103 protein-coding genes, 1 tRNA gene and 1 other RNA gene (1 of these 105 running past the window's edge) are annotated in these 115,343 nt (G+C 31.9%); 63 read left to right on the top strand and 42 right to left on the bottom strand.

Annotation, left to right across the window (positions count from 1 at the left end):
- Window positions 1-747, top strand: the 3' portion of a protein-coding gene (locus AAEO58_RS09360) for a DEAD/DEAH box helicase (protein ID WP_341683172.1). Its footprint begins 513 nt before the window's first position; only the last 747 of its 1,260 coding nucleotides appear in the window; its start codon lies off the left edge, out of view; the stop codon is at window positions 745-747.
- Between the two features lie 11 nt (window positions 748-758).
- On the opposite strand, the gene AAEO58_RS09355 is transcribed toward AAEO58_RS09360, so the two are convergent.
- The 4 genes from AAEO58_RS09355 to holA form a co-directional block, all read right to left on the bottom strand.
- Window positions 759-2,957, bottom strand: coding sequence for an ATP-binding protein (locus tag AAEO58_RS09355; RefSeq protein WP_341683171.1), 2,199 nt, complete (start codon window positions 2,955-2,957; stop codon window positions 759-761).
- Between the two features lie 82 nt (window positions 2,958-3,039).
- The gene (gene ettA, locus AAEO58_RS09350; RefSeq protein ID WP_133606600.1) at window positions 3,040-4,731 is read right to left on the bottom strand and encodes an energy-dependent translational throttle protein EttA; all 1,692 of its coding nucleotides are present in this window, start codon (window positions 4,729-4,731) and stop codon (window positions 3,040-3,042) included.
- A gap of 39 nt (window positions 4,732-4,770) precedes the next feature.
- Window positions 4,771-4,953: a CAL67264 family membrane protein gene (locus AAEO58_RS09345; RefSeq protein WP_133606598.1), complete on the bottom strand. Its 183-nt coding sequence runs from the start codon at window positions 4,951-4,953 to the stop codon at window positions 4,771-4,773.
- A gap of 78 nt (window positions 4,954-5,031) precedes the next feature.
- Window positions 5,032-6,036: a DNA polymerase III subunit delta gene (holA, locus tag AAEO58_RS09340; protein ID WP_341683170.1), complete on the bottom strand. Its 1,005-nt coding sequence runs from the start codon at window positions 6,034-6,036 to the stop codon at window positions 5,032-5,034.
- A 63-nt stretch (window positions 6,037-6,099) separates the two neighbouring features.
- Between holA and AAEO58_RS09335 the strand changes: the two genes are divergently transcribed.
- The 9 genes from AAEO58_RS09335 (at window position 6,100) to AAEO58_RS09295 (ending at window position 14,370) form a co-directional block, all read left to right on the top strand.
- Window positions 6,100-6,549 (top strand): type I restriction enzyme HsdR N-terminal domain-containing protein, encoded by a 450-nt coding sequence (locus AAEO58_RS09335; protein WP_341683169.1) that lies wholly within the window; start codon window positions 6,100-6,102, stop codon window positions 6,547-6,549.
- Window positions 6,546-7,541, top strand: coding sequence for a glycosyltransferase family 2 protein (locus AAEO58_RS09330; protein WP_341683168.1), 996 nt, complete (start codon window positions 6,546-6,548; stop codon window positions 7,539-7,541). The genes AAEO58_RS09335 and AAEO58_RS09330 overlap by 4 nt, the downstream gene beginning before the upstream one ends.
- Window positions 7,542-7,611: 70 nt before the next feature.
- Entirely contained in the window at window positions 7,612-8,448 is an 837-nt protein-coding gene (locus tag AAEO58_RS09325) for an OmpA/MotB family protein (protein WP_262318453.1), read from the top strand.
- A 314-nt stretch (window positions 8,449-8,762) separates the two neighbouring features.
- Window positions 8,763-9,581, top strand: a complete 819-nt coding sequence (locus AAEO58_RS09320; RefSeq protein WP_341683167.1) for a hypothetical protein — start codon at window positions 8,763-8,765, stop codon at window positions 9,579-9,581.
- 138 nt (window positions 9,582-9,719) lie between these two features.
- Window positions 9,720-10,202 (top strand): hypothetical protein, encoded by a 483-nt coding sequence (locus AAEO58_RS09315; protein WP_341683166.1) that lies wholly within the window; start codon window positions 9,720-9,722, stop codon window positions 10,200-10,202.
- Window positions 10,199-10,924, top strand: coding sequence for a CsgE family curli-type amyloid fiber assembly protein (locus AAEO58_RS09310; protein WP_341683165.1), 726 nt, complete (start codon window positions 10,199-10,201; stop codon window positions 10,922-10,924). The genes AAEO58_RS09315 and AAEO58_RS09310 overlap by 4 nt, the downstream gene beginning before the upstream one ends.
- 10 nt (window positions 10,925-10,934) lie before the next feature.
- Window positions 10,935-11,372, top strand: coding sequence for a curli production assembly/transport component CsgF (locus tag AAEO58_RS09305; protein WP_262318449.1), 438 nt, complete (start codon window positions 10,935-10,937; stop codon window positions 11,370-11,372).
- Between the two features lie 77 nt (window positions 11,373-11,449).
- Window positions 11,450-12,880 (top strand): CsgG/HfaB family protein, encoded by a 1,431-nt coding sequence (locus AAEO58_RS09300; protein WP_341683164.1) that lies wholly within the window; start codon window positions 11,450-11,452, stop codon window positions 12,878-12,880.
- 2 nt (window positions 12,881-12,882) lie between these two features.
- Window positions 12,883-14,370 (top strand): carboxypeptidase regulatory-like domain-containing protein, encoded by a 1,488-nt coding sequence (locus tag AAEO58_RS09295; protein ID WP_341683163.1) that lies wholly within the window; start codon window positions 12,883-12,885, stop codon window positions 14,368-14,370.
- Between the two features lie 190 nt (window positions 14,371-14,560).
- Here the strand turns inward: AAEO58_RS09295 and AAEO58_RS09290 are convergent, their stop codons facing one another.
- From AAEO58_RS09290 to AAEO58_RS09280, 3 genes are read right to left on the bottom strand one after another with little or no spacing between them, the layout of a single operon-like run.
- Complete coding sequence (locus tag AAEO58_RS09290; RefSeq protein ID WP_341683162.1) at window positions 14,561-15,181, bottom strand: L-threonylcarbamoyladenylate synthase; 621 nt, start codon at window positions 15,179-15,181, stop codon at window positions 14,561-14,563.
- 7 nt (window positions 15,182-15,188) lie between these two features.
- Window positions 15,189-15,665, bottom strand: coding sequence for a hypothetical protein (locus AAEO58_RS09285; protein WP_341683161.1), 477 nt, complete (start codon window positions 15,663-15,665; stop codon window positions 15,189-15,191).
- A gap of 29 nt (window positions 15,666-15,694) precedes the next feature.
- The gene (locus AAEO58_RS09280; protein WP_341683341.1) at window positions 15,695-18,022 is read right to left on the bottom strand and encodes an ATP-dependent helicase; all 2,328 of its coding nucleotides are present in this window, start codon (window positions 18,020-18,022) and stop codon (window positions 15,695-15,697) included.
- Window positions 18,023-18,211: 189 nt separating this feature from the next.
- Here AAEO58_RS09280 and AAEO58_RS09275 point away from each other — a divergent pair, with 189 nt between their 5' ends.
- Window positions 18,212-18,736 carry a DUF7935 family protein gene (locus tag AAEO58_RS09275; RefSeq protein WP_341683160.1) on the top strand — a complete coding sequence of 175 codons (525 nt, stop codon included), beginning with the start codon at window positions 18,212-18,214 and terminating at the stop codon, window positions 18,734-18,736.
- A 32-nt stretch (window positions 18,737-18,768) separates the two neighbouring features.
- Here AAEO58_RS09275 and AAEO58_RS09270 read toward each other — a convergent pair whose 3' ends face one another.
- On the bottom strand, window positions 18,769-20,829 hold the full coding sequence (locus AAEO58_RS09270) for a M1 family metallopeptidase (protein WP_341683159.1): 2,061 nt from the start codon (window positions 20,827-20,829) through the stop codon (window positions 18,769-18,771).
- A gap of 179 nt (window positions 20,830-21,008) precedes the next feature.
- On the opposite strand from AAEO58_RS09270, the gene AAEO58_RS09265 reads away from it, so the two are divergent.
- The 8 genes from AAEO58_RS09265 to pheT all read left to right on the top strand — a co-directional run bounded on the left by AAEO58_RS09265 (window position 21,009) and on the right by pheT (window position 34,634).
- Window positions 21,009-23,549, top strand: coding sequence for a DUF559 domain-containing protein (locus tag AAEO58_RS09265; protein WP_341683158.1), 2,541 nt, complete (start codon window positions 21,009-21,011; stop codon window positions 23,547-23,549).
- 191 nt (window positions 23,550-23,740) lie between these two features.
- Window positions 23,741-24,826, top strand: a complete 1,086-nt coding sequence (locus tag AAEO58_RS09260; RefSeq protein WP_341683157.1) for an efflux RND transporter periplasmic adaptor subunit — start codon at window positions 23,741-23,743, stop codon at window positions 24,824-24,826.
- A gap of 14 nt (window positions 24,827-24,840) precedes the next feature.
- The gene (locus AAEO58_RS09255; RefSeq protein WP_341683156.1) at window positions 24,841-27,927 is read left to right on the top strand and encodes an efflux RND transporter permease subunit; all 3,087 of its coding nucleotides are present in this window, start codon (window positions 24,841-24,843) and stop codon (window positions 27,925-27,927) included.
- A 118-nt stretch (window positions 27,928-28,045) separates the two neighbouring features.
- Window positions 28,046-29,350, top strand: a complete 1,305-nt coding sequence (locus AAEO58_RS09250) for a TolC family protein (RefSeq protein ID WP_341683155.1) — start codon at window positions 28,046-28,048, stop codon at window positions 29,348-29,350.
- A 103-nt stretch (window positions 29,351-29,453) separates the two neighbouring features.
- A complete protein-coding gene (locus tag AAEO58_RS09245; protein WP_341683154.1) occupies window positions 29,454-30,317 on the top strand; it encodes a bestrophin family protein in 864 nt (287 codons plus the stop codon).
- 54 nt (window positions 30,318-30,371) lie between these two features.
- A complete protein-coding gene (locus AAEO58_RS09240) occupies window positions 30,372-30,857 on the top strand; it encodes a hypothetical protein (RefSeq protein ID WP_341683153.1) in 486 nt (161 codons plus the stop codon).
- Window positions 30,854-31,867, top strand: a complete 1,014-nt coding sequence (locus AAEO58_RS09235) for a proline iminopeptidase-family hydrolase (protein WP_341683152.1) — start codon at window positions 30,854-30,856, stop codon at window positions 31,865-31,867. The genes AAEO58_RS09240 and AAEO58_RS09235 overlap by 4 nt, the downstream gene beginning before the upstream one ends.
- A 337-nt stretch (window positions 31,868-32,204) precedes the next feature.
- Window positions 32,205-34,634, top strand: coding sequence for a phenylalanine--tRNA ligase subunit beta (gene pheT, locus AAEO58_RS09230; protein ID WP_341683151.1), 2,430 nt, complete (start codon window positions 32,205-32,207; stop codon window positions 34,632-34,634).
- 98 nt (window positions 34,635-34,732) lie between these two features.
- Here the strand turns inward: pheT and AAEO58_RS09225 are convergent, their stop codons facing one another.
- Window positions 34,733-37,183 carry a T9SS type A sorting domain-containing protein gene (locus tag AAEO58_RS09225; protein ID WP_341683150.1) on the bottom strand — a complete coding sequence of 817 codons (2,451 nt, stop codon included), beginning with the start codon at window positions 37,181-37,183 and terminating at the stop codon, window positions 34,733-34,735.
- A gap of 107 nt (window positions 37,184-37,290) precedes the next feature.
- Between AAEO58_RS09225 and AAEO58_RS09220 the strand changes: the two genes are divergently transcribed.
- From AAEO58_RS09220 to AAEO58_RS09190, 7 genes are all read left to right on the top strand, one after another.
- Complete coding sequence (locus tag AAEO58_RS09220) at window positions 37,291-38,049, top strand: Rossmann-like and DUF2520 domain-containing protein (protein WP_341683149.1); 759 nt, start codon at window positions 37,291-37,293, stop codon at window positions 38,047-38,049.
- Window positions 38,033-38,560 carry a KdsC family phosphatase gene (locus AAEO58_RS09215; protein ID WP_341683148.1) on the top strand — a complete coding sequence of 176 codons (528 nt, stop codon included), beginning with the start codon at window positions 38,033-38,035 and terminating at the stop codon, window positions 38,558-38,560. Before AAEO58_RS09220 ends, AAEO58_RS09215 begins: the two co-directional genes overlap by 17 nt.
- A 144-nt stretch (window positions 38,561-38,704) precedes the next feature.
- A complete protein-coding gene (locus tag AAEO58_RS09210) occupies window positions 38,705-39,628 on the top strand; it encodes a geranylgeranylglycerol-phosphate geranylgeranyltransferase (RefSeq protein ID WP_341683147.1) in 924 nt (307 codons plus the stop codon).
- Window positions 39,621-40,205 carry a Maf-like protein gene (locus AAEO58_RS09205; RefSeq protein WP_341683146.1) on the top strand — a complete coding sequence of 195 codons (585 nt, stop codon included), beginning with the start codon at window positions 39,621-39,623 and terminating at the stop codon, window positions 40,203-40,205. The genes AAEO58_RS09210 and AAEO58_RS09205 overlap by 8 nt, the downstream gene beginning before the upstream one ends.
- On the top strand, window positions 40,198-40,734 hold the full coding sequence (locus AAEO58_RS09200) for a mechanosensitive ion channel domain-containing protein (RefSeq protein ID WP_341683145.1): 537 nt from the start codon (window positions 40,198-40,200) through the stop codon (window positions 40,732-40,734). The genes AAEO58_RS09205 and AAEO58_RS09200 overlap by 8 nt, the downstream gene beginning before the upstream one ends.
- Window positions 40,735-40,818: 84 nt before the next feature.
- Entirely contained in the window at window positions 40,819-43,266 is a 2,448-nt protein-coding gene (locus AAEO58_RS09195; RefSeq protein ID WP_341683144.1) for a PIG-L family deacetylase, read from the top strand.
- A 113-nt stretch (window positions 43,267-43,379) separates the two neighbouring features.
- Window positions 43,380-45,065, top strand: coding sequence for a sodium:solute symporter family protein (locus AAEO58_RS09190; protein WP_341683143.1), 1,686 nt, complete (start codon window positions 43,380-43,382; stop codon window positions 45,063-45,065).
- Between the two features lie 51 nt (window positions 45,066-45,116).
- On the opposite strand, the gene AAEO58_RS09185 is transcribed toward AAEO58_RS09190, so the two are convergent.
- Window positions 45,117-45,968, bottom strand: a complete 852-nt coding sequence (locus tag AAEO58_RS09185) for a DUF2911 domain-containing protein (protein ID WP_341683142.1) — start codon at window positions 45,966-45,968, stop codon at window positions 45,117-45,119.
- Window positions 45,969-46,104: 136 nt separating this feature from the next.
- On the opposite strand from AAEO58_RS09185, the gene AAEO58_RS09180 reads away from it, so the two are divergent.
- The 4 genes from AAEO58_RS09180 (at window position 46,105) to AAEO58_RS09165 (ending at window position 50,132) form a co-directional block, all read left to right on the top strand.
- Window positions 46,105-46,572, top strand: a complete 468-nt coding sequence (locus AAEO58_RS09180; protein ID WP_153201816.1) for an SRPBCC family protein — start codon at window positions 46,105-46,107, stop codon at window positions 46,570-46,572.
- Window positions 46,573-46,576: 4 nt separating this feature from the next.
- On the top strand, window positions 46,577-47,275 hold the full coding sequence (locus tag AAEO58_RS09175) for an SDR family NAD(P)-dependent oxidoreductase (RefSeq protein WP_341683141.1): 699 nt from the start codon (window positions 46,577-46,579) through the stop codon (window positions 47,273-47,275).
- A 72-nt stretch (window positions 47,276-47,347) separates the two neighbouring features.
- A complete protein-coding gene (locus AAEO58_RS09170) occupies window positions 47,348-48,634 on the top strand; it encodes a cryptochrome/photolyase family protein (protein WP_341683140.1) in 1,287 nt (428 codons plus the stop codon).
- Window positions 48,635-48,671: 37 nt separating this feature from the next.
- Window positions 48,672-50,132 (top strand): FAD-binding domain-containing protein, encoded by a 1,461-nt coding sequence (locus AAEO58_RS09165; protein ID WP_341683139.1) that lies wholly within the window; start codon window positions 48,672-48,674, stop codon window positions 50,130-50,132.
- On the opposite strand, the gene AAEO58_RS09160 is transcribed toward AAEO58_RS09165, so the two are convergent.
- The 7 genes from AAEO58_RS09160 to AAEO58_RS09130 form a co-directional block, all read right to left on the bottom strand.
- Entirely contained in the window at window positions 50,129-50,785 is a 657-nt protein-coding gene (locus tag AAEO58_RS09160) for an HAD family hydrolase (RefSeq protein ID WP_341683138.1), read from the bottom strand. The genes AAEO58_RS09165 and AAEO58_RS09160 overlap by 4 nt on opposite strands.
- A gap of 9 nt (window positions 50,786-50,794) precedes the next feature.
- Window positions 50,795-51,361, bottom strand: a complete 567-nt coding sequence (locus AAEO58_RS09155) for a hypothetical protein (protein ID WP_341683137.1) — start codon at window positions 51,359-51,361, stop codon at window positions 50,795-50,797.
- Window positions 51,362-51,439: 78 nt separating this feature from the next.
- Complete coding sequence (locus AAEO58_RS09150; RefSeq protein WP_341683136.1) at window positions 51,440-52,345, bottom strand: ribonuclease Z; 906 nt, start codon at window positions 52,343-52,345, stop codon at window positions 51,440-51,442.
- Window positions 52,346-52,404: 59 nt separating this feature from the next.
- Window positions 52,405-52,737 carry a ribonuclease Z gene (locus tag AAEO58_RS09145; RefSeq protein ID WP_341683135.1) on the bottom strand — a complete coding sequence of 111 codons (333 nt, stop codon included), beginning with the start codon at window positions 52,735-52,737 and terminating at the stop codon, window positions 52,405-52,407.
- Window positions 52,738-52,774: 37 nt separating this feature from the next.
- Complete coding sequence (locus tag AAEO58_RS09140) at window positions 52,775-53,704, bottom strand: aspartate carbamoyltransferase catalytic subunit (RefSeq protein ID WP_262317733.1); 930 nt, start codon at window positions 53,702-53,704, stop codon at window positions 52,775-52,777.
- Between the two features lie 59 nt (window positions 53,705-53,763).
- A complete protein-coding gene (pyrR, locus tag AAEO58_RS09135) occupies window positions 53,764-54,303 on the bottom strand; it encodes a bifunctional pyr operon transcriptional regulator/uracil phosphoribosyltransferase PyrR (protein WP_341683134.1) in 540 nt (179 codons plus the stop codon).
- 94 nt (window positions 54,304-54,397) lie between these two features.
- Window positions 54,398-56,017 carry an ABC-F family ATP-binding cassette domain-containing protein gene (locus tag AAEO58_RS09130; RefSeq protein ID WP_341683133.1) on the bottom strand — a complete coding sequence of 540 codons (1,620 nt, stop codon included), beginning with the start codon at window positions 56,015-56,017 and terminating at the stop codon, window positions 54,398-54,400.
- A 156-nt stretch (window positions 56,018-56,173) separates the two neighbouring features.
- On the opposite strand from AAEO58_RS09130, the gene AAEO58_RS09125 reads away from it, so the two are divergent.
- A complete protein-coding gene (locus AAEO58_RS09125) occupies window positions 56,174-57,577 on the top strand; it encodes a TlpA family protein disulfide reductase (protein WP_341683132.1) in 1,404 nt (467 codons plus the stop codon).
- A 90-nt stretch (window positions 57,578-57,667) separates the two neighbouring features.
- On the opposite strand, the gene fsa is transcribed toward AAEO58_RS09125, so the two are convergent.
- The 4 genes from fsa to ffs all read right to left on the bottom strand — a co-directional run bounded on the left by fsa (window position 57,668) and on the right by ffs (window position 60,493).
- Window positions 57,668-58,324: a fructose-6-phosphate aldolase gene (fsa, locus tag AAEO58_RS09120; RefSeq protein WP_026726663.1), complete on the bottom strand. Its 657-nt coding sequence runs from the start codon at window positions 58,322-58,324 to the stop codon at window positions 57,668-57,670.
- 140 nt (window positions 58,325-58,464) lie between these two features.
- Window positions 58,465-59,268, bottom strand: a complete 804-nt coding sequence (locus AAEO58_RS09115; protein WP_341683131.1) for an SDR family oxidoreductase — start codon at window positions 59,266-59,268, stop codon at window positions 58,465-58,467.
- Between the two features lie 38 nt (window positions 59,269-59,306).
- Window positions 59,307-60,305 carry an enolase C-terminal domain-like protein gene (locus AAEO58_RS09110; protein WP_341683130.1) on the bottom strand — a complete coding sequence of 333 codons (999 nt, stop codon included), beginning with the start codon at window positions 60,303-60,305 and terminating at the stop codon, window positions 59,307-59,309.
- Window positions 60,306-60,395: 90 nt separating this feature from the next.
- Window positions 60,396-60,493, bottom strand: an RNA gene (ffs, locus tag AAEO58_RS09105) — signal recognition particle sRNA small type.
- A gap of 88 nt (window positions 60,494-60,581) precedes the next feature.
- On the opposite strand from ffs, the gene AAEO58_RS09100 reads away from it, so the two are divergent.
- Together AAEO58_RS09100 and AAEO58_RS09095 are read left to right on the top strand one after the other, a co-directional pair.
- The gene (locus AAEO58_RS09100) at window positions 60,582-61,625 is read left to right on the top strand and encodes a glutaminyl-peptide cyclotransferase (RefSeq protein WP_341683129.1); all 1,044 of its coding nucleotides are present in this window, start codon (window positions 60,582-60,584) and stop codon (window positions 61,623-61,625) included.
- Entirely contained in the window at window positions 61,618-62,301 is a 684-nt protein-coding gene (locus tag AAEO58_RS09095; RefSeq protein ID WP_341683128.1) for a carboxypeptidase-like regulatory domain-containing protein, read from the top strand. Before AAEO58_RS09100 ends, AAEO58_RS09095 begins: the two co-directional genes overlap by 8 nt.
- A gap of 37 nt (window positions 62,302-62,338) precedes the next feature.
- On the opposite strand, the gene AAEO58_RS09090 is transcribed toward AAEO58_RS09095, so the two are convergent.
- From AAEO58_RS09090 to AAEO58_RS09080, 3 genes are all read right to left on the bottom strand, one after another.
- Window positions 62,339-62,809: a hypothetical protein gene (locus AAEO58_RS09090; protein ID WP_341683127.1), complete on the bottom strand. Its 471-nt coding sequence runs from the start codon at window positions 62,807-62,809 to the stop codon at window positions 62,339-62,341.
- 83 nt (window positions 62,810-62,892) lie between these two features.
- Complete coding sequence (locus AAEO58_RS09085) at window positions 62,893-63,282, bottom strand: hypothetical protein (protein ID WP_341683126.1); 390 nt, start codon at window positions 63,280-63,282, stop codon at window positions 62,893-62,895.
- 35 nt (window positions 63,283-63,317) lie between these two features.
- Complete coding sequence (locus AAEO58_RS09080; RefSeq protein ID WP_341683125.1) at window positions 63,318-64,268, bottom strand: NAD(P)H-dependent flavin oxidoreductase; 951 nt, start codon at window positions 64,266-64,268, stop codon at window positions 63,318-63,320.
- A gap of 243 nt (window positions 64,269-64,511) precedes the next feature.
- Between AAEO58_RS09080 and AAEO58_RS09075 the strand changes: the two genes are divergently transcribed.
- Entirely contained in the window at window positions 64,512-66,992 is a 2,481-nt protein-coding gene (locus AAEO58_RS09075) for a zinc-dependent metalloprotease (RefSeq protein WP_133606493.1), read from the top strand.
- Between the two features lie 64 nt (window positions 66,993-67,056).
- Here AAEO58_RS09075 and AAEO58_RS09070 read toward each other — a convergent pair whose 3' ends face one another.
- From AAEO58_RS09070 to AAEO58_RS09060, 3 genes are all read right to left on the bottom strand, one after another.
- The gene (locus tag AAEO58_RS09070; RefSeq protein WP_341683124.1) at window positions 67,057-67,677 is read right to left on the bottom strand and encodes a hypothetical protein; all 621 of its coding nucleotides are present in this window, start codon (window positions 67,675-67,677) and stop codon (window positions 67,057-67,059) included.
- Between the two features lie 119 nt (window positions 67,678-67,796).
- Window positions 67,797-69,683, bottom strand: coding sequence for a molecular chaperone DnaK (dnaK, locus tag AAEO58_RS09065; RefSeq protein WP_341683123.1), 1,887 nt, complete (start codon window positions 69,681-69,683; stop codon window positions 67,797-67,799).
- Window positions 69,684-69,818: 135 nt separating this feature from the next.
- The gene (locus AAEO58_RS09060) at window positions 69,819-70,727 is read right to left on the bottom strand and encodes an EamA family transporter (protein WP_341683122.1); all 909 of its coding nucleotides are present in this window, start codon (window positions 70,725-70,727) and stop codon (window positions 69,819-69,821) included.
- Between the two features lie 151 nt (window positions 70,728-70,878).
- On the opposite strand from AAEO58_RS09060, the gene AAEO58_RS09055 reads away from it, so the two are divergent.
- Genes AAEO58_RS09055 through AAEO58_RS09045 form a run of 3 tightly spaced genes read left to right on the top strand, consistent with a single transcriptional unit; the run spans window position 70,879 to window position 73,892 of the window.
- A complete protein-coding gene (locus tag AAEO58_RS09055) occupies window positions 70,879-72,294 on the top strand; it encodes an L-serine ammonia-lyase (RefSeq protein WP_341683121.1) in 1,416 nt (471 codons plus the stop codon).
- 3 nt (window positions 72,295-72,297) lie between these two features.
- The gene (locus AAEO58_RS09050) at window positions 72,298-73,503 is read left to right on the top strand and encodes an SH3 domain-containing protein (RefSeq protein WP_341683120.1); all 1,206 of its coding nucleotides are present in this window, start codon (window positions 72,298-72,300) and stop codon (window positions 73,501-73,503) included.
- A 5-nt stretch (window positions 73,504-73,508) separates the two neighbouring features.
- Window positions 73,509-73,892, top strand: a complete 384-nt coding sequence (locus AAEO58_RS09045) for a ribosomal maturation YjgA family protein (RefSeq protein WP_341683119.1) — start codon at window positions 73,509-73,511, stop codon at window positions 73,890-73,892.
- On the opposite strand, the gene AAEO58_RS09040 is transcribed toward AAEO58_RS09045, so the two are convergent.
- Genes AAEO58_RS09040 through nhaD form a run of 3 tightly spaced genes read right to left on the bottom strand, consistent with a single transcriptional unit; the run spans window position 73,864 to window position 76,640 of the window.
- Entirely contained in the window at window positions 73,864-74,907 is a 1,044-nt protein-coding gene (locus AAEO58_RS09040) for an outer membrane beta-barrel protein (RefSeq protein ID WP_341683118.1), read from the bottom strand. The genes AAEO58_RS09045 and AAEO58_RS09040 overlap by 29 nt on opposite strands.
- A gap of 8 nt (window positions 74,908-74,915) precedes the next feature.
- Window positions 74,916-75,350, bottom strand: coding sequence for a Cif family virulence factor (locus AAEO58_RS09035; RefSeq protein WP_341683117.1), 435 nt, complete (start codon window positions 75,348-75,350; stop codon window positions 74,916-74,918).
- Between the two features lie 3 nt (window positions 75,351-75,353).
- Window positions 75,354-76,640 carry a sodium:proton antiporter NhaD gene (nhaD, locus tag AAEO58_RS09030; RefSeq protein WP_341683116.1) on the bottom strand — a complete coding sequence of 429 codons (1,287 nt, stop codon included), beginning with the start codon at window positions 76,638-76,640 and terminating at the stop codon, window positions 75,354-75,356.
- 133 nt (window positions 76,641-76,773) lie between these two features.
- Here nhaD and panB point away from each other — a divergent pair, with 133 nt between their 5' ends.
- The 7 genes from panB to AAEO58_RS08995 all read left to right on the top strand — a co-directional run bounded on the left by panB (window position 76,774) and on the right by AAEO58_RS08995 (window position 81,730).
- Window positions 76,774-77,592 carry a 3-methyl-2-oxobutanoate hydroxymethyltransferase gene (gene panB / locus AAEO58_RS09025; protein ID WP_133606475.1) on the top strand — a complete coding sequence of 273 codons (819 nt, stop codon included), beginning with the start codon at window positions 76,774-76,776 and terminating at the stop codon, window positions 77,590-77,592.
- Between the two features lie 2 nt (window positions 77,593-77,594).
- The gene (locus AAEO58_RS09020; RefSeq protein ID WP_341683115.1) at window positions 77,595-78,290 is read left to right on the top strand and encodes an RluA family pseudouridine synthase; all 696 of its coding nucleotides are present in this window, start codon (window positions 77,595-77,597) and stop codon (window positions 78,288-78,290) included.
- Window positions 78,291-78,303: 13 nt separating this feature from the next.
- The gene (locus AAEO58_RS09015; RefSeq protein WP_341683114.1) at window positions 78,304-79,656 is read left to right on the top strand and encodes a hypothetical protein; all 1,353 of its coding nucleotides are present in this window, start codon (window positions 78,304-78,306) and stop codon (window positions 79,654-79,656) included.
- 21 nt (window positions 79,657-79,677) lie between these two features.
- Window positions 79,678-80,535: a KPN_02809 family neutral zinc metallopeptidase gene (ypfJ, locus tag AAEO58_RS09010; protein ID WP_341683113.1), complete on the top strand. Its 858-nt coding sequence runs from the start codon at window positions 79,678-79,680 to the stop codon at window positions 80,533-80,535.
- Window positions 80,536-80,540: 5 nt separating this feature from the next.
- Window positions 80,541-80,948: an SET domain-containing protein-lysine N-methyltransferase gene (locus AAEO58_RS09005; RefSeq protein WP_341683112.1), complete on the top strand. Its 408-nt coding sequence runs from the start codon at window positions 80,541-80,543 to the stop codon at window positions 80,946-80,948.
- A 72-nt stretch (window positions 80,949-81,020) separates the two neighbouring features.
- A complete protein-coding gene (locus AAEO58_RS09000; protein ID WP_341683111.1) occupies window positions 81,021-81,311 on the top strand; it encodes a TIGR03643 family protein in 291 nt (96 codons plus the stop codon).
- A gap of 2 nt (window positions 81,312-81,313) precedes the next feature.
- Window positions 81,314-81,730 carry a DUF2452 domain-containing protein gene (locus AAEO58_RS08995; protein ID WP_341683110.1) on the top strand — a complete coding sequence of 139 codons (417 nt, stop codon included), beginning with the start codon at window positions 81,314-81,316 and terminating at the stop codon, window positions 81,728-81,730.
- 54 nt (window positions 81,731-81,784) lie between these two features.
- On the opposite strand, the gene AAEO58_RS08990 is transcribed toward AAEO58_RS08995, so the two are convergent.
- The gene (locus AAEO58_RS08990; RefSeq protein WP_341683109.1) at window positions 81,785-83,320 is read right to left on the bottom strand and encodes a YifB family Mg chelatase-like AAA ATPase; all 1,536 of its coding nucleotides are present in this window, start codon (window positions 83,318-83,320) and stop codon (window positions 81,785-81,787) included.
- Window positions 83,321-83,457: 137 nt separating this feature from the next.
- Between AAEO58_RS08990 and AAEO58_RS08985 the strand changes: the two genes are divergently transcribed.
- The gene (locus tag AAEO58_RS08985; protein ID WP_341683108.1) at window positions 83,458-83,892 is read left to right on the top strand and encodes a GNAT family N-acetyltransferase; all 435 of its coding nucleotides are present in this window, start codon (window positions 83,458-83,460) and stop codon (window positions 83,890-83,892) included.
- Window positions 83,893-83,971: 79 nt separating this feature from the next.
- Here the strand turns inward: AAEO58_RS08985 and AAEO58_RS08980 are convergent, their stop codons facing one another.
- From AAEO58_RS08980 to AAEO58_RS08965, 4 genes are read right to left on the bottom strand one after another with little or no spacing between them, the layout of a single operon-like run.
- Window positions 83,972-86,002 (bottom strand): protein-disulfide reductase DsbD family protein, encoded by a 2,031-nt coding sequence (locus AAEO58_RS08980; RefSeq protein ID WP_341683107.1) that lies wholly within the window; start codon window positions 86,000-86,002, stop codon window positions 83,972-83,974.
- A complete protein-coding gene (gene tilS / locus AAEO58_RS08975) occupies window positions 85,999-87,306 on the bottom strand; it encodes a tRNA lysidine(34) synthetase TilS (protein WP_341683106.1) in 1,308 nt (435 codons plus the stop codon). Before tilS ends, AAEO58_RS08980 begins: the two co-directional genes overlap by 4 nt.
- Window positions 87,307-87,322: 16 nt before the next feature.
- Window positions 87,323-88,219: a hypothetical protein gene (locus AAEO58_RS08970; RefSeq protein WP_341683105.1), complete on the bottom strand. Its 897-nt coding sequence runs from the start codon at window positions 88,217-88,219 to the stop codon at window positions 87,323-87,325.
- A gap of 7 nt (window positions 88,220-88,226) precedes the next feature.
- Window positions 88,227-89,510 (bottom strand): anthranilate synthase component I family protein, encoded by a 1,284-nt coding sequence (locus AAEO58_RS08965; RefSeq protein WP_341683104.1) that lies wholly within the window; start codon window positions 89,508-89,510, stop codon window positions 88,227-88,229.
- A 184-nt stretch (window positions 89,511-89,694) separates the two neighbouring features.
- On the opposite strand from AAEO58_RS08965, the gene AAEO58_RS08960 reads away from it, so the two are divergent.
- Window positions 89,695-90,591: a DUF4349 domain-containing protein gene (locus AAEO58_RS08960; RefSeq protein WP_341683103.1), complete on the top strand. Its 897-nt coding sequence runs from the start codon at window positions 89,695-89,697 to the stop codon at window positions 90,589-90,591.
- 198 nt (window positions 90,592-90,789) lie between these two features.
- The gene (locus AAEO58_RS08955; RefSeq protein WP_341683102.1) at window positions 90,790-91,668 is read left to right on the top strand and encodes a hypothetical protein; all 879 of its coding nucleotides are present in this window, start codon (window positions 90,790-90,792) and stop codon (window positions 91,666-91,668) included.
- 244 nt (window positions 91,669-91,912) lie between these two features.
- Here the strand turns inward: AAEO58_RS08955 and lpdA are convergent, their stop codons facing one another.
- Window positions 91,913-93,316, bottom strand: coding sequence for a dihydrolipoyl dehydrogenase (gene lpdA / locus AAEO58_RS08950; protein WP_341683101.1), 1,404 nt, complete (start codon window positions 93,314-93,316; stop codon window positions 91,913-91,915).
- A gap of 103 nt (window positions 93,317-93,419) precedes the next feature.
- Window positions 93,420-93,872 (bottom strand): Lrp/AsnC family transcriptional regulator, encoded by a 453-nt coding sequence (locus AAEO58_RS08945; RefSeq protein ID WP_133606442.1) that lies wholly within the window; start codon window positions 93,870-93,872, stop codon window positions 93,420-93,422.
- A gap of 182 nt (window positions 93,873-94,054) precedes the next feature.
- On the opposite strand from AAEO58_RS08945, the gene AAEO58_RS08940 reads away from it, so the two are divergent.
- The 7 genes from AAEO58_RS08940 (at window position 94,055) to AAEO58_RS08910 (ending at window position 102,659) form a co-directional block, all read left to right on the top strand.
- The gene (locus AAEO58_RS08940; RefSeq protein WP_341683100.1) at window positions 94,055-95,257 is read left to right on the top strand and encodes an aminotransferase class I/II-fold pyridoxal phosphate-dependent enzyme; all 1,203 of its coding nucleotides are present in this window, start codon (window positions 94,055-94,057) and stop codon (window positions 95,255-95,257) included.
- 115 nt (window positions 95,258-95,372) lie between these two features.
- Window positions 95,373-96,830 (top strand): Na+/H+ antiporter NhaC, encoded by a 1,458-nt coding sequence (gene nhaC / locus AAEO58_RS08935; protein ID WP_341683099.1) that lies wholly within the window; start codon window positions 95,373-95,375, stop codon window positions 96,828-96,830.
- Between the two features lie 138 nt (window positions 96,831-96,968).
- Window positions 96,969-99,149: a catalase/peroxidase HPI gene (katG, locus tag AAEO58_RS08930; protein ID WP_341683098.1), complete on the top strand. Its 2,181-nt coding sequence runs from the start codon at window positions 96,969-96,971 to the stop codon at window positions 99,147-99,149.
- A 252-nt stretch (window positions 99,150-99,401) separates the two neighbouring features.
- Complete coding sequence (locus tag AAEO58_RS08925) at window positions 99,402-100,037, top strand: peroxiredoxin (RefSeq protein WP_341683097.1); 636 nt, start codon at window positions 99,402-99,404, stop codon at window positions 100,035-100,037.
- A 74-nt stretch (window positions 100,038-100,111) separates the two neighbouring features.
- The gene (locus tag AAEO58_RS08920) at window positions 100,112-100,420 is read left to right on the top strand and encodes a thioredoxin family protein (protein ID WP_341683096.1); all 309 of its coding nucleotides are present in this window, start codon (window positions 100,112-100,114) and stop codon (window positions 100,418-100,420) included.
- Window positions 100,421-100,422: 2 nt separating this feature from the next.
- Entirely contained in the window at window positions 100,423-100,680 is a 258-nt protein-coding gene (locus AAEO58_RS08915; RefSeq protein ID WP_133606430.1) for a DUF6952 family protein, read from the top strand.
- 248 nt (window positions 100,681-100,928) lie between these two features.
- Window positions 100,929-102,659, top strand: coding sequence for a T9SS type A sorting domain-containing protein (locus AAEO58_RS08910; protein WP_341683095.1), 1,731 nt, complete (start codon window positions 100,929-100,931; stop codon window positions 102,657-102,659).
- A 31-nt stretch (window positions 102,660-102,690) separates the two neighbouring features.
- On the opposite strand, the gene arsB is transcribed toward AAEO58_RS08910, so the two are convergent.
- The 5 genes from arsB to rpsA all read right to left on the bottom strand — a co-directional run bounded on the left by arsB (window position 102,691) and on the right by rpsA (window position 107,169).
- Entirely contained in the window at window positions 102,691-103,722 is a 1,032-nt protein-coding gene (gene arsB, locus AAEO58_RS08905) for an ACR3 family arsenite efflux transporter (RefSeq protein ID WP_341683094.1), read from the bottom strand.
- Between the two features lie 4 nt (window positions 103,723-103,726).
- Window positions 103,727-104,335 (bottom strand): arsenate-mycothiol transferase ArsC, encoded by a 609-nt coding sequence (locus AAEO58_RS08900; protein WP_341683093.1) that lies wholly within the window; start codon window positions 104,333-104,335, stop codon window positions 103,727-103,729.
- 58 nt (window positions 104,336-104,393) lie between these two features.
- Window positions 104,394-104,870, bottom strand: coding sequence for a DUF6428 family protein (locus AAEO58_RS08895; protein WP_341683092.1), 477 nt, complete (start codon window positions 104,868-104,870; stop codon window positions 104,394-104,396).
- Between the two features lie 80 nt (window positions 104,871-104,950).
- Window positions 104,951-105,274, bottom strand: coding sequence for an ArsR/SmtB family transcription factor (locus tag AAEO58_RS08890; protein ID WP_008257618.1), 324 nt, complete (start codon window positions 105,272-105,274; stop codon window positions 104,951-104,953).
- Window positions 105,275-105,402: 128 nt separating this feature from the next.
- Window positions 105,403-107,169, bottom strand: a complete 1,767-nt coding sequence (gene rpsA, locus AAEO58_RS08885) for a 30S ribosomal protein S1 (protein WP_133606416.1) — start codon at window positions 107,167-107,169, stop codon at window positions 105,403-105,405.
- Window positions 107,170-107,413: 244 nt separating this feature from the next.
- Here rpsA and AAEO58_RS08880 point away from each other — a divergent pair, with 244 nt between their 5' ends.
- The 9 genes from AAEO58_RS08880 (at window position 107,414) to AAEO58_RS08840 (ending at window position 115,084) form a co-directional block, all read left to right on the top strand.
- Window positions 107,414-108,538, top strand: coding sequence for a redoxin domain-containing protein (locus AAEO58_RS08880; protein WP_341683091.1), 1,125 nt, complete (start codon window positions 107,414-107,416; stop codon window positions 108,536-108,538).
- Window positions 108,539-108,702: 164 nt separating this feature from the next.
- Window positions 108,703-108,784: transfer RNA gene (locus AAEO58_RS08875), tRNA-Tyr, on the top strand.
- Window positions 108,785-109,376: 592 nt separating this feature from the next.
- Entirely contained in the window at window positions 109,377-111,119 is a 1,743-nt protein-coding gene (locus AAEO58_RS08870; RefSeq protein WP_341683090.1) for a tyrosine-type recombinase/integrase, read from the top strand.
- A 143-nt stretch (window positions 111,120-111,262) separates the two neighbouring features.
- A complete protein-coding gene (locus AAEO58_RS08865; RefSeq protein ID WP_341683089.1) occupies window positions 111,263-112,261 on the top strand; it encodes an SH3 domain-containing protein in 999 nt (332 codons plus the stop codon).
- Between the two features lie 5 nt (window positions 112,262-112,266).
- Entirely contained in the window at window positions 112,267-112,494 is a 228-nt protein-coding gene (locus AAEO58_RS08860) for a hypothetical protein (RefSeq protein ID WP_297869021.1), read from the top strand.
- On the top strand, window positions 112,494-113,000 hold the full coding sequence (locus AAEO58_RS08855; protein WP_341683088.1) for an SH3 domain-containing protein: 507 nt from the start codon (window positions 112,494-112,496) through the stop codon (window positions 112,998-113,000). Before AAEO58_RS08860 ends, AAEO58_RS08855 begins: the two co-directional genes overlap by 1 nt.
- A 1-nt stretch (window position 113,001) precedes the next feature.
- Window positions 113,002-113,343, top strand: a complete 342-nt coding sequence (locus tag AAEO58_RS08850) for a hypothetical protein (protein ID WP_297869023.1) — start codon at window positions 113,002-113,004, stop codon at window positions 113,341-113,343.
- A complete protein-coding gene (locus AAEO58_RS08845) occupies window positions 113,344-114,378 on the top strand; it encodes a PD-(D/E)XK nuclease family protein (protein WP_297869024.1) in 1,035 nt (344 codons plus the stop codon).
- 121 nt (window positions 114,379-114,499) lie between these two features.
- Window positions 114,500-115,084: a hypothetical protein gene (locus tag AAEO58_RS08840; RefSeq protein WP_341683087.1), complete on the top strand. Its 585-nt coding sequence runs from the start codon at window positions 114,500-114,502 to the stop codon at window positions 115,082-115,084.
- Window positions 115,085-115,343 lie beyond the last annotated feature (259 nt).

Below are 115,343 nucleotides of genomic sequence, written 5' to 3'. Positions count from 1 at the left end.
AAAATTATCAAATTAACTCCAAGTAACAGACAAACGTTGTTGTTTTCGGCGACAATGCCATTAGCAATTAGAGAATTAGCAGATACTTTTTTAACACGTCCAAAATACATTTCGGTAACACCTATTTCATCTACGGCTGAAAACGTTTCACAAAAAGTGTATTTTGTAAATAAAGATGACAAGCGTTTACTTTTAAAACAATTGATTATTCAAGAAAGTTTAAGTAATGCTTTGGTGTTTACAAGAACAAAACACGGTGCTGACAATATTGTAAAAGTATTGAAGAAAGCGAGTATAAAAGCAGAAGCCATTCACGGAGATAAATCGCAAAATGCACGTCAACGCGTATTAGAACAATTTAAAAACAAAGAAATTGATATTTTAGTTGCCACAGATATTGCGGCAAGAGGAATTGATATTGAGCAACTTCCGTTTGTAATTAACTTTGATATTCCAAATATTTCCGAAACGTATGTACACCGAATTGGTCGTACTGGTCGTGCTGGAAATTCTGGCTTAGCCATTTCTTTTTGTGGAAAAGACGAAAAACCATATTGGTTAGACATTGAGAAGTTAATCCGAATGAAAGTTAAAGTGGTTGCCGATCACGATTATACTTGGAAAGACGAAGTAGTAAATCCGGATGCAAAACCAGATTTAAGAAATAAAGACAAAAATAAAATGAATCCGAATTCCAATTCAAGAAAATCGGAAGCATCTAAGAAAAACAAAAAACGTTGGTACTAACCAACGTTTTTTTATTTATCTACTAATCGTTTTATCGTTTCAAAAAGTTTGTGACTTTCAAAAGGTTTTACAATAACTTCATCAATTTGAGCGTCTATAATTTTATCTGCAATATCTTGCTTATCGAAAGCTGTAACCGCAATAATTGGTATTGTTATTCCTTTTTGACGCATTAGTTTAGACGTATCAAATCCATTAATGATTGGCATATTAATATCCATTAAAATGGCATCAAACTTAACTTTATCAATTAAATCTAAAGCAGCATAACCATCATCAACTATTTGACATTTGAAATGATTGTTTTCTAACAATTTCTTGGTAACAACTTGATTGATTTTATTATCCTCAACAACTAATATTTTATACTCTTTTTTAATTGATAAATCAACATCTAAATTATTAATAATCGATTTGACTTTTGTTACATCTGATTCTAACGGAATGGTGAACGTAATTGTTGTACCCACGTTCTCTTCGCTTTCTAAATTAATAGTTCCGTTGAAAAGTTCCACCATTTTTTTTACGATTGTCAGCCCTAAACCAGTTCCTTGATAATCATCTTCTTTACGATAGACTTGCACAAATTTATCAAATACTTTTTCCTGATCTTGCTTTGCAATTCCAATTCCGCTATCAATTACTTGAAATTTCAAATAACACTTGGTTCCTATTTTTTCAATTAAATCTGCTTTAACCGTAACATTTCCTTCATTGGTAAACTTTAAAGAGTTACTAATCAAATTAATGAAGATTTGTGATAAACGAATCTTATCTCCAACTAAAATTTCTGGAATATTCGCATCAACATTAATATCAATTTGATTACTGTTTTTAATCGCTAAGAAATGCAACGAATCTTTAATAATAGTCAATTCATCTTGAAGATTAAAAACCATATCTTCTAAAATCACTTGATTTTCTTCAATTTTATACACTTTCAAAATATCATTTACCAAAGACAATAAATACTTAGCTGAAAATTTTAAAGATTTTAAATGTGGACTATTGGTAAGTTCTTTGTGTTCATCTAAAATGATATCTGTAATTCCGACAACTCCATAAAGTGGTGTTCTCAATTCGTGACTAATTGTGGAAATAAACTGCGTTTTTAATTGTGATGCTTCTTCTGCTTTTTCTTTCGCAATCAATAGTTCTCGATTTGCTTCTTTTAAATCGGAATTCGCTTTCGCTTTAATTTTATTATTTCGAATTAAGGAAAGTAATAACAGCAACAATATGAAAAAGATAACTCCTAAAAGAATTACAAAAACTCGATTGGCTTGTAATTTTTCTTGTTGGATTTCTTTTTCTTTTTTAATTTGATCAATCTCTCTATTAATTTCATCGTGTTCTATTTGTAAACCGGCTACTTTTACATCATTTAATCGTTCTTCATTGTAAATTTTGTCTTGTAATTCATCATGCTTTAAAAGATAAAAATGTGCCTTTTCAAAGTTTTTAATTTTGTAATAAAAATTAGAAATATCATGATACACATCACTTGCATTAGACTTGATTAATTCGATATCATTCTGTTCGCAATAATGAACCGCTTTTAAATAATATTCTTCCGCTTTTTGATTGTTGTCTAAACTATTGTAGTATAAACCAAAATTAGAATTTAATGATATTTTAGATTCAATGTCGTTGCTTTTTTCAACATACTCTTTAATGTCATTAAAATATTGAATACCGCTACTAAAGTCTTCAACAGCAAAATAGGCACTACCAATATTTAATTTCGAAAACATAATTTCATCTTGATCATTATGCTTAATAGAATATCTTAAACCTTCTTTATAATGTTTTATTCCTTTGCTAAAATCAATTTTTCTATAGCAATACAAATTACCTAAATTGTTGTTGAGCCAACCCTTTACGGTATCATTATCAACCTTATTAGCTAGTATAAGCCCTTTATTATAAAATTCGATTGCTTTTTTGTAATCTGCAAATTCTTCAAAATTTAAGCCAATTAAATTGTATGCTTTGGAAGCCAACAAATCGTCATTATTTTTTGTTGCAAGAATAAGTGCTCTTTGAGCAAAATCGAGCGATTTTTTTGAATCTAACTTCAGAAAACTTTGACCTGCTTTATTTAATAATTCTTTTGCTTCTTTATTTGCTGAATTAGTTGACTGTGCTAATCCTAAAACAGAACTGAAACAGAAAAATAAAACAAAATAAAAACGCTTGAAAGTTATCATTTAACAGTTTTAATGTGATTGATTTTAAGGAAGACTAAAATAAAAAAAAATCCTGACAAAATCAGGATTTTTTAACAAATGTTTATCGTGTTAATTTTTTGTATTTAATACGAGTTGGTGTTACATCTTTTCCTAAACGTTTGCGCTTGTTTTCTTCATATTCTGTAAAACTTCCTTCAAAGCTATACACTTGAGAATCACCTTCAAAAGCTAAAATGTGCGTACAAACTCTATCTAAAAACCATCTATCATGCGAAATAATTACGGCACAACCTGCAAAATTTTCTAAACCTTCTTCTAAAGCACGTAATGTGTTCACATCTAAATCATTAGTAGGCTCATCTAAAAGTAATACGTTTCCTTCTTCTTTTAGTGTCATGGCTAAGTGCAATCTATTTCTCTCTCCACCAGATAATGTTGAAACTTTTTTGTTTTGTTCACCACCTCCAAAGTTAAAGCGAGATAAGTAAGCACGAGAGTTTACTTGACGTCCACCCATCATAATTAACTCTTGACCATCGCAGAAGTTTTCCCAAAGGGTTTTGTTTGGATCAATATTAGAGTGCGATTGATCTACGTATGCGATTTTTACTGTATCACCAATTTCGAAAGTACCAGCATCAGCTTGTTGTTCACCCATAATCATTTTGAAAATAGTCGATTTACCAGCACCATTTGGTCCGATAATTCCAACAATTCCAGCTTGTGGCAAAACAAAATTTAAATCATCATATAGTAATTTATCTCCAAATGCCTTAGCAACATTTTTAGCTTCAATTACATTGGTTCCTAAACGAGGGCCATTAGGAATATAAATTTCTAATTTTTCGTCTAGTTCTTTTTGGTCTTCGTTTAATAATTTATCGTAGTTCTGTAAACGTGCTTTTTGTTTGGTTTGACGACCTTTTGCTCCTTGGCGTACCCAATCTAACTCACGCTCTAAATTTTTTCTACGTTTTGACGCTACTTTCTCTTCTTGAGCCATACGGTTTGATTTTTGTTCTAACCAAGAAGAATAATTTCCTTTCCATGGAATACCTTCTCCTCTATCCAACTCTAAAATCCAACCTGCAACATTATCTAAGAAATATCTATCGTGCGTTACCGCAATTACAGTTCCTGAATATTGTGCCAAATGTTGTTCTAACCAAAGAACCGATTCTGCATCCAAGTGATTCGTTGGCTCATCTAATAATAAAACATCTGGTTGTTGTAAAAGTAAACGACATAAAGCTACACGACGTTTTTCTCCACCTGATAAAACAGAAATTGGTGTTTCTGGATCTGGCGTACGAAGCGCGTCCATTGCAATTTCCAATTTATTATCAATTTCCCAAGCTCCTGAAGCGTCGATTTTATCTTGTAATTCAGCCTGACGATCCATAAGTTTTTCCATTCTTTCTGGATTCTCGTATACTTCAGGTAAACCGAAATCGTCGTTAATTTTATTAAATTCTTCTAATAAAGCAAACGTTTCTGCAGCACCTTCACGAACGATATCAATTACCGTTTTTGTTTCATCTAAATGAGGTTCTTGTTCTAAATATCCAACAGTATAACCTGGTTGAAAAACTACATCACCTTGGTAATTTTTATCAACTCCAGCAATAATTTTTAATAATGAAGATTTTCCTGAACCATTTAATCCAAGAATACCAATTTTTGCTCCATAAAAGAAACTTAAATATATATTTTTTAGTACTTGTTTATCTGCTCCCGGATAGGTTTTACTCAATTTTTGCATTGAGAAAATCACTTTCTTATCGTCTGACATAATGGTATGTTTGTTTTATTAATTTTTAAAATTGTATTGTTAAACTCTTCCTTTTAAAGCGTTGAAAACCCAAGCAATGGCAAAGAAACCAACTCCAACAGCTGCAAATCCCCAACCAGCAACATCGGCATAACGGTAAATTCCTAATCCAATTAAAAGTAATCCCATTAAAATCATAATGAAAGTAGCCCAAGCCAATATTGTATTTTTATTCATTCCCATAATTAAGTATTTTTAACTAAAGTTTTGTAAATTTTAGGATTGCGAAGGTACAAATTTTTAAACTTTTTATCATTTGAATTAATTGAAAATTTTAATCAATAATTCCTTTAATAAATCATGTTGTGACATTGATGAAGCACCAACTCCTTTACTTTTTACATCGATATCGCGCAAAGCAGCTACAATTGCACTTACTTTTTTCATAGGATAATTTCTGAAAGCCACTTCGTAATCTTTTACAAAATAAGGACTCACTTTTAAAACTTTAGCTGCATTAAACTGCGATTTGTCTTTTAATCCGTGATATTGCAATAATTGAGAAAAGAAACCAAACACCAATCCAGTTGTAACAACTAGCGGATTATCCTTTGGATTTTGTGAAAAATGATCTATTATTTTGTAGGCTTTCAATTGGTCTTTTTCACCAATAGCCTTTCGCAATTCGAAGTTGTTGTAATCTTTACTAAAACCGATATTCTCTTCAATGTCTTTTGGAGTAAAAGTGTGACCTTTTGGTAAAATAATTTTCAGTTTATCTAATTCGTTATTGATTTTAGATAAATCGGTTCCTAAAAATTCAACCAAAATAGCGGCTGCTTTAGGTTCGATGCTATATCCTTGCCCGGATAAAACTCTTTTAATCCAATCGCCAACCTGATTTTCATACAACTTTTTACTTTCGTAAACTACTCCTACCTTATCTAAAAGTTTAGTGACTTTTTTACGCTTGTCTAATGTCTTGTATTTGTAAGCAAAAACCAAAACTGTTGTAGGTTGCGGATTTTCGGCATACGCTTCTAATTTATCAATATGGCGTGATAATTCTTGAGCTTCTCTAACCACCACCACTTGTCGGTCAGCCATCATTGGAAAACGTTTAGCACTACCAATCACATCTTCCATCGTAACATCTCTACCATACAAAATAGATTGATTAAAATCGCGCTCGTGTTCTTGCAACACATTTTGCTCAATAAAATCGGTCAATTTATCAATATAATAGGGTTCTTCGCCCATAAAAAAATAAATGGGTTTGATGTTTCCTGCTTTTATATCTTTTGTAATTTGAATTACTTCATCCATTATTTTAAGTATTCAGTGTTCAGTAGCAGTTGGCTGTTAGTTTAAAATAACTATTTTTGCTTCATGCAAAAGTTGAACTTTCCAGTTTATTCCTTTCGGTTCAAAAATAGTGAAAATAAAGTGTCTATTTTTGATGAAATTAGAAAAAAATTTATTCTTCTTACTCCAGAAGAATGGGTGCGTCAACACGTAGTTCAGTTTTTGTTACAAGATAAAAATTATCCGAAATCCTACATCAACGTTGAGAAATTAATCAAAATTAACGATTTAAGCAAACGATATGATGGAGTAGTTTTTCAACCAAATGGAGAAATATTTTTATTAATTGAGTGCAAAGCTCCAGAAGTTCCCATTTCCCAACAAACGTTTGATCAAATTGCGCGTTATAATTTAGTTTTGAAAGCTAAATATTTAATGGTTACCAACGGACTAAATCATTATTTTTGCCAAATGGATTTTGAAAACGAAAAATATGTTTTCTTGAAAGAACTTCCTGAATATTCAAATCAATGAAAAAAATAGCAGTAGTCATATTAAATTGGAACGGAGCCAAATTATTAGAACAGTTTTTACCTTCGGTAATGGCGTTTTCTGAGGAAGCTACGATTTATGTGGCCGATAATGCATCGACAGATGCTTCTATTGAAGTGATTAAAAGCCAATTTCCTTCATTAAAAATCATTCAAAATACAGGAAATTTTGGTTTTGCAAAAGGCTATAATGAAGCATTGAAGTTTGTTGAAGAAGAATATTACGCTTTAGTCAATTCCGATATTGAAGTAACAGAAAATTGGCTTGCTCCTATTTTAAATATATTCGAAACGCAACCCGAAACTGCGATTATCCAACCTAAATTATTAGACTTCAAAAAGAAAACCCATTTTGAATACGCTGGTGGAGCTGGTGGTTTTATTGATAAATTTGGTTATCCATTTTGTCGTGGACGAATTTTTGACACGGTTGAAGAAGACAAAAATCAATATGATGACGAAATCGAAATCTTTTGGGCAACTGGAGCTTGTTTTTTTATTAGAAAAGAAGTGTATCGCAAATTAAAAGGTTTTGATGATGATTTCTTTGCACATCAAGAAGAAATTGATTTATGTTGGAGAGCATTTAACTTAGGTTACAAAACGAAATACACTTCAAAATCAATCGTTTATCACGTTGGTGGAGCCACTCTAAACGAAGGGAATCCGAGAAAAACCTTCTTGAATTTCAGAAATTCATTGTTGATGTTAACTAAGAATTTACCGAAAAATCAATTATTTCCAATCCTTTTTATGCGCTTGTGTTTAGATGGTTTAGCGGGGATTCAATTTATTTTGAAAGGAAAATTTAAACACTTTTGGGCAATTATTGAAGCACATTTTACATTTTATCATCTTGTATTTCAATTTTATAAGAAACGTAATACAACTCAAAAATCTAATTATTACAAAATAAACAGTATCGTTTATCGTTACTTTGTCAAGAATGGCAAGGTATTTGCTGACCTTTTTTAACAATAGTTTAGGTTTAAAAAAGCTATTTTTTAACAATTTCCATTTAATTTTGTAAAAAAATAATTATCGTATGAGAAGAGTAATGTTATTCGCCGCAGTAGCAGCTATTTCATTAAGTTCGTGTGTTTCAAAAAAGAAATTCACCGAATTAGAGGCTAAAAACAAAGAGATTCAAGATTTATTAAACACCGCAACGGTTAAATTAAACACTTGTTTAACGGAAAGAGAAGCGTTAGCGAGTCAAGTTGATTTTCTTAAGAAAAACAATACGGACTTAATCAATAACATGGGAAATTTAACCACTTTGACTACAAAAGGGGCTGAAAATCTTGAAAAATCATTAGAAAGTTTAAAAGAAAAAGATTTAAAAATAACACGTTTACAAGACGCTTTAACTAAAAAAGACAGTGTTACATTAGCTTTAGTTACAAGTTTAAAACGTGAAGTTGGAATCGACGATCCAGACATCAACATCAATGTTGAAAAAGGAGTTGTCATGATTTCGATTGCAGATAATTTATTATTCAAATCGGGAAGTTATGAAGTAAGTGATAAAGCAAAAGGTGTTTTAGCTAAAGTAGCTAAAGTAATCAATAGCAAACCAGACTTCGAATGTATGGTAGAAGGTCACACCGACAATGTGCCAATCAAAAATGCTGTATTATTAGACAACTGGGATTTATCAGTAAAAAGAGCCACTTCAATTGTGAGAGTTTTACATAAAGAATTAGGAGTTAGCCCAAAACAGTTAATTCCAGCTGGAAGAAGTTCATATATTCCTTTAGTGGAAAATGATTCTCCTGCTAACAGAGCAAAAAACAGAAGAACTCGTATCATCATTATGCCGAAAATTGATCAATTTTATGAAATGATTGAAAAGGAAATGAAAACATTAGCTAAGGAATAAATTGCAAAAAAAATCGATAAAAAACACCTCATTAATTTGGGGTGTTTTTTTATACTCTTTTATTATTCAGACATTTATAAAAAAATAAGCACTTCATCTATGATTTTAAACAATTCGTAGAAAAGTTGCTAAATAATTAAAAAATTAACTGCTAAAAGTTTTTATAATTAAATATTCTACATAATTTTGACAAAAATAATAAACGTTTTGCCCCCCACACTACTAATGGATAAACGCCATTAATTAAAACAACTTTCCCTACTTCTTTGGTCACATTTTATATTGAATTTAATAACCAATTAAATATATAAATTATGAAAAAAGTTGTTTTAAACATCTCCGTGATGTTGTTTGGAGTTGCAATGTTTGCACAAGCCAATCTTAGTGTAGTAAACCAAACAGGTTTAGGAAACATGTCTAATGTAGACCAATTCGGATTGTTAAATGGTTCTGATGTAGAGCAAACTGGTCGCTTCAATGAAGCAGAAGTTGATCAAGTTGGTATTCTAAACGGTTCAGAAATTGACCAATTAGGCAGACGAAATGATGCCAAAGTAGACCAATTAGGTATTGCAAATTATTCTAACGTTAATCAAGACGGTAGAAGAAATGAAGCTGATGTAACTCAAGTAGGTTTAGGAAATGATTCTGATATTGATCAATATGGTAGAAGAAATAGTTCTACAGTTGTTCAATTTGGAATTGCTAACGAAGCTAACGTTTTACAAGTTGGATTAGACAATACTGCTTCCATTTTACAAATTGGAGAAGATAATACTGCTGACCAAACTCAATTAGGTGATGACAATAGTGCAACCGCAATTCAATTTGGTGAAGATAATTACTCTTCTCAAGTGCAAGTTGGTGAAGGCAACATGGGATTAGCACTACAAGTTGGAGAAGGAAATGCTTCTTATCAATTACAATTAGGTGAAGATAACATGGCAATTCATGATCAAGATGGTCAAAGCAATTTAGCTATAACTACTCAAGCTGGTGAAGGAAATTTCTCTTACATTCAACAAGATGGTTCGTTAAATACTGCTTGGACAAATCAAACTGGTCAATTACACATGAGTTTTGTTAACCAAACTGGAGTTGGTAACCTTTCTTTAGTAAATCAATCTAACTAATTTTTTTATTAATGAGACAAGTGAGCTTTTCTTACTTGTCTCATTTTTATTATATGAAATCGCTAACAAAAAAGTTTGAGATAACAAATACAAGCAAGCGATACCATATGTTACCTATGATAAATGAAGTTTTAACATATGAAAAATCTAAAAAAAATAATCGCCATTATATTTTTGCTAATTGGCTTTACTGTCGTTTCGCAAGAAAATTCACAAACAGAAATAGCCATAATAAATCAAAATCTTATTGATTATAAACTAACCGCTTCAATTTCTCAAAGCCAAACAAATAGTGCTATAATAACACAAATTGGAAATCAAAATTACAATCAAAATACAATTATTGCCAATCAATCATTCATTCAAGTATATCAAAACGGACATTTTAATTCGACAGATATTTACAGAGTTGAAGCAGAAGTAAACGAATTTATTCTTCAAAATGGAAATGGAAATACAATCCATGAAATGTCGATAGGAAATTATAATATAATTGAAAATCAATACATTCAAAACGGTGATAACAACCGAATTACAAGTTTTGGAAGTAACACAATATCAGAAAATTTAAAAATTCAAATCAACGGAAATAACGCATCAGTAATCGTAATTAACAGATGAAACGAAATCAGCTACATATTCTAATTTTCCCGCTACTTTTTAGTACAATTCTTCATGCTCAAATTTTGAATACAGAAGTAAAAGCTAAAATAGAATTGAGTTATTTTGAAGAAATGGTTTCGGTTACAGGAACAGCTGAAAATCTTGATGACGGCATAAAAAATTTATCATACACTTTATCTGTCATTAAAAAAAATAAACAAACAACAAACACGTCAAACAATTCTCAAAATGGTGAGTTTACGTTAAATCCAAATGAGAAAAAAATACTTTCAACAACAAAAATCAATCAAAGTACTAAAGATGAAATTATAATTCTACTCTTAATTTATGACGATAATGATGTCATGGTGGGAAAAGACCGAATTATTGTAGAAGAAAAAAAAAGTGACGTTTTAAATAAAAATGAAACTGAACTTGAAATTACTGGCATTGTTTCAGACGATACCAAAACTAAAGTAGGAAAAGATTTTTACGACATATATTTTTCAAAATATAATTCTGAAGCTATAAAAGGAAATCAAATTGTACAAATTGAAGAACAACTCAACATCGGAAGAACAACAATTCTTAAAATAACAATAGACAACAAGTTAATTTCAGAATTTATTGCAAATCCAAATGAAGAATTTCTTTCTCAAAAAGCCGAAGAAGCCATACAAATTACAAAGAAATACTTCAAAGATTTAGAAAAACTAAAAAATAGAATCGAACAATATTAAAACAATAAAAATGAAAACGTACATCACACTATTCGCTTGTTTTTTTATCGGTTTTTCAGTGGCACAAAACTTAGTTTATAAACCAAAAAACCCCGCTTTTGGTGGCGATACATTCAATTATCAATGGATGTTAAGTTCAGCCGAGTCACAAAATTTATTAAAAGACCCAGATGGTGAAGATGGTTTTGAACAACAATCAGATTTAGAACGTTTTAGAGACAACTTAAATTCACAATTATTGAGTTATTTATCAAGAGAACTTTTTGACAATCAATTTGGTTCCAATACATCTGGATCAGGAGATGGCACAGGCTCAGGGACTCAAAATGGTGTATATACTTTTGGAAGTTTATCCGTTGAATTATACGAGTCAAACTTAGGCTTAGTCGTCAATATTTTAGACATTCTCACAGGTGAAGAAACTCAAGTTATTATTCCCAGAAATTAAATTCCTTCAAACATAAACTGCCCTAAAGTTTATTAAAATTTAGCTTACACGTGTTCTTTTTACTAAAAACAAAACACATGAAAACAAGCACAAAAATAGTTGGTTGCAGTTTATTTACTCTATTAAGTAGTTGCGGAGCCTATTTTAATCAGCCAGTTACCGTTCAAAAAGCTTCTTATGGAGAAGGAACTCCTGCAACTCTTTCATTAAAATCGTTACCACCACCAAAAGAACAAATTGTTGTAGGTGTTTATAAATTTAGAGACCAAACAGGGCAATATAAACCTTCCGACAATGGAAGTAATTTTAGTACAGCTGTTACACAAGGTTCAACTTCAATTTTGATAAAAGCACTTGAAGATTCAAATTGGTTTATTCCAATTGAACGAGAAAATTTAGCCAATCTTTTACAAGAAAGAAATATCATTAGATCTACACGACAGGAATATTTAAAAGATCCCAATTCTAAAGATCAACAACTTACTCCACTACTCTATGCGGGAGTTTTATTGGAAGGCGGAATTGTTTCGTATGATTCTAATATTATAACTGGTGGTTTTGGGGCACGCTATTTTGGTGCCGGAAGTTCTACAAGTTATAGACAAGATCGAGTAACGGTTTATCTTCGATTAGTTTCTACCCAAAATGGAAAAATTCTAAAAACAATTTATGTATCTAAAACCATTTTATCACAATCTTTAGATGCAAGTTTATTTCGCTATGTAAAATTTAAAAGATTATTAGAAGTTGAAACAGGTTTTACAAAAAATGAACCTTTGCAATTGGCCGTTACTGAAGCAATTGAAAAAGCGGTTGAAGGTTTAATTGTAGAGGGAATACAAGATAATATTTGGGCTGCGAATGCACCTATTTCAACATTAACTGAAGTTATAAACGAATACAACAAAGAAAAAGAAGAATCAGAATCAACACTACTTTACAAGCGTTATTTTAAAGAGCGTAGAGCAAAATTTGGAATCAACTTAGACGTTGGTGGTTCATTAATTCAAGGTGACTATCCGAGTGCTGTTTTGAAACCCGCGTTACGTGCTGGAATGCGCTATTTTATTATGCCAACGTTTAGTATTAATACTTCTGTAAATTTATTTTGGATGAAAAACAAAAACAAATTTGAAGATGCTCACACTTCGTTTGATTTGAATACTGAAGTACTCTTTTTACCCTATGATAGATTGACGCCATTTTTCTACATCGGAACAGGTTTAGGAGCAACATCTAGTTATGAATCACCTTATTTTAAAATACAATCAGGAGCAGGTGTTGAATATTTAGCAACTGATAATCTAGGAATTCGCATGCTTGGCGAAATAAACTTTACACAATCTGATAAAATTGATAACATCACATCGGGAATTAGAGATGATAATTATTGGCGATTTTTCATCAGTGTAAACTATTATTTTCCTCGAAAAAAATATGATGAGAAAGCCATTAAAAAACACATAAAAGATTTATCCATTGAAGCAACTTCAAATTCAACAAAATAATCATGTACAAAATATATAAATTCAGTTTTTTTATCCTAATTCTCTCACTTTCCTATTCTTGTTCGGAAGAAACTATTGATGAAACTGGTTTTGGAACAGTAACTGGTCGTGTGGTAGAAGCTGTTACATTTGAACCAATTGAAAATGCTCGTGTTTCATCAAATCCAAATACAAGTGCTGTTTTTACCGATGAAGATGGATATTTTACAATAGAAAACGTACCAACAGGAGATTATGCTTTTGAAGCTAGAAAAGATGGTTTTATTGCCAAATTTGAAGCTGGAACCGTACTAAAAGATTTAGAAACAGAATTGGTTTTTGAATTAGAACCTATAGAAGAAATTAACCAATCACCTACTGTACCAGAACTTTTAACACCATTAGATAATGCCGAAAATTTAAGCTTAAGTATCAATCTAACCTGGCAATCAACAGATCCAGAAGATGATGAACTAACTTATAAAATTACCCTTCGAAATGATATTACAAACGAAATTATTGTTTATGAAGAAATTACAAGTAATTCTTTCACTTTAACAGATTTAAACTACAGCACCAAATATTTTTGGCAAGTTTCGGTTTCTGATGGAATAAACCCAGAAGTAAATAGCTTAACACAATCATTTAGAACATTAGAATTCCCAAATGCGCGTTATCTATTTACCCGAAAAATTGCTGACAACAATGTAATTTTTACTGCTGACAATGTTGGAAATGAACTACAAATTACATCTGATGCAACCAATAGTTTTAGACCTCGAAAAAATATTCCCGCAAATAAAATTGCTTTTTTGAGAACCACAGGCGGACAAGCTCATATTTATACCATGAATCCTGATGGTTCTGATGTTTTTAAAGTAACGGCCGGAATTCCAGCTGCGGGATTTAATTTGGACTATTACAATTTTAGTTGGAAAAGCAACGGAAGTCAATTGATTTATTCTAATTTTGATAAACTCTACAAAATTAATGCTGATGGAAGTGGATTAGAATTAATATTTCAAACACCCAATGGAAAATTAATTTCAGAATGTGATTGGAGTATTGATAGTTCGATTATTGCGTTAAAAGTTAACAATTTATATGGTTATGAAACAGAAGTCTACGTAATTAATTCAAACGGAATAATTGTAGAAAATGTAATTTCTGGAACTATGGGAGCAATTAGCGGTTTACATTTATCAGTTACTAATAACAAATTAGTTTTTACAAGAGATGTTACTGGATTTGAAAGTTTTGATTACCGACAATTGGATTCAAGAATATTCCAATATGATTTTTTAACAGATACAGCAACAGAAGTAAATGTTCAAAAACCTGCAGGATTTAATGATTTAGAAGTTCGATATTCTCCAAACGAAGCCGAATTACTTTTTGTAAGCACATCAAATGATGGAATATCCGCTAGAAATATTTTTAAATGCTCGATTGGAATAACAGGTTCAAGATTGCAATTATTTGATAATGGCATCATGCCAGACTGGAAATAAAAAAAGCAGGTCAAAGACCTGCTTAATGTATCCTTAATTTTTTTATTAATAACCAATTAAATATTAAATTAAGAAACACATAGTTTTAATAAATTTATACTAAAACTGTGAATGTCTCATCAATAATTGGTTAAAATTGAGAATAGCAAAGCTAATTTAGTATTTTATTGTGATAAAAACAAATTATTGGTTATAAAACATCCAAACTACCTTTTCCTTCACGAATGACTTCCGGTTCATAACCTGTTAAATCTATGATGGTTGAAGCTACGTTATCACCATAACCACCATCGATAACCAAATCTACTTTATTATTCCATTTTTCGAAGATTAATTCTGGGTCGGTTGAATATTCGATTACCTCATCTTCATCATGAATGGATGTGGAAACGATAGGATTTCCAAGCATTTCTACAATTTGCAACGCAATATTATTAGCTGGAACACGAATTCCGACTGTTTTTTTCTTTCTGAATTCTTTAGGTAAATCGTTATTTCCTGGTAAAATAAACGTGTATGGACCAGGTAAAGCGCGTTTTAAAATTTTAAAAGTCGATGTGTCAATTTGTTTCACATAATCAGAAAGATTACTCAAACTCGAACAAACGAAAGAAAAATTCGCTTTTTCCAACTTAATTCCTTTGATTTTAGCTAATTTTTCAAGCGCACGAGAATTGGTAATATCACAACCCAAACCATAAACCGTATCGGTTGGATAAATGACTAAACCGCCGTCTTTTAAGACTTGTACTACTTTTTTAATAGCTGCTTCGCTTGGTTTGTCTTCGTATATTTTTATAATTTCTGACATTCTATTTTTACTGAAGTTGATAAAGTTGATTTATTCCAGCTGGCAATGAATTAGTAACTTTTAATTTCTCATTAAAAGCATTAATAGATAATTTTATTACTTTAGTGTCCTTATCAATAGTTACTTTATGAGTTCTTTTTATTTTTAGAACATCTTTATAGACTGTTTCAAAAACATATTCACCATAATCAAGTTCAACAATAAAGTATTCACCATAATTAATTTGTCCTAAAGATATTTCGTTAGCCTTCACGTTCATTTTGGTAGTGTAACCACATGTCATTGTTGGGCAATAATATCCGTAATTATAAAATAATATTTTACCATTTCCAAGATTTTCAATTGATACATTTTCAATTGGTGAATAATTTTTTGTTGGCAGAATTGGTTTTAGTGCGCAAGAATTTAATAACATTGTGATGAACATCATAAAAATTACTATAAAATTACGGTTTTTTAAATCTATTTTCTTTGAATGTAACATATCTAAATTTTAATTATTTTTTACAAATTTTATCCGATAACCTCCAACTTCGCAAATCGCAACAACAACTTCTTTAATCCGCCAACATCAAAACGAATTTCTGCTTTTTTATCGGCACCTATTCCTTCAATGTTTACAATTTGTCCTTTACCAAAACGTTCGTGCATAACGATATTACCAACGTTTAAATTCGCATCTACTACATTTGATCTTCCTGAATTGCTTGAAACGGGTTTTAAACGTCTGATATTTGCAGAAGAAACTGGTTCATCTCGCGTAAAATATTTTGGTGGCGTTCCTGCAGTTGGTTTTGCTAAACGCAATTTCGATTTATCAATATCACCAAAAACATCAATATCCATAACCGGTTTGTAACGATAACCAGAATCCACTGGATTCAAATATTCTAAATATTGGTCGTTGATTTCTTCAATAAAGCGTGATGGTTCACTGTCCACTAATTTTCCCCAACGGTAACGTGATTGCGCATACGTTAAATACGCTTGATGTTCGGCACGAGTTAAGGCAACGTAGAACAAACGTCGTTCTTCTTCTAATTCACTTCGCGTGTTCAAACTCATCGCACTTGGGAATAAATCTTCTTCTAATCCCACAATAAACACATGTGGAAACTCTAATCCTTTTGCCAAGTGAATGGTCATTAGTGCCACTCTATCGTCATCACCTGTATCTTTATCTAAATCGGTGGCTAAAGCTACGTCTTCTAAGAATTCAGCTAACGCTCCTCTGGCTCCGTCGATTTCTTTTTGACCTTCAGTGAAATCTTTAATACCGTTTAGTAATTCTTCTATGTTTTCAATTTTGGCAATTCCTTCTGGAGTTCCATCTTTTTTGAGTTCTTGAACTAATCCGGTTTTCTTCGTAACATGATCGGTTAAGAAAAATGCATCTTGATTTTCATTAATAACTTGAAAACTTTTAATCATCGTCACAAAATCATTCAATTTTGCTTTTGTACCTGCATTTAGTTTCAAATCGATTTTATCAATGTGTTCCATTACTTCAAAAATAGAACGCTTGTAATGATTGGCTGCAACCGTCAATTTTTCAACCGTTGTATCACCAATTCCTCTTGCTGGATAATTAATTACACGAACCAACGCTTCTTCGTCTTTTGGATTGATTACCAAACGTAAATACGCCAAAACATCTTTAATTTCCTTACGTTGATAAAACGATAAACCACCATAAATTCGGTACGGAATATCGCGTTTACGTAATGCATCTTCCATAGCACGAGATTGTGCATTCGTACGATACAAAATCGCAAATTGTCCATTTAACATTTGATTTTGCATCTTCTGTTCGAAAATAGTTGCGGCAACAAAACGTCCCTCTTCTCCATCAGTTAAACTTCGGTGGACTTTAATTTTTGGTCCGTCATCATTGGATGTCCAAACAATTTTATCTAACTTAGTTTTATTCTTGTCAATAACATTATTTGCTGCTTCTACAATGTTTTTTGATGAACGATAATTTTGTTCCAAACGATACAATTGTACGTTTTCGTAATCTTTCTGGAAATTTAAAATATTGTTGATATTCGCACCACGGAAAGCGTAAATACTCTGCGCATCATCTCCTACTACACAAATATTTTGAAATCTATCTGACAACGCACGAACAATCAAATACTGCGAGTGATTTGTATCTTGGTACTCATCTACTAAAATGTATCGAAAACGATCTTGATATTTTGCTAAAACATCTGGAAAAAGATTCAATAATTCATTGGTTTTCAATAACAAATCATCAAAATCCATCGCTCCCGATTTAAAACAACGCTCTACATATTGTTGATAAATTTCACCCATACGTGGTTTTTTACTCATCGCATCGGCTTCTTGTAATTCGGGATTATTGAAATAAGCTTTTACGGTGATTAGTGAATTTTTATAAGATGAAATTCGACCTAAAATTTGCTTTGGTTTATAAATATCTTTATCCAATTGCATTTCTTTGATAATTCCACCCAAACAACGCAATGAATCTTGAGAATCGTAAATCGTAAAATTAGATGGATATCCTAGTTTATCAGCCTCACTACGTAAAATCTTAGCGAATACCGAGTGAAAAGTTCCCATCCAAAGGTTTTTAGCTTCATTAGTTCCAACAATATCCGCAATACGTTTTTTCATTTCACGGGCAGCTTTGTTGGTAAAAGTTAAAGCTAAAATATTAAATGCATCAACTCCTTGACTCATCAAATTAGCTATACGAACCGTTAAAACACGAGTTTTACCAGAACCTGCTCCCGCAATAACAATCATGGGACCGTCTTTCTGCAATACAGGTGCTTGCTGTGCTTCATTTAATTGGCTGATATATCGCTGCATTTCTTTCATAGTGTACTATAACTTTTTGACTAATTTACAAAAATACATCATGAAAAGGGTTAATACAAGTTTTTAAAAAATTTAGATGATGGGTGTTAGAGTTTAGAAATTTGAAATTGATTTTGATTTTTGAATTTGATTTTTGATAATTTTAATCTTAATTTGCGATGAAATTAAACCAACTTAAAAATGACAATCGAAGATAAATTATTAGAAATTGCTGCTTATACCTTACCTGCTTTAATTACTGGTGGTGTAGCTTTTGTAATGATGCAAAAATTTTATAACAGCGAAGAAAGCAAACGTAAATTTGAATTACTAAGAGAAAATCAAAAACAAGCGTTACCTATTCGTTTGCAAGCTTATGAGCGAATGGTTTTGTTGTTAGAGCGAATCAATCCGTCTCAACTATTAATGCGTGTGGCTCCAACGGGAAAAAGTAAAGACGACTATGCTACAATATTATCGCACCACATTCAAACTGAATTTGAGCATAATTTAACCCAACAAATTTATTTGACTGCGGAAACTTGGGATATTGTTTTAAAGGCAAAAAATAGTACAATTCAAATGATTCGAAAAAATGCACTTCGCGAAGATGTTGCAGATGCAGACAAACTGAGAGAAGCTGTTATGATTGAGCTTACCGAAACAGAAGCGCCAAGTAATATTGCGATTAGTTATTTGAAAGAGGAATTAAAAAGAGTTTTTTAAATACAAATCCCGAGTTGAAGCTCGGGATTTTTTTATTTCTCATTTAAAAATTTCAAATACAACTCTTTCATATTTGCATTCGAAGTTGATGCTACTTTTTCAACTATTGTTCTGTATTCGGTTTTTTTTAGTAATAAACGAACGTTATCTCTACCAAATTTGGTAAACTGCCATTTATGATGATTTGTAGCTAAAAACAATGCTTCTATTACTTTAGGATTCTCATAATTAACTCCTAACAACGTTTCTAAAGCATTTTGACGAATTGAACTTTCGAAATCTACAGAGGCATATTGTAGTAATTCATCAATGATATTTTCTTGATCAAATCTTGAATTTTGACCTTTTAGTATTTTTAATTTCAACCAAGTTAATTTTAAACTTTTATCGTTATTACCCTCAATTCCTTTTGTTTGTTCCAAGTATTTTTCTACCTCTTCTGGAAAACTTTCACATAAATTAACTAATGCAATTTCTTTCGTTTGATACGAATTATCATTTAGTAGTGTTTCATATTGATTTTTAAAAGCTTCTGGAATTATTGGAGTTGATTCTGCTACTGCTCTTCTTACTAAAATGTTATTTGTAGCTAAAGCCGTTTCTAAAATTACTTTTCTTTCATCAAAAGGAACATTACGCGTTTGATATACGATGTATTGTTTAATCGGATAATAAGCATCTGATTTTAGAATTTCTGTTAACTCAGATAGTGATTTTTTACTTTTCTTTAGAGCAAAATAGTCTTGAATGAATTTATTTTTAGAAAGATATTTTTGAGCGATTTCCATTTCAAATCCAGGCTTTTCTAACCAAACCCTTTTGAAATTTTCCACATCATAACCCGAAACCTCTTTTACAATTTTTAAGAAATCATCCGTGTTGACATTTTTATATTGGTATTTCTTTAAATACTTTTTAACTGCTTTTTGAAAATCCTTAGCTCCAATGTCTTCTCGCATCACATGCAACGCCCAAGCCCCTTTTTTATAAAAAGATAATGAACTCGCCTTTTCATTCATCACCGGAATCGTATCGGTTTTGGAAGCACGTTTTAGTTGTTCAGCATAATCGTTTAATTCTTCGTAGAAATAATCATCGCCAAACAAATGACGTTCTGCTAATAACGCATAATAAGTAGCAAAACCTTCTTGCAACCAATGGTGTTTTCCAGATTGCGCCGTAATCAAATCGCCAAACCATTGATGCGCTAACTCATGTGCGTTAACGTTTACATAATTTCTATCGTTGAAACCTATTGAGTCCACCACAAAATCTTGTGCAAAAATCGTAGAAGTTGTATTCTCCATTCCTGCATACAAAAAATCACGAACTGGAACTTGACGATAAATGCCCCAAGGATACTTCACTCCTATTTCTTGCTCCAAATAATCAAACATTTCTTTGGAATAACGATAAGTGGGCTCAAATTTCGAAACATCATTTTTATCTAAATAAAATTCTAAAGGCGTTCCTGATTTAGTTGTTGTAGTTTTTTTTGCGAAATTCCCAACGGCTAGCATTACTAAGTAAGATGACATTGGTTTTTGCATTTGATAATTCCAAGTAATTAAATTCCCTTTCGAATTGTACTTATTTGAAATAAAAGCACCATTTGAAATCACTGTGAAATCATTTCTAAATTCAACTGAAATATTAAAAGTTACCTTTTCATTCACATCATCAAAACTTGGAAACCAATGACTAGTGTAGCGTCCTTGTCCTTGTGTCCAAATCTGTAAATTTTCATCTGAGCTTGTAAAATAAAGTGTTTGTTTTGGTTTAGCTGTATAGTTGAAAGTTATCTTATTCTTTCCTTTTTTAAATCCTTCAAATAAATTTAATGTCTTTCCTGAATTTTTGAATTTCACAGATTTTCCATTGATGGCAACTTCTGAAAATTCCATATTGATAGCATCAATTTTAATAGTATCGATAGCTTTTTTTACTTTAAATTCATATGTAATAGTTCCAAAAATTGATTTTTCAGCATGATTTGGAGTAACCAAAGCATCACATTTGATAAAATCAACTTTATCCGTTTGTTGGGCAAAAGAAAAAGTTACAAGTAATAAAGAAAAAAGAATACGATACATCTTGATGGATTTTAATAAAGTACGAATATAAACATTTTCAATTTCACTGATTTTAAATTAACAAATTATAAACTATCTTCGCTTTTGCATTTGGGAACACAGATTGAACTAATTTGATAAATTTTTAAAATTTCTCCAATCGGTGTCCCAAAAAATGAATTTTGAACTTGTAATTGCACTTGAATTTGAACTTACTCGAAACTCCCATAGAATATCTCAAAGGCGTTGGTCCGCAGCGTGGCGATTTATTGCGCAAGGAGTTGGGCATTCATAAGTATGCTGATTTACTGAATTTATTTCCAAATCGCTATATCGATAGAACCCGTTATTATAAGATAAACGAACTACAAAACAGCAATTCAGAAGTTCAAATCGTAGGAAAAATCATCAACATCAAAACCGTTGAACAAGGCAAAGGAAAATCAAGATTAGTTGCCACTTTTGTTGACGATACAGGGCAAATGGAGCTTGTTTGGTTTCAAGGTCAAAAATGGATTCGAGAAAGTATTAAAATCAATATTCCGTATGTGATTTTTGGAAAAGTTTCCCAATTTGGCTCTACTTACAACATGGCGCATCCCGAAATGGAATTGTTGGAAGAACACAAAGCTAGTCTGCGTTCGGCAATGCAACCGGTTTATCCAAGTACAGAAAAATTAGCCAATAAAGGCATTTCGAACAAAGTCATCAATAAAATGATGCAACAATTGTTTGTGGAAACCCAAGCTTTGTTTTCTGAAAATTTACCGAATTACCTTTTAGAAGAATTAAAATTGATTCCAAAAAATGCTGCGTTGTTCAATATTCATTTTCCAAAAAGTCAGGATTTATTAGCAAAAGCGCAATTCCGATTAAAGTTTGAAGAATTGTTTTTCATTCAATTGCAATTGATTACTAAGAACCTCATTCGCAAACACAAAATCAAAGGAATGCCTTTTGAAAAAGTGGGTGAAAACTTCACCGATTTTTATAATAATCACTTGCCTTTCGATTTAACCAATGCTCAAAAACGCGTTTTAAAAGAAATTCGAAATGATTTAGGAAGTAATGCGCAAATGAATCGTTTATTGCAAGGTGATGTTGGTTCTGGAAAAACAATTGTAGCTTTAATGTGCATGCTTTTAGCTAAAGATAACGGCTTTCAAAGTTGTTTAATGGCACCTACAGAAATTTTAGCCAACCAACATTTTAACGGAATAACCGAATTAGCGAAAGAACTAAACATCACAATAAAAATTCTAACAGGTTCCACTAAAACAGCAGAACGAAAAATTATTCATGAAGCATTAGAAAACGGTACTTTAGATATTTTAATTGGAACTCATGCTTTATTAGAAGATAAAGTACAATTCCATAATTTAGGATTAGCAATTATTGATGAACAACATCGTTTTGGTGTGGAACAAAGAAGTAAATTGTGGGGAAAAGCCTCCCCTAACCCCTCCAAAAGAGGGGAAACAGAGCGTGTTTTACAAAAATACCAAACAGCACGTCCTTCAACCTATGCGCTTTTAAAAGACCTTAAAAAAGAAAATAAAAAAAACAGCACCCAAGCAGAAAATGTTCTTTGGGAATGTTTAAGAAATAAAAATCTAAAGTATAAATTTAGAAGACAACACGTAATTGATATCTTCATTGCGGACTTTGTTTGTTTAGAAAAAAATCTGATAATTGAAGTTGATGGTGGTTATCACAACACTCCAGAACAGCAAGAAGCTGATGAATTACGAACCCAAATATTAAATGAAATTGGTTTTAAAGTAATTCGTTTCACTAATGAAGAAGTGATTAACAATACGGAAAATACATTAAAAAAAATCACGACAATCTTGGAAAGCCTCCCTTCTGGGGAGGTTGGAGGGGCTATCCCACCTCATGTTCTCGTCATGACCGCTACTCCTATTCCTCGAACTTTAGCTATGAGTTTATATGGTGATTTAGATATTTCAGTCATTGATGAGTTGCCTCCTGGTAGAAAACCGATACAAACCGTTCATCGCTATGATTCGAACCGATTGAAAGTTTGGAAATTTTTAAAAGATGAAATTGCCAAAGGTCGCCAAGTGTACATTGTATATCCGTTAATTCAGGAATCGGAGAAGATGGATTACAAGGATTTAATGGACGGTTACGAAAGTATTTCAAGAGATTTTCCTTTACCGCAATATTCTATCTCTATCGTTCACGGAAAAATGAAACCAGCCGATAAAGATGAAGAAATGAGACGATTTTCGGAAGGGAAAACCAATATTATGGTCGCAACGACTGTGATTGAAGTTGGTGTGAATGTTCCCAACGCTTCTGTAATGGTTATTGAAAGTGCAGAGCGTTTTGGATTATCACAATTACACCAATTAAGAGGACGAGTTGGTCGTGGTGCTGAACAAAGTTATTGTATTTTAATGACGAGTCACAAACTCAGCAACGATAGTAAAATCCGAATGGAAACTATGGTTCGTACTAATGATGGTTTCGAAATTTCGGAAGTCGATTTAAAATTGCGTGGTCCAGGTGATATTATGGGTAAACAACAAAGTGGTGTTTTAAATCTTCAAATTGCGGATTTGGTCAAAGATAAAGAAATTTTACAATTGGCTCGTCACCATGCTATAAAACTGTTAAAAGACGATGCTCCAATGGAAAAACCAGAACATGCAAAACTTCGAGAAGCATTTATTGAGTTAAGCAAGAAAAAAACCATTTGGAATTATATTAGTTAAATTCTATTTAAATCAGAGAAATATTAAAAATTATAACAAAAATTAATTTTTGAAATCAATTTGATACCTTTTTTAAATAAATCTCAAATTTTTGAAACATTTGTACCTACAACTATGTTAAATAAATGGTAAGATTTTGGCATAATTAGTTCGTAAAAGTTAGCTTTGTTGCAACTAAAGCCTTCGTTACCATGAAAATTAAAACTATTACAATTTCATTATTTGTTATTGCCTTATTGGGATTAATCGGATATAGAGTTTTTTCAAATGCTGAAGAATCTGCAAAAAACAATAAAAAAGGAGATAAAAAACCACCTATGATGGTTGATGCTGTAATTGTTTCTGAAAAAGACTTTGCCAACACGATTTCGCTTTCTGGTTCTATTGAAGCCAATGAAAATGTGGAAATTAGAAGTGAAGTTTCTGGAATTGTAGAAAAAATTTATTTCACAGAAGGAACAAACGTTAGCAAAGGTCAGGTCTTATTGAAAGTTAATGATATTGAACTTCGTGCACAACTTTCGCAAGCAATCACAAGACAAAGCCTAGCTTCAGAAAATGAAAGAAGAGCTAAATTATTGCTACAAAAAGAAGCAATTTCTCAAGAAGAATATGAGATTGCAAGTGCCGAATTCAGAAGTCTAAAAGCACAAACGCAATTGATTCAAGCACAAATTGCTAAAACAAGTATAAGAGCACCATTTTCGGGAAAAATTGGTTTACGAAACATTTCTCCCGGAACTTACGTAACACCAACCACACTAATCACCAAATTAGTAAGTTCAAATCAAGTTAAAATTAGCTTTTCAATTCCTGAAAAATATGCTTCGGAAGTTGAAAACAATACTCCTATTCAATTTACGATTCCAAATAATACTGAAAAATTTACAGCTAAAATTTACGCTATCGAACCTGAAATTGAAACATCTACGCGAACCCTAAAAATCAGAGCCATTGCCGAAAATCCGAATGGAAAATTATTAGCGGGAACATTTGCCACTATAGAACTTCCATTGAAAAACATCAAAGGAGCCATTCAAATTCCTTCCGAAGCAGTAGTTCCAGTTCAAGACGGAAAAGTGGTTTATATTGCCAACAATGGAAAAGCAAAAGAAGTAAAAATTGAAACAATTGCCAGAACTGATAAAAACGTAGTTGTTACCCAAGGCATAAAATCTGGCGATACAATTCTAACTTCTGGCGTTATGGCTTTAAAAGACGAAGCCGATATTAAAGTTAAAGTAAAACAAGAAAAACTTCCCACTTCTAACTTCTAACTTCCCATTTACAAATGAGTTTATCTACTTTAAGTATAAAAAGACCCGTATTTACCATTGTAATCAATTTGTTGATTATACTTTTTGGTATTTTAGGATTCAGTTATTTGGGCGTTCGCGAATTCCCATCGATTGATCCTGCCGTAATTAACGTTCGAACGAATTACACAGGTGCAAATGCCGAAATTATCGAATCACAAATAACCGAACCACTTGAAAAAGCTATTAACTCTATTGATGGTATTCGAAACATTACCTCTTCTAGTAATCAAGGTTCGAGTAATATTACAGTTGAGTTCAAATTAGAGAAAAACCTTGAAGAAGCAGCTAACGACGTTCGTGATAAAGTGTCACAGGCCGTTAGAAGTTTACCACAAGATATTGATGCACCACCAGTAGTTGCTAAATCTGATGCTGATTCTGATGCAATTATCTCGATGACCGTTCAAAGTCAATCCAGAAATGCTTTAGAATTGAGTGATTATGCCGAAAACGTAATTTCGGAACGAATTCAAACGATTCCAGGTGTGAGCAGCGTACAAATTTGGGGACAAAAACGTTATTCGATGCGTATTTGGATGGATCCCATCAAATTGAATGCTTACGGAATCACAGTTGCCGATGTTCGAAGTGCTTTAGACAAACAAAACGTAGAATTGCCTTCAGGAAAATTAACAGGAGCGAATACCGAATTAATGGTAAAAACCCTTGGAAATTTATCTACGGAAAAGGAATTCAATGACATTATTATCGTTTCAGATGCAAATAAAACTGTTCGTTTAAGCGATATTGGTTATGCCGTTTTAGCTTCTGAAAATTTAGAAACCAAGTTTACCGAATCAGGAAATCCGATGGTGGCTGTGGCTATTATTCCGCAACCTGGAACCAATTATTTGGAAATTGCAGAACAATTTTATGCAGAAGTTGAAAAATTAAAGAAAGATTTACCAAGTGATATCAAATTAGATATTGCTTTAGATAATACCATTTTTATTAAAAAATCAGTAGTTGAAGTTGCCGAAACATTAGCAATATCAGTAGTTTTAGTAATCATCATCATCTTTTTATTTTTCAGAGATTGGTCAATTGCATTCCGACCATTAATTGATATTCCTGTTTCGTTGATTGCTACGTTTTTTATCATGTATTTGTGTGGCTTTTCCATCAATGTATTAACGCTGTTAGCCATTGTTTTAGCGACAGGATTAGTAGTAGATGACGGAATTGTAGTAACAGAAAACATCTTCAAAAAAGTTGAAGAAGGGATGTCACCAATCGAAGCCGCAATCAAAGGTTCAAACGAAATTTTCTTTGCTGTAATTTCAATTTCGGTAACACTTGCTGCTGTTTTCTTACCAATTATTTTCTTAGAAGGTTTTGTTGGACGATTGTTCCGAGAGTTTGGTGTCGTCATTGGTGCCGCCGTACTAATTTCAGCCTTCGTATCATTGACGTTAACACCTATGTTAAATGCTTATTTAATGAAAGGTGGCGAACAAAAGAAAACGAAATTCTATGAAGCGACAGAACCTTTCTTCGTGGGTTTGAATACAGGATATGCTAATGCGTTGACTAAATTTTTAAAGAAAAAATGGTGGAGTTTCCCAATTATCGGAATTTGTATCGGATTGATTGTGTTATTCTTTGCTATTCTTCCAAAAGAGACAGCTCCTTACGATGACAGAAGTTTAGGTGTCATCAGTGTAACAACTCCTGAAGGTTCTACTTATGAATATACTGACCGATTTATGGAAGAATTATCAGATTTAATCAACGATTCTATTCCAGAGAAAAAAGTAGCATTGGTAATTACTTCGCCAGGATTTTTATCTTCATCAGTAAATGCGGGAAGAGTTCGTTTAGCTCTAGTTGATCCAAGTGAAAGAGAGCGTTCTCAAAAAGAAATTGTGGATGATTTGAATAAAATGACTAAAAAATATCCACAAGCCAAAGTAAACGTTTCGGAACAACCAACGATTTCAGTAAACCGTCGTGGTGGATTACCAATTCAGTATATTATTCAAGCTCCGAATTTTGAAAAATTAAGAGAAAAGATTCCGCAATTCATGGAAGAAGCGAGTAAAAACGAAACCTTCTCCAATGTAGATGTGAATTTGAAATTCAATAAACCAGAAATTAACGTAACCATTAACCGTGAAAAAGCAGAAAGTTTAGGGATTTCAGTTTTAGATGTGGCGCAAACCTTGCAATTATCATTAAGCGGACAACGTTTTGGTTATTTCATGCAAAATGGAAAACAATATCAAGTCATTGGACAATTTGATGAGAAAGACCGAGATGCTCCTTTGGATTTAACTTCGATGTTTGTAAAAAACAAAGCGGGTGAATTAATTCAATTAGACAACGTAGTTGAGGTAGAAGAACAAAGTAATCCACCGCAATTATTTCACAACAATAGATATATGTCGGCAACGGTTTCTGCAGGTTTAGCACCTGGAAAAAGTATGATTGACGGTATCAATGCAATGGACGAAATCAAAGAAAAAGTGTTAGACGATACTTTTACAACCGATTTAGGTGGTGAATCGCGTGACTTCGTAGAAAGTAGTTCGAATACTTCTTTCGCATTTGGATTGGCATTATTATTAATCTATTTGATTCTGGCTGCGCAATTTGAAAGTTTTATCGATCCGTTTATCATTATCTTAACTGTACCAATGGCGGTGGCTGGAGCATTATTCTCGCTTTGGTTATTTGGGCAAACATGGAATATTTTTAGTCAAATTGGAACCGTCATGCTGATTGGACTCGTTACCAAAAATGGAATTTTGATAGTTGAATTCGCGAACCAACTTAGAGAACAAGGAAAATCGAAATACGATGCTATTTTAGAAGCTTCTGAAGCTCGTTTACGACCAATTTTAATGACCAGTTTAGCTATTGCGTTAGGAGCTTTACCAATTGCTTTATCACTTGGAGCGGCTTCGGCAAGTAGAATGGGAATGGGAGTTGTTATTGTGGGTGGAACGATGTTTTCGTTAATCTTAACCTTATTTGTAATTCCAGCTATCTATTTAATGTGGTCAAAAGCAAAAAAACACCGACCAGAATTTGATAATTTAGACGCTTTAGAGAAATAAAATAAACCGCAGATTCGCAAATTAAAATTTGGATAAAAAAAATTTGTAGTAGATAGTTGCTAAAAAACATTTACAAATTAAAAAATCTGTGAATCTGCGGTGAAAACATAAAAAAACTATGCGAAATTTATATATAACCTTATTACTTATTTTTCTTGGATTTTCAGCGCAAGCACAAGAACTACTTTCGCTTGAAGATGCAGTTAAAATAGCTTTGGAAAACAATTACGATATTAAAATCGCTGAAAATAATTCCAAAATTGATGCTACCAATAACAATTTAGCCAATGCTGGAATGTTGCCTTCGTTGAATGCAAATTTCACTAACAATAACAGCCAATTAAATACCACGCAAACGCAAGCTGATGGTTCCGAAAGAAAATTAGATAATGCCAAGAACATGAACTTAACCTATGGTGTTGGTTTAGATTGGACCATTTTCGACGGCTTGAGTATGTTTGCCCGAAAAGAACAATTGAACGTTTTGGAACAACAAGGAAAAGCCGAATTACAAGCTGCCATTTTAACCCGAATTAGTGATGTTTACACTACCTATTTCGATTTGGTGCAACAACAGCAAGTTTTAGCTTCGATTGATACGGCGATTGTGATTTCAAACCAACGTTTAACAACGGCTCAAAATCGTTTTAGTATTGGAAAAGCTTCAAAATTAGAAGTTTTGAATGCACAAGTAGATTTGAACAGCGATTTAAGTTTACAATTAAGACAAAAAGAACTCATTAAAATCAGTAAAATTAGATTGAACGAATTATTAGTTCGTGATATTCAAACCGATTTTAAAGTGGCTAAAGAAGTTACATTCGAACAAAATTTAGATTTCAACGAATTAAAATCGACAGCCGAAAAACAAAATCCGCAATTGCAAGCACAAATTCTGTCTAAAAAAGTAGCCGATTTGAATTTGAAACAAGTCAAAGGTAATCGTTATCCAACAGTGAGAGTTACTTCGGGTTACAATTTCACACGTTCGGAAGCTTCTTTGGGATTCATCACGCAATCTTCTGGACAAGGTTTTGTGTACGGAGTTACTGCGACAGTGCCAATTTTTAATGGCTTTCTTCAAAACAGAAACGAAAAAGTAGCAAAATATCAAGTGGAAAATGCAAGTTTCCTTTTAGAGCAACAAAAATTATCGTTAACCTCACAATTATCGTCTTTATTTGCGAGTTATCAAACCAATTTAGAGTTGGTAAAAGTGGAAGAAAAAAACTTAGAAATTGCCAAACAAAACTTAGATATTACGTTAGCGAAATTCAAAATCGGAACAATAACCACTATCGAATTTAGAACGGCTCAGCAAAATTTTGTGGAAGCTTCAGTTCGCTATTCAAATGCGCAATATGTAACCAAACTTTCGGAAATTAACTTAAAAGAATTAGCCGGTACTTTAAAATTGAATTAATATATTTAGATTTGTTAAAATGTTTAATTGTGAAACTGTGAAATTGAAAATCCGCTTTTCACTAATCACTTTTCACTAATCACTTTTCACTAATCACTAAAAAATGGTTCAATACAACCCAAAAGACTGGATTACTTTTATCTTTCGTTTTCACGAATCGGATACGTTTCGTCAATTAATTCCGATGATGTTTTTCATTGGATTTTATTCCTATGGAATTGCGTATTTAGAAATCGAATATTGGAAACTTTCTGAAACCAGCCATGTAAAAAACCTAAACCTAATGCACACTACCGTAGGTTTTGTGTTGTCTTTATTATTGGCTTACCGAACCAATACAGCTTATGACCGTTGGTGGGAAGGCCGAAAACAATGGGGCGCTTTAGTTAATAATAGTCGAAATTTAGCATTAAAACTTTCTGCTTATTTATCTGATGAAAATGATAGAAATTTCTACAGAAAAGTGATTCCAGCTTATGCTTCGGTGCTTTCCAAACATTTATTGAATGAAGAAGTGAGCAAAATGTTGTTTGAAGGTTTGGATTTAGAAATGGATCATCACAAACATCGTCCAAATCAAGTGGCAAAAATACTGTTTCAAAAAGCAAATGATTTGTACAAATCTGGGAAAATTACGGGTGACCAATTTTACATCATCAATTCGGAACTGCAATCCTTTACGGATATTTGTGGTGCTTGCGAACGTATTAAAAACACGCCTATTCCCTACTCGTACAGTTCGTTTATCAAAAAATTCATCTTCTTTTTTGTGATGACCTTGCCTTTTGGATTTGTATTTAGTTTGGGCTACTATGTAATTCCAGTAGTGATTTTCATCTTTTATGTTTTAGCGAGTTTAGAATTAATTGCCGAAGAAATCGAAGACCCATTTGGCAACGACGCCAACGATTTACCCATGACAAAAATTGCTTCGAATATTAAGAAACACGTGGAAGAGATTTTGTAAGGTTTTGAGGGAATTTGATATATTTGAAATAATAATGTAAAAATCATCATAAAAATGGAAGTCAAAAATTATAATCATATTATTCCATCTGAAGATTTTGATATTATTTTTATTGAAAAAAAATATACCAATGAAAATATCATAAAATCATCTGTTTTATTTTTTGAAATTAATGAGCTTAAAATCACAATAAAGTTTGAACTTACAAAAGATAGCATAATTGATGAAGATAGTTTCTTATTTATTCCAGAAACGAACTTGTTATTTTATAGTGGAAATATTGAATGGTGTGTTTTTGACTTGAAAAACAAAAGCATAATAAGAAATGAAGAAGCAACTCAATTGCCATATATTGAAAGAAGAAATAATGTAATTTTAATTTTTGATGATTTGTATGTAGAATGTACGAATTTGAAAGGAGAAACAATTGATAAAGTGCCAGTTGACCCACCAACAGAATCCATAGATTATGATGACAGAATCGAATTTAATAGTTCTATTTTTGGAAAACAAATATTAAAACTAAAAATCCAACCATGAAAAACCTATTCCACACAACACTCCTACTCATCACCCTTTCTTTATTCACAAGCTGTAAACAAGAAACCGTAGCAACTCAAAACGAGTATTTTGCACAATCTTCTGATAGCATTCAAAATGGTGGTGTAAAAGTCATTCCAATTACAACTCCAAAAGGCACTTTTAATGTTTGGACGAAGCGTATTGGGAACAATCCAAAAATCAAAGTATTGCTTTTAAATGGTGGTCCAGGCGCAACGCACGAATATTTTGAATGTTTCGAGAATTTCCTACCTGCAGAAGGCATCGAGTTCATTTATTATGACCAATTAGGTTGCGGAAATGCCGATAATCCAAACGATACTGCTATGTGGGATTTACCGAGATATGTGGAAGAAGTGGAACAAGTCCGTAAAGCTTTAAAGTTAGACAATACCAATTTCTACTTGTTAGGCCATTCTTGGGGTGGTATTTTAGCTATGGAATACAGCTTGAAATATCAAAACAACATGAAAGGCTTAATCATTTCAAACATGATGGCAAGTTGCCCAGAATATGATAAATATGCCAATGAAGTATTAGCCAAACAAATGAATCCAGAAGTATTGGCAGAATTGATGAAAATAGAAGCCAATAACGACTTTTCCAATCCAAGATATATGGAATTGTTGCTTCCAAATTTCTATGAAAAACACATTCTTCGTTTCCCTGCAAAAGATTGGCCAGAACCGGTAAATCGTTCGTTTGCTAAGATGAATCAGTCGCTTTATGTAACCATGCAAGGTCCGAGTGAATTTGGTATTTCAGGAAAATTAGAAAAATGGGATAGAAAAGCCGATTTGAAAAATGTAAAAATTCCAACATTAGTAATCGGAGCAAAACACGATACAATGGATCCAAAACACATGGAAGAGATTTCGAAAATATTACCAAATGGTTCGTATTTATTCTGTCCAAAAGGAAGTCACATGGCATTTTACGACGATCAGAAAACGTATTTTTCTGGATTGATTTCGTTCTTGAAAAAGTAGGTGGCACAAAGTCTCACGAAGTAAAGCGCAAAGTTTCACAAAGTATAATTTACTTTGCTATGTTAACTATGACAAGTGTAACGCTTAAAATATCAACACATAGGCACTCCTTCTATTGTGTCTATGTGTTTTAAAAAAATACAAAGTATATTTTTCCTTAATGATAACTATATAGAGTATATAAGTTCTTTGAGAAGTTTTAAAATTCCAGCTTCCCTCATCCAACTTCCAGCAATTTAACAAAACTTATCACCAAAAAGCTGTTCAAAATTTCTAAATTCTAATTTCTAAATTCTAATTTTATAAAGTATCTTTGCCGTTTAAAATTCGATACAAAATGCGTATATCTTACAATTGGTTAAAACAATTTATTAAAACCGATTTAAAATCTGAAGAAATTGCCGATATTCTTACCGACTTAGGTTTAGAAGTAGAAGGCGTTGACAAATACGAAAGTTTAAAAGGAGGCTTACAAGGCGTTGTGATTGGTCATGTGTTAACATGCGAAAAACATCCTGATGCTGATAAACTAAAAATCACAACGGTTGATTTAGGTGATGGAAACGCACCTGTTCAAATTGTTTGTGGTGCTCCAAACGTGGCAGCGGGACAAAAAGTTCCTGTGGCGACTATTGGAACTAAGTTATTTGATAAAGAAGGAAACGCATTCGAAATTAAAAAAGGGAAAATCCGCGGACAAGAAAGTCACGGAATGATTTGCGCTGAAGACGAATTAGGCTTAGGTGAAAGTCATGACGGAATTATGATTTTAAACGAAGATTTAAAACCTGGAACGCCAGCTTCAAAAGTATTCGAAATTGAAACTGATGAAGTATTCGAAATCGGATTAACTCCTAACCGTGCTGATGCTATGTCTCACATGGGAGTTGCTCGTGATTTACGTGCTGGATTATTACAAAAAGGAACAACTTCGGAATTAATGACTCCTTCGGTAAGTAAATTTAAGGTAGAAAAACGTACGTTAAAAATTGATGTTAAGGTTGAAAACGAAAAATTAGCACCAAGATATTGTGGTGTTACTATTTCTGGAATTACCGTTAAACCATCTCCAAATTGGTTACAAAACCGTTTAAAAGCTATTGGATTAACTCCAAAAAATAATATTGTTGACGTTACGAATTACGTTTTACACGAATTAGGTCAACCTTTGCACGCTTTTGATGCCGCTCAAATAAAAGGAAATAAAGTAGTAGTAAAAACAGTTCCTGCTGGAACTAAATTTGTTACTCTTGATGATATCGAACGTACACTTCACGAAGAAGATTTAATGATTTGTGACGAAAGCGGTCCAATGTGTATTGCTGGTGTTTTCGGAGGAAAAACTTCGGGAGTTTCTGAAAAAACACAAGCTATTTTCTTAGAAAGTGCTTATTTCAATCCAGTTTCGGTTAGAAAAACAGCTAAAAGACATACGTTAAGTACTGATGCTTCTTTCCGTTTTGAAAGAGGAATCGATCCAAGTATTACTGAATACGCTTTAAAACGTGCTGCTTTGTTGATTCAAGAAGTGGCTGGTGGAGAAATCACTTCGGATATTGCTGATATTTATCCTAAAAAGATTGAAGATTTCAGTGTGTTTATTCATTTTAATAAAGTGAATAAAATCATTGGTGAAGAAATCAAACCAGAAACGATTAAGAAGATTTTAGCTTCATTAGATATCAAAGTTAGTAGTATTACCGAAGCAGGTTTAGGATTAACAATTCCTTCTTACCGTGTGGATGTTACCAGAGAAATTGACGTTATTGAAGAAATTTTACGTGTTTACGGATATAACAACATCAAAATTCCTTCTAAAGTGAATGCTACAACAGCAAATTCATCAAGAACGGAAGAATATAAAGTACAAAATATCATTGCCAACCAATTGTGTTCATTAGGTTTCAACGAAATGATGGCGAATTCATTAACAACGCCAGATTACGTAAAACTTTCTGAAAACTTGAAAGAAGAATTGAACGTAATGATGTTAAATCCATTGAGTAGCGATTTATCAGCAATGCGTCAGTCGTTATTGTTTTCTGGATTAGAAGCGGTTTCTTTCAACATCAACAGAAGAAGAAGCGATTTAAAATTCTTCGAATTTGGAAAAAGTTACCACAAAACGGCTATCGGTCATGACGAAAACAAACACTTAACGTTATTAGTAACTGGAAACAGACAAAACGAAAGTTGGACCAATACACAATCAAAATCCGATTTCTTCTTGTTCAAAGGTTATATCAACACGATTTTAAGTCGTTTGGGATTAGACAAAAAAGTAACTTCATTACCATTTGAAAATGATGTTTTCGCAGAAGGCTTAGCTTTGGCTGTTGGAAAAGAAGTCATTGTAGAATTTGGAACGGTTAAAAAATCAGTTTTAAAACATTTCGATATCAAACAAGAAGTATTGTATGCTGATTTTGCTTGGGATAAAATTCAGAAGTACGTTTCTACGAAAATTAAATTCACCGATATTCCAAAATATCCTGAAGTTCGTAGAGATTTAGCTTTATTGTTAGATGAAAACGTTCCATTCGAACAAATCTACAACATTGCCAAACAAACTGAAAAAGGCTTGTTAAAAGACGTAAATTTATTCGACGTTTACACAGGAAACAACTTACCAGAAGGTAAAAAATCATACGCTATAAGTTTCATTTTACAAGACGATTCTAAAACGCTAACCGATACTCAAATTGATAAAATTATGAGTAAGTTACAAGGTAATTTCGAAAGTCAGTTAGGCGCGAGCTTGAGATAATTTAAAACCTGTTAAGGTTTAATCATAAAAAACTCCCGATTTAATTGAATCGGGAGTTTTTATTATTTATATGAATGTCAAAGCTGAGCTTGTCGAAACTATTCTTTCACAAACTTCGCATTAGCACTACCCTTTTCTGTATTCACTTTTACGAAATAGGTTCCAGAAGCTAAATTAGCAACATCAACAGAATTGATTGCATTGGTTGTTGCCATTACAATTTGTCCCAATTGATTATAAATTTCAATTGAATTTACTTCTAAATCTTGCTTAGTTTGAATATTCAAAACGTCTTTTGCAGGATTTGGATATAGTGTGAAATAGGCTCCAAAATCAAAATCTTGCGTGCTTAAAGTAGCTACAGTTGTTGTGTACGTATTGGTTGTTATTGGAAAATTATAATCGAAATAAATGTTGGCGTTATTGGTAAAAGTATCTCCTAAAACTAAGGTTGATTTCGTTTTAATTTTGAACACAACATATCCATCATTGGTAGCATCATTGAAATCTAAGTTGATGTTTTCAAAAATGAATTCCACTTTGTTTCCGTTGATTCTGGTATAAAAATCATGACTACTTTTTAATGGAACCAAAGTTGCAATATCAAACTTAGCCAAATCAATCATATCTTTCACCACAATATTTTCTGCAGGGAAAGTTCCTGTATTTTCAAAACGAATTACATAATGTACATAATTACCAACTTCAGTTGGTGCAATAGTTGTTCCTTCTAAACACGTTTTATCATTTGGATCATATGAACCGACTACGATTTGGTCTAATATGAAAGTATTATCAATTGGTGTCTCATCAGTATTTGCAGTTGTAATTGTTGCCGTATAATTCAAAATATCTCCATTATTAACTGCTGGTGTTTCCATTGGAGAATTTACATTGAAAGTTAAAATAATCTCTCTAGTTTCAAAAGGTTGCAAATTAGTGTAATTCCAAGTAAAACTATTAATTGCAGTTGTATTATAAATCGGATTTGCAGCAACATAATCAAGTCTTGTATCATCAAATGTTAAACTAACTGAACCATTTTCTATTTGATTTCCTTTGTTGCGATAAACCAGTTTATAATCAGCATCAAAGCCTGGACGAGCTGGAGTAATTGGTAATAAAACAATTTCAACATCCGATTTTACTCCATTAGCCGTTACACAAAAATCTTGATTAAATGGACTTGTTTGTGTTGGAAAATCAACAGTAAAACTAGTTGGAAAAATATTAAAATAGCTTGGGTTTTCAAGGTTTGGAATGTAAGTGTCCATACCTGCTTGCGTATTTATATTATATTGTCCTGACACATTTGTATAATAAGTTCCTACTAAATTTCCTGCATTAATTTTATTTATTTGCATATGAGGAAAAGGTATATCAAATGCATCACATCCATTATAATTACTATCCCATCTCTGATAACCGGTTATTGTGTAATAAACCCCTCCAGGCATAAATGTACAATAAGAGTTAATATGACAGTTTGGAAATCCGAAAGCAATCATACTTTGTACTGTATTTGTTTGAAAATCATCAACACAAATATAATTCAATGTTGGATTATTAAAAAATTCTAAGGTAGACTCAAGGCTACCATTTTTTATAAAAAGGGATGTCAACTGGTTATTATTACACTTCAAATAATTAAGGTTTGTTAAACCATTCACATCTAATGAAGAAAGATTGTTATAATTGCATTCAACTAACTCAAGATTTTCTAAGCTATTTAAATCTAATAAAGCTATTTGATTATTGTTACAACTTAACGTTCTAAGATTTATTAATCCATTAAAATTTAATTCGTAAAGCTGATTTTGACTACATGCTAAATGAACCAAGTTTGACAAACCAATCAAATTTAAAGAAGTTAGCTGATTAGTATAACACCATAATCTTTCTAGATTTATTAATCCTGTTGCATCTAAAGAAGTGATTTGGTTTTCAAAGCAATAGAGTTCCTTAATACTCAACAAATCACTAATGTCCAAAGAGTTAATCTGATTATCATTACAAGATAAAATTTCAAGATTTGGTAAGCTATTTAAAACTAAAGATGAAAGAGAATTCTGAGAACAATCTAATTCTCTTAAATTAATTAAACCAGAAACATCTAAAATTGTTAATTGACCATTTCCACAATATAATGCTTCAAGATTAGTTAGACCATTTACATTCAAAGACGTAAGTGGATTTTGAGTACAATGCAAAATTTGAAGATTAGTCAACATACTAAAATCTAATGAAGTAAGTAAATTTACTTCACAATATAATTCTGTTAAATTGCTAAAATATTCTATTCCAGTTAATGAAGAAATAAATGAATTATTTAATATCAAAGAACCAACTTGTGAAGCTTCATTAACTTCAATTTCCCCATTACTGTTGGAATCAATCTGAAAGGAATTTCCGACTAAATCTAGTGCAATATAATTAGTTGTATTTGATTCCAACAACTTCGCCTTAAAATTAGCATCAGGTATATTCACAATCTGTGCATTAGCTAAAAGACCAATCGTAAAAAAAAATAAAAAGTAAAGTTTTTTCATTTGTAAGAAATTAATAACTCAAAAGTAAGATAAATCACTAAATATCAAAGCATAATCTAAAAATATTTTGAGAAGGAAAATTCCTCAAAATTCACTATTTTAGCGCCATGATAAAAGTCGTTTTAATCGGTTCAGGAAATGTGGCGCAACACTTAATTCAAGTATTGATGCAAGCTAAAAATGTGGATTTGGTACAAGCGTTTGCTCGTAATCCAATTCATTTATCGCATTTATTACCAGCAACCAAAATTACTGCTGATTATCAAAAAATTACCGAAGCTGATTTGTACATTATTTCGGTTTCAGATAACGCTATTGCGGAAGTTTCATCGCAATTACCTTTTGAAAATCGTTTGGTGGTGCATACTTCGGGTTCGTCTGCTATTTCGGTTTTGAATGATAAGAATCGAAAAGGTGTTTTTTATCCGCTTCAAACCTTTACTAAAGGCAAAGAAATCGACTTCACTCCTATTCCTATTTGTTTAGAAGCTGAAAATGGAGTCGATTACCAACTTGTAGAAAAATTAGGCAATTGCATTTCTCAAAAGGTAGTTAGAATTACTTCAGAACAACGAAAAAGTTTGCACGTAGCTGCTGTTTTTGTTTGTAATTTTGTGAATCATTTGTACCAAATTGGAAATGAAATTTGCGAAAAAAACAACGTTCCGTTTGAAGTATTACATCCTTTAATTCAGGAAACGGCTCATAAAATCACGGAACTTTCTCCGAAAGAAGCACAAACGGGTCCGGCTTTACGAAACGACACCAAAACCATTGAAAAACATTTAGATTTCTTAGAAAATCCTGAATATAAAAACCTATATCAATTACTTACACAATCGATACAACATGTCAAAAAGTTATAAAGAACTAATGAACGAAATCACCACTTTCATCTTCGACGTAGATGGAGTGCTAACCGATGGAACTATTCACGTAACCCCAACAGGCGAAATGCTTCGTAATATGAACATTAGAGATGGTTATGCCATGAAAGCCGCTGTTGAAAATGGCTACACAGTTTGTATCATATCAGGCGGAAGCAATGAAGGAGTTCGCGTTCGCTTGAGAAATTTGGGTATTACCGATATTCATCTGGGTGTTTCTGATAAAGTAGAAACGTTCAAAGAATTCGCAGATATTTACAATATCAAACCAGAAAACGTGTTATATATGGGTGACGATATTCCAGATTATCATGTTATGAAATTAGTAGGATTACCAACGTGTCCACAAAATGCAGTTCCAGAAATAAAAGGCCTTTCTAAATACATTTCTCATGTAGAAGGAGGAAAAGGTGCTGTTCGTGATGTCATAGAACAAGTAATGAAAGTACAAGGCAAATGGATGGAACATTTTGATGCGAAGTTTGATTAATTGATTGGATGCTGGAAGATGGATGTTCTACTTAAAAAAGCGAAACGTCTCAGTGTATCTCTTTCAACACAATCCAAAACAAAAAAACTCGGTGAAGCTCTGTGTAAAAAACTTGAAACCTGAAACTTGAAACAAAAAAACAATATGAAATACTTAAAACTAATTCGATTCCAAAACTTACTAATGCTAGCCTTTATGCAATTAGTATTTCGTTATTTATTTTTAAAACAATCATATGTAGATTTAGCCTTAACCGATTTTAATTACATCTTGTTAATCTTTGCAACGGTTTGTATTGCTGCTGGTGGCTATGTCATCAATAATATTATGGATCAGGATACCGACGAAATTGCAAAACCTCAAAACCGCGTGGTTGGTGTTTCTATTTCGGAAACGGTGGCGTATAATTGGTACATAGGATTAACCATTGTTGGAGTTGGAATTGGGTTTTATCTTTCAAATGTTATTTACAAACCTACATTTGCTTCGATGTTTATTTTAGTAGCCACATTGCTTTACATGTATGCTACAAGTTTTAAACAAATTCCAGTTCTTGGAAATGTAGTTGTGGCGTTAATGCTTTCTACAAGTATCATTATCATTGGATTATTCGATATTTTACCAGCAATTGATGTTGATAATCGTTTCCGAATGAAAGAAGCTTTTGATATTTTAATGCATTATGCCATTTTCGCTTTTATCATCAATTTGATTCGTGAAATTGTAAAAGATTTAGAAGATATGGATGGCGATTATCAATCGGGAATTAATACGTTGCCTATTGCTATCGGAGTTCAAAAAACGAAAATAATTGTTGGTGTTTTAACAGTAGTTTCAATTGGAATTTTAGCATATTATGTAAATTCAAACTTATTTGAATTGGATTATGTGGTATATTATGCAATGGTTCTAATCGTTGGACCACTAATTTATTTTGGAGTTAAGCTAATAAATGCTAGTGCTAAAAAAGAATTTCATCACTTAAGTTTGGTATTAAAAATCATATTGTTTTTCGGAATTTTATCAGTTGCTGTTATCGTTTTCAATTTAAAATTAGCCAATGCTTAAAGAAAAACTAAATAAAATCAACATCATTCTAGCTTCGGGTTCACCAAGAAGACAGCAGTTTTTTAAGGAAATGGATTTGCATTACACCATTCGCCTAAAAGAAATTGAAGAAATCTATCCTGAACATTTACAAGCGGAAGAAATCACGAATTTTTTAGCCGAATTAAAAGCAAGTGCTTTCGAAAATGAATTGAAAGAAAACGATGTTTTAGTTACAAGTGACACTATTGTTTGGCTAAACGGAAAAGCTTTAGGCAAACCAAAAGATTATGATGATGCATTTAAAATGTTGCAACAATTGGCCAATCAAACGCATGAAGTAATTACTTCGGTATGTTTGAAATCCATTGATAAAACTGATGTTTTTCATTGTGTTACCAAAGTTACTTTTGCTAATTTATCTGACGAAGCCATTACTTATTATTTAAATAATTACAAACCATTTGATAAAGCAGGAAGCTACGGAATTCAAGATTGGATAGGTTTAATTGGAATTTCAAAAATTGAAGGTTCTTATACCAATGTTGTAGGTTTACCAACAGAAATGTTATTTCAAAAATTAATGAATTATGTTTGAATTAATAAATAATCCTTATTTAGACCAAGAAATAGCAACCATTGTAGTGTTATTTCTTTACTTTATATTAAGAGTAAGCTCAAAAAAACTAGTTCGAAAATACGCCACTCTAAACGAAGTTTTAGAACATCGTAGTAATCTAGTTATCAAGTATATTTACTTATTATTAGGCATTTTAGCATTTATTTCTATTGTAATTATTTGGGGTGTAAAAAAAGATCAAATATTTCTATTTATTTCCTCTGTTTTTGCCGTTGCTGGAGTTGCTTCGTTTGCGCAATGGTCAATTTTGAGTAACATTACAGCTGGAATTATTTTATTTTTTTCTTATCCATTTAAAATTGGAGACCGAATCAAAATTCACGATAAAGATTTTCCAATTGAAGGTGAAATTGACGATATTAAAGCTTTTTATGTCATTTTAAAGTCTTCTGATGGTGAATTGATTACCTATCCAAATAATTTACTAATACAAAAAGGGGTTTCTGTATTAAAGGATACTCCTGAAGAAAAAGAATTTTTTGATTAAATCAACTTATAAAATAGTGTTAAAAAGGAAGCGATTAAAACTTCCTTTTTTTTATTTCCCTATTTTTGAAACAAATCCATTGCAATGAAAAGAAGCTATACTTCAATTTTTATATTTTTAATTTCATCAATAGCATTTGCACAAGCACCACAAAAATTGAACTCTGTAGAAATTTACGAACAAGTTCAAAAACTAAATTTCTTAGGAAAAGTCTTGTATGTTGCTGCACACCCTGATGATGAAAACACAAAGCTTATCACCTATTTTTCAAATCATTACCACGCACAAACCGCTTATTTATCGTTAACGCGTGGCGATGGTGGTCAAAATTTAATTGGAACCGAACTAAGAGAAAAACTAGGAGCCATTAGAACTCAAGAATTATTAGCTGCCAGAAGAATCGATGGTGGCGAACAGTTTTTTACACGAGCCAATGATTTCGGATTTTCAAAAGAACCAAATGAAACTTTCGCAATTTGGAATAAAAACGAAGTTATGGAAGATGTTATTCAAGTCATTGAAACTTTCCGTCCAGATATTATCGTAAACCGTTTTAGCCACAACACGCCTGGTACAACACACGGACATCACACGGCTTCGGCTATGTTGAGTTTAGAAGCATATGATTTAGTAAAACACCAACCAAAACGCATCTTTTTCAACACGTCTTGGTGGTTTTACGGAAGCCAAGAAGCGTTTGATGCAGCTGATAAATCAAAATTATTAGCTATTAATTCCAATGTATTTTATCCATTAAAAGGAAAAAGTAACAACGAAATTGCTGCTTTGAGTAGAAGTCAGCACAAATGTCAAGGTTTTGGAACTTTAGGAAGTCGTGGCGACGAAACCGAATATTTAGAACTTTTAAAAGGTGATTTACCAAGTAATACCAATCTTTTTGAAGGAATTGACACGTCTTGGAATCGAGTAAAAGGTGGCAATGAAATTGGAAAAATTTTATACGAAATTGAAAAGAATTTCAACTTTGGAAATCCGTCAGTTCATATTCCGAATTTGATTAAAGCGTATGATTTGATTCAAAAACTAGAAGATTCGCATTGGAAAGACATCAAATCAAAACAAATTATTAAGATTATTGAAGCGTGTAGCGGTTTGTTCATGGAAGCCGTTGCAGATACTGAAACAACAACAAAAGATAGTAATTTTAATATCAATATAGAAGTCATTAACCGAAGTCAGTCGAATGCAAAATTGATTTCTGTTAAAGCATTACAACTTCCAATAGAAACAAAAAATGCTATTTTAAAAAATAATGAAAAAACAAGTTTCCAATTTAAGAATGTAATTATTGGCGAAAGTGTTGATTATTCCAACTTATTTTGGTTAAAAGAACAACAAACCGAAGGAATGTATCGTGTTTCGGATAAATCAATTCGAATTTTACCTGAAGTTTCATCTAATTTTCCGGTCGTTTTCACCATTGAAATTGAAGGAAAAACAATTGAATTCGTAAAGAATATTTGCTACAAATTCAATAATCCAGATGACGGAGAAACCTATGTTCCTTTTACCGTTTTACCCGATGTTACGACTAAAATTGAACCTGAAGTTATAATTTTTAACGGAACGCAATCTAAAGAAATTACAGTTTCTGTAAAAGCGCACAAAGCCAATGCAAAAGGCGTTTTATCATTAAATATTCCAAATGATTGGAAAGTAAATCCGAAAGAAATTCCGTTTGAAATTACAACCAAAAACGAAGAGAAAAAATTCACATTCACTCTATATCCAACCAAACCAGAAATTGCCACAAAATTGAGTGCAAAAGCTCAAATTGGTAATCAAACATTTGATGATAAATTAATTACGATTCAATATCCACATATTCCAAAACAAACCATTTTAGTGCCTTCTGAATCTAAATTAGTAAAATTAGACATTGAAACTAAAGGCAAAAATATTGGTTACATTATGGGAGCTGGAGATGAAGTAAACAAGAATTTAGAAAATCTTGGATTTAAAGTTTCAACGATTAATCCGAACGAAATTTCAATAGAAAATCTACAACAATTTGATGCGGTAATTTTAGGAATTCGCGCTTTTAATGTGGTTGATGAATTAAAATATAAAAATAAAATACTGTTTCAATATGTAGAAAAAGGCGGTAATTTAATCATTCAATACAATACCACTAACAACTTGGTTACCAAAGAAATAGCACCATACAGTTTAGAATTATCAAGAGATCGAGTTACCGATGAAAATGCAAAAGTTTCTTTCTTGGCACCAAGTCATAAAGTTCTTAATCAACCGAATAAAATCACTGAAAAAGATTTTACTGGTTGGGTCCAAGAACAAGGTTTATACTATCCAAACAAATGGAGTTCAGAATTTATTCCTATTTTAGCTTCCAATGACGAAGGCGAATCTTCAAAAACAGGTGGTTTAGTAATTGCCAAATTTGGTAAAGGAAATTACATTTACACAGGTTTGAGTTTCTTTAGAGAATTACCAGAAGGCGTTAGTGGCGCTTATCGATTATTAGCAAACATGATTGCTTTAGACAAATAAAATAGTGATGGATAAACAAAAGCACAAATGGAAAAAAAGTTATAGTATAGTTTTGATACTAAATGCTATATATATTTTAATTTTCTATTTACTAATGGAAATATACAACTAATATGGAAGTTTTAGATTGGATTGTATTATCCACTACCCTGTTTTTTATCGTGATTTATGGCGCATTAAAAACTAAAGGAAGCGCCAACGTAAAAGATTATTTATTAGACAACAACGAAACGCCTTGGTTTACTGTTGGTGTTTCAGTAATGGCTACGCAAGCTAGTGCCATTACTTTTTTATCCACACCTGGGCAAGCCTATCATGACGGAATGGGTTTTGTTCAGTTTTATTTTGGTCTTCCATTAGCAATGATTGTAATTGCTTACACTTTCATTCCAATTTATCATAGATTAAAAGTATACACGGCTTACGAATACTTGGAACAACGCTTCAATGTTCAAACTCGAACATTAGCCGCTATTTTATTTTTAATTCAAAGAGGTTTAGGAACCGGAATTACGATTTATGCTCCATCCATTATTTTGTCAGCTCTTTTAGGTTGGAATTTGAATATGCTGAACATAATCATTGGAATTTTGGTAATTGTATACACTGTTACAGGTGGAACAAAAGCAGTGAATGTGACTCAAAAGCAACAAATGTTTGTGATTATGAGTGGTATGTTCATTATTTTCTTCTACATCTTAGCGAATTTACCTCAAGAAGTTGATCTTTCAAATGTCTTGCATATTGCGGGTGCCAATGGAAAAATGGATATTTTAGATTTTTCTTATAATCCAGAAACACGCTACACCTTTTGGAGCGGAATTACAGGTGGATTTTTCCTAATGCTTTCCTACTTCGGCACCGATCAATCGCAAGTAGGTCGTTATCTTTCTGGAAAATCGGTAAAAGAAAGCCAAATGGGATTAATCATGAACGGATTGTTGAAAGTTCCAATGCAGTTTTTTATTCTTCTAACTGGAGTTTTGGTGTTTGTTTTCTTTCAATTTAATGATGCGCCTTTACATTTTAACCCAACTAATGTTGAAAAAGTAAAAACATCTGAACAAAAAGAAGCCTACGAAAATTTAGAAAAGAAATTAACGGAATTAAACACCGATAAAAAAATTGTCAATCAAATCTATATTGAACAATTAAAACATAACGAATACGACAATCCGATTCTAAAAAAACAAATGGTGGCGCTTTCTTTAAAAGAGAAAGATTTAAGAGAAAAAGCCAAAGTGGTCATTTCTAAAGTAGACGAGAAAACCGAAACCAACGATAAAGATTATGTTTTTCTGTATTTCATCTTAAACTATCTTCCAAAAGGTCTTTTAGGATTGCTTTTAGCCGTTATCTTTAGTGCAGCTATGTCTTCGAGTGCTTCAGGTTTAAATTCCTTAGGCGCTACATCTGCTATTGATATTTACAAACGTAATGTCAATGCCAAATCTGACAAACATTATGTGTATGCAACGCAATATTTCACAGTTTTTTGGGGAATCGTCGCAATCGGATTTGCGTGTGTTAGTTCGTTGTTTGAAAACTTAATTCAATTGGTAAATATCATTGGTTCTGTTTTTTACGGAACTGTTTTAGGGATTTTCTTAATTGGATTCTATATCAATTATGTTAAAGGAAAGGCTGTTTTTATTGCGGCATGTATTAGTCAGACAGCAATTTTTTATATTTTTTACCTAGATGTTGTTGGTTACTTGTGGTTGAATTTTATTGGAGCTTTACTAACAATTGGATTATCATTAGTACTACAGAAAATATTTAATAAATCAGATATATAAAAAAAGTCCCGAAATATTTCGGGACTTTTCTTTTGAATTAACACTTAACTATTATTTTGACCATTCAGCAATGCTGTCTTTGTTCATTTTTTCGTAATCACCATTTCCTGCTTTGATTGATAATGCTAAAGATTCTTTTGCTGTAGCAATAGCACCTTTTTTATCACCAGATTTTGCTTGAATTAACGATTTTAATCTCAAATACCAGAAAGGAACATCTTGTCCTTTAGGAGAATTTGAAATAGCACTATTTACCCAAGACAACGCTTTAGTCATATCACCATTAGTTTGGTAAAAATATTGAGCCGCTGAAAAATAATCACCAGCAGATGGACCAGCTAATGTTTTTTCAATACTCTTCATTGCAGCTTCTTGCGTAGGAACTGTAAATGGAATTGAAACAATTGTACGTTCCCATGACAATTCTAGAACACCCGAATCGTTTGATAAATTATTTAAGAAAATAGTAAATGACTCAACTGATTTATTTAAAGTTTCTGGTTTAACAGAGGTTTTTAAAGCTACTTTACTTTCATCCCAAGTTTCTGGTAAACCCCAGTTGTTTGTGTCTGTGTAAAAAATAACATCCCAACTATCTGCTTTTGGCGTTGTAAATATGGCATATTTTCCTTTTTTCAATTCTTTTCCCGCAATAGTAACATTTTCACTAAATGAAATTGTCGTATTTGCATTTGCACCTGTTCTCCAATTTTTTCCAAAAGGAACTAAATCACCATAAACAGTTCTTCCTTTTGCACTTGGTCTTGAATATTCAATTTGAACATTTGTCAGACCTACAACTTGGTCAATTTTAGCTAATGGACTAGATTGAGGCGTCTTTACTTGCGCTTCTACAACAAAATTGGCTAATACTACAGCCAACATAACAATAATTTTTCTCATAGGTTTCGTTTTTAGATTTCCAAATTTACAAATTGTATTAGAATCAAATGTTAATATAAACTTAAATGAATAATTTTTTGTTTAATTTATAATTAAAAAGATTAAACAAATTTATATCTTTACAAAAAAAATAAACATGAAGATATATCGATTACATACAAAACAAAACTTACCTATAACAATTGATGAAGCTTGGGATTTACTTTCAGATCCAAAGAACCTTCAAAAAATCACTCCTGAATATATGGGATTCAAAATTTTATCTGGAGCAGATAGACCTATGTTTCCCGGACAAATTATTCAATATATAGTAACACCAGTTTTAGGAATTCCAGCCAAATGGGTAACTGAAATTACACATGTGGTAGATAAGCAGTATTTTGTAGATGAGCAACGTTTTGGTCCATACGCGCTTTGGCATCACAAACATTTTATAAAAGAAATTCCAGGAGGCGTAGAAATGGAAGATATTGTTGATTATAAAGTACCAATGGGAATTATTGGTCAATTAGTTCATCCGTTTTTAGTAAAACCTAAATTGAATGAAATTTTTGAATACAGAAGAAAAAAATTAATTGAAATGTTTGGTGAATTTAAAGGATAAAAACATGAAAAACATATTATTAATAGGCGGTTCTTACGGAATAGGACTAGCAATTGCAAAAGAACTTCAGAATGGAAACAATATTTTTGTTGCATCTAGAACCAATGAAAATTTATCAGGTTTAAATGTGACATATATCCCGTTTGATGCTTCGACAGATACTTTAGATACATCAAAATTACCTGCAATTTTAGATGGTTTGGTATATTGTCCTGGAAGTATTAATTTACGTCCGTTTAGAGGTTTAAAACCAGAAGCTTTTGAAGCAGATTTGCAAATTAATTTCATTAGTTTAGTAAAAGTAATTCAAGCGGTTTTACCGAATTTGACAGCGGGTGAACAATCGAGCATTGTGCTTTTTAGTAGTGTTGCTGCCTCTATGGGAATGCCATTTCACACGAGTGTTGCCGCAGCAAAAGGAGCTATTGAAGGTTTTGCAAAAGCTTTGGCGGCAGAATATGCTCCAAAAATAAGAGTAAATGTAATAGCTCCTTCATTAACTGATACACCATTAGCTGATAAATTCTTAAACAACGAAACCAAACAAGAAAAGTCAGCCGAGCGCCATCCGTTAAAAAGATTTGGAAAACCAGAAGACAGCGCACAAATGGCAAGCTTTTTATTAAGCGATAAAAGCAGTTGGATTTCAGGACAAATTTTCCATGTTGATGGCGGAATGTCAACATTATTAGTAAACGGATAAAACAAATTCAAGTACAAGTTCAAGTACAAAAATCAAACTTGAAACCTGAAACTTGAAACAAATAAAAAACACATGAACATTTTTTGGTTTAGACGCGATTTAAGAATAGAAGACAACGTAGGCCTTTTTCATGCTTTAAGTAGTAATGAAGAAGTGTTACCAATTTTTATTTTTGACGAAATTATTTTGTCGGAACTTCCAAAAGATGATGCTCGCGTTACTTTTATTCACGAACAATTAGAAAAAATTCAGTCGGAATTGAATAAAATTGGTAAATCATTAGCGGTTTTTCACGGAAATCCGATTAATGTTTTTACCAAATTAATTTCCGAAAATAAAATTACGTCCGTATATACCAATCACGATTACGAACCTTATGCTCGCAAGCGCGATAAGGAAATGAATCAGTTATTTATTGCCAATGGAATTTCGTTTTTAACTAGTAAAGACCAAGTTATTTTTGAAAAAAGTGAAGTCGTAAAAGACGATGGAAGTCCGTATGTAGTTTATACGCCATATTCAAAAAAATGGAAAGAGAATTTCAGAAAAATTAAGTTAGTTCATTACAATTCGGAAGATAAATTGGATAAGATTGAGAATCACTCCTACCCTTTTTTATCGTTGGCTGACATTGGTTTTGAAAAGTCAAACATAAAAGTTTCTGCTTTTGATGTTTCCGAAAATTTAATTCAAAATTACGAAGCAACTCGGAATTTTCCAGCTTTAAACAAAACCTCGTATTTGGGAATTTATCTCAGATTTGGTGCGGTTTCTATTCGTAAAATGGTTGAAAAAGCTATCGCAGAAAAGAATGAAACCTTTTGGAATGAATTGATTTGGCGTGAATTCTTCATGCAAATTCTATGGCATTTTCCACATACAAAAAATGCTAGTTTCCGACCAAAATACGATGCCATTATTTGGGATAATAATGAAGAATTATTTCAAAAATGGTGTCAAGGAAAAACAGGTTATCCTTTTGTTGATGCAGGAATGCGAGAATTAAACACAACTGGTCACATGCACAATCGCGTGCGTATGATTGTGGCAAGTTTTCTATGCAAACATTTATTAATCGATTGGCGTTGGGGCGAAACTTATTTTGCGCAAAAGCTATTAGATTACGAAATGGCAAGTAATGTTGGGAATTGGCAATGGGCCGCTGGTTCAGGAGTTGATGCTGCTCCGTATTTCCGAATTTTCAACCCAATAGAACAAATCAAGAAGTTTGATAAAGACTTAAAATATATTAAAAAATGGATTCCTGAATTGGAAACCCAATATTATCCAAAACCAATTGTAGACCACAAAGAAGCTCGAGAACGTTGCTTAAAAGTGTATAAAGAAGCGGTTGGATAAAATAGCGTTGCCCTAAACACTATAAAAAAACCTAAAAATGAAAGTTGTTTGGTTCAAGAGAGATTTGCGTTTGCACGATCATGAAGCCTTACATGAAGCCTTATCGACTTCGGGCAAAACTTTATTGCTTTATATTTTTGAACCTTCGTTGATAAAAGATTATCATTATAGTCAACGTCAATTCGATTTTATAAAACAATCATTAGAAGCGCTTCAAAAAGAATTACAAAAATATCATACACAAATTTTAATTGTTCAAGGCGAAGCGACTACCATTTTTAAAAAACTTTCCGAACAAATTGAAATTTCAACAGTTTATTCCCATCAAGAAACAGGAATAAAACTGACGTACGAAAGAGATTTAGCTGTGGCTGAATTGCTTAAAGAAAAAGGGATTATTTGGAAAGAATTCATCACAAATGGTGTAATTCGTGGTATCAAAAACAGAAAAACGTGGAAAGAAGATTGGTATGATTATATGGATAAAGATTGTTTACCATTTCAACCAACGCCAAGAAGTTTTGTGAAATACATTGAAATTGAAGAGTTAGAAAATGCATTTGATATTCCTTCAATTAAAACAGTTCATAATCCAAATTTTCAAAAAGGTGGTGTTCCTACGGCGATGCGTTATATGCATTCTTTCTTTGAAGAACGTGTTCAAAATTACAGCAATCACATTTCTAAACCCGAATTAGGCAGAAAAGGTTGTAGCCGATTATCGCCTTATATTGCTTGGGGAAATTTATCTATTCGACAAGTGTATACCAAAGCTTGGGAAATTCATCAACAAGGAAAATTCAAACGTCAGATTTCTAATTTTGCGTCAAGATTACGATGGCAAGCCCATTTTATTCAGAAATTTGAAATGGAAAGTACAATGGAATTTATTGCTGTAAATAAAGGCTATCGCAATCTGAATCAAAAAGTTAACGAAAAATATCATAAAGCTTGGATGTCTGGAAAAACAGGCGTTCCATTAGTTGATGCATGCATGCGCTGTTTGAATACAACAGGTTATCTGAATTTTAGAATGCGTGCTTTGGTAGTGTCGTTTTACACGCATCATCTGTTCCAACCTTGGCAAAATTGCAGTCCGCATTTGGCACAACAATTTTTAGATTTTGAACCTGGAATTCATTATCCGCAAATTCAAATGCAAGCGGGTGTAACTGGAATCAATACACTTAGAGTTTATAATCCCGTGAAAAACTCTTACGAACACGATGCTGATGGTACTTTTATCAAAAAATGGGTGCCCGAATTAGCAAATATTCCAGCTGCGTTTATTCATGAACCATGGAAATTAACTCCTATTGAACAAATGTTGTATGATTTTGAAATAGGTCGCGATTATCCTTCTCCAATTGTCAATTTGGAAGAAGCGCGTAAATTTTCAAGTGATTTCTTTTGGTCGATGCGAAAAGACGAATCCGTCAAAAAAGACAGCAAACGAATTGTTGAAAAACACACGTTTCAAGATCGAGAAATGAGTTAGTTTAAATCCCGAACTTTCTCAAAATTCAATTCGTTAAAATGCTGAATAACTACATTTGCTTTTGATAAATCCTGGTTTTTAGAATGAAAGCTATTGTAACCCACACAAAAAATTCCAGCTGAAACTGCCGCTTGAATTCCATTGGTGCTGTCTTCAATTACGATACAATTTTCTTTTGGAGCAATCGATAAACTCGCAGCATGTTCAAAAATAGCAGGATGTGGTTTCGACTTCGGAAAATCCTCGCCCGAAACAATATGCGTAAAATATTGATGCAAATTAAAACGGGTAAACACTCGGTTAATCGTAACATTTGAAGCCGAAGAAGCTACAATCAACTGAATTCCGTTGGCGTGTAAATCTTTGATTAAATCTTCTACTCCTTCAATTAAATACAAATCTTCTTTTGAATCGAAAGCATCATTGAAAAGATTACGTTTAGTTAAAATCAAATCTTCCACCTCTTCTACTAAATTGAATTGTACTTTTAATTTCTGAAAAATGTTCCGTGTTGAATTTCCAGTAAACGAAGCATACATTTCGGAAGTTACTTCAATGTTTAATTGCTTAAAATGTTGGTGATACGCATAATGGTGTACCGGTTCGGTATCTACAATTACGCCATCCATATCGAAAATTACAGTTTGTATCATAGAAATGCTTTAATTTAGTTGATTTTTATTCAAAAGAATAATTTTAATAAAATCCTTTGGATATATATTAGTTCCATTAGTATCAATTTTAAGAATTTCGTTTGATGACAAACCTAAAATAACATAATCAAAACTAGGAATTCCTCTAACTGTTAGTATTCCTGTAACAACAATTTCATTCCAATATATTTCTCGTTTTTGATTTAAGATAAATGACTTATCATTAGTTTCTAAAAACAGTTTCTTTTTTTTAAAAAAGATTGAATAAAGAGAATAGATAATTGTTCCAAAACATAAAGTATACAATACTATTATAAAGATATTGTAACTTTCTAACTTATTCATAAATGGAAAAGTAAAAAGAAAAAAAGTTGAGATAGTTAAGAAAATTATATATTTATTACTGTTTTTATATATTTTCAATCCTACTGTTTGTTTGAGAGAAATGTATTTTGAACTAGTGATTTCTTCATATTCTTTGTAGGAATATGGTCCTAAACTGTTCTTAAATGAACTTTCAGGATATTTATTTTTTATATTTTTTCTTACTTCAGTTAATTTTGTAGCGTCTCCCATTTAATTATTTATGTTTTCAACTTTCCATTAAGTAAATGTCTCAAAACAAAATTTCTTAACAAATAGTTTATTAGAAATTTAAAACTCAAATTCTTTGCCGTCGTCGGCTAAAAGTACGTTTTCAAAAATAGTTTGTGCTTCTGTTTTAAAAGGTTCGATGGAACCATATCTTGTGGAATAATGCCCTAAAATTAAGTTTTTCGCATTCGCTAATTTCGCAATTTGAGCGGCTTCTTTTGCGGTGGTGTGTTTAGTTTTTTCTGTATAATGTGCTTCCGAATCTAAGAAAGTGGATTCATGATACAACACATCAACCTCTTTAATAATTGGAATAATGGATTCATCATACACTGTATCACTACAAAAAGCATAACTTTTAGTTGCATCTGGCGGAAACGAAAGTAATTCATTTTCAATCACTTCACCTGAATCTAACGTTACATTTCCTCCTGATTTAATTTTATCGAAATAACATTTTTCAATTTTGTATTTGTCAACTGCTTCGATATTCAAATGGCGTTTTCCTAGCTTTTCTTGAAACAAGAATCCGTTGGTATAAATTCTATGATTTAATGGAATTGTTTTCACAACTACGGTATCATCTTCAAAAACCACTTCACTTTCTTTGGATTCTAATTCGTGGAAATACAAATTGTAACCCGTAAATGAACCTGAAGCACGTAATTGCAACAAAATAATTTCTTTGATTCCTTTTGGACCATAAACGTGTAAATCGTTTTCACGATTTAACAACATAAAAGTTGAAATTAAACCGATTAATCCATAAAAATGATCACCATGTAAATGCGAAATAAAAATATGATTAATACGTGAAAACTTGATTTTGTGTTTGCGTAATTGTACTTGCGTTCCTTCACCACAATCAATTAGAAATAAATGGTTCTTTATGTCTAAAACTTGTGATGTTGGATTGGTTATAGTTCTTGGAGTAGCTGCGTAACAGCCTAGTATGTTTAGTTTCAAGGTTAAAAAGTTTCAAGTTTCAGGTTTCAAGTTTTTCTTCTAACTTCCATCACCCAGCATTAAAATCCTAAATCGCGTTCAATTTCGTCCATTTCAATCATATCGTGGGCTTCTAAAACGGAAGGAACTACGTTTAAATAATTAGGCACTTTATCAAAATCAACTTCGTCAGAAACAATAATCATTGATTTTTTTGCTTTTTTATGCGTTTTAGCTAATTCTTTAAAATGAACTAAATCAGCATTAGCAAGTGTTTTATTGTTAGACACATCCAAAATTAAATTTTGACCTTGAAACACATGATATTCATTGGTGATTTTACCCACAAAGGCTTCCACATTGTTTTGTGTGTCTTTGATGGTGGTGGTATGTCCTTTTTGATCTACTTTCATTTTGGTGGTATTAGTGATATATTGCTAATATAACAAATTAATTCTTAATCTTACTTGCCAATAAATAAATGACTGCCATACGAACCGCTACTCCATTTTCCACCTGATTTAAAATCACGGATTGTTGTGAATCGGCTACATCGGAAGTAATTTCTACTCCTCTATTGATAGGTCCTGGGTGCATGATTACGATTTCTTTATTTAGTGAATCTAATAATTCTTTAGTAACACCATATTGTTGGGTATATTCTCTAGTAGTTGGGAAATAACTGACATCTAAACGTTCGTTCTGAACGCGTAACATATTCGCTACATCTGCCCATTCTAATGCTTTACGTAAATTTGGTTCCACTGTTACTCCTAATGATTCAATGTATTTAGGAATTAACGTTTTTGGTCCGCACACTTTTACTTCTGCACCTTGCATTTGTAATGCAAAAATATTAGATAAAGCTACTCTTGAATGTAAAATATCGCCTACAATTACGATTTTCTTTCCTCCAACATCACCTAATTTTTCTCTAATTGTAAAACTATCTAATAAGGCTTGTGTTGGGTGTTCGTGAGCGCCATCTCCAGCATTTACGATACTTGCACTAACGTTTTGAGATAAAAAGTGAGCGGCTCCAGGACTGCTGTGACGCATTACCACCATATCTACTTTCATCGATAAGATATTATTTACCGTGTCAATCAAAGTTTCTCCTTTTTTAACCGAAGATTGAGCTGCAGAAAAACTAATCACATCAGCCGAAAGTCGTTTTTGAGCTAACTCGAAAGATAATTTAGTTCTGGTGCTGTTTTCGAAGAAAATGTTAGCAATCGTAACATCTCTTAATGAGGGTACTTTTTTAATGGGACGATTAATTACTTCTTTGAAATGGTCAGCCGTTTCGAAGATTAAATCGATATCTTGTTTGGTAATGTGTTTTATTCCGATTAAATGATTTACTGATAATTCTTTCATTTATATGTAGTTGTGTTTATTGTTGCTGGGTGTTAGTTGTTTGATGATGGATTAAAAGCTTATTTTGTAATTAAATAAACAGCGTCTTCTCCGTCGTTTTCAAACCATTTTACTAATACTTTTTCATTGTTTATGGCATCTACTTGTCTTCCTCTATAATCAGGTTGAATAGGTAAATGACGGCTAAATCTTCTGTCAATTAAAGTCAATAATTCTACTTCTGATGGTCTTCCAAATGATTGAATAGCTGTTAAAGCGGCATTGATACTTCTTCCGGTATATAAAACATCATCAATAAAAACTACTTTTTTATCTTCTACTAAGAAATCGATTTGAGTTTTGTTAGCTTCTAAGGGTTTTTCGCCTCTTCTGAAATCATCACGAAAGAATGTAATGTCCAAAAATCCCAACTGAATGTCTGAGACTTGGTATTCTGATTCTAAAATTTGTTTGATTCTTTCGGCTAAAAATTTACCTCGAGGTTGTAAACCGATTAAGATTGTATTTGAGAAATCTAAATGATTTTCAATTAGTTGACAAGCTAATCGATGCAAGATAATGTGTACTTCTTTTGAAGTGAGCAAAACTTTTTGACTCATGATGTGTTGTTTGTACAAATTTAGAATTTAAATTTCTAATAGCAATCGTATTATAAAAAAAATCCCGTTACTAAAACTAGCAACGGGAATGATATTAAGAATACATTTTTTGTCTTAATTCTTTGATTTTGTCATCTTCTAAATATTCATCAAATGTCATGTATCTATCGATGGCGCCATTTGGTGTTAATTCTAAGATTCTGTTTCCTACTGTTTGCGCAAATTCGTGGTCATGTGTAGTAAACAATACTGAACCTTTGAAATTATTTAATGAATTATTAAAAGCTGTAATCGATTCTAAGTCCAAGTGATTTGTTGGTTCGTCTAACATTAAAACGTTTGCTCTAATCATCATCATACGAGATAACATACAACGCACTTTTTCTCCTCCTGATAAAACGTTACATTTTTTTAAGGCTTCTTCACCAGAGAAAATCATTTTTCCTAAGAATCCACGAACATAAACTTCATCGCGCTCTTCTTCGGTTTTTACCCATTGACGTAACCAATCTACCAAGTTTAAATCAACTCCATCAAAATATTCATGATTATCTACTGGTAAATACGACTGTGTCGTAGTGATTCCCCAATCAAATGTTCCTGAATCTGGAGTCATTTTGTTGTTTAAGATTTCATAAAAAGCAGTCGTTGCTCTCGAATCTTTAGAGAAAACTACAATTTTATCACCTTTAGCCATGTTTAAATCTACATTTTTAAACAAAGTTTCTCCATCAACTGAAGCTGATAAATCTTGTACATTTAAAATTTGATCTCCTGCTTCTCTTTCTACATCAAAAATAATGGCTGGATATCTTCTACTTGAAGGTTTAATCTCGTCTAAATTTAATTTTTCAATCATTTTTTTACGAGAAGTTGCTTGTTTTGATTTTGCCACATTCGCACTAAAACGACGGATAAATTCTTCTAATTCAGCTTTTTTCTCTTCCGCTTTCTTATTTTGTTGTGCTTTTTGACGTGCCGCTAATTGCGAAGATTCGTACCAAAACGTATAATTTCCAGAATAATGTGTAATTTTTCCAAAATCGATATCTGAAACGTGTGTACAAACCGCATCTAAAAAGTGACGGTCATGCGAAACCACTAAAACCGTATTTTCATAATTCGCTAAGAAATTCTCTAACCAACCAATGGTTTCAAAATCCAAGTCATTGGTAGGCTCATCCATAATCAACACGTCTGGATTTCCAAATAAAGCTTGTGCTAACAACACACGAACTTTTAGTTTTCCATCCAAATCAGCCATTAAAGTATAATGATGTTCTGTTCCAATTTCTAAGTTAGATAACATATTTCCGGCATCACTTTCTGCATTCCAGCCGTTCATTTCGTCAAACTTCAATTGTAATTCTCCAATTCTATTGGCATTCTCATCAGTATAATCGGCATACAAAGCATCCATTTCTGTTTTAATAGCATGCAATACTTTATTTCCCATTAAAACAGTTTCTAAAACTGTATATTCGTCAAATAAGTTGTGATTTTGGTTTAAAACCGACATACGTTTTCCTGGTTCAAGAATTACTCTACCAGACGTTGGTTCCATCTCACCTGCTATGATTTTCATGAAAGTAGATTTCCCAGCACCATTAGCTCCAATGATCCCGTAGCAGTTACCTTGTGTGAAAGTTGTATTTACTTCATCGAATAAAATTCGTTTCCCAAATTGAACCGATAAATTTGAAACTGTTAACATTTTTGTATTTTTTTATAAAACTGTTGCAAAAGTACTAAAAATAGTAGATTTTTGAACACTTTAATTTAGAATTAATATAGGTTTATTTTAACTGTACATTAACAACAAAATTTGAATTTTACTGATACATTTGTTCAGAAATCAATAATCAATTGAATGATTAAGAATTACATAAAATATTTTTTGCCTCTGTCTATCGTCCTTTTCTCTACTTTAACTTCTTGTAAAAGAGTGTTTAAGGAAGATAATTATGTGGCTTATTTTGGAGGAGAAGTCTTAAATCCTCAAGAGAAATATGTTTTGTTTTTAAAAGATGGCGAAGTGATTGACACTATTTATCTAGATAAAAACAATCGCTTTATGCATAAATTTGATTCGTTAGCTCCTGGTTTATATACTTTTAAACACAACCCTGAATATCAATATGTCTATTTTGACAAGAACGATAGTTTAATGGTTCGAGTAAATACCTTTGATTTTGATAACTCAGTTGTTTTCTGTGGACGTGGCGATGAAAAAAACAATTTCTTAATGGAATTATTTTTGAAAAACGAAGCCGATCGTTCTATCATGTATGACAATTTTGATAAAGATGTAAAAAGTTTTATCAAGAACATCGATTCGAGTTTTGCCATTCGTAAGTCATTTTACTTAAAACGAAAAGCTGAAATTGGTTGGGACGAAAATTTTGATTTAGTAGCAAAAGCAAGTTTAGATTTTCATCACATTACCAAAAAAGAGATTTATCCATACGCACACCAATTTAGAACAGGTGAAAATATTAGAACTAGTTTACCAAAAGACTATTACAATCACCGAAAAGAAGTTGATTTCAACAATGCGGTTTTAACAAATTATTCTCCATACATTAAATATGTGAGTGTGATGTTAAACAATGTTGCTTTACAAAGTAACGTGGAAGATTTGAATGAAAATTCGCTAGAAAATAACATCACAAAATTAAATATTACCGATACTTTAATTAAAAATCAAAAAGTAAAAAATGTAGTATTGAATAATGTAGCGATGATGTACCTGTTAGAAGATCAAAACATGTACAACAACCAAAAATTCATTGAACGCTACTTACAATTAACGACCGATACTAAAAATAAAGAAGAAATTTCCGAAATTTATAATTCGGTTCAGAATTTAAAAGTGGGTAATCGTTTACCTAAAATTGAATTAGTTGATACTGTATATAAACCTTTAGACATTAATACTGTCATTAACAAGCCGACTGTTTTATTCTTTTGGACTAGTCATGCCGAATCGCATTTCTCAGCTTCTCACAGAAAAGTAACGGAATTACAAGCAAAATATCCAGATTATGAATTTATAGCCATTAATGTGAATGACAATATTGCTAACTGGAAAAACGCTTTAAAAAAATACAATTTTGAAGGTGTAAAAGAATTACACGCTGTTGACTTTGAAACGATAAGAAAACAATGGGTTATTACAAAAATCCACAGAATCATCGTCTTAAATGCGGATGGAACCATTAAAAATGGTTTTGCCAATTTGTTTGATGTAAATTTTGAACAGAATTTGAAATAAAAGTTAAGTAATTTTTTGTTATAACATTATTTAACCAAAAAAAAGCGTTCTGAAATTCAGAACGCTTTTTATTTTTTATAAGTATGGAAATTATTTATTTCCTTTTTCGTAATCTGCAATGAACTGAGCAATTCCGATATCAGTTAATGGATGTTTTAATAATCCTGTAATTGAAGATAAAGGTCCAGTCATAACATCAGCACCAATTTTAGCACAGTTAATTACGTGCATTGTGTGACGTACAGAAGCTGCTAAAATTTGAGTTTCAAATCCGTAGTTATCATAAATTTGACGAATTTCATCGATTAAATTTAAACCATCTGTAGAAACATCATCTAATCTTCCTAAGAAAGGTGAACAATACGTTGCTCCTGCTTTTGCAGCTAATAAAGCTTGTCCAGCAGAGAAAATCAAAGTAACATTAGTTTTAATTCCTTTATCAGAGAAATATTTACAAGCTTTTACACCTTCTTTAGTCATAGGTAATTTCACTACGATTTGTTCATGTAAGTCAGCTAACTCCTCACCTTCTCTAATCATACCTTCTAAATCCATTGCATTTACTTCTGCACTTACATCACCATCAACAATGTTACAAATGTCTACGTAATGTTTTAGGATATTGTTTTTTCCTGTAATGCCTTCTTTAGCCATTAACGATGGGTTTGTAGTAACACCATCTAAAATTCCTAATTCTTGTGCTTCTTTAATTTGCTCTAAATTAGCTGTGTCAATAAAAAATTTCATCTTTTTTAAATTTTAAAATATTGTGTGTTGTTTTGAAATGCAAAAGTAAGAATTCAAAATGCAATGACAATGACAATTTCAAAAATCAATTTAAAAAATAAAATACTTTTGTTAAATAATTGATATTGAATTTGATATTGTTAAAGTTTATAATGATTCATCAACATTTTCTCATACATCGTATCAGGCAAAATACGTTTTAAAACAATAGAAAACTTTTGCATGAAAGCCCCAACTTTATAATGTACTTTAGGATTTTTAGTTTGAATAATAGCAAAAATTGCTTCTGCCATTTCGTTTGGATTACTTCCGCTATCCACGTGCGAATCCATTTCTTTTAAGGTGTTTCCGTAAGGAACTTCATAAGCCGAACCTATCACAACTGGTGCATGATATCGACCTGCTGCAATGTTTGTCGCAAAATCTCCTGGAGCAACATTCGTGATTTGGATTCCAAAGGATTTCACTTCCATTCGTAAAGCTTCAGTAATTAATTCTAAGGCACCTTTTGAAGCGGAATAAATCCCACGATAAGGCAATCCCATATAACCTGCAATTGAGGTAATATTGATGATTAAACCCGATTTTTGTTCTCGCATTTGAGGTAAAACAGCTTTCATCACTTCGATTGGACCAAATAAATTCGTCTCGAAATTATTTCGGATTTCTTCGGTTGGGATTTCTTCAATTGGACCTGTAATTCCAACTCCAGCATTATTAATTACAATATCCAATCGCCCTGATTTCTTGATAACTTCAGCTACACAATTCACAATGCTTTGCTTATCGCGAACATCCAAAGCTACTAATGGAAATATCGAATTCGTGATTTTTTCAGGGTTTCGACTTGTACCATATACGACAAACCCTTTTTGATGTAAAAACTCGCCAATTGATTTTCCAATTCCTGATGAACCACCTGTAATTAATACTACTTTACTCATTTTTAATGTGAATTATAGTGCGAAAATACGGCTTTATATTATTTCAAGGAAATTCCTAACCCAACTTTCTCCGAAAGCAACACTTTTCCTTTTTCGATGGTGCTTCCAAAAGCGATGTCGTTAGCAATTAAATTCGCGCCATCTAAATCTACATAATCCACTAACGGAACTAAAACAGAACCAGCTGAAATTCCTACAGTAGATTCGGTCATGCAACCTATCATGATTTTGAAATCGTTTGCACGTGCTTCTTTGATTAGTTCCAAAGCTGGAGTTAATCCGCCTGTTTTGACTAATTTGATATTAATGGTTTTATAGTGTGATTTTAAATCGGAAAGTTTTGTTTGTTCCTGGCAATCTTCATCGGCCATCCAATTCGCAAATTTATTAGCATTCAAATGACTGTAATTTGAAATTCCGATTTTCATAGGTTGCTCAATATAAGTAAATTGAGCTGATGCAGGATTTTCTTCCAATTGCTGACATTCGGAAATAGAGAAACTTCCATTCGCATCTAAAGCGATTTCTTTTTTACAATTCAGTAATAAATCCAAAGCTTTTTCATCGTAATGATTCCATTTTACTTTGAATTTATTCCAATCGGATTTTGCGATTTTTTGTAACTGTTCTTCGATGGGTGCTACACTGATTGTGATGGAAGACTCGGGTAATTGCTTTATTTCTATCGAATTCAATTCTAAGAAACTCTTGTTTTCTAACTTCCCGAATAAATCCCAATACGCACAATCTAAAGCCGAACGCAAAAAGTAATGCAATTGTAAACTTTCTAAAAAAGCATAAAATTCGGAAGGATGATTTATGGATTGTTTTTCGATTAGAGCTTGAATTTCGGCTAATTTCTGAGTGAAATCGGATAAATTAATTCCGTAGTAATCAATGGCTGTGCATTCGCCATAACCTGTTTTTCCGTTCTTGGAAAGCGAAACAATTAAGGCTTCTCTAAACGAGTAACTTCCATAACTAATTGAAAACGTTTCTTTTAGCTGTAAGCGAACTATTTGCCAAGTGATTTGCATAGGAATTAGAATTGGTGTAAAAATAAAAAATCTCCGCAAAAGGGAGATAAATAATGTAAAAAAAGATTGCTTCGTTCCTCGCAAATAAAAAATGGCAAGCGACCTACATCGCACCGCTACAACCACATACCTTTGCTGTGTTCCCACCCTGGAGGAGTCTGCAGGAGCTGGTCGTGTAGGACTTGCCGGTGCAAATATACAACCTTTTTATATTTTTGCAAGGCAATTGTGAGTATAAAAAATCATTGTATATTTACCTTATTAAATATTTCAACCATGTTAAAAGTTAAGCTATTCGCTTTCATTGTTTTAGGTGTAATTTCTACTTCGTGTAAAGATGATGAAAATGCATTAAAAAATTTATTTTCGATTGAAAATCCTACGATAAAACCTATTCTTAAGTTAGAAGAAAGCATTGATTTGGTTCTTCAAAACAAAGAAAACAAAACCATAGACTCTGTTGTGTATTACATTAACGAAGTTAAAATTGGTTCAGTAAAAGGAAATGAAAAATTGCCTTTTGCATTGAGCAATCAGAAATTGGGAAACCAAACTATTAAAGCCTTAGTTTATTTTGAAGGGCAAAATATTGATATTACTTCTGGATTCTCCATCTATGCTAGTGCTGAACCAAAAGTTTTGAACTATAAAATTATTAATACTTATCCGCACGATATCAATGCGTACACACAAGGTTTTGAATTCTATAATGGTGTTTTATTAGAAGGAACGGGACAATACAAAGAATCAACTTTGAGAAAAACTGATTATAAAACCGGGAAAGTAACCGAACAAATTAAGTTAGAAGATAAATATTTTGGAGAAGGCATTACCGTTTTAAAAGACAAAATATATCAATTAACATGGCAAGAAAAAACAGGTTTTGTGTATGATGCAAAAACTTTTAAATTAGAAAAAACATTTCCTTACGAAATGGAGGGATGGGGAATTACTAATGATGGTGAAAAACTTTACATGAGTGATGGTTCTGAAAAAATCTACATTTTAAATCCAGAAACTTTAAAAGTTGAAGATTACATTAACGTTTACACCAATGGCGCTAAGATTGAAGCTGTTAATGAATTAGAATGGGTTAATGGTAAAATATGGGCAAATGTGTATCAAAAAGATGCTATTGCTATTATAAATCCTAAGAATGGTTCTATCGAAGCTATTATTAATCTAAGCGAATTAAAAACAAAAGTTACAAAACATGCAGAAATAGATGTTTTAAACGGAATTGCTTACAATCCTGCAACAAAAACGTATTTTGTAACGGGTAAAAATTGGGATAAAGTTTTTGAGATAACTGTTGAATAAAAAAATAAACATATCAATTCCTAAACCTTGCCATGAAAATTGGGAAGCAATGACTCCTGAAGACAAAGGTCGCTTTTGCAGTGTTTGTACCAAAACTGTCTTTGATTTTACAAAAGCTTCAGATAAGGAAATTATTGAGCATTTGAATAGAGACAAAAATGCTTGTGGAAGGTTTTATAAGAATCAATTAAGTCAAGATTTAGTTATCAATAAGCATAATTCAAATTATTGGACAATTTTTACTTTTTCATTAGTAGGTTTATTTGGTTTTGGAAATCATAACGTTTATTCTCAAGTAAAACAAGATACTGTTCAAACAGAGAAAAATACAGATATTAAAGTCAAAAATGCCCAACCTAAATATAGAAAAATAAAAGTAAATGTTTATGACGAGTTAGGTGAAATTGCTGGAGCGAAAGTAAGAATTAAAGGAACAAACAAAAAAACAATAACAGATATTCAAGGTAATTTTGAAATTGAAGTTAAAAATAATGATATATTAGAAATAACTTATGAAGGAAAAATTACAGAAGAAATATTGATTTCTGATAAAAAAATATTATTTGTGAAATTAATTGACTCAACAGAAGTAGGAAGAGATGTCATTATAGGTGGATATAAAACCAAATCTTCCTTAGAAATTCAAATAGAAAAAATAATGAATTGGTTTCGATAAAACACAAAAAAGCCTCATTTCTGAGGCTTTTTTACTTTTAGATTTTACTTGTAATAATATCTAACCATTTTTTTGCAATCCTAAATTCTTCTCCAATGATGAAATTTTTAGCATCAGCATGGAAGAAAACTAAATGTATCTCTTTGTGATTGCTCAACGTTAAATGCAAAGCTAATTTATTAATTTCATGGTTGTTTTTTGGAACGTTTCCGTGTTTATCAAATTGAACCAAAGAACATTTTTTTACCTCTTTTAAATCAACAACTTCATTAACTTGAGCATCTTCTCCTTTTCTAAAGAAAGCCAACATATTGCCTTTTAATCCAATTCCCGAATTGTTTGCCCAAAAATCAGTATCTGAAAACTTCGTGTTTTTGTCAGATGATAATTCATTTAAGGTGTTTAATAATTGATTTTTTCTTTTTCTAACATTGTTATTAATGATGAAAATAGGAATAATAATTAACGAAAAAAATACGATTCCGATTATAGTGTTGGTAATATCCATTTTGAATTTATTTTAAATTAAGTGTATAATATGATTTCCCAAGTATATTATTTACAAGGGATTAACGAAACTTAAAATAAATTTTACCAAAAATAATGAAACGGAAAAATAATCCTTGAAGTGTTTAAAAACAGATTCAAAAGGTTCTTTTTAACAAAGAAAACTTCAAAACTATTTTTATTAAATATTTCTAATTGAACAAAAGAAGTTGGTAATAAAAACGAAGGAAATTGTTTTCTAACAATTTCACTTGAACCTGAATAATTTTGGTTGGTTTTTAATGAAATCGACTCTTTCTGAGTTCCTTCCTGATTAAAATCGATTTTTCCTTGATTAAAATGTAAGGAAATTTCTTTTGTAGATTCCTTTTTTATTGGTTGAGAAACAGCCAAAGTATCATTACTATGCAACAACAAGTAACCGAATATAAAAACGGTTAATGTGGTTATAATATAATGAACAACTCTTTTCAATTGAAATATTTTTGTAAATGTAATTAATAAATTAACTACTTAACCAATTTCGCTACAATTTCGGAAACAGGTAAAATAGCTTTTGTATCCTCAATACTTGGTCCAGCTACCCAAACCGTTTTGTAGGTTACTTGCGTTGCTGCTTTTTCAGTAGCTTTCATTCCAATATAAAAACGAATCATTTTGACCCATTTTTTTAAAGTTTTACTTTTATTTAGAAGAGTTTCAAGCCAAGTTTGTTTGGTTCCTACTTTTTGAACATATGGTGTATTGATTACTGTACACGGTGTTCCAGAAATTCGTTCGGTCATCACAATGTCTTTCGCACCATAATCGACACAGGCTTGTTTGTATTCGTTAGAAACTCCGGATTCTACTGAAGCTATAAACGGACTTCCTACGGAAACACCAACGGCTCCATAGCTAAGCATTTTATCTAAATCAGCCTTACTTCCTACTCCACCAGCAGAAATTACAGGTAAAGTAGTATTTTCATTTAATGATTTTATAAGCTCTTCTGGACTAATATTTCCTCTGTGTCCGCCAGCTTGGTTGTTTACCGCTACTAATGCATCAGCACCTAAACTTTCAACTTTTTTAGCGAAAGACAAATCGGTAACGTCACAAAAGACTTTGATTCCAACTTTATGTGCTTCATTGATGGTTTCTTCTGGCGAACCTAACGAAGTTAGAATAAAATCAACTTTTTCCTCACATAAAATACGTAATTGTTCTTTGTATTTTACATTAGATTTGTTGACAATCAAATTAAATCCAAAACTTCCTCCGTGAACTTTCGCGGCTTTTAATTCATGAATTGCCGATTTTAACTCCTCTAAAGTTCTGTAATTCAATGCTGGAATACAACCTGCAACACCACTTTTCATTCCTTCAATAACCATTTTAGTATTCGATACCAAAAACATAGGAGCCATAATTACAGGATGCGTAATTTGTAAAAGCGAAGTCAACGATTGTTTTTCCATAATCTTAAATTTAGATTCAAATATAAGAAAAATAAAATATTATGCATGCATATAAAAATTATTATTTTACGGTTTTAAGATAAAAATGTGAAAACAAATGTTAAAATTCTTAATAAAAACTTAATACGAAAAGAGAAATGACAAGATTCAGATAAATTTGAAAAATTATTAATCAAAATAAAGATGATCAAAAAACTAACCCTTCTTAGTTGTCTTATTACATTTTCTTTTTCAACGGAACTAATGGCTCAGAAAAAGAAAAAAGACAAAAAAAAACCAACAACAGAAGCCGTTGCATCCGATGCTAAAAAGCCAGATGCTAAAAAAGAACCTAAACCCTATAAAAAAGTAATTGATTCAACAGCTGTAACTCAAGATGGACTTATAGATGTTCACAAAGTAGGTGAAAAATATCTTTTTGAAATTTCAGATTCATTAATCGGAAAAGAAATTATGACCATTACTAGATATTCTAAAACTCCAGCTGGAGGTGGAATATTTGGTGGTGAAGAAATCAATCGTCAAGTAGTTCGTTTTGAAAAAGGTCAAAACAATACCATTCTTCTTCGTTCGATTACGTATGTAATTATGACTCCAGATGAAGATAAACCAATTACTAAATCGGTTAAAAATTCAAGCGCAGACCCAATTATTGGAATCTATGACATTTTAGCTTACAAAAAAGACAAATCAGGTAAAGAAAACATTGCAAGTGTTATTGATATGACTCCAGCTTTTGATTCTGATTTACAAACATTTTCGTTAAACTCAATTAATAAACAAATGTTAAGTATTCAAGCTTTTCAGAAAGACAAATCTTTCATTCAATTTATAAAGAGTTTTCCAATTAATACCGAAATTAGAACAACAAAAACATTTACTACTGTTGCTCCTCAAATATCAAGAACTCCAACACCAAAAATTGGAGTAGATTTACCTGCAGGATTAGATGCTGGAGTAGTTACTATGGAATTGAATACATCTTTTATTTTACTTCCAGATAACCCTATGCGTAAACGTTCTTTTGACAAAAGAGTTGGTTATTTTGCAAACGGATACGATGTATTTGAAGAAGATTCTCAAAAAGCAGATACTGATATTTTTGCAGTTAGATGGCGTTTAGAACCAAAAAATGCTGAAGATGCTGAAAAACAAAAACGTGGTGAGCTTATTGAACCAAAAAAACCAATTGTTTATTACTTAGACCCAGCAACTCCAGACAAATGGAAACCTTTCATTAAACAAGGAATTGATGATTGGCAAGAAGCTTTTGAATTTGCTGGTTGGAAAAATGCTATTCGTGGCGAATATTGGCCTGAAAATGACCCAACAATGAGTTTAGAAGATGCTCGTTTTTCAGTATTGCGCTATTTTGCTGCTGAAATTCAAAATGCTTACGGACCAAACGTTCATGATCCAAGAACAGGTGAAATTATGGAAAGTCATATTGGATGGTACCACAATATCATGAGTTTATTACGCGATTGGTATTTGATTCAAACTGCTGCGGTTGATCCACAAGCTAGAAACAAAAAGTTTGATGATAAGTTAATGGGCGAATTGATTCGTTTTGTGGCAGCTCATGAAGTTGGTCATACACTTGGTCTTCGTCACAACATGGGAGCAAGTTTTGCTACTCCGGTTGAAATGTTAAGAAATCCAGAGTTTCAAAAGAAAAACGGACATACGTCATCAATTATGGATTATGCTCGTTTTAATTATGTGGCGCAACCAGAAGATGGTGTTACTGACTTATTCCCACGAATTGGCGATTATGATAAATGGGCTATCAAATGGGGATATTCATATTTCAAAGATGCTAAAGATGAAGATGCTGAAAAAGCATTATTGAACGAAATGACAAAAGAAGCATACAAAAATCGTCGTTTATGGTTTGGTACCGAAACAAATCCGTATGACCCAAGATACCAAACAGAAGATTTGGGTGATAATGCTATGAAAGCTTCAGATTATGGGATTAAAAACTTAAAAAGAATTTTACCTAATTTAATCGAATGGAGTAAAGAAAACGGTGAAGATTATGATGAATTAAACGGATTATATAATTCTTTAACAGGACAATATAGACGTTATATGGGACATGTTACGAAAAATGTTGGTGGTATTTATGAAACTCCAAAAACATATGACATGGAAGGAAACAAATACGAAGTGGTTCCTTCAGCTATTCAAAATGAAGCAGTTGCTTTCTTGAACAATCAATTATTTAAAACTCCAATGTGGTTATTAGATCAAAATGTTTTATCTAAAATTAGACCTGAAAACGGAGTTGAAGCCATCAAATCAATCCAAGACGGAACTTTATCAAGTTTATTAGCTGGAGATAGATTGGTTCGTTTATTAGAAACTTCATCTCAAAATAAAGCAAATTACTCAGTAGACGAATTAATGAGCGATTTAAGAAGAGGTATTTTCTCAGAAATAAAAACTAACGCACCTATTGATATTTACAGAAGAAACTTGCAAAAGTTATTTGTTTCTAAATTAATAGAAACAATGTCAAGCGAAAAAACAAACGTAGCTACTTTCGGTGGACGCAGAATAGTTTTAGCCGACACTGATATTCCTTCTATTGCTCGTGGTCAATTAAATGAATTGAAAAATCAGTTAAGAGCTGCGGCAGCGGTTTCAACAGATCGTTTAACGAAATTCCACCTAAACGATTTAGTTGCAAGAATTGAAAACGCAATGAAACCTAAATAATCAATTGTATTGAAACAAAAAGGGATGACTTAATTGTCATCCCTTTTTTTATATTCTAAAATAATTACTTTTTCTTTTTCCCTCCAGAAGTTTTTGGAGCACCTTTAATTTCATATTTACTAGATGCCGTATTGTAAACATAAATACTATTTTGAGTTTTAGTTTTCAAAACAAAACTTCCATCAGCGTTTAAAGTAAATTCGAAACCTTCACTTCTATTTTTTTCAACATCGTGTGAAGCTGTCTTATTTGCATCAAGAAAAATAGTTTCTTTAATATGTGATTTTTTATGAAGATTGCCCAATAAAAGTGTTTTGTTTTCAGTATCCCAAAGTTGGTCTTCTGTAATATCAGACGTTTCCTTTTTAAGTTTTGTATCCGTTTTAACTTGTTCTTTCCAATTTACATGATAAAACTTTTTACCTTGAGTTGTAAAGCTCTTAACAACAAAACCCGTAGGTTTAAAATCGGTTTTATCTATTTTTTTAACTTCTAATGTATCTATTTTATCTCCATTTTTCACAAAAAGAACTACTCGCTTTCCTGACTTTTCAGAAATGATTTCAGCAGATATGTTATCAACTTTAGTTAAAATAACATTTTTTGTAGCTGGTTTTCCTTTGCCTTTTTGAGCAAAACCAACAGTTGATACCAATAAAACAAGAAGTAAAAATAGTTTTTTCATAATAGTAGGTTGTTAAATTAAGTTCCTAATATACAAAAAAATAGATACGATTGAATTTTATGAAACAAAAAAACCGAATCATTTCTGATTCGGTTTTAAATGTATTTACGATTTGTAAATTATTTTACTTCTTCGAAATCTACATCTTGAGTTTGGTCTCCTGAAGCGCTTGCTTGTGGCTCAGCTTGAGAAGCTCCTCCTTGCTCTTGTGATTTGTACATTTCTTCTGTAGCTGTTTTCCAAGCTGCATTTACGTTATCTAAACCTTTTTGAATAGCGTCTAAATCTTGAGATTCATGACCCATTTTCAATTCAGTTAAAGCGTATTCGATAGCTGTTTTGTGTTCAGCAGTTAATTTATCACCAATTTCTTTCAATTGACTTTCTGTTTGGAAAATCATCGAATCAGCTTCGTTTAACTTGTCTGCTCTTTCTTTAGCCAATTTATCAGCTTCAGCATTCAATTCAGCATCTTTTTTCATTTTTTCGATTTCTTCTGCTGTTAAACCTGAAGAAGCTTCGATACGAATATCATGCGATTTACCTGTTCCTTTATCAGTAGCAGAAACTTTGATGATACCATTAGCATCAATATCAAATGTTACTTCAATTTGAGGAACACCTCTTGGTGCTGGTGGAATACCATCTAAATGGAAACGACCAATTGTTTTATTATCATTTGCCATTGGTCTTTCTCCTTGAATAACATGGATTTCTACCGATGGTTGATTATCTGCTGCTGTTGAGAAAACTTGAGATTTTCTTGTTGGAATAGTAGTATTAGACTCAATTAATTTAGTCATTACACTTCCCATAGTTTCAATACCTAATGAAAGTGGAGTAACGTCTAATAATAATACGTCTTTTACTTCACCAGTTAAAACTCCACCTTGAATTGCAGCTCCAATTGCTACTACTTCATCAGGATTTACTCCTTTTGATGGTTTTTTTCCGAAGAATTTCTCTACTTGTTCTTGGATAACAGGAATACGAGTTGAACCTCCTACTAAGATAACTTCGTCAATATCAGAAACTGATAAACCAGCATCTTTTAACGCTTTAGCAACTGGTTCCATAGAACGTTTTACTAAAGTTTCAGCTAATTGCTCGAATTTTGCTCTTGTTAATGTTTGAACTAAGTGTTTTGGTCCAGAAGCCGTAGCTGTTACGTATGGTAAGTTGATTTCTGTTTGAGCAGAAGCTGATAATTCAATTTTAGCTTTCTCAGCTGCTTCTTTTAAACGTTGTAATGCCATTGGGTCTTTACGTAAATCAACACCTTCATTTGCGTTGAATTCGTTAGCTAACCAATCGATAATTACTTGGTCAAAATCATCTCCACCTAAGTGTGTATCTCCGTTTGTAGATAAAACTTCAAAAACTCCGTCTCCTAATTCTAATACAGAAATATCAAATGTACCTCCACCTAAATCGTAAACTGCAATTTTTTGGTCTTTACCTTGTTTGTCTAATCCATAAGCTAAAGCTGCTGCTGTAGGCTCATTGATAATACGCATTACTTTTAAACCAGCGATTTCACCTGCTTCTTTCGTAGCCTGACGTTGCGCATCGTTAAAGTAAGCTGGAACAGTAATAACTGCTTCAGTAACTGAATGACCTAAATAATCTTCAGCTGTTTTTTTCATTTTTTGAAGTGTCATTGCAGACAATTCTTGTGGTGTGTATAAACGACCATCGATATCAACACGTGGTGTATCGTTGTCCCCTTTTACTACCTTGTAAGCTACTGTTGAAGCTTCTTTAGCACTTTCAGTGTACTTGTTCCCCATAAAACGTTTGATAGATGCAATCGTTTTTGTTGGGTTAGTTACTGCTTGTCTTTTTGCCGGATCTCCAACTTTAATTTCTCCACCTTCTACAAATGCAATAACAGATGGTGTTGTTCTTTTACCTTCTGCGTTTGCAATTACAACAGGTTCTCCACCTTCCATTACAGCCACACATGAGTTGGTTGTTCCTAAGTCGATTCCAATAATTTTGCTCATTTTTATACTTGTTAGATTTTAAATTTCAATTTTAAACTCGATGACTCTAATTCAATGATTGTGCCATTACTAAAAATAAGGAAAATTGACAGAAAACAGCTTTTGTCAGGTTTTTTAAACTGACAAAATGTCGTTTTATGCTGCTTTTTTTATTCTATTCTGACTTAAATTTCTAAAATTAGCCATGTTGAAAACCAAGATAGATATCAAAATCAAAGAATAAGAAACAATTTGAGCAACAGAAACCGATTCTTTAAAATAAAAAATTGCTAAAAAGAAATGAATCAACGGATTAGTATACATCAAAATCCCAACAGTAGACGAATTCAATCCTTTTAAAGCATATAAATTCAGAAATAAAGGAATAATAGTGAAGACAATTACTATAATAAACAGTAAGAAATAAAATTGAAATTCTGTTGGAACAGCACCACCAAAACTTGGATAAAAAGGTACTAATATGACTGAAGCAATCACCATTTGAATGGTTAATATCAAGAATTTATCAAAGTCACTATTCTTTCTTTGGGAAACCAAATAAAATCCAAAACTTAATGCGATTATGACGCTATAAATCAAATCTTTAAAATTCCCATAAGATAATATCACACAACTAATTACGCACAAACCAACTGCAATCCATTGCCAAACATCAATTCTTTCTTTCAATAATATAAAAGCTAAGACAGTGGTTAATATTGGACAAATAATATAAGCAAATGAAGCCGATTGCAAGCTAACGTGATTCACGGCATATATAAATAAAAACCAATTTAATACAAGTAAAAGTCCGCCAACAACCGTCATGATTACTGCTGATTTTTGTTTTTTCTTGGAAAGTTCTTTAAAGGTTTTCTTTGCTTCTAAAACAACTGGTTTTCTGAATAATAGATTAATTCCCAATAAAAACGCTGTAGCAATGAAAACTCGGAAGAATAAAATATCTAATGAAGCATAATTCGTTAAAGGTTTCAAAGCCAAACTAAAAAATCCCCAAATAATAAAGGCAGATAAAGCAGATAAAAAATATTTATTTATTGGCATGACTTTTTTTTTGCAAAAGAACTAAAAAAGAAGGAAATCAAATCCCAATTTTATGTTATTAATTCAAAAGATTTATAACAATTGAACTCTTTTACGTGTTGTTTAATTTCAATTTTAAAGACTATATTTGCTGTAGTAAAGAAATGAATTTATGGAATGTATATCCGTTTTTGATATGTTAAAGATTGGTGTTGGACCTTCGAGTTCTCACACCCTTGGACCATGGCGTGCTGCCGAACAATTTTTAAAAGAATTGCGCGAACGTAATCTTATTGATACCGTAATTGGTGTCAAAGTAGATTTATATGGTTCCTTATCACTAACTGGAAAAGGACACGCTACAGATTTAGCAGTAATGCTCGGTTTAAGCGGTGCTGATCCTGAATATATTCCGGTGGAAAGTATAGATGTGATTATTTCGGCCATTAAAAACAAGAAAGAAATTTTCTTAGGAAATGAAATCTTAATTCCGTTTTGTTTTGAAACTGATATTGTTTTCAACAGAAACTTTTTACCTTTTCATGCCAACGGATTAACTTTCACAGCCAAAACTGATACTGAAACTTATTCGGAAACCTATTATTCTATTGGTGGCGGATTTGTAGTTAAAGAAAAAGAAGACCATCATAAGGAAGAAATTTTACATACTTTTCCATTTCCGGTTGAAAAAGCGGATGAACTTTTAGCATTCTGTGCTGCCGAAAATAAAAAAATATCGGAAATCGTATACGAAAACGAGAAAACCATGCGTAGCGAAGAAGAAATTCACAACGAATTACTTCGCATATGGGATACGATGTTAGAATGCATGTATATTGGTTGTCATTCGGAGGGAATTCTTCCAGGTGGACTTAATGTGCGACGAAGAGCGTATGACATGCACAAAAACTTGATTGGTGTTTTACCTTATGAAGATCCGTATTCGTGGTTACAAATCATCAGACAAACCGAAGTTAAATTCCGTCAGATTTTAAAATGGGTAAGTTGTTTTGCTCTGGCTGTAAATGAAGTAAATGCTTCGTTAGGTCGTGTGGTTACTGCTCCAACTAATGGAAGTGCGGGAGTTATTCCAGCGGTTTTGATGTATTATTTGGTAATCGAAAATCATGAAGCGGGCGAAAAAGAAATCAAACAATTTTTAATGGTAGCAGGTGAAATTGGCTCTATCTTCAAAAAAGGAGCCACCATTTCAGCCGCTATGGGTGGTTGTCAGGCAGAAATTGGTGTTTCGAGTGCTATGGCAGCAGCAGCTTTGTGCGAATTAATGGGCGGAACTCCAGCCCAAGTTACCATGGCAGCCGAAATTGCGATGGAACATCACTTAGGATTGACTTGCGACCCAATTGGTGGTTTGGTACAAATTCCGTGTATTGAAAGAAATACAATGGGTGCCATTAAAGCCATTAATGCAGCCGAATTAGCTTTAGAAACTGATGCTTTAAATGCAAAAGTCCCTTTAGACAAAGTAATCAATACCATGTGGCAAACCGCAAAAGACATGAATTCCAAATACAAGGAAACTTCAGAAGGAGGCTTAGCTGTAGCAGTAAACATGTCGGATTGTTAATTTATGAGAAAGTATATTTTTATCTATTTATTTCTATTTACGAATGTATTTTCAATTGCTCAAGACAGATATTGGATTATTAATGATACCAAATTATTTGAAAAACCTTCTACAGAAAGTAAATTTTATGGCTATTTTAGATATGGCGCTGAAGTAAAAATTATTGAAGATTTGAAAAATGGTTGGCTCAAAGTGCAATCCGATAATTTTACCTTTGGTTTTGTGAAAAAAGAGTTGATTCGAACTACAATGAATGGAAACGATAAAATTATCCAAGATCCTTCTAACCCAATAATTAAAGGTGGTGATGCTTATTATGGCGGCAATCACTTATTTGTTACCGTAGCTGGTTTAAAAGCTAGAAGTAAACCTGATAAGATGTCTTCTGTTAAAGAAATTCTTACTAATGGTGATGCGGTTTCGGTTAGTTATTTTCCTGTAAATAAAGAAGAATGGGTTAATATTGGATATGGATTTGAACCAAATGCAGCAAAATTTGTTTTAGCAAAATATTTAGGAAAACGACCTGTTTATGAAGATTTATTGACACAATTTGATAAACTACCAAAAACTGATGTTGCGAATAGAAAAACCATCGGAGAACGTTTAGTGGAATTAACATGGAACAGTGGTGATATCAATGAATTACCGGCTTTAGAACGATACTTAGAGGTAGCCAAACAATTAAATGATGAAAAATTAATCAAGGATACAGAGTTTAATATCTTAATTGCTAAAAATATAGGATTACATACAGATTTAAACTTTAAATTACTACAAGAAAAAATACAATCATCCTATTTTGAAATCAATGGTTTTAAGTTTGACAATACAGCGATTTCGTACACAGATTTGCTGAAAAAATTTGGGAAACCATCAAAAATTGAGAATGTTGAAGATGAATGTGGTGTATATTTGTCTAATGTTTTATACCATTATTCTGATTTTATCATTAGTGTAGATCAAGAAAACAATAAAGCAGAATTAGTAGAAACCTTTTTTAAGCATAATACTAAATTCTATTTTGATTCAAAATCAATATTTAGCCAACAAATTTCTGAAAAAGATTTTATTTTGAAGTATGGTCAATATTTAGAATATAGCTTTAAAAATCCTCATTTTTATAATATCTCCTTTGATTCAGGTTTTTATTCTATTTATTTTAAAGATGGTGTTTTGTATTCAATCGAAATAAATTATTATTGTTAAACATATTGAAAAACAATAGATTACATTATTTTTCAGCACTTTTTATAACATTGATTTTAGGGGTTTTGTCTCGAAAAATCACTTACATTCCTTTATTTATAGGAGATGTTTTGTATGCAGTTTTGATTTATTTTGGGATGCGATTCCTTTTTATTCATTTAAAAACACACAAAACATTCTTACTAAGCTTGCTTTTTTGTTTTAGTATCGAAATTTTACAATTGGTTCAAATTGATTGGTTAATTGCCATTCGTAAAACTACTTTAGGACATTACATTTTGGGCGAAGGTTTCCTTTGGTCAGATTTACTTTGCTATATAATTGGAACTTTAATAGCATTTCTAATCGATTGGAAATTCATTAAAACTCAAAACTCAAACTCGTTGTAACAAAAAAGTTATTCGATTTATTATCAAAGAAAATAGCTTCTTTCGAATCGAAATATCGCGCTTCGGTTCTTAATTTTACTTTAGAATTTGGTAAATAATCAAAATTTATGGACGCTCCAGATGTTTTAAACGCATCTGAAGTGGCAATAATCGCGTTATCTTCATCTTGATAATATTCAAATCTAACCGCAGTTTGCCATTTGGAATTAATTGAATATTGAGTAATCAAAACAGGACTCATCCAAAACAAATGTTCGTCATTCAAAGAAGAACTATCTTGAATGCCAAAATCAAATCCTAAAATGGTACGCCATTTTGAATTCCAGGTGTTATCCCAATACAAATTACTGAAATAACGCATTCCTAATTCGGTACCATAAAATTCTTTTCCAACAAAAGTACTCCAATTCAAAGTGGATTTTTCAGTAGGCTTGTAAACAATTTGAGTTCCTAAAGCTGGCGTTACCGTTTTATCAGGTCTATTGATGCGTTGCCAACCATTGGTTATTAATCCAGAAAAACTCCATTTGTCATTTGGTTTATAATTGTATTTGATTCCTGTCATAAAATAAGGCGAATTCTCTGCTAATATAGAACGTGTTAAAGTCAAATTAGTAGCCGTTGTTGCCGATTCAAATCCGATGTAACTTGGCATGATTCCAACTTCAATTGATGATTTTTTGTTATCATTCAAGTACATTCCCACATAAGCTTCGCTTACTAATTTTATATCTTCCGAAGCGTAATTATCATCAACATATGTTCCTGCATGAATTGCAATTGCCGCATAAGTATTTACGTATTGTAATTGCGCCCGAATTAATCCATTATTCACATTAAACTCGTTATGACGGTTATAATTGTACATAAATGGAAGTTTGCTATCCGTAGTTGGACTGCTAAAATCATACGCATAATACGTTTCTAAAAAACCCGAAACTTTAATTTTTAAGGAATCTTTTTCTTGTGAGAAGATTGAAAAAGGAAGTAATATTAGAATTAAAATAAATCTCATTGATACATTTATTTCTTTCTTCGAGTATCAATCAAATGGATAATTTGCCATTTTCCGTTGTCGTTATACAAGGTAAAAGCATTTGCACCAATGTGACTTAGCTTATCGTTTACATAAAATTCATACGGTGTCCAAACATGTGCTAAGTTACCATCGATTTCTACTTTGTAGTCAATTAGCTTTTCAAAGATTTTAAGATTGGCAGGAATAGTAGCTATTGAATTTAAAAAATCATCAAATTTATCATCTTTCAATTTGTTTCCTTCTTTAGTATTGGCAACTGTTCGCAATACAATTTCTGGATGACACAATTCTCTTAAAGCAACAGTATCTTTTGCATGAAATGCAATAAAAAAATCCTCTACAATTGCTTTAGGCGTTTTGTCTTGAGCAAAAAATAAGTTTGATATTAAAACAGTTACTATAATAAATAGTTTTTTCATTATTTAATGTGTTAATAAGTATTGTAACTCATAAACAATAATACCCGCAATATAACCTGCTACAGCTAATGGAGTTATTTTTTTAAAATACCACATAAAGGTAATTTTTTCTTTCTCCATTACAGCAATACCAGCAGCTGAACCAATAACTAACATACTTCCTCCAGTTCCAGCACATAGAGCAATAAATTCCCATAAAGAATGATCCATAGGATAATCCGCTAATGAGAACATTCCTTGTGTAGCAGCTACTAAACTTCCATTGTCTACAATTGATGATAAAACTCCAATTGCAATAATCATGGCATCTGTATTGGGTAAATTTGTGATTAGAAAATTTGACATTTCTCTCAAAATCCCCACTTCTTGTAAAGCAAAAACCATTAATAAAATTCCCATAAAATACAAAATAGAACTAATATCTACTTTGGTTAACGCATACGCCACTGAAAATTTATCTTTTTCTTCTTGAGTTTTCTTTCTATGGTACATAATTGAAACCAATGACACCATTGATAATGATATTAAAACTCCAATAAATGGAGGTAATCCTGTTAAAGTTTTAATTACAGGAACCATTACTAAACCTACCACACCAGCAATGAAAACACTCATACTGCCTCTCATTTTTTCTTCTTGACGCACCTGAGCCATCGAAACCTGAGCTCGAAGAACAGCAAACCCTCTCATTCTAAAACTAGCTATAATAACTGGAACTAAAAGCACTGCAACTGATGGTAAAAATAATATCTTGATAATACCACCCGCACTTACTTGTCCGCCAATCCATAATAATGTCGTAGTTACATCTCCAATCGGACTAAAGGCACCACCTGCATTGGCTGCAATAACAACAATTCCGGTTAATATCATTCTGATTTCTCCTTTTGGCATTAACTTTCTCAAAAGTGTTACCATTATAATAGCAGTAGCTAAATTATCTAACAATGCAGATAAAAAGAAGGTTATGAAAGCAACTATCCAAAGTAATTTTAAAACAGAAGTAGTTCTAATTCTACTAGTAATTACAGTAAAACCTTTATGAATATCAATTAACTCAACAATGGTCATTGCGCCCATTAAAAATATCAATAAACCCGAAATCTCACCAAAGTATTCCATTAACTTTTCAGTGACTAAATGTTGATCATCTTGACTAAATATTGCGATAACCACCCAACAAATGGTTCCAGTAAGTAAAGCAGTAATTGTTTTGTTTATTCTAATAGGAGATTCTAGAACAACTGATAAGTAACCCAGAATTGCAACAGCAAGTAATATAGATATCATTTTAGCATAGTTTTTAAACGCCCCTAAATTAAAACATTAATTTAACATAAATTTAATATTTGAGAAATATTTTTCAAGTGCCGTAAAAAGAAAGTAACATTTATTACCTTTGTCTTTCAAATACTATAAAAACATGTCAGTAGCGAAGAAAGATTATAAAAGAATCACAACAAAAACACTAATTGAAATGAAAGAAAATGGAGAAAAAATCTCCATGTTAACTGCATACGATTTTACTATGGCTAAAATTGTAGATTCTGCTGGTGTTGATGTAATTTTAGTTGGCGATTCTGCAAGTAATGTTATGGCTGGACATGAAACTACACTTCCTATAACGCTTGACCAAATGATTTATCATGCATCAAGTGTGGTTAGAGCTTGTGAAAGAGCATTAGTAGTAGTTGATTTACCTTTCGGGAGTTACCAATCTGATTCTAAAGAAGCGTTACGTTCTTCCATCAGAATAATGAAAGAAAGTGGCGGGCATGCAGTAAAATTAGAAGGTGGAAGCGAAATTAAAGATTCTATAAAAAAAATATTAAATGCTGGAATTCCTGTAATGGGACATCTAGGTTTAACACCACAATCTATTTATAAATTCGGAACATATACTGTTAGAGCAAAAGAAGACGCTGAAGCCGAAAAATTATTGGAAGATGCAAAAATGCTTGAAAAATTAGGTTGCTTTGCCTTAGTTTTAGAAAAAATTCCTGCTGCCTTGGCAGAAAAAGTGGCTAAAAGTATTTCGATTCCAGTAATTGGAATTGGTGCTGGTGGTGGCGTTGACGGACAAGTATTGGTAATCCATGATATGTTAGGCATGAATAACGAATTTAGTCCAAGATTCTTACGTCGTTATTTAGATTTATACGATCAAATGACAAAAGCCATTGGGCAATATGTTACCGATGTAAAATCTCAGGATTTCCCAAATGCAAACGAACAATATTAATTGTGTCTACTAAAGAAATTTCTACAAAAGATAATCTTCAAATCCTTCACGAAGACAATCATATTATTGTCATCAATAAGCGTGTAGGTGATATTGTTCAAGGAGATAAAACAGGCGACAAACCACTTTCGGATGTGGTAAAAGAATACATCAAAGAAAAATACAATAAACCTGGAGATGTCTTTTTAGGTGTTGTGCATCGCTTAGACAGACCTACGACTGGAATTGTTGTTTTTGCAAAAACGTCAAAAGCACTAACACGTTTAAACGAAACTTTTAAAAATAGAGAAACTCAAAAAACGTATTGGGCAGTAGTAAAAAATTGTCCTCCGAAAGAAAAAGACACTTTAGTACACTTTTTAAAAAGAAATACTAAAAACAATACTTCAAAAGCACATTTAAAAGAAGTTCCTGAAAGCAAAAAAGCAAGTTTAAGTTATCAAGTTATTAAAAAATTAGATAATTATTTTGTTTTAGAGATTGATTTACATACCGGAAGACATCATCAAATTAGAGCACAATTACAAGCAATAGGTTGCCCAATCAAAGGCGATTTGAAATATGGTTTTGACAGAAGTAATCCAGATGGTGGTATTCATTTACATGCAAGAAAATTAATACTAACGCATCCTGTTTCAAAAGAAATTATTACTTTTAATGCAACAACACCAAAAGATAGTCTTTGGAATTCACTCTAACTTATTAAAATCTATGAAAAATTTAATTCTTTCTCTTACGCTAATTACAGCTTTTTCCTCCTATTCTCAAGAACATTTTAGTGGAATTTCAACTTCTAAAAGAGGTGGTTTGTTGAATGCTAATAACAATCCCGCAGAATTAGTTAATATGAACACTAAATTTGAAGCTAATCTTTTCAATTTCTCTTTGGGAATGGCAAATAACAAACTAACCTTTAGCGATTTAGTTAGCGGAGACAACTTAGAAGATAAAATTTTTGAAGGTGATGAAGCTGTTAATTTAAGATTAGATGCTCAAATTCTTGGCCCTTCTTTTGCCTTTAAATACCAAAAATGGGGTTTCGGAATTACTTCAATTGCTAACATAAAAGCAAATGCTATCAATGTCGATTCAAATTTAGGAGATGCAATTCAGAATGGCGAATTAAGTAATATTTTTTCTCAAACCTCTATTTCTTCAAACGATAATCAAAGATTAAATGCAACTACTTGGGGAGAGCTTGGTTTTACAATTGCTAGAAACTTAATCGATTTACCTAAACATAAATTGAATGTTGGAACGAATTTACGTTTATTATTTCCAGGAGCTTATGCCAACTTTTCAGCAGACAATCTAAATGGTACAATCGTAAACAATTTTGGAGATATTTCATTAGTAAATGCTTCTGCAAACATAAACATTGCTTATGCTGGAGTTTTGGCAAATGATTACAACGACCAAGGAAACTACAACGAGTTTTTCTCTCAAGGAATCAATGGTTTTGCCGCTGATATTGCTGTAAACTATCGTTGGAAAGATGAAAACGATGCAAACAGCTACCGATTAAATACAGGTCTATCAATTAAAAATATTGGTTCAATGACTTTTAAATCGGATAATAATTTAAGTAAAAACTACATTTTAAATGTGGATAATTTTGAAAATTTAGATTTAAATCAATTTGAAAATGCTGGAAGTTTATCTGAAATTGAAGCAATCTTAAATGACCCAGCAAACGCGGCTTATTTTCAATCAACATCAAGCACAGCAGATTACACAGTTAAATTACCAACAGTAATTAACGCTTATGCCGATGTTCGATTAACAAAAAAATGGTTTGTAACAGGTAGCATCAATCAAAAAGTAAGTGACGACAGTGAAAGCGACGTTATCACCACTCAAAATTCCTATACTTTAATTCCTAGATTTACAACAAAATGGTTTGAAGCTTATGCACCACTTGCAGCAAATGAAATTTCAGGATTTACTAGCGGTATCGGATTTAGATTAGCCGGATTTTTCATTGGATCAAACAGTGTATTTACAGCTTTAGCCGATAGCGGAAAACAAGCCGATTTATATTTAGGAGTTCGTTTCGGATTTTAATAATTTTTAAAAATATTTCATATGAAATGGAAAGGTAGACGTCAAAGTGACAACGTAGAAGACAGAAGAGGGATGTCGGGCGGTGGAAAGGCAATTGTAGGTGGAGGATTAATTGGGATAGTTATTCTTCTTTTAAATGTTTTTGGTGGAGAAAATGCAAAAATGCTTACCCCTATGTTGGAGCAAATAAATCAAGGGCAAACCTCGACTCCAACTGAACAAAGAGAACTTACTCCTGAAGAAAAGGAAATGGGTGAATTCGTTTCAACCGTTTTTGCTGACACAGAGGATATTTGGACCAAAATATTTGAAGATAACAATTTAGGAACATACGAACAACCAAAAATGGTCTTGTTTACAGGTTCAGTGGAAACAGCCTGTGGTGGCGCAAGTTCGGCTTCTGGACCATTTTATTGCCCTGGTGATAAAAAAGTGTACATGGATTTAGCCTTTTTTGAAGAACTGCGTACCCGTTTTGGAGCTAAAGGTGGCGATTTTGCTATAGCTTATGTCGTGGCACACGAAGTGGGTCACCACGTTCAAACAATACTTGGAACTTCAGGAAAAGTGAGACAATTACAACAATCTAAAAGTGAAGCCGAAGCTAATAAATTATCCGTTTGTTTAGAATTACAGGCCGATTTTTATGGCGGATTATGGGCACATTACAACCAAAAATATTTAGAAGAGGGTGACATTGAAGAAGCGTTAAGTGCTGCACATGCTGTTGGTGACGATGCCATTCAAAGCAAAATGCAAGGGCATGTTGTTCCTGATTCTTTTACACATGGCTCATCAGAACAACGCATGAAATGGTTTATGAAAGGTTTTAAATCTGGTGATATCCGATTAGGCGATACTTTTGCTGAAGAACTATAACTATTTTGAAAATTGAAGCACCCGAATCTGATTATTTGTACATTCAAGATTCTCAAATAACAAATGCTGGAAAAGGTTTATATACAGCAATTGACATTTATCCTAATGAAATTATCTCACTTTTTAAAGGAGAAATTTTAACCGATAATGAAGCTCAAAAAAGAGTTTCTGAAGGTAATGACCGCTATTTCATTAACATGTTAGACGGTTCCATATTGGATTCTATGCATGTAGATTGTTTTGCTAAATATGCAAATGATGCCGAAGCTTTCTCCAAATTAGAATTTAAAAATAATTCCAAAATCACATTAGACGATGATGATAATGTTTGCATCGTAGCTACAAAGAAAATCAAATCCCAACAAGAGATTTTTTGTAGCTATGGTGTTAAATATTGGAAAAAACATAAATAATTCAAATCTATTCCCTTTTAAACTATTTTTTTTGTAATTTTGTTTAACTTTTTTAATTAAATTTTAAACAAAATGAATGTTTCGTACAAAAAAGACTTCACTGATATTGAAATTGATAGAATTATTGAAATGGCTTGGGAAGACAGAACGCCATTTGATGCAATAAAATTTCAGTTTTCTTTAAATGAGGCTGATGTAAAAGCGTTAATGAAAAAAGAACTCAAATTCAGTAGCTATAAACTATGGAGAAAAAGAGTTGAAAATTGCAAAACGAAACATTTAGCTAAACGAGTTGAAGGCATTGATAGATTCAAGTGCAAACTTCAAAGAGCCATAACTAACAATAAAATTTCTAAAAGATAAAAATGAAAAGCAAAATTCCTGATAATGTAGTTTTTTCTAAAGAAAATGGATACAATGCAAATGTACTCGCTTATCCTACAAGTGTTGGTGCGCCAGCAATTAAAATGGATAACGTTGTTGATTGGAAAAATATTGGTATTCGTAATGTTAATAGAGAATTCGAAAGTAAGTTTAATGAACTCAAAGCCGAATATGAAAAATTAATGCAAGAATATGAATGGAATGAAATTTTATACAATGCTAAATATTCATTTGAACCTATAATAGGCGAAACGTATCATTTGTACTTAGCAAAAGACGGTTCCAATTTTCTTTCTTTAATTCACCCAGATTTCTGGAATAAAGAACACATTGGTTCCTTTAAACTGAATAGCAACAAAAAATGGATTCATATAGATTCCAAACAAGATACTTTTTAAATTATTGAATTCTTCTAATTACGTCTAGAAGAATTCAATAATTAAAACCTCAAACTAGCCTAACCACCCTTCCCTATCCAAACTGCGATACTGAATCGCTTCCGCAATATGATGCGATTGAATAGACTCAGAATCCTCTAAATCGGCAATAGTTCTTGAAACTTTTAGAATTCTATCATACGCTCTAGCGGACAAATTTAATCGTTCCATGGCGGTTTTTAGTAATTGCAACGAAACCTCATCTAAAGCACAAAATTCACGAATTAGTTTACTACTCATTTGCGCATTGTAATGAATATATTCATAATTTTCAAATCGCCGTGATTGTATTTCTCTAGCTTTGGTTACTCGTTCTCTAATAGATACGCTACTTTCAGCTTTTCGAGTTTCAGTTAATTTTTCAAATGGAACAGGTGTTACTTCAATATGAATATCAATTCTATCCAATAAAGGTCCAGAAATCTTACTTAAATACCGTTGCATTTCCATTGGAGACGAACTTACAGGCGCATTGGGATCATTAAAATAGCCACTCGGACTCGGATTCATACTCGCCACTAACATAAAAGATGAAGGATAAGTAATTGTAAATTTCGCTCTAGAAATTGTAACTTCCCTATCTTCTAATGGCTGACGCATTACTTCTAAAACTTCTCGTTTAAATTCGGGTAATTCGTCTAAAAATAAAACACCGTTATGTGCCAATGAAATTTCGCCTGGTTGTGGATAACTTCCTCCACCGACTAAAGAAACTGAACTCGCAGTATGATGCGGACTTCTAAAAGGACGTTGTGCCATCAAACCAACATCTTTAGTCTTTCCAGCTACTGAATGGATTTTGGTGGTTTCTAAAGCTTCACGCATCGTCATTGGTGGTAAAATACTAGGCAAACGTTTGGCTAACATTGTCTTTCCTGAACCTGGAGGACCAATTAAGATGATATTATGCCCGCCAGCAGCGGCAATTTCCATGCATCGTTTAATTCCTTCTTGACCTTTGACATCACTAAAATCGTGTTCTGGAAAATCTAATGTTTTATTGAATTCTTCTTTAGTATCTATTGTAGTGGGAATCAAATCTGATTTTCCTTCAAAGAAATTAATGACTTGCAATACATTTTCAACACCATAAACATCAAGTCCATCAACAATTGCAGCTTCTTTTACATTTTGAAAAGGCAAAATCAAACCTTTAAAACCCTCTTCTTTGGCTTTAATTGCAATTGATAAAGCACCTTTTATAGGTTGCAAGCCACCATCGAGCGATAATTCACCCATAATGACATAATTATGAATATCTTCTGATTTAATTTGGGAAGAAGCGGCTAAAATACCAATAGCCAAAGTAAGGTCATAGGCAGAACCTTCTTTACGTAAATCGGCCGGAGCCATGTTGATGGTGATTTTTTTTCCGGGAAGTTGGTACCCGTTGTTTTTTAGTGCGGCAGCTATACGATAACTACTCTCTTTTATGGCGGAATCAGGCAAACCCACTAAGTGATATCCTATTCCTTTATCGATGTTTACTTCTACCGTAATGGTAGTCGCTTCTACGCCAAAAACGGCGCTTCCGAATACTTTTACTAACATGGCTTATACTTTTTAAATGGCTTATATAGATGCAAATATAGAAAAAGTATTGAAAAAAACAACTTTTTTATTGAATTAGACAATCTGTTGGCAATTCAATACTTTTGTACTTTGTATTTACTATTAAAGTTTTATTTATGAATTTCACTTATATCAATGCTTCTACAGGGACTTCGGAAAAGTTTCCAAATAAAACAATTACCTACTTTTTACATAAGCATCTTGAAGAATTTGGAGATACCGAAGAAGACATTCAAAAATGTATAGATTATGTTTTAAATCCTGATAAAGGAGGGCAAATTATCATTGGTACTGATGAAGATAAAATTGTTGGAATTGTAATTTTAAATAATACAGGGATGAAAGATTACATTCCTGAGAATATTTTGGTTTATATCGCAATTGATAATTCGCAAAGAGGAAAAGGATATGGAAAGAAGCTAATGGAAAAAGCGATTTCATCTGTAGAAGGAAATATTGCGTTGCATGTTGAACCAAATAATCCAGCAAAAGCTTTGTATGAAAAACTTGGTTTTACGAATAAATACTTAGAAATGCGATTGATAAAATAATTCGTATTGTGATAAACAACTTTTAGTTACTGTGAATAAAAAACTCCCAATCATAAGATTAGGAGTTTTATTTCATAAATTATTTTTTAAAAGCAGTTACACCATCTTCTAACCATTTTTTATATTCTTCAACATTAGGTGTATAGCCTACAGGTTGGTTTAAATTAGATTCATCATGTGCCATTAAGATGTAATATGGTTGAATGTTAGCTTTATATTTTGTAATTGCTAAATCACTCCATTTTTTACCATATGTAGTAATTTCTTTTCCTGATTTAGTTGTATAAACTTCATCTTTAGGTAACTCTTTTCTATCGTCAACGTACAAAGAAATAAGTACAACATCGTTTTTAAGAATATTTAAAATTTCTGGTTTTGCCCAAACTAATTCTTCCATTCTTCTACAATTTACACAAGTTACGCCTGTAAAATCAATTAAAACTGGTTTATTTACTTTTTTTGCATATGCTAAACCTTCATCGTAATCATGAAAAGCAACGATTTTATGAGGCCCATATTGAGCATGCTCTGGTAATTCTTCTCCTGAACTACTATTTGATTCGATACTATTTTTTGCTCCTACTCCGTTTGGACTTTCACTATATGACATTGGTGGTGGAAAACCACTAATTACATTTAATGGAGCTCCCCATAAACCTGGAATTAAATAAACTGCAAAGGTTAAAGACAATAAACCTAATAATAATCTTCCAACAGAAATATGTGAAAGAGGACTATCATGGGGCAATGTAATTTTTCCAAAAAGATATAATGCTAAACCTAAAAATAATGCCACCCAAATAGCAATAAAAGTTTCTCTCTCTAAAATATGCCAATCCATAACTAAATCAGCCATTGAGAAAAATTTGAAAGCTAGAGCCAATTCTATAAAACCAAATACAACTTTAACGGTATTTAACCAACCGCCCGATTTTGGTAAATTACCCATCATACTTGGGAATAAAGCAAAAATCATAAATGGAAAAGCTAAACCAACTCCAAATCCTAACATGGCAATTGTTAATAATGTAGCACCACCATCAGTAGATAAAGCACCCCCAATTACTAAACCAAGAGCAGGTCCCGTACATGAAAAAGAAACAATTATTAAAGTTAATGCCATGAAGAAGATTCCTATCAAACCTCCTTTATTTGAGGCATTATCAACTTTATTAGCTAAACTAGATGGAATAGTAATCTCAAATGCACCTAAAAATGATATCGCAAAAATGGTAAAAACTGCAAAAAAGAATAAATTCAAATAGGGATTTGTTGATACCTCGTAAAAAATATCCTCGCTAATTCCTTCAAAAACATGAAATGGTAATGAAATCAATACATAAATCAATACAATAAAGAAACCATACATTAACGCATTAAATCGTCCTTTCTTTTTATCTCCGTGAGCACTTTGCTTTAAGAAAAAACTTACTGTCATTGGAATCATTGGAAAAACACAAGGAGTGAATGTAACTAATATTCCAGCTAATAGAGTTGCAAGAAATAATAACCATCCATTCTTTTTTTCTTCATTCGGAGCCAAAGTTGATGTAACTTCTTTAATTGGTTTTTCTGCATCTGCTGTTTCAACAGTTGCTGTATCGGTAGTTATTGTTGTTGTATCAGTCGAAATTACATTTGTTGCTGCTGTATCTTCTACTTTTATCTCAGGCATTTTAAAAGTAAATGTAGCATCTTGTTGGATACATTGTTCTTTACAAACTTGGTATTCTACGTATACTTTAACCTCTTTTAGTTTTGTATTTGTAACTTTGATTATCTGTTTAAACTGAGCCGTTTTAGCAAAGTAATATTCGTCTACTTCAAAAATATCATTATACACTTTTTTGTATGGACTTTCTTTGGTTTTCCCAACTAATGAATAATTTCCTTTTGTGTTTTTATAATCAAAAACCGTTGGAAGTGGTCCGTTTTCTGGAGTAAATTGCGAATACATGTGCCACTCGTTTTCGATAGTAGCATCCATAACCAATTCAAATTCGGTAGCCGATTTTTGAACCACTTTGGTTTTCCATTGTACCGGATTTAAAATTTGTGCATTTCCAAAAAATCCAAAAATTAAGGCGATTAAGGCTAAATATTTTCTCATTCTTCTAATACGATTTTTATACTGTTTTGTGTTGTTTCTTTATTTATAAAACGATTATCTGCTCTTTTCCCGATTACCCAAATAATTTGGTCTTCCGAACATAATAACCATTGATTTTCTTTATCTAAAAGCGAATATTTTTCGTCTTTGAAATACTTACTCAATTTCTTTTTTCCATTCATTCCTGATGGATAAAAATAATCTCCTTCTTGCCATTTTCGAATCGTTAATGGAAATTTGATCTTACTTTCATCTACAAATATACAATTGGAAACTGTTTCAAAAATGTTAACTGCTTTACAAAACCTAAGTTTTAAGGGAATATTAACTTTACTTTCTATCGATTCAATGATGAAAACTTCCGATTTATTTATTTCATTTCTTTCGGAAAGGATTAATTTCTCTCGGTCTTTCAATAATATATGCGTTTCTGAAAAAACTTGTTTTCCTGATTGTGCTTCGACCAAATCATAAATATCATTCCAAGCTGAAAATCCGAATGCTTTCAACAATTGGTACAAATACGCTTTGTAATTTTGGAATTCAAGCAACGGTTTTAGATGAATTTCTAATTGATTTTCCTTCTCTTCAACTACTTTTTCAAAAACCAATTTTGAAGCATCGTTAACCAAAGATTCTGCTTGTTGCAAATGATGTAAGGTCTTTTGAAACGAATCTAAAAATCCCGTATTCAATTCTTTCAAAGTGGGAACAATATTGTGACGTAATTTATTTCTAAAATATTTATCCGAAGCATTACTCGAATCTTCTCTCCATTGGATTTTATTTTCTAATGCATAATTTTCAATTTCTTCTCTTGAAAAAGGCAACAACGGACGAATAATGTTTCCATTTTGAGCTGGAATTCCCGTTAAACCTTCTAAGCCAGTTCCTCTAGTAAAATTGATTAAAAACGTTTCTACATTGTCATCCAAATGATGCGCAGTTAAAACATAATCAAATCCAAGTGAAATAATTTCTTGAAACCAATCGTAACGCAACTTTCGAGCGGCTAATTGAATGGAAAGTTTGTTTTCTTTAGCAAATTCGAGTGTATCAAACGACTCAATAAAATAAGGAATATAGCTGTCTTGGCAAGTTTCCCTAACCAACATTTCATCTGCAACGCTCTCTTTTCCACGAAGTTGGAAATTGCAATGTACTACGCAAATATCAAACCTCAACTTATAAAACAAATTCAACAAAACCATACTATCAACGCCTCCACTAACTGCTAAGAGCAATTTCTTGTCTTTCAGTTTGGGAAAATTTTGTTCGATATGATGTTGGAATTTTGTAAGCATGACCAAAAATAAGGAATTAATTTTTCTCTAATACCCAATTTAGTAAATTCTCTTTATCTACAATAGCCCAAGAATGTGGATGTCTTGTGCCATCAGCTCTATAGCCTTTGTTTTTAGTGTTAATTAATTCGATTTTTTGGAAACCTTTAATTTTTAAATCATTATAAAGTTGTTCAATAAAATAAGAATTAATCTCATCTTTTTGGTTTTTCCGATTTTTTAACCACCAATCAAAATCAGGTTCCGTGTATAGTCTGATTTTTAAATTTTTAAGATTTTCTAAATTAGAAATAGTATTGGTTTCTAGAGTGTAAGGCGATAGTTTTTTATATAATGAAATGGAATCTTTTGGATTACCAAACTCAGAATTAAATGTATCTATTATCCAATTTGCTTCCTCAACAGATTCACTAGAAAAATTTGAAATAATATTTTTTTCAGCAACTTTATACAAACCTAATAAGTCAACAGGAGAATCAACAATAAAAACTCCTTTTGGTTGAATTGAATTTTTTTCTTTAATCAAATAATTACTTAGCAACAAAGTAACATTTCCGCCACCTGAAAATCCACCAATATAAACATTATCAGTACTTAATTTATTGTTTTTAAAAATTGAATTAAAGTGTTTGGACAAATTTTGTAATTCGCTATCTTTCAAATAAAGTTTAAAATTATAATTCATTAAAATAACAGAAACACCTTTCTTATTCGCTTCTTCGATGATTGGAAATTCATTTTTTGTGTTTTCAATATCACAAGGAAAACAAGGAAACAATACCAAAGTAACTTTTGAATTGGCAACTTTATAAATCTCGAATTCTTTATCAATTATATAATTTACTTCTGAAATAGAAGATTTACATGAAAATAGAATAGTAACAACAATTAAAACAAAGAATATTTTTTTCATAACTATTTTATCTTAAAACCTCAAACATTGCTTTTGCTTTTAACAAACATTCTTCATACTCCATCTCTGGAATAGCTTGAGAAGTAATAGCACTTCCAACAGAAAATGATACATATTGTTTTTCCGAATTATACAAAATACTTCGAATCACCACATTAAAATCGAAATCGCCATTTGGTGTAAAATAACCCACTGCTCCACTGTATAATCCGCGTTTGGTTTCTTCTAATGCTTCAATGATTTGCATAGCCGAAATCTTTGGTGCGCCAGTCATGCTTCCCATTGGAAAAGTGGTTCTCAGAATTTCAATTGGTGAAGTCGTATTCTCTACTTCGGAAACGATCGTAGAAATCATTTGGTGGACTTGCTTAAACGTATAAATCTGACACAATTCTTCCACTTGAACGCTTCCTTTTGTAGCGGTATGCGATAAATCGTTTCGGACTAAATCTACAATCATGATGTTTTCCGAACGTTCTTTTTCGTTTTGAAACAAATCGGATTTTAATTGTTCGTCTTGTTCTAAATCGAAACTTCTTCTTGCTGTTCCTTTTATGGGTTGGGAAATGACTTTTAAACCTTCTTTTCGCAAATAACGTTCAGGTGAAGCCGAAAGTAAATATTGAAAATTATTTTTGAAATACACCGCAAATGGTGGTTCGGAAATTGCATTTAGTTTTTGATAAATTTCCAAAGGTTCAATTTGAGTATTTTCAGCAAAAAATTCCATACAAAAATTGGCTTCGTAAATGTCGCCACGATGAATGTGTTCGAGCATTTTTGAAACTTTGGAAAGGTAATTTTCTTTTGAGATACGTTGTTGAATTTCAACATCAGATGACTGAATACTGAACACTGAACACTGAATTATTTCTTCGAAATCTAATTCAATTTCATCATCACACATTCGTAAATATTGAATTTCAACTTGATTTTCCTTGATTAAAAACAACTTTTTAGGTTGGAAGAAAAACAAATCAGGAAATGCTAATCCATCGAAATTATTGGAATGTAAAGCTTCGGTATCGTTTTTTAAATCGTAGGATAAATAACCAAACAACCAATCTTTCGTTTGGCTTTGGTACTGATACAAATCTTGAAACGCATTTTCATAATCGGTTTTAATAGAAGTAAAAGCATCTACCGCCAAAACCGCATCGTAACTCGAATACTTTTGATGATACTGATTCGAATCTAAAAAAACAACTTCTCTGTGTTGGTTAGCCCAATGCAAAAGTTGGTTTTTAAAGTCGGAAAAATGCGAAATATCTTTTGTAATTACTGTTCTCAAATTGGAAAATTTACTTCGTAAAAGTACAACAAAAAAATAGTTGTTGGAAAATGGTTCAAATGTTAAAATTTGGCACGATTTTTATTCTTGCCTCTACAACTAACCCATTAAAAATTCATTTCTATTGATTCTATAACTACTCGTATTAAAAACAATTAATCAATAATTTTAAAAATGAATTTTTATGAACAAAAACACCAAAATCGTATTGACTTTGCTAGCACTTGGCTTAGTCTTATCTTGTAAACAATCTAGAGCTTCTGAAGAATCAGCAGATTATTCAGAAAGTGCAATAACTGATAGCACAAGCATTATTTCTTCTTCCGCAGCTGTTGTTGACAAAAACAGCAATCGAAAATTTGTCCGAACCGCCGATGTAAAATTTAAAGTCAAGAATGTCGCCAAATCGACTTATGCTATTGAAGATGCGACTACGAAATTTGGTGGATTTGTAACCTATACCAATCTTCAAAGCAACATTCACAGCGAAGACCGAACCAAAGTGAGTCAGGATAGCACGTTAGTAACTACAAAATATAAAGTAGATAATAACATCACGATTCGTGTTCCCAACACTAAAATGGATACCGTGATTAAAACCATAGCGAAACAAATTCATTTTTTAGATTATCGAATCATTAAAGCAGATGATGTTTCCTTACAAATGTTATCCAATGAATTAGCCCAAAAAAGAAGTAATTCTTCTGAAAAACGTTTGGAAAATGCAATTGATTCTAAAGGAAAGAAACTAAATCAAATTGTAAAAGCAGAAGAAACTTTAGATGCTAAAAAAGAACAAAATGACGCTTCAAAATTGCAGAATTTATCGTTACAAGACCAAGTTAATTTTAGTACTTTAACGTTAAACATCTATCAAGACGAAAGCATTAAACAAGAAATGGTGGCTAATGAAAAAAACACCAACGCTTACCGCCCTAATATTGGTTTACAAATCTGGGATAGCATAAAAACGGGTTGGTTTATGTTAGAAAACATTATTTCGTTTATTGTAGTTCTTTGGCCTTTTGTCTTAATAGGATTTTTAGGATTCTTGGGATATAAGAAGTTTTTGAAAAAATAAGAAATAAGCCATCGGGAAACCGGTGGTTTTTTGTTTATAATCATTGTATTGCGACTAATATTGTATTCGATTTTTTTATTATTTTTGAAAAAAGATAAAACCGACATTTGTCATACCTATACACCCAAAATTGGGTAGCTAAGTATGATTTTTTTAGACATATATACAAGTTAGTGGCAATTTTAAAACAAAAATTTCGTGGAAGAAATACTTAAGTACTTTTTAGACTTTTTCAAGAGAAAAGATGGCAGTAAAAGCTATTGGGGACTATTCACTCTAATTATCATTTTCTTATTGATTAATTATACATTTAATTTTACAGATCAATATAAGTTTGAGAAGAAAATCGAAAACATTAAGAGCATAGAAAATCTTTTGAATGATAAAACTTTAGATAGAAATGTAGTAGTTTATCTAAATAAAAAAAAGCAAGAAATAATTACTGAAATAAAATACAATGAAAATGATTTGTACCTGATACCTAAAGAACAAGTCAATGGTTTTTTAGACTTTCGAAAATTTCCATTGTTACATTACTTAAGTTCTTCTTGGCTTTTTATAATTTTAGCTATATATACGCCAATATCGCTATTTAGAAGAAATACTATTGAAAGGGGTACATTCTTTGCATCAAGGTTACTAACTATATTGTTGTTTTTCACTTTTTTTTATATTCTATCTATTTTATATGCAACACTTTTGGAAATAATTCCAATTATATCCTTCAATAAATTATGGATTAATTATATAGTTAATTTTATTTCAGTCTTTATTGTAATTCTCTCACTATATTTTCTTTATCAAATTTTGAACTTCGGAATTAATTATAATGAGACTATTGAAAATTCACATAATGAACATATTCCTAAATCAAAAGTTCCTGATATATTTGAACATACTGAATTAGGTAAAGTTATAGGAGAAAAAAATCCTTTATTATGGGCAGGACAAATAATTAAATATAATTTCAAAGAAAATAATAAACCATATAATATTGTTTTGAGTATTGTAATTATTTTCTTTTTCTTCTTTTCTATATTTTGCTTTTTTTATACAATTTACAACCTATTTCAATAACAAAAACTGCCACTAACAGGCGTTTGGCAAGATTGCGAATTTTGTAGTAAATTCACTTTTACATTTCGCAAGAATTTTTATCTTTAACAGAAAATAATCGGTTCCGAAGTTCGCAACCTCGCCAAGCGCCGGAACGTTAAAAATCAAGTTAAAAAAGCTTTTTATGGCTACTCAACATTTTTAAAACATAAAAAAATCCCAAACTCAATTGAATTTGGGATTTTTGATATATTAACTTTTCTATTTACACGTGTAATGCTCTGTTATCTGTCGCTGCTAATGCTGCTTCTTTGATAGCTTCTGCAAACGTTGGGTGTGCGTGAGACATTCTTGAGATATCTTCTGCACTTGCTCTAAATTCCATAGCGGTTACTGCTTCTGCTATTAAATCAGCACATCTTGCACCAATCATGTGAACTCCTAAAACTTCATCTGTTTTGGCATCGGCTAAGATTTTTACAAATCCGTCAGTGTCTCCTCCTGCTCTAGCTCTTCCTAAAGCTTTGAATGGGAAACTTCCTGCTTTGTAAGCTACACCTTCTGCTTTTAATTGCTCTTCTGTTTTTCCAACAGCGGCAACTTCTGGCCAAGTATATACTACTCCTGGAATTAAATTATAATCGATATGAGGTTTTTGACCTGCTAAAATTTCAGCGACCATTACTCCTTCTTCTTCCGCTTTGTGTGCTAACATCGCTCCACGAACTACATCACCAATTGCATAAACATTGGAAGCCGAAGTTTGTAAATGATCATTTACTTCGATTTGACCTCTATCCGTAACTTTTACGCCTGCTTTTTCAGCATTTAATCCATCAGTATAAGGACGACGACCCACAGAAACTAATGAATAATCACCTTCTAATGTGATGATTTCTCCTTTAGCATTTTCTGCTTTTACCGTTACAACATCCCCAGCTCTTTCTACTGATTGTACTTTGTGAGACGTGTAGAATTTCATTCCTTGTTTTTTCAACACTTTAGTCAATTCTTTTGATAAAGCAGCGTCCATTCCTGGAATAATTCTATCCATGAACTCTACTACAGAAACTTGCGCTCCTAAACGTAAATATACTTGACCTAATTCGATTCCGATAACACCACCACCAATAATTACTAAGTGTTTTGGAACTTCTTTCAGTTTCAAAGCTTCAGTAGACGTGATGATTCTTTCCTTATCTAATTTGATAAATGGTAAACTTGATGGTTTAGAACCTGTAGCAATAATAATATTTTTTGATTCGATGATTTCCGAAGAACCATCTTCTTTAGTCACTTTTACAGAAGTAGCACTTTCAAACGAACCTACTCCATTGAAAACCGTGATGTTGTTTTTATCCATTAAGAATTTTACACCACCAGAAGTTTGATCAACAACTGCTTGTTTACGAGCAATCATTTTTTCAAGATTCACTTTTACATCACCAGAAACTTCAATTCCGTGGTCAGCAAAGTGTTGTAACTCTTCGTAATGATGAGAAGATGCTAATAATGCTTTCGATGGAATACATCCCACGTTTAAACAAGTTCCTCCAAGTGTTGAATATTTTTCAATAATAGCAGTTTTAAAACCTAATTGGGCACAACGGATAGCTGAAACATATCCTCCAGGTCCAGAACCTATAATGGTTACATCAAATTGACTCATGATTTTATATAAAGTTTGTTGTTTGACTTAAATTCGGATACAAAAGTAACGCTTTTTGAATTAATTATTTGTTACTTTTTTGGTAAATTATTATAGGTGTTTCTTACAAAGTAAAAGCAGTCGTATTTTTAACTTCTCCAATCATGAATGAACTATGCGTACTTCCAATATGTTTTAATCCAGTAAGTTTAGTAACCATAAATTCACGAAACTCATCCATATCTTTAACATGTACTTTTAAAATGTAATCATAATCGCCACTTACGTGAAAACATTCTAATACTTCATTTAATTTTACTACTTCACTTTCAAAAGTGGTAACAAAATCTTTGGTATGTTGGATTAATTTGATGTGGCAAAATACCACGAAAGCTTTTTCTACCTTGTTTCGATCTAGAATAGCAACATATTTGCTAATTACGCCTTCACGCTCTAGTTTTTTAATTCTTTCATAAACCGCAGTTACTGAAAGATTCAGAACCATTGAAAGTTCTTTTGTAGTTTTTTTTGTGTCTTCTTGAAGTAATCCAAGAAGTTTTTTGTCGATTGCGTCCATTGATTAGTTGTGTTGTTGTTTTATTGTTATCGGCAAATGTAATGAAATCGAATAAAAAATAGAATTAAAAACTACAAATTAAAACAAAAATAGAATAAAAAACCAATTTAAATCATTACTATTGAATAATAATTTACATAATTCTATTTTTGATTTAAAATAAACAACTAAACATTAAAAATATGGAAAATTTCAATCCAGCTGACCGCATTCAAGATTTACAATATTTTGGTGAATTTGGTGGTGTAAATCCATCAATTTCAGATAGTTCAACATATACTTTTCTTTCCGCAAAAACCATGTTCGATACTTTCGAAGGTAATGCAGAAGGTTGTTATTTATATTCACGTCATTCATCTCCAAGTAATTTATACTTAGACAAAGCATTAGCTGCTATGGAAGGAACGGAATCAGCAAATGTTTCAGCTTCTGGAATGGGTGCTATTACTCCTACTCTTTTGCAATTATGTGGAAACGGCGATCATATCGTTTCAAGTCGCACAATTTATGGTGGAACTTATGCCTTTTTAAAGAATTTTGTTCCAAGAATGGGCATCAAAACAACATTTGTTGACATTACAAAATTAGATGTAGTTGAAGCGGCTATTACGCCAAACACAAAAGTTTTATACTGCGAAACCGTAAGTAATCCTTTATTGGAAGTTGCTGATATTGCTTCATTGGCTAAAATTGCTAAAAAGCACAACATCAAATTAGTAGTTGACAATACGTTTTCACCTTTATCAGTTGCTCCAGCAAAATTGGGTGCAGATATCGTGATTCATTCATTAACGAAATACATCAACGGAAGTAGCGATACGGTTGGAGGTGTAACGTGTGCTTCTCAAGAATTCATCAACAGTTTAAAAAATGTAAACGACGGAGCAAGTATGCTTTTAGGTCCAACAATGGATAGTTTACGTTCGGCTTCTGTGATGAAAAACATGAGAACATTACACATCAGAATGAAACAACACAGCCATAACGCACTTTATTTGGCAAACAAATTTGAAGCTGACGGAATCAAAACTGTTTATCCAGGTTTAGCAAGTCACCCAAGTCATGAAATTTACAAAAGCATGATTAATCCAGAATATGGTTTTGGAGGAATGATGACGATTGATGTGGGAAGTTTAGATAAAGCAAATGCATTGATGGAATTAATGCAAGAGAAAAACTTAGGATATTTAGCGGTAAGTTTAGGATTTTACAAAACGTTATTCAGTGCTCCTGGAACTTCAACTTCATCTGAAATTCCTTTAGAAGAACAAGCAGAAATGGGCTTAACTGATGGCTTAATTCGTTTTTCAATTGGTTTAGATAACGATATTGAAAGAACGTATCAAATGATGAGACAATGTATGGTAGAATTAGGAGTTTTATAATTCAATCAAAATATATTTTCAAAAAATCCGATTTAGCAATGAATCGGATTTTTTATTTTATCGATACTTTGTTGTAAAATATGATTTTTCTATATTGCGAGCTCAAATAAAACTAATGGATACAAAAATCAATAATAATAAAGAATTAAAACTTTGGGAAGCATTAATTCCAGTAGTCGCATTAATTGGAATGTTAGCTTTTAACGTATATATTTATGGAGATGCTTCTTTAGGAGGAAGTAATCAATTTGTTTTACTTTTAGGTGGTGCTGTAGCGGCAATTATGGGATATTTTAATAAAGTTTCCTTTCATAAAATGATAGATGAAGTAGCAAATAACATTAAATCTACCGCTGGAGCCATTTTAATTCTACTAATGGTTGGTGCACTTGCTGGAACTTGGATGGTAAGTGGTATTATCCCTTCAATGATTTATTACGGATTACAAATATTAAGCCCAGCCATTTTTTTACCAGCAACATTAATTATTTGTTCGGTAATTTCAATTGCAACTGGAAGCTCATGGACAACATCAGCAACCGTTGGTATCGCATTAATTGGAATTGGAGGCGCATTAGGATTTGATTTAGGAATGGTGGCTGGAGCTGTAATTTCGGGAGCCTATTTTGGTGATAAATTATCTCCAATGTCCGATACAACCAACCTTGCTCCTGCTATGGCTGGAACCGATTTGTTCACACACATTAAATACATGACATTAACCACTATTCCAACATACATCATAACCCTAATTTTATTCATTATTTTAGGCCTTTCTATTGAAGTAAAAGGTGATGTAAACACGAATGAACTATTAACAGCAATTACCGCTTCATTTAATGTTTCGGGCTGGTTATTTTTAGTTCCAATAATTGTAATTGGATTAATTGTAAAAAAGACAGAACCATTAGTGGCTTTATTGGTAGGAACATTATTAGCCGGAATTTTTGCTGTAATTTTTCAACCTCAAATTATAAATCAAATTGCTGGTGTTGAAACAATGGATTTTAAATCAGCTTATAAAGGTGTAATGGATGCAATTACATCAAAAGTGGTTGTTCCTACAGAAAACAAAACCTTAGCAGATTTATTCACTTCGGGTGGTATGGCTAAAATGCTGCCTACAATTTGGTTAATTCTTTGCGCTATGGTTTTTGGTGGAATTATGGATGCAATTGGTGCTTTAACCAGAATTAGTGAATCACTATTAAAATTAGCACATACAACTTTTGGATTATTTGCTTCAACTGTTGGAAGCTGTTTAGCATTAAACATTACAGCTTCTGATCAATATTTAGCGATTGTTGTTCCTGGAAAAATGTTTGCAAAAGCTTACAGAGATAAAGGATTAGCTCCTGAAAATTTAAGTAGAACTTTAGAAGATACTGGAACTGTAACTTCAGTATTGGTACCTTGGAATACTTGTGGAGCATATCAAGCAGGAACTCTTGGTGTTTCAACACTTGATTATTTACCTTATGCTTTCTTCAACATTTTGAGTCCATTTATGACTTTAATTTTTGCTGCTTTCAATATTAAAATCAAACAATTAGTTAATACTATTAAAGAGTAAGTTTACTATAATTTTAATTTATACTTAAATAAAATTTAACCATTACTTAAATCAAGTAATGGTTTTTTTATTTGTAAATTAGCAAGTGTAGAAAATTAGAAAACAAACACTTACAATTATAAATTAAAATTATTGAATATGGAAAACTCAAACGACATTAGTAAATGCCCTTTTCATCAAAACCAAAAAGGATTAAGTGATGGTGTAAAGAATCAAGATTGGTGGCCTAAATCACTCAACTTAGATATTCTTCACCAACACGATACCAAAACAAATCCGTTAGGTGAAAATTTTAATTATGCCGAAGAATTTAAAAAATTAGATTTAGAAGCGCTAAAGAATGATTTAAAAACCTTTATGACCAATAGTCAAGATTGGTGGCCAGCCGATTGGGGACACTATGGTGGTTTGATGATTCGTATGGCTTGGCATTCTGCTGGAACATACAGAATTTCAGATGGTCGCGGTGGCGCAGGAACTGGAAACATTCGTTTTGCACCTTTAAACAGTTGGCCAGATAATGGAAATTTAGACAAAGCCAGAAGATTATTATGGCCAATCAAAAAGAAATATGGAAATAAAATTTCTTGGGCAGATTTAATGATTTTAGCCGGAAATATGGCATACGAATCGATGGGATTAAAAACTTTCGGATTCGCAGGTGGTCGTGAAGACATTTGGCATCCAGAAAAAGATGTGTATTGGGGAGCAGAAAAAGAATGGTTACAAAAATCTGGTGGTGAAGGAAGTCGTTATTCAGGAGAAAGAAATCTTGAAAATCCTTTAGCAGCCGTAATGATGGGATTAATTTATGTAAACCCTGAAGGAGTTGACGGACAACCAGACCCATTAAAAACCGCACACGATGTTCGTATCACATTCAAACGAATGGCAATGAACGATGAAGAAACTGTTGCTTTAACCGCTGGAGGTCACACGGTAGGAAAAGCTCACGGAAATGGTGATGCTTCTACATTAGGTCCAGAACCAGAAGCAGGTGCTATTGAAAACCAAGGTTTTGGTTGGTTAAATCCAAACGGCGGCGGTGCACATGCTGTAACAAGTGGTTTAGAAGGTTCTTGGACAACCCACCCTACTCGTTGGGATAATGAATACTTCTATTTACTTTTAAATTACGATTGGGAATTAAAGAAAAGTCCCGCTGGTGCTTGGCAATGGGAACCAATTAATATCAAAGAAGAAGATAAACCTATTGATGCTCACAATCCATCTGTAAGAAGAAACCCTATTATGACCGATGCTGATATGGCTATGAAAATGGATCCAGCTTACAGAGAAATTTCGGAACGTTTTTATAAAGATCCTGCTTATTTTTCAGATGTATTTGCAAGAGCTTGGTTCAAATTAACGCATAGAGATTTAGGTCCAAAAGAACGTTATTTAGGAGCTGATGTTCCTGCAGAAGATTTAATTTGGCAAGATCCAGTTCCAACTGTAGATTACACTTTGTCTGATGCTGAAATCGAAGATTTAAAAGTAAAATTATTAAACAGCGGATTAACAAGAGCTGAATTAATCAACACCGCTTGGGATAGCGCAAGAACATTTAGAGGTTCCGATTTTAGAGGTGGTGCAAATGGAGCAAGAATTCGTTTGCAACCTCAAAGAAGTTGGGTAGCCAATGAACCTGAAAGATTACAAAAAGTTTTGAATAAATTAGTCGAAGTTCAAGCTGGTTTAAGTAAAAAGGTAAGTATTGCCGATTTAATTGTTTTGGGAGGAAGCGCTGCAATAGAAAAAGCGGCTCAAGAAGGCGGATTCAATTTTAAAGTTCCGTTCCACTCAGGAAGAGGCGATGCTTCACAAGAAATGACAGATGCGGAATCTTTTGAAGTTTTAGAACCAACAAACGATGCTTTTAGAAACTTTATGAAAGCTAAATATGTAGTTCAACCAGAAGAATTAATGCTAGACAAAGCACAACTTCTTGGATTAACAGCAGCAGAAATGACTGTTTTAATTGGAGGAATGCGTGTTCTTGGTACTAACTTTGGCGGAACTAAACACGGTGTTTTCACTAACAATGAAGGTGTTCTTACCAATGACTTCTTTGTAAACCTAACCGATATGAGTTATAGCTGGAAACCAGTTGGTGAAAACCTATACAATATTGTAGATAAAAAATCAGGAGCAACGAAATGGACAGCAACAAGAGTTGATTTGATTTTTGGTTCTAATTCCGTTTTAAGAGCTTATGCTGAAGTGTATGCTCAGGATGACAACAAAGAAAAATTTGTCAAAGATTTTATCAACACTTGGACAAAAGTAATGCAATTAGACCGATTTGATTTAAAATAAAATTTCCATATTTATTATTATTTTTCTAATAATACCATCATTTTTTTGATGGTATTATTTTTTTATATCATAAAATTTTCACTTTACTTAATTTTAAAATCATTTTTCAAAATCAGTAAATTTTATAAGATTTTTTCTCATAAGTTTTATCTATTCAAATATTTAAAAATATAATAAATATCATGTTTTATTAGCTATTGTATTTGTAATTTCGCACTCAGAAAAACAATAATAATTTTTAAATAAAAAATCATGGCATTAGTAGGAAAAAAATTCCCAAACATTACAGTTGACGCAATTTCTTTTATGGGAGACAACTTAAGAATCAACATTTTAGAAGAAGCGGTTAACAACAAGAAAAAAGTAATCTTATTTTGGTATCCAAAAGATTTTACTTTCGTATGCCCAACAGAATTACACGCTTTTCAATCAGCATTACAAGAATTTGAAAAAAGAAACACTACAGTAATTGGTGCTTCTTGTGATACTAACGAAGTGCACTTTGCTTGGTTAAACACAGCAAAAGACAACGGTGGAATCGAAGGTGTAACTTACCCTCTTTTAGCTGATACAACTCGTAACTTATCTGCTGCTTTAGATATTTTAGATGCAGAATGGGTTTACAATGAAGAAGTAAATGATGAAATTTTAGAAGGTTCAAACGTAACTTTCAGAGCAACTTATTTAATTGACGAAGAGGGAAAAATTTTCCACGAAAGTGTAAACGATATGCCATTAGGAAGAAACGTAAACGAGTATTTAAGATTAATTGATGCTTACACTCACGTTCAAACTAAAGGTGAAGTTTGTCCAGCTAACTGGGAAGAAGGAAAAGAAGCAATGAGTGCTGATAGAAACAGTACTGCTGCTTATTTAGCTTCTCATTAATAATTTTGTTTCAAGTTTCAGGTTTCAGGTTATTCAACTTGGAACTTGAAACATGAAACTTTAAACTAAAAAAAATGTTTACAGAAATAGAACAAGATAATTTAGCGGAAGTAATTGCAAACAACGAAACAGTTGTGGTTCAATACTCAGCATCATGGTGTGGAAATTGTCGTATTATGAAACCAAAATTCAAAATGATGGCTTCGCAAAACGAATCAATTCCTTTCTTAATGGTTGATGCAGAAAAATTTCCGGAATCAAGAAAATTAGCAAAAGTGGATAATTTACCTACGTTTGCTACTTTCAAAAATGGTGTATTAGTTAATCAAACACAAACTAATAAAGCTGAAGTTTTAGCGGAATTAGTAAAAGAAGTGATTTAGTTATGAAATTACCTGTAATAAAACAATTAACTCAATTTATTGAGGATAACGATCAGGATTATTTAGTGGAAACTATTGAAGTATTAGAAAATCTTTGCGAAGTTTCATCTTTAAAAGATGAAGAATTAGATGTAATTGCTGAGTTAATTTCGAACATGTATGGAGCACTTGAAGTACATCAAGCCATCAAAAACGGAGCTGACAAAAAAACCGCTTTAAACGATTTTATGAAGCGAGTTTTAGGTTCGATTGACAAATAATACTATTTCAAAAGAATGAATATATTAAGCTTTATGTGATAAACATAGAGCTTTTTTCATTTTAATATTCAAATCACACAAAAATTATATGCATTCATAGTAATTTAACAATTTATTTATATATTGCACATTATTAAATTAAAAATAATGTGTATGAAATCGCCATCAACAACAAGTTTGCTCAAGCAAACACCAATAAATAAAAAGGCGATACCATATATGTCCGCTAAAAAATAAATTTAACATATATGAATAAAATTACTCTTGTCGCATCATTTGCCTTTTTATTTATTTCATCAGTAGGTTTTTCACAAGCTCAAAGAGTCGAATTCAAACCAAGACCAGCTGAATTTGAATATTTTGAATATCGAAACGATAGTATATTTCCACTAAAAACTCCAATTCAAAATTCAACGAATCGCGTTTTTGAAAGCAAATTACCTTATCCTATTATTTTTATCCACGGATTAAATTCGAGTTCTGAAACTTGGAACGATGCTACAGATTATTACGACACTCAATACTCATTTGCTTTTGGTGGTAGATTTGACTTTTGTTTGAACGCAGATAACAACAATGCAACCACAAATAAAAACTTTTTCCCTACTGCTGGAGCTGATATAGCTGCTTTTGAATCGTTCGTTCAAAATGGCGATTATTATTATGTGAATTTTAATGTGAATCCAAATGGCTCAGTAGGAACAACGGTTTTAAGTAACCAATCGGCAGTTGCTAAACAAGGAGCTGCTGTAAAAGTTGCTGTTCAACGAGTTATGGCTGTTACTGGAAAAGACAAAGTAATTCTAGTAGGTCATAGTATGGGAGGATTAGCTTCTAGAGAATACATTCAAAACTCTTATAATTGGCAAGCAGACAACCAACATCATGTAGCTAAATTATTAACTTTAGGAACTCCACATGGAGGAAGTAATGCAAGTGACAGCGGACTAGGTTGGTTTGGAGGAATTCAAACACGTTCTGAGGCAATTCGTGATTTAAAAACAACTTATTATTACAGTGGTGATCAAGGTAGATTTTTATTTGGAGGAATGGAAATGAATAATTCTTCCAATATGAACGAACATTTAACTGGAGATGACTTTTACAATTATGATGTTAACTGCAATGGAATTATCGGAGAAAACGTTCAAGGTTTAAACCAAAAATCAATTGACAATTTAATTGATTTCGCATGTGTCATTGGAAGAATTACAGGTGGTACAACAGATGGCGTTGTTTCTGAACCATCTTCAAACTTTAACCATTATTATCCAAGCTTAACATATCCAGCTAAATTATTTTATTATGTTTCGGGATTTGATTTTATTGAAAATCACACCGAATTACCTGGATACTACTACCAACAAATGCAAGGTTTAGACGAACCAAATGTAAAAGAATTAGCATACGGAATAAGCACAAACAAAGATTATATTGGTTATACAACCGTTCAAAACCCAACAGGCGCAGATAATGATTTCTTTAAATTTACTGTAACTGATAATGTAAATGCAGTGGTTTCTGTTACTAGTATTGTAACTTCTTCTATGAATGGAACTATTTTAAACTCCGCAGGAACAGCTGTTGGAGCATCTCAAAATAATAGTGGAAATACTTTAAATTTTACAAGAACTCTTACTCCAGGTGATTACTTCTTAAGATTAACGAGTACAAGTCCAACAAGTACCAACTACCAAACACCATATCAATTTAACATCACTACTACTTTAAGTACTGGAGATAATAGTTTCGCTTCCTTTACTTATTATCCAAATCCAGTTAAAGATATTTTACATTTAGATAATATCAGTTTAACTAAAGCAAGTATTTATAGCCTATTAGGTCAATTAATTGAAACTAAATCTTTTGAAAACTCAACCTCTAATACTTTAGATTTAGCTAGTTTAGAAAGTGGAATTTACTTAATTGTATTAGAAAACGATTTGGAACAGAAAACGATAAAAGTAATTAAAGAATAAAACGAAAAACGCTCTTAACAGAGCGTTTTTTTTATTTAAAATATTTCTTTCTCAACCAAAAGGCGACATTTACTAAAATTATCAAAGCCGGAACTTCTACTAAAGGTCCAATTACGCCAGCGAAAGCTTGTCCGCTATTGATTCCGAAAACTCCGATAGAAACAGCGATGGCTAATTCAAAATTGTTTCCTGAAGCGGTGAACGATAACGCCACAGCATCACGATAATTAGCACCGATTTTCTTAGCCACAAAAAACATTAAGAAAAACATAATTGTAAAGAAAATGACTAATGGAATAGCAATTCGAACTACATCCATTGGTAAATCAACAATCATTTCACCTTTTAAACTGAACATGACTACAATAGTAAAAAGCAAGGCAATCAAAGTAATTGGTGATACAAAAGGAATGAATTTTTGATTGAACCACTTATCTCCAATAAACTTTTTAATAGCAAAACGACTTATAACAGCCAATGCAAACGGAATTCCTAAATAGATTCCAACTGTTTGAGCAATTTCTGAAATGGTGATATTTAATTCTAAACCATTAATTCCGAATAGAGGCAACATGATTTCCAAATAGAAATACGCATATAAACTAAAAAAGAAAACTTGCAACAAACTATTAATTCCAATTAAACCAGCGGTTAATTCTCGGTTACCTTCGGCTAGTTCATTCCAAACGATTACCATAGCAATACAAGGAGCAATTCCTATGATAATTAAGCCCATCATATATTCTGGATAATCTTTCAAAAAGAATGTCGCTAATGAAAACATTAAAAAAGGCCCTACGATCCAAGTGATGAAAAACGAAGCCGATAATAACTTTGGTTTTTCAAACATTTGAGGCACTTTAGAAAAATCAATTTTGGTTAAGGGTGGATACATCATTAAAATCAATCCAATCGCCAACGGAACATTCGTGGTTCCTGATGAAAATGAATTGATAAAATCAGCTGAATTGGGAATAAAATAACCTATTCCTACTCCAATTAACATCGCTAAAAAAATCCATAAAGTTAAAAAGCGGTCTAAAAATCCTAATCGTTTTTTCATAGTATTATTTTATTTGAGAAAACACAAAATACATTTCACTAGCAATTTGTAAACTTCTTTCAGCGTATTTTTCGTTCATTAATTCGGTTCCATCAAAAGCTTTTGGATCGTCATATTTGATTGGGAATCTAGCTTCTGCACCAAAAACCATGGGACAACCTTCGTCGGCATTATTGCAAGTCATAATAGCGCCCAAGTTAGTTTTTGGATTAAAATCATCGAAATACGCTTTTGAAAAACAGATGATTGGATGTTGATTGTTATCAAATTTCACGGCGTAAACGGGATTTTGTTCTTCGCTTAACTTCTGAATTTGAAATCCTTGATTGACTAACGTCTCACCCACTTTTGGAAACATGGCTGTTGCTTCCGTTCCGCCAGAATAGCAAAAAACATTCTTGATTCCGAATTGAAATGCCATCGTTTGTGCCCAAATTTGAGACAAATGACTTCTTCTAGAGTTATGCGTGCAAATGAAGTTCAATCGAATTTCTTCATTAGCATTTACTTTCTTTTGAATGTAATCCGCTAATGGTTTCAAAACTTCTTTACGTTCATCTGAAACTGCAATTTCAGTAATAGATTCGATAGTTTTTGATAAATTCTCAAGCATATTTAATTGAGTGAATAGTGAAAAGTAATTAGTGATTAGCCTCTTTTAGAATTTAAAATTAACAACAACCTGAATCTGGTGTACAACAAGAGGTTTCTTTTGGTTTCCACTCGCCTATTTTAACTTTTAGTTTTTCTGGTGGAATTCCGCAATTGTCTTTGGCTAAACAATCGGTTAATTTTGATTTTAATTGGAAGTTAGTTCCGTCAAAATCTAAACTGAATTTCCCTATAGTTTCCTTCATTTGATATTCGACTTCAATTTCTAAATCTGGAATTTGCAATTTAGTTTCTGATAACTCTATAATGTGAACCAATTTCTCAGGATGTAATCTATGATCGTAATCGTTTGCTTCCCAAAGTTGGAAGTTTGCGACTTCTTCTGTACGAACAACTCCACCGCAATCGATGAAATGTTTAGTGATTTTACCTACTTCAGTTACATGAAAATGATTTGGTACTAAATCACCATTAGGTAATTGAAAAGCTATGGTTGTTAGCTTTTTTAATTCGGATTTGATTTCTGATAATTTCATTTTTTATGTATTAAGATTGTAGAATTAAGTATTAAGATTAAAGTCCCCTTCGACTTCGCTCAGGGTGACACAACCGAAAATTAGCAACATTTATTCTTTAACTTATGACGAATCATACCAAAATGATTTTCTATTTTATCAATCGTATCTGGATTAATGCAATAACAAATAGCGGTTCCTTCGATGGTTCCTTTAATGATGTTAGCGTTTTTTAATTCTTTTAGATGTTGCGAAATTGTAGGTTGTGCTAAAGGCAATTCGTTTACAATATCGCCGCAAATACAAGAATCAACAGTTAATAGATAATCCACAATAGCAATTCGAGCCGGATGCGACAAAGCTTTAAACAACGTTGCCATTTCGTTTTGTTCTACTGAAAAGGATTCTGATTTTGATGCTCCCATAATTATTTTAATTATTATATTGCAATATTACGATAAACAAATATAATACGCAATAAAAAATCCCGAAATTTCTTTCGGGATTAATTTTATAGATGCTGAAACGAGTTCAGCATGACAAAAAAGTGAGATTATTTACCTCCTTTTTCCATTTTAGCTTTTAATTCAGCAAGAATATCGTTGTTATCACCTAAAGTAGATGTTTGAGCTGAACTATTTGATGTAGTTTCAACTGCAGTTTTAACGTTTTTCTCTTCTTCTTCTCTGAAGATAGCTGTATGAGAAGCCACTACTCTTTTGAATTCTTTATTGAATTCAATAACTTTAAAGTCAGCAGTATCTCCTTTTTTCAATTTTTTACCGTCTTCTTTTTCTAAGTGACGTGTAGGAATGAAAGCAACGATATCGTCACCAAATTCTACAGTAGCTCCTTTGTCAACGATTTCAGCGATAGTTCCGTTGTGGATAGTTCCAACAGCGAATGCATCTTCGTATTTATCCCAAGGATTAGCAGTAGTTTGTTTGTGACCTAAAGATAATTTACGACCTTCAACGTCTAATTCTAAAACAACTACGTCTAATTTATCACCTACATTTACAAATTCAGATGGGTGTTTGATTTTCTTAGTCCAAGATAAATCAGAGATATATACTAAACCGTCAATACCTTCTTCTAACTCTACGAAAATTCCGAAGTTAGTAAAGTTTCTAACGATACCTGTATGTTTAGAACCTACTGGGTATTTAGAAGTAATATCTGTCCATGGATCTTGTGTCATTTGTTTGATACCTAAAGACATTTTTCTTTCTTCTCTATCAAGAGTTAAAACAACTGCCTCTACTTCGTCACCAATTTTCATGAAATCTTGAGCACTTCTTAAGTGAGTAGACCATGACATTTCAGAAACGTGGATTAAACCTTCTACACCTTCAGCAACTTCGATGAAAGCACCGTAATCAGCTAAAACAACAACTTTTCCTTTAACTTTATCACCAACTTTTAATTCAGCTCCTAAAGCATCCCAAGGATGAGCGTTTAATTGTTTTAAACCTAATTGGATTCTTGTTTTCTCATCATCGAAATCAAGGATTACAACGTTTAATTTTTGATCTAACTCAAGAACTTCGCTTGGGTGATTGATTCTTGACCAAGATAAGTCAGTAATATGGATTAATCCATCTACTCCACCTAAATCAATAAACACACCGTAAGAAGTAATGTTTTTAACAACACCTTCTAATACTTGTCCTTTTTCTAATTGACCAATGATTTCTTTTTTCTGTACTTCAATATCCGCTTCGATAAGCGCTTTGTGAGATACTACTACGTTTTTGAATTCGTGGTTGATTTTCACAACTTTAAATTCCATAGTTTTGTTCACATATTGATCGTAATCACGGATAGGTTTCACATCAATTTGTGAACCTGGTAAGAATGCTTCAATTCCGAAAACATCTACAATCATACCACCTTTAGTTCTACATTTAACGAAACCGTTAACGATTTCTCCTGTTTCGTTTGCAGAAATAACTCTATCCCATGCTTTGATAGTTCTAGCTTTTCTGTGAGATAATACTAACTGACCTGTTTTGTCTTCACGAACGTCGATTAATACTTCTACTTTATCACCAACTTTTAAGTTAGGATTGTAACGGAATTCGTTTAAAGAAATAACACCTTCAGATTTAGCGTTGATATCAACGATTGCATCTCTTTCAGTAATTCTAACTACAACTCCTTCTACAACTTCTTCTTGATCAGTAGCGATGAAAGTTTTAGTTACTAATTCTTCGAATTCTTGTAAGTTTTTTTCATCTACTGGGTCAATTCCTTCTTGGAAGTTATGCCAGTTAAAATTCGCTAAAAACTCTTCTTGTGTTTTGTTAATTTCAGACATGCTGATTAAAAATTTGTATGCCGTGATTCTAGCGTTTCTTAATGCGAATAGAAAACAACAGCAGTGTTTTACATAAATGATTGATACCTAATGGAAACGCTATCCGCCAAAAGGTGCGCAAAATTACAACTATATTTTTGATTGACAAAACTTTGAAGTTAAGTTTTTATAGCTATTCTAACATTTATTTATGTTTTGTAACTGATTTATTTTAAATACATTTGCCAAAATTTAATTTATTAAAATGAAAAAAATAGTTTTTATTCTTACAACTGCTCTTTTTGCAATAGCATGTAACAACTTAGCAAATAACGAGTATTTAATTTCTGGAAGTGCTAATGGTATTGAAAACGGAAAAAAAGTTTTTGTTGAAGTTCAATCTGAAACTGGAGCTACTGTACTAGACACAGGGGTTGTTGAAAATGGAAAATTTGAATTGAAAGGTACCATAACAGAAACTGATTTGGGTTTTGTTAGAATTGAGAATGAAAAATTTTCAGTTCCTTTTATCTTAGAAAATGGTAATATTACAATGACCATTGTTGTTGATTCTGTTCAAAATACAAAAATTGGTGGAACAAAAAACAATAATAAATTTCAAGAATTCAATGAAAAATCACTTGTTGTTGTTAAAAAGAGAAATAAATATGAAAAAAACAATATTGCACGAATGGAAGCGGCTAAAAAAAGTAGAGACACCGCTACTATTAACATGATAGTTAAGGAACACAATAGTTTCCAAGATGAAATGAATGCAATTTCTAAAACATTCATAAAAGAAAATCCTGATGCTCATTTATCTGTTTTATTACTTGAGAACTTTTTAATGAGACAATATTTAACACCGGAAGAGGTTAAAACCTATTATGATGGTCTAAGCAAAGAAGTAACAACTACTAAAAGTGGGAAAAAAATCAAAGAAGTACTTGAGTCAATGAGTGCTATTGTGATTGGAAAACCTGCTCCAAATTTCTCTGGACCTTCACCTGACGGAAAAACAGTTTCTTTAAAAGAATCGCTAGGAAAAGTTACTATTATCGATTTTTGGGCTTCATGGTGTGGACCATGTAGAGCTGAAAACCCGAATGTGGTAGCTTTATATAACGAATACCATGCGCAAGGATTGAATATTATTGGCGTTTCTTTAGACAAAGATGCTACAAAATGGAAAGAGGCTATTGCTAAAGATAAATTAACTTGGACTCATATTTCAAATTTACAACAATGGGAAGATCCAATTGCCAAACAATACAATGTGCAATCTATTCCAGCTACGTTTATCTTAGATGAAAAAGGAAATATTGTTGCAAAAGACCTTAGAGGCGAAGAATTACGTGCTAAAGTAGCGGCACTTTTAGGTATAAAATAATCATACTTTGAAATTTATTTAAAAAATCTCCTTAGGGAGATTTTTTTATGTTTTTCATTTACAGAACATTATAAAATAGTAGGTAAAATTGTAAAAAATATCTTTGCAAGTATAAAAAACAATTCTATATTTGCAACCGCTTAGTCAAATAAGCAAGATGGCTTGGGGAGATACTCAAGCGGCCAACGAGGGCGGACTGTAAATCCGCTGATTACATCTTCGCAGGTTCGAATCCTGCTCTCCCCACAAAAGCACCTTTAACGAGGTGCTTTTTTTGTTTCTTGTGATTTAGGATTATTAAAACCTATTTTTCTAATATTTCATCCATACACTATCCATACTTTATCTATGGAGTATGTACGGAGTATCTACCTAGTATCTTCCTAGTATCTTTAAACTTTTTTACTGGTTAATGCTTTTGTCTCGACTTCGCTCGACTTGACAGGTCATGGTGTTGTTTTGTTGCTAGAGTTCTCGATACAATTTTACAAAGCAAAAATTGGTATTTTTACTTTATAAAATCACTCGAAGTGACGATGGTGGGAAACTGTTTTCAGTTGTTCTCGATACATTTTTAAGTTGTAAATATTGGGCTTTACAACTTAAAAACACTCGAAGTGACGGTGGGGTTATTGCTGGTTATTTGGTTATTTGGTTATTTTTGGAGTTGTCTCGACTTCGCTCGACTTGACAGAAAGCTGTTTGAGTTACGAATTGTCTCGACTTCGCTCGACTTGACAGAAGATATTGATTTGAGTTGGGGTGTTAGTTTGATTTGTCTATTATTCTAATTTTTATATATTTGCATCATTATAAGCCATTTAAATTAGTATTTGCCATGAAAAGTATACGTATTGAGAAGATTTTTCACCATGGTGCTTATCGCATTGGGGTGTTTTTTGATAAGGATTTTGAAATTATTGCGATTTTAAAACGACTGGGTGCTACTTACAGTGGTTCTCGCAGGTGTTGGTATTTGGATTATTCCAAGGTTTCTTATCATTTATTGCGTTCTCATTTTCCTGATTTGGTTGTTGTTACTGAAACTTCTATACCTACTTTGGTGACCGGTGTTGATAACCGTGACCTTTCACCCGTAGCTTCTTCAAGCGCTCTTCAGTTAGACTCTTCTTTGAGTAATCCTGAACATAAACAAACTCGTACAACTTCAGACAAATTGAAGTTACAATTGTTTCCAAGTATTGGTAAATATTGGGTTTTTAAGATGCATTTTCATCATGAAATAAGTAAACAACTTTTGAAGATAAAAGGGGTTTATTGGAACGGAAATTATAAAAGTTATATGGTTTTTAGAAATGAATCTGTAAAGCATCAAGTGGAAGCTGTTTTGGGGGTTGCTTCATTTTTTGGAACGGATTATTTTACCAAGGATTCATCAAATCTTAAGGGGAAAATTAAGATTTTACCTCATAAAGAAGCTGTTTCTTGGATGGAAGTGCATGTTCCTAAAGTTGTGGCAGTTCATGAAAAATTAAAGCGTTTTTCTATGGCTCGCTACAGTAAGATTAAGGATTGTTATTTGCTGCCGGCAGCACCTGTTGTTATGGATTCGTTGTATTTACAGTTTGAGTCTTCGGGTATTTTGATTGAATCTTTGCTTCCGAATAAATATTTAGATAAACGAAATTTACCCAATAAAAAACAATTGGACTTATCTAAAACAAAGAAAAGCCTATTGGATTTGGTTCCAGAGCAAGCCCAATCCTATTTGAGCAAGATGATTGACACCTTGTTGGCTTTGAATTATAGTAGTTCTACATTGCGAACGTATTGCGGTGCTTTTATTCAGTTTTTACGTTATTTTGAGTTTCGAGATCCTGAAAGTGTTACTAGAGAGGAAATTATCCGTTTTTTAGGTTCTTTAATGGAGCGCGGTTTATCTGCAACGAGTGGTCATAGTATGGTGAATGGAGTTCAATTTTATTATCAACAAGTATTAGGAAAAGTTGACTATAGTTTTGTGCTTCCAAGACCAAAGAAGGAGAAAAAACTACCTGTTGTATTGACTATGGAGGAATGTTTGCAGATTTTTAAAGTTGTGGATAATCCGAAACACAAGCTTTTGTTGTTGATAGGCTATGGTGCTGGCTTGCGCGTGAGTGAGATTGTGAGTTTAAAATGGAGTGATATTTTATTTGAGGAACACAAGATTCATGTTAAGAATGCTAAGGGAAAGAAAGATAGGATGGTGATGTTGCCCTACTCTATTGTAACTTCTTTGCAACTTTACCGAGAACTTTATAAGGGTAAACATTATGTTTTTGAGGGTCAGTTTGCTGGTGAGCCTTACAGTACTGGAAGTGTGCAACAGGTGATGCGCAATGCTTTAAAATTATCGGGTTTAGAGAAGAAGGCTACGGTTCATACATTGCGTCATAGTTTTGCTACCCATTTGTTAGAGAATGGAACTGATATACGCTACATTCAGCAATTTTTAGGGCATTCGAGTATAAAAACAACGACTGTTTATACGCATTTAACGAAAACGGCTGTTGACAAGATACAGAGTCCTTTAGATCGAATGGTTGATATAAAAGATAAGAAAAAACTTGAAGAATAGTTTTTAAAATTTAAAAAAGTTGTATATATTTGATGATATTTACTAGTTACCTGCTATGTTAAAAAAAATCGTGCTAAAAACGACATCTTTTGACATAGCAAACAATTAATTTTGAAGAAATTAAAACAAACATAATATAATCAATGAGAAAAATTTATTTATTCCTTATTCTATTTTGTAGTATCAATATTTACTCAAATGATACAATAACAGCCATTTCAACCAAAAACCTAAACTTAAGAGCAAATCCAAATGTAGATTCAAAAGTAATTTCTGAAATAACTTTAAATGACACTTTATTAATTACAGAAACAGAAAATGGCTGGAGTAAAGCAATTTATAAAGACTCATTAAATGGATATGTTAAAAATGAATTTGTAAAAGAAATTACAAGTGAAAAAGAAACTATAAAACTTCTTCTTTTAAAGAAGCTTTTGAAAAGTTATTTTTTAATTGCTTTGCTTTTTGTTTCTGCAATTTGTTTTGGACTACTTTATCTTTTAAAAAACAAATTGGTTCAATTAGACATTATAGGTAATTTTTCATTAGTTATTAAATCTTTTTTAATTGGCTTTATAATAACAATTATTGGAACTTTATACTATTTCTATGATTTATTCTCATTTTTCAAAATCGTTGGAATTGGAATTTTACTAATAATCTTATACTACAGAATATCTTCCATTTTTAAAATTGAAAAGCAAATAAAAGATGATAAATTAATTTTAAATAACAATTCAAAAGAAAACATTAAAAATATTTCAAAAGAAATTGTTAGAGAACAAATTACAAATGAAAATAACAAATTAGCAGAAACTGAACGTAATTTAGACAATGCAATTAGTAAAACAAATGAAATAAAAAGACAACAATTTAATCTGATAAAAGAAAAATTAATTGAGTTATATGGTTCTGAAAACACAAACGAATTAATAAATAATGAAAAACCTTTTGTTGGTTTACATAAAGTTTTCCTTGACTACTTTATTGGAAATCCTGAAAAAATAAATGAAAGTTCTGACGCAGATAATAAATGGGAAACATATTTTTATGATAAAATAAACAATCGTGGTAATGATGGTACATATAGATTAAAAATAAACATCCAAAACGATTTAGTTACAAGTTTTCAAATAAGATAAAAACAATGGAAAAAATACAACAAATAGTAGATTTATTAGACCAACATATTGACGATATTGATTTTGCAAAATCAAATATTTCAAAAATTGAAAATGAAATAGAAAGAAAAAAGAATAATATTTGGCGAGCATCTGAACTTGAAAAGTCAATTAAGAAAAACGAAAGAAATGTTTACCTTGAGTTTCTTTACTCCTTTATAATAATTGGTTTAATCCTATATTTAATATTCTAATGAAATTCCTAAAATTTAATTGTTTATTATTGTTGCTTTTATCAACTCAATTTGCTTTTTCACAAACTTATATTGTAAAACCAAAAACTTTAAATGTAAGAGCAGAAAGAAACACAAATTCTGATGTAATCGCAAAAATTTATGAAAACGATACAATTAGAGCGATTTCAGTTGAAGGCGATTGGATTAAAATTAGCATTTCAGAAAAACAAGGTTTTGTAAAAAAAAGTTTTTTGGAAGAAATCAATCTAAATGAACCTACAACAAAAAGTGGTTTCAAATATGGTTTTAAAAAGGCTTTTTCAACTTCATTTATTATTACACTTATTTTGCTATTAGGATATAGAAGTTTTAAAGGAAGAGTTAAAGATGGTAGACGTTCTAAAGGTTATCGTGAATATGATATAACTTTTAAAGATTATATTATAGATGGCATTTATGCAATTATAATAAGTTTAGTTATAGCTTTGATAGCTGGAATTTTAGCTTGGATAAAAACATTTTAATATGAATTTAATAAAATCTAAATCTTCAATAATTGCTCTATTTTTTAATGGGCAATTAGCTCATATTATTAACCCTTGGGTTTTATCCGTAGATTACGAAAATGAAACTATTACTGTAGAAAAAAGGAATTGGTATTTCATTGGAATAAACAAAAATATCATTGCTTTTAGATTTATAAGAAACATAAGAGTTGACGAACATCTTTTTGGAGCAAATATTAGTATAAAAGCAACTGGCGGTTGGGTTGAAGCCAAATATTTATCAAAAAATGATGCTGAAACATTCAAAAATTCCCTTTTTGAATACAACAAAGGCAGAAATAACTATATAATTTTTTCATAAATGAAACCAAATCTATTCAATTTTGCAACTAAAGAACTTTCACAAGATGCTTTTTTTACTTGGTTTTTAAATTGGGCGAATAATGAATTGAATGAACTAAACCCAAGTCTTAATGAAACTGCAAAAGATTTTATAAAAACACTTATAGGTGTTCCTAATAATTACATTATTACAAAAGTTATTGCTGGCAGACAATGGAACAATATTGATATTTGGGCAGAAGTTAATGATGAATATTTTATTGGCATTGAGGATAAAACAAACACTGGAGAGCATTCTAACCAGTTAGAACGCTACAAGGAAATTGTAACAAAACACTACAAGGACAAACCTCACAAAACTATTTTTATATACTTAAAAACTGGAAATGAAAGCTTGTCTACATTAAATTTAATAAAACAAAAAGGCTACAAATCAATAGACAGAAAAGCAATTTTAGACATTTTTAATAAACGACAAATTAATAGTGAAATATTTAATGATTTTAAGGAATACCTAACAGAAATTGAAAATTCTACAAATTCATTTAACAAATTCCACAAAATAACTTCTGATTGGAAAGCAAGTGAAGGTTTTTATTTAAAACTCCAAGAGAATATAGATGAATGGACAGACTGGAGATATGTTGCAAACCAAATGGGTGGATTTTTAGGTTTTTGGTATCATTGGAAAGGAACAAAAGAAATTTCTGAAATTTATATTCAAATTGAAAATGCTTTTAATAATGGCATTAAATTGGTAATTAAAATAGCTGGTTGGGAGCAAAAAACTCATATTCTTTATCATACCTTAAATGAGCTAAAACCTTTTGCTGAAAGAAACAATATTATAATTAACAAACCTGACAAATATAGAGCTGGAAATACTTCAACTTTAGCAGTGGTTCAAAACGCTTTCCAAACTGATGATGATGGAAATTTTGACTTTGAATTATTTTTAGTAACATTGAGAAATTTAGAAAAAACGATTGATGAATATTGTTGTAACAAAAAAACACAGCAGGTAACACAGGTTTTGCAAGATTGCGGGAATTAGGCTTAATTTAAAGTCAGTTTTGTATCTTTGAGTTAAGGTTTAACCGAAAGTTTCGGCTTCTTTAGTCCGCAACCTCGCAAAGCCTGGGAACGTTAGCAAACATTTTAAATCTACAAAATTTATGAGATATATTTTAATTATATTATTTGTAATATTTTCCTTTAAATCCTCAGGACAGAAAAATTACAGAATTGAAAATACAATATGGAAATTCACACAACCTTCTGGTTATATATTAAAGATTGATAATTTTGATAAGGAAATTAAAATTGGTGAAGAATATGTTAAGAAACTAGATGATGAAAATTATACTTTATCGAATGACGATAAAATACTTTTGTCAATCGTTAAAAGTGATTCTTCACAAGTTAATATGATTTTTGCTAGCTATAAAAATAACAATAATATAAAAAAATTTACTTTGAAAGGTACCGCTGAAAAATTAGCAGAATTTTTTAAGGTAAACCCAAAAGATGATAATCCAAAAAATAATGTTTTTGTAAAAATAAGTGAGGTTATAATTGACAAAAAAAAATTCTATTTGATAAGTAAAACGACTAATTATACTGAGCATAATTATTCTTATACTTCTGATTATTATGTTACAGAAATTGAAGGAAAAGAATTTTCAATTGTAACAATTTACGACAATGAAATAGACAGACAAAAAATAGAAAAATCGATTACCGAATCAACTTTTAGATAAAAACGTTTGCTAACAGCGGTTTGCATTAATGGCTGGGCTTGCGAAAAATCCTAAATGGCACAGTTGTTTAATTTAATGGTTTTTTTATATTTGTAATGGTTTGGTGCTTTGGCTCGCCATTAATTCAAGCCTCAGAACGTTAGCAGCCATTTAACAAACGTAACTATGAAAATTACCAGATATCTTCCAACATTTATTATAATTCTATCATTTATTAGTTGCGGAATAGAATGCGTCGATAAAAAAGCAGGATTGCCAA

It is taken from the genome of Flavobacterium helocola, assembly GCF_038289885.1.
GTDB classification, from domain to species: Bacteria; Bacteroidota; Bacteroidia; order Flavobacteriales; family Flavobacteriaceae; genus Flavobacterium; species Flavobacterium cheniae.
Note: the sequence above shows the minus strand (reverse complement) of the source record. Positions and strands in the feature narration are given on the sequence as shown.

Bases quoted from the DNA above. Each gene is read 5' to 3' on its own strand.
- AAEO58_RS09300 (WP_341683164.1), top strand. From the start codon at position 11,450: ATGAAAACAAGCACAAAAATAGTTGGTTGCAGTTTATTTACTCTATTA.
- AAEO58_RS09275 (WP_341683160.1), top strand. From the start codon at position 18,212: ATGACAATCGAAGATAAATTATTAGAAATTGCTGCTTATACCTTACCT.
- AAEO58_RS08960 (WP_341683103.1), top strand. From the start codon at position 89,695: ATGAACAAAAACACCAAAATCGTATTGACTTTGCTAGCACTTGGCTTA.
- holA (WP_341683170.1), bottom strand. From the start codon at position 6,036: ATGGATGAAGTAATTCAAATTACAAAAGATATAAAAGCAGGAAACATC.
- panB (WP_133606475.1), top strand. From the start codon at position 76,774: ATGTCAGTAGCGAAGAAAGATTATAAAAGAATCACAACAAAAACACTA.
- AAEO58_RS09295 (WP_341683163.1), top strand. From the start codon at position 12,883: ATGTACAAAATATATAAATTCAGTTTTTTTATCCTAATTCTCTCACTT.
- AAEO58_RS08985 (WP_341683108.1), top strand. From the start codon at position 83,458: ATGAATTTCACTTATATCAATGCTTCTACAGGGACTTCGGAAAAGTTT.
- rpsA (WP_133606416.1), bottom strand. From the start codon at position 107,169: ATGTCTGAAATTAACAAAACACAAGAAGAGTTTTTAGCGAATTTTAAC.
- AAEO58_RS08940 (WP_341683100.1), top strand. From the start codon at position 94,055: ATGGAAAATTTCAATCCAGCTGACCGCATTCAAGATTTACAATATTTT.
- AAEO58_RS09270 (WP_341683159.1), bottom strand. From the start codon at position 20,829: ATGTATCGTATTCTTTTTTCTTTATTACTTGTAACTTTTTCTTTTGCC.
- AAEO58_RS09325 (WP_262318453.1), top strand. From the start codon at position 7,612: ATGAGAAGAGTAATGTTATTCGCCGCAGTAGCAGCTATTTCATTAAGT.
- AAEO58_RS09185 (WP_341683142.1), bottom strand. From the start codon at position 45,968: ATGAGAAAAATTATTGTTATGTTGGCTGTAGTATTAGCCAATTTTGTT.
- AAEO58_RS09160 (WP_341683138.1), bottom strand. From the start codon at position 50,785: ATGATACAAACTGTAATTTTCGATATGGATGGCGTAATTGTAGATACC.
- AAEO58_RS09220 (WP_341683149.1), top strand. From the start codon at position 37,291: ATGATAAAAGTCGTTTTAATCGGTTCAGGAAATGTGGCGCAACACTTA.
- AAEO58_RS08970 (WP_341683105.1), bottom strand. From the start codon at position 88,219: ATGAAAAAAATATTCTTTGTTTTAATTGTTGTTACTATTCTATTTTCA.
- AAEO58_RS09260 (WP_341683157.1), top strand. From the start codon at position 23,741: ATGAAAATTAAAACTATTACAATTTCATTATTTGTTATTGCCTTATTG.
- AAEO58_RS08840 (WP_341683087.1), top strand. From the start codon at position 114,500: ATGAGATATATTTTAATTATATTATTTGTAATATTTTCCTTTAAATCC.
- AAEO58_RS09255 (WP_341683156.1), top strand. From the start codon at position 24,841: ATGAGTTTATCTACTTTAAGTATAAAAAGACCCGTATTTACCATTGTA.
- AAEO58_RS09250 (WP_341683155.1), top strand. From the start codon at position 28,046: ATGCGAAATTTATATATAACCTTATTACTTATTTTTCTTGGATTTTCA.
- AAEO58_RS09015 (WP_341683114.1), top strand. From the start codon at position 78,304: ATGAAAAATTTAATTCTTTCTCTTACGCTAATTACAGCTTTTTCCTCC.
- pyrR (WP_341683134.1), bottom strand. From the start codon at position 54,303: ATGAGTCAAAAAGTTTTGCTCACTTCAAAAGAAGTACACATTATCTTG.
- AAEO58_RS08925 (WP_341683097.1), top strand. From the start codon at position 99,402: ATGGCATTAGTAGGAAAAAAATTCCCAAACATTACAGTTGACGCAATT.
- AAEO58_RS09180 (WP_153201816.1), top strand. From the start codon at position 46,105: ATGAAGATATATCGATTACATACAAAACAAAACTTACCTATAACAATT.
- AAEO58_RS09165 (WP_341683139.1), top strand. From the start codon at position 48,672: ATGAAAGTTGTTTGGTTCAAGAGAGATTTGCGTTTGCACGATCATGAA.
- AAEO58_RS09080 (WP_341683125.1), bottom strand. From the start codon at position 64,268: ATGGAAAAACAATCGTTGACTTCGCTTTTACAAATTACGCATCCTGTA.
- AAEO58_RS09235 (WP_341683152.1), top strand. From the start codon at position 30,854: ATGAAAAACCTATTCCACACAACACTCCTACTCATCACCCTTTCTTTA.
- AAEO58_RS09245 (WP_341683154.1), top strand. From the start codon at position 29,454: ATGGTTCAATACAACCCAAAAGACTGGATTACTTTTATCTTTCGTTTT.
- AAEO58_RS08895 (WP_341683092.1), bottom strand. From the start codon at position 104,870: ATGAAATTATCAGAAATCAAATCCGAATTAAAAAAGCTAACAACCATA.
- pheT (WP_341683151.1), top strand. From the start codon at position 32,205: ATGCGTATATCTTACAATTGGTTAAAACAATTTATTAAAACCGATTTA.
- AAEO58_RS09285 (WP_341683161.1), bottom strand. From the start codon at position 15,665: ATGTTACATTCAAAGAAAATAGATTTAAAAAACCGTAATTTTATAGTA.
- AAEO58_RS09130 (WP_341683133.1), bottom strand. From the start codon at position 56,017: ATGTTAACAGTTTCAAATTTATCGGTTCAATTTGGGAAACGAATTTTA.
- AAEO58_RS09310 (WP_341683165.1), top strand. From the start codon at position 10,199: ATGAAACGAAATCAGCTACATATTCTAATTTTCCCGCTACTTTTTAGT.
- AAEO58_RS08880 (WP_341683091.1), top strand. From the start codon at position 107,414: ATGAAAAAAATAGTTTTTATTCTTACAACTGCTCTTTTTGCAATAGCA.
- AAEO58_RS09195 (WP_341683144.1), top strand. From the start codon at position 40,819: ATGAAAAGAAGCTATACTTCAATTTTTATATTTTTAATTTCATCAATA.
- AAEO58_RS09200 (WP_341683145.1), top strand. From the start codon at position 40,198: ATGTTTGAATTAATAAATAATCCTTATTTAGACCAAGAAATAGCAACC.
- AAEO58_RS09305 (WP_262318449.1), top strand. From the start codon at position 10,935: ATGAAAACGTACATCACACTATTCGCTTGTTTTTTTATCGGTTTTTCA.
- AAEO58_RS09240 (WP_341683153.1), top strand. From the start codon at position 30,372: ATGGAAGTCAAAAATTATAATCATATTATTCCATCTGAAGATTTTGAT.
- AAEO58_RS09330 (WP_341683168.1), top strand. From the start codon at position 6,546: ATGAAAAAAATAGCAGTAGTCATATTAAATTGGAACGGAGCCAAATTA.
- ypfJ (WP_341683113.1), top strand. From the start codon at position 79,678: ATGAAATGGAAAGGTAGACGTCAAAGTGACAACGTAGAAGACAGAAGA.
- AAEO58_RS09205 (WP_341683146.1), top strand. From the start codon at position 39,621: ATGCTTAAAGAAAAACTAAATAAAATCAACATCATTCTAGCTTCGGGT.
- AAEO58_RS09155 (WP_341683137.1), bottom strand. From the start codon at position 51,361: ATGGGAGACGCTACAAAATTAACTGAAGTAAGAAAAAATATAAAAAAT.
- AAEO58_RS09115 (WP_341683131.1), bottom strand. From the start codon at position 59,268: ATGAGTAAAGTAGTATTAATTACAGGTGGTTCATCAGGAATTGGAAAA.
- dnaK (WP_341683123.1), bottom strand. From the start codon at position 69,683: ATGAGCAAAATTATTGGAATCGACTTAGGAACAACCAACTCATGTGTG.
- AAEO58_RS08920 (WP_341683096.1), top strand. From the start codon at position 100,112: ATGTTTACAGAAATAGAACAAGATAATTTAGCGGAAGTAATTGCAAAC.
- AAEO58_RS08990 (WP_341683109.1), bottom strand. From the start codon at position 83,320: ATGTTAGTAAAAGTATTCGGAAGCGCCGTTTTTGGCGTAGAAGCGACT.
- AAEO58_RS09140 (WP_262317733.1), bottom strand. From the start codon at position 53,704: ATGAAAGAATTATCAGTAAATCATTTAATCGGAATAAAACACATTACC.
- AAEO58_RS08995 (WP_341683110.1), top strand. From the start codon at position 81,314: ATGAAAAGCAAAATTCCTGATAATGTAGTTTTTTCTAAAGAAAATGGA.
- nhaD (WP_341683116.1), bottom strand. From the start codon at position 76,640: ATGATATCTATATTACTTGCTGTTGCAATTCTGGGTTACTTATCAGTT.
- ettA (WP_133606600.1), bottom strand. From the start codon at position 4,731: ATGTCAGACGATAAGAAAGTGATTTTCTCAATGCAAAAATTGAGTAAA.
- AAEO58_RS09000 (WP_341683111.1), top strand. From the start codon at position 81,021: ATGAATGTTTCGTACAAAAAAGACTTCACTGATATTGAAATTGATAGA.
- AAEO58_RS09055 (WP_341683121.1), top strand. From the start codon at position 70,879: ATGGAATGTATATCCGTTTTTGATATGTTAAAGATTGGTGTTGGACCT.
- AAEO58_RS09335 (WP_341683169.1), top strand. From the start codon at position 6,100: ATGCAAAAGTTGAACTTTCCAGTTTATTCCTTTCGGTTCAAAAATAGT.
- AAEO58_RS08915 (WP_133606430.1), top strand. From the start codon at position 100,423: ATGAAATTACCTGTAATAAAACAATTAACTCAATTTATTGAGGATAAC.
- AAEO58_RS09060 (WP_341683122.1), bottom strand. From the start codon at position 70,727: ATGCCAATAAATAAATATTTTTTATCTGCTTTATCTGCCTTTATTATT.
- AAEO58_RS09070 (WP_341683124.1), bottom strand. From the start codon at position 67,677: ATGAAAAAACTATTTTTACTTCTTGTTTTATTGGTATCAACTGTTGGT.
- AAEO58_RS09090 (WP_341683127.1), bottom strand. From the start codon at position 62,809: ATGGATATTACCAACACTATAATCGGAATCGTATTTTTTTCGTTAATT.
- AAEO58_RS09050 (WP_341683120.1), top strand. From the start codon at position 72,298: ATGAGAAAGTATATTTTTATCTATTTATTTCTATTTACGAATGTATTT.
- AAEO58_RS09215 (WP_341683148.1), top strand. From the start codon at position 38,033: ATGTCAAAAAGTTATAAAGAACTAATGAACGAAATCACCACTTTCATC.
- AAEO58_RS09345 (WP_133606598.1), bottom strand. From the start codon at position 4,953: ATGGGAATGAATAAAAATACAATATTGGCTTGGGCTACTTTCATTATG.
- AAEO58_RS09035 (WP_341683117.1), bottom strand. From the start codon at position 75,350: ATGAAAAAACTATTTATTATAGTAACTGTTTTAATATCAAACTTATTT.
- AAEO58_RS09075 (WP_133606493.1), top strand. From the start codon at position 64,512: ATGGCTCAGAAAAAGAAAAAAGACAAAAAAAAACCAACAACAGAAGCC.
- AAEO58_RS09355 (WP_341683171.1), bottom strand. From the start codon at position 2,957: ATGATAACTTTCAAGCGTTTTTATTTTGTTTTATTTTTCTGTTTCAGT.
- AAEO58_RS09170 (WP_341683140.1), top strand. From the start codon at position 47,348: ATGAACATTTTTTGGTTTAGACGCGATTTAAGAATAGAAGACAACGTA.
- AAEO58_RS09125 (WP_341683132.1), top strand. From the start codon at position 56,174: ATGATTAAGAATTACATAAAATATTTTTTGCCTCTGTCTATCGTCCTT.
- AAEO58_RS09110 (WP_341683130.1), bottom strand. From the start codon at position 60,305: ATGCAAATCACTTGGCAAATAGTTCGCTTACAGCTAAAAGAAACGTTT.
- AAEO58_RS08945 (WP_133606442.1), bottom strand. From the start codon at position 93,872: ATGGACGCAATCGACAAAAAACTTCTTGGATTACTTCAAGAAGACACA.
- AAEO58_RS09320 (WP_341683167.1), top strand. From the start codon at position 8,763: ATGAAAAAAGTTGTTTTAAACATCTCCGTGATGTTGTTTGGAGTTGCA.
- nhaC (WP_341683099.1), top strand. From the start codon at position 95,373: ATGGATACAAAAATCAATAATAATAAAGAATTAAAACTTTGGGAAGCA.
- AAEO58_RS09040 (WP_341683118.1), bottom strand. From the start codon at position 74,907: ATGAGATTTATTTTAATTCTAATATTACTTCCTTTTTCAATCTTCTCA.
- AAEO58_RS09175 (WP_341683141.1), top strand. From the start codon at position 46,577: ATGAAAAACATATTATTAATAGGCGGTTCTTACGGAATAGGACTAGCA.
- AAEO58_RS08865 (WP_341683089.1), top strand. From the start codon at position 111,263: ATGAGAAAAATTTATTTATTCCTTATTCTATTTTGTAGTATCAATATT.
- lpdA (WP_341683101.1), bottom strand. From the start codon at position 93,316: ATGAGTCAATTTGATGTAACCATTATAGGTTCTGGACCTGGAGGATAT.
- AAEO58_RS09315 (WP_341683166.1), top strand. From the start codon at position 9,720: ATGAAAAATCTAAAAAAAATAATCGCCATTATATTTTTGCTAATTGGC.
- tilS (WP_341683106.1), bottom strand. From the start codon at position 87,306: ATGCTTACAAAATTCCAACATCATATCGAACAAAATTTTCCCAAACTG.
- fsa (WP_026726663.1), bottom strand. From the start codon at position 58,324: ATGAAATTTTTTATTGACACAGCTAATTTAGAGCAAATTAAAGAAGCA.
- AAEO58_RS09210 (WP_341683147.1), top strand. From the start codon at position 38,705: ATGAAATACTTAAAACTAATTCGATTCCAAAACTTACTAATGCTAGCC.
- katG (WP_341683098.1), top strand. From the start codon at position 96,969: ATGGAAAACTCAAACGACATTAGTAAATGCCCTTTTCATCAAAACCAA.
- AAEO58_RS08870 (WP_341683090.1), top strand. From the start codon at position 109,377: ATGAAAAGTATACGTATTGAGAAGATTTTTCACCATGGTGCTTATCGC.
- AAEO58_RS08845 (WP_297869024.1), top strand. From the start codon at position 113,344: ATGAAACCAAATCTATTCAATTTTGCAACTAAAGAACTTTCACAAGAT.
- AAEO58_RS08910 (WP_341683095.1), top strand. From the start codon at position 100,929: ATGAATAAAATTACTCTTGTCGCATCATTTGCCTTTTTATTTATTTCA.
- AAEO58_RS09225 (WP_341683150.1), bottom strand. From the start codon at position 37,183: ATGAAAAAACTTTACTTTTTATTTTTTTTTACGATTGGTCTTTTAGCT.
- arsB (WP_341683094.1), bottom strand. From the start codon at position 103,722: ATGAAAAAACGATTAGGATTTTTAGACCGCTTTTTAACTTTATGGATT.
- AAEO58_RS09145 (WP_341683135.1), bottom strand. From the start codon at position 52,737: ATGAAAGTAGATCAAAAAGGACATACCACCACCATCAAAGACACACAA.
- AAEO58_RS09290 (WP_341683162.1), bottom strand. From the start codon at position 15,181: ATGTCAGAAATTATAAAAATATACGAAGACAAACCAAGCGAAGCAGCT.
- AAEO58_RS08860 (WP_297869021.1), top strand. From the start codon at position 112,267: ATGGAAAAAATACAACAAATAGTAGATTTATTAGACCAACATATTGAC.
- AAEO58_RS08850 (WP_297869023.1), top strand. From the start codon at position 113,002: ATGAATTTAATAAAATCTAAATCTTCAATAATTGCTCTATTTTTTAAT.
- AAEO58_RS09280 (WP_341683341.1), bottom strand. From the start codon at position 18,022: ATGCAGCGATATATCAGCCAATTAAATGAAGCACAGCAAGCACCTGTA.
- AAEO58_RS08855 (WP_341683088.1), top strand. From the start codon at position 112,494: ATGAAATTCCTAAAATTTAATTGTTTATTATTGTTGCTTTTATCAACT.
- AAEO58_RS08900 (WP_341683093.1), bottom strand. From the start codon at position 104,335: ATGCTTGAGAATTTATCAAAAACTATCGAATCTATTACTGAAATTGCA.
- AAEO58_RS08890 (WP_008257618.1), bottom strand. From the start codon at position 105,274: ATGGGAGCATCAAAATCAGAATCCTTTTCAGTAGAACAAAACGAAATG.
- AAEO58_RS08980 (WP_341683107.1), bottom strand. From the start codon at position 86,002: ATGAGAAAATATTTAGCCTTAATCGCCTTAATTTTTGGATTTTTTGGA.
- AAEO58_RS09190 (WP_341683143.1), top strand. From the start codon at position 43,380: ATGGAAGTTTTAGATTGGATTGTATTATCCACTACCCTGTTTTTTATC.
- AAEO58_RS09100 (WP_341683129.1), top strand. From the start codon at position 60,582: ATGTTAAAAGTTAAGCTATTCGCTTTCATTGTTTTAGGTGTAATTTCT.